This is a genomic window from Pseudomonas sp. GL-RE-29 (assembly GCF_019947275.1).
Classification (GTDB): Bacteria; Pseudomonadota; Gammaproteobacteria; order Pseudomonadales; family Pseudomonadaceae; genus Aquipseudomonas; species Aquipseudomonas fluorescens_A.
In genome coordinates, this window is the sequence record NZ_JAGYGD010000010.1 from 1 (window position 1) to 115,343 (window position 115,343).

Annotated in this window: 104 protein-coding genes (1 of these 104 running past the window's edge); 35 read left to right on the forward strand and 69 right to left on the reverse strand. The window is 59.1% G+C overall.

Annotated features, from left to right (window positions below; translation table 11 throughout):
• Positions 1–168 precede the first annotated feature (168 nt).
• Positions 169–939, forward strand: coding sequence for an SDR family oxidoreductase (locus tag KGB21_RS10530; protein ID WP_034149861.1), 771 nt, complete (start codon positions 169–171; stop codon positions 937–939).
• 190 nt (positions 940–1,129) lie between these two features.
• Positions 1,130–1,828, forward strand: coding sequence for a tRNA (N6-threonylcarbamoyladenosine(37)-N6)-methyltransferase TrmO (gene tsaA, locus KGB21_RS10535; protein WP_223505151.1), 699 nt, complete (start codon positions 1,130–1,132; stop codon positions 1,826–1,828).
• Positions 1,829–1,990: 162 nt separating this feature from the next.
• Here the strand turns inward: tsaA and fpr are convergent, their stop codons facing one another.
• Positions 1,991–2,770 carry a ferredoxin-NADP reductase gene (fpr, locus tag KGB21_RS10540; protein WP_008054100.1) on the reverse strand — a complete coding sequence of 260 codons (780 nt, stop codon included), beginning with the start codon at positions 2,768–2,770 and terminating at the stop codon, positions 1,991–1,993.
• A gap of 139 nt (positions 2,771–2,909) precedes the next feature.
• Between fpr and KGB21_RS10545 the strand changes: the two genes are divergently transcribed.
• Positions 2,910–3,836, forward strand: coding sequence for a LysR family transcriptional regulator (locus tag KGB21_RS10545; RefSeq protein ID WP_034149862.1), 927 nt, complete (start codon positions 2,910–2,912; stop codon positions 3,834–3,836).
• On the opposite strand, the gene KGB21_RS10550 is transcribed toward KGB21_RS10545, so the two are convergent.
• From KGB21_RS10550 to KGB21_RS10560, 3 genes are all read right to left on the reverse strand, one after another.
• The gene (locus KGB21_RS10550; protein ID WP_034149863.1) at positions 3,833–4,195 is read right to left on the reverse strand and encodes a diacylglycerol kinase; all 363 of its coding nucleotides are present in this window, start codon (positions 4,193–4,195) and stop codon (positions 3,833–3,835) included. The genes KGB21_RS10545 and KGB21_RS10550 overlap by 4 nt on opposite strands.
• Before the next feature lie 75 nt (positions 4,196–4,270).
• Positions 4,271–4,921 carry a response regulator transcription factor ErdR gene (gene erdR, locus KGB21_RS10555; RefSeq protein WP_034149864.1) on the reverse strand — a complete coding sequence of 217 codons (651 nt, stop codon included), beginning with the start codon at positions 4,919–4,921 and terminating at the stop codon, positions 4,271–4,273.
• 205 nt (positions 4,922–5,126) lie between these two features.
• Positions 5,127–5,870: a tRNA-uridine aminocarboxypropyltransferase gene (locus tag KGB21_RS10560; protein ID WP_034149865.1), complete on the reverse strand. Its 744-nt coding sequence runs from the start codon at positions 5,868–5,870 to the stop codon at positions 5,127–5,129.
• A gap of 189 nt (positions 5,871–6,059) precedes the next feature.
• Here KGB21_RS10560 and KGB21_RS10565 point away from each other — a divergent pair, with 189 nt between their 5' ends.
• Entirely contained in the window at positions 6,060–6,482 is a 423-nt protein-coding gene (locus KGB21_RS10565; RefSeq protein WP_034149866.1) for a PA3611 family quorum-sensing-regulated virulence factor, read from the forward strand.
• Here KGB21_RS10565 and KGB21_RS10570 read toward each other — a convergent pair whose 3' ends face one another.
• Positions 6,483–6,683, reverse strand: coding sequence for a hypothetical protein (locus KGB21_RS10570; RefSeq protein WP_034149867.1), 201 nt, complete (start codon positions 6,681–6,683; stop codon positions 6,483–6,485).
• A gap of 482 nt (positions 6,684–7,165) precedes the next feature.
• On the opposite strand from KGB21_RS10570, the gene KGB21_RS10575 reads away from it, so the two are divergent.
• The gene (locus tag KGB21_RS10575) at positions 7,166–8,284 is read left to right on the forward strand and encodes a TIGR00730 family Rossman fold protein (RefSeq protein ID WP_223505086.1); all 1,119 of its coding nucleotides are present in this window, start codon (positions 7,166–7,168) and stop codon (positions 8,282–8,284) included.
• A gap of 44 nt (positions 8,285–8,328) precedes the next feature.
• On the opposite strand, the gene recX is transcribed toward KGB21_RS10575, so the two are convergent.
• From recX to KGB21_RS10590, 3 genes are all read right to left on the reverse strand, one after another.
• A complete protein-coding gene (gene recX, locus KGB21_RS10580; RefSeq protein ID WP_034149869.1) occupies positions 8,329–8,796 on the reverse strand; it encodes a recombination regulator RecX in 468 nt (155 codons plus the stop codon).
• A gap of 8 nt (positions 8,797–8,804) precedes the next feature.
• Entirely contained in the window at positions 8,805–9,857 is a 1,053-nt protein-coding gene (gene recA, locus KGB21_RS10585) for a recombinase RecA (protein ID WP_034149870.1), read from the reverse strand.
• Between the two features lie 83 nt (positions 9,858–9,940).
• Positions 9,941–10,441: a CinA family protein gene (locus tag KGB21_RS10590; protein WP_034149909.1), complete on the reverse strand. Its 501-nt coding sequence runs from the start codon at positions 10,439–10,441 to the stop codon at positions 9,941–9,943.
• A gap of 352 nt (positions 10,442–10,793) precedes the next feature.
• Between KGB21_RS10590 and mutS the strand changes: the two genes are divergently transcribed.
• Entirely contained in the window at positions 10,794–13,373 is a 2,580-nt protein-coding gene (gene mutS / locus KGB21_RS10595) for a DNA mismatch repair protein MutS (RefSeq protein ID WP_223505087.1), read from the forward strand.
• Between the two features lie 142 nt (positions 13,374–13,515).
• Positions 13,516–13,839, forward strand: a complete 324-nt coding sequence (gene fdxA / locus KGB21_RS10600) for a ferredoxin FdxA (RefSeq protein ID WP_034149872.1) — start codon at positions 13,516–13,518, stop codon at positions 13,837–13,839.
• 263 nt (positions 13,840–14,102) lie between these two features.
• Here the strand turns inward: fdxA and KGB21_RS10605 are convergent, their stop codons facing one another.
• The 9 genes from KGB21_RS10605 to KGB21_RS10645 all read right to left on the reverse strand — a co-directional run bounded on the left by KGB21_RS10605 (position 14,103) and on the right by KGB21_RS10645 (position 22,969).
• A complete protein-coding gene (locus KGB21_RS10605) occupies positions 14,103–15,308 on the reverse strand; it encodes an ISL3 family transposase (protein WP_223505088.1) in 1,206 nt (401 codons plus the stop codon).
• A 527-nt stretch (positions 15,309–15,835) separates the two neighbouring features.
• On the reverse strand, positions 15,836–16,843 hold the full coding sequence (rpoS, locus tag KGB21_RS10610) for an RNA polymerase sigma factor RpoS (RefSeq protein WP_034149873.1): 1,008 nt from the start codon (positions 16,841–16,843) through the stop codon (positions 15,836–15,838).
• A 103-nt stretch (positions 16,844–16,946) separates the two neighbouring features.
• Positions 16,947–17,804, reverse strand: a complete 858-nt coding sequence (locus KGB21_RS10615) for a peptidoglycan DD-metalloendopeptidase family protein (RefSeq protein WP_034149874.1) — start codon at positions 17,802–17,804, stop codon at positions 16,947–16,949.
• 212 nt (positions 17,805–18,016) lie between these two features.
• Positions 18,017–18,652 (reverse strand): protein-L-isoaspartate(D-aspartate) O-methyltransferase, encoded by a 636-nt coding sequence (locus KGB21_RS10620; RefSeq protein ID WP_172668694.1) that lies wholly within the window; start codon positions 18,650–18,652, stop codon positions 18,017–18,019.
• A 41-nt stretch (positions 18,653–18,693) separates the two neighbouring features.
• Positions 18,694–19,443: a 5'/3'-nucleotidase SurE gene (surE, locus tag KGB21_RS10625; protein WP_034149876.1), complete on the reverse strand. Its 750-nt coding sequence runs from the start codon at positions 19,441–19,443 to the stop codon at positions 18,694–18,696.
• Positions 19,431–20,489, reverse strand: coding sequence for a tRNA pseudouridine(13) synthase TruD (gene truD, locus KGB21_RS10630; RefSeq protein ID WP_223505089.1), 1,059 nt, complete (start codon positions 20,487–20,489; stop codon positions 19,431–19,433). The genes surE and truD overlap by 13 nt, the downstream gene beginning before the upstream one ends.
• A complete protein-coding gene (gene ispF / locus KGB21_RS10635) occupies positions 20,486–20,959 on the reverse strand; it encodes a 2-C-methyl-D-erythritol 2,4-cyclodiphosphate synthase (RefSeq protein WP_034149878.1) in 474 nt (157 codons plus the stop codon). Before ispF ends, truD begins: the two co-directional genes overlap by 4 nt.
• 43 nt (positions 20,960–21,002) lie before the next feature.
• Entirely contained in the window at positions 21,003–21,848 is an 846-nt protein-coding gene (gene fghA / locus KGB21_RS10640) for an S-formylglutathione hydrolase (protein WP_223505090.1), read from the reverse strand.
• Between the two features lie 8 nt (positions 21,849–21,856).
• Positions 21,857–22,969 carry an S-(hydroxymethyl)glutathione dehydrogenase/class III alcohol dehydrogenase gene (locus KGB21_RS10645; RefSeq protein WP_077044312.1) on the reverse strand — a complete coding sequence of 371 codons (1,113 nt, stop codon included), beginning with the start codon at positions 22,967–22,969 and terminating at the stop codon, positions 21,857–21,859.
• A gap of 107 nt (positions 22,970–23,076) precedes the next feature.
• Between KGB21_RS10645 and KGB21_RS10650 the strand changes: the two genes are divergently transcribed.
• Positions 23,077–23,973 carry a LysR substrate-binding domain-containing protein gene (locus tag KGB21_RS10650; protein WP_223505091.1) on the forward strand — a complete coding sequence of 299 codons (897 nt, stop codon included), beginning with the start codon at positions 23,077–23,079 and terminating at the stop codon, positions 23,971–23,973.
• Positions 23,974–24,051: 78 nt separating this feature from the next.
• On the opposite strand, the gene ispD is transcribed toward KGB21_RS10650, so the two are convergent.
• The 23 genes from ispD to rpsB form a co-directional block, all read right to left on the reverse strand.
• Positions 24,052–24,759 carry a 2-C-methyl-D-erythritol 4-phosphate cytidylyltransferase gene (ispD, locus tag KGB21_RS10655; RefSeq protein ID WP_034149882.1) on the reverse strand — a complete coding sequence of 236 codons (708 nt, stop codon included), beginning with the start codon at positions 24,757–24,759 and terminating at the stop codon, positions 24,052–24,054.
• Complete coding sequence (ftsB, locus tag KGB21_RS10660) at positions 24,756–25,034, reverse strand: cell division protein FtsB (protein WP_008057335.1); 279 nt, start codon at positions 25,032–25,034, stop codon at positions 24,756–24,758. The genes ispD and ftsB overlap by 4 nt, the downstream gene beginning before the upstream one ends.
• A gap of 170 nt (positions 25,035–25,204) precedes the next feature.
• Positions 25,205–26,494, reverse strand: coding sequence for a phosphopyruvate hydratase (gene eno / locus KGB21_RS10665; protein ID WP_053159569.1), 1,290 nt, complete (start codon positions 26,492–26,494; stop codon positions 25,205–25,207).
• 145 nt (positions 26,495–26,639) lie between these two features.
• Positions 26,640–27,485 carry a 3-deoxy-8-phosphooctulonate synthase gene (kdsA, locus tag KGB21_RS10670; RefSeq protein ID WP_008057333.1) on the reverse strand — a complete coding sequence of 282 codons (846 nt, stop codon included), beginning with the start codon at positions 27,483–27,485 and terminating at the stop codon, positions 26,640–26,642.
• Positions 27,486–27,490: 5 nt separating this feature from the next.
• Positions 27,491–29,122, reverse strand: a complete 1,632-nt coding sequence (locus KGB21_RS10675) for a CTP synthase (protein ID WP_034149884.1) — start codon at positions 29,120–29,122, stop codon at positions 27,491–27,493.
• 274 nt (positions 29,123–29,396) lie between these two features.
• The gene (gene tilS, locus KGB21_RS10680; protein ID WP_223505092.1) at positions 29,397–30,725 is read right to left on the reverse strand and encodes a tRNA lysidine(34) synthetase TilS; all 1,329 of its coding nucleotides are present in this window, start codon (positions 30,723–30,725) and stop codon (positions 29,397–29,399) included.
• 132 nt (positions 30,726–30,857) lie between these two features.
• Complete coding sequence (locus KGB21_RS10685; protein WP_034149886.1) at positions 30,858–31,805, reverse strand: acetyl-CoA carboxylase carboxyltransferase subunit alpha; 948 nt, start codon at positions 31,803–31,805, stop codon at positions 30,858–30,860.
• A gap of 139 nt (positions 31,806–31,944) precedes the next feature.
• On the reverse strand, positions 31,945–35,466 hold the full coding sequence (gene dnaE, locus KGB21_RS10690) for a DNA polymerase III subunit alpha (protein WP_223505093.1): 3,522 nt from the start codon (positions 35,464–35,466) through the stop codon (positions 31,945–31,947).
• A 76-nt stretch (positions 35,467–35,542) separates the two neighbouring features.
• Positions 35,543–36,169, reverse strand: coding sequence for a ribonuclease HII (gene rnhB / locus KGB21_RS10695; protein ID WP_034149888.1), 627 nt, complete (start codon positions 36,167–36,169; stop codon positions 35,543–35,545).
• Positions 36,170–36,180: 11 nt separating this feature from the next.
• Positions 36,181–37,311, reverse strand: a complete 1,131-nt coding sequence (gene lpxB, locus KGB21_RS10700; RefSeq protein WP_034149889.1) for a lipid-A-disaccharide synthase — start codon at positions 37,309–37,311, stop codon at positions 36,181–36,183.
• A 2-nt stretch (positions 37,312–37,313) separates the two neighbouring features.
• Complete coding sequence (gene lpxA / locus KGB21_RS10705) at positions 37,314–38,090, reverse strand: acyl-ACP--UDP-N-acetylglucosamine O-acyltransferase (RefSeq protein WP_223505094.1); 777 nt, start codon at positions 38,088–38,090, stop codon at positions 37,314–37,316.
• The gene (gene fabZ / locus KGB21_RS10710) at positions 38,087–38,527 is read right to left on the reverse strand and encodes a 3-hydroxyacyl-ACP dehydratase FabZ (RefSeq protein WP_007907157.1); all 441 of its coding nucleotides are present in this window, start codon (positions 38,525–38,527) and stop codon (positions 38,087–38,089) included. The genes lpxA and fabZ overlap by 4 nt, the downstream gene beginning before the upstream one ends.
• Before the next feature lie 108 nt (positions 38,528–38,635).
• Positions 38,636–39,691, reverse strand: a complete 1,056-nt coding sequence (lpxD, locus tag KGB21_RS10715; RefSeq protein ID WP_034149891.1) for a UDP-3-O-(3-hydroxymyristoyl)glucosamine N-acyltransferase — start codon at positions 39,689–39,691, stop codon at positions 38,636–38,638.
• Between the two features lie 3 nt (positions 39,692–39,694).
• Positions 39,695–40,198 carry an OmpH family outer membrane protein gene (locus KGB21_RS10720; RefSeq protein ID WP_034149892.1) on the reverse strand — a complete coding sequence of 168 codons (504 nt, stop codon included), beginning with the start codon at positions 40,196–40,198 and terminating at the stop codon, positions 39,695–39,697.
• A gap of 45 nt (positions 40,199–40,243) precedes the next feature.
• Positions 40,244–42,631 carry an outer membrane protein assembly factor BamA gene (gene bamA / locus KGB21_RS10725; protein WP_034149893.1) on the reverse strand — a complete coding sequence of 796 codons (2,388 nt, stop codon included), beginning with the start codon at positions 42,629–42,631 and terminating at the stop codon, positions 40,244–40,246.
• A 74-nt stretch (positions 42,632–42,705) separates the two neighbouring features.
• Entirely contained in the window at positions 42,706–44,058 is a 1,353-nt protein-coding gene (rseP, locus tag KGB21_RS10730; protein ID WP_034149894.1) for a sigma E protease regulator RseP, read from the reverse strand.
• A gap of 53 nt (positions 44,059–44,111) precedes the next feature.
• Positions 44,112–45,302 (reverse strand): 1-deoxy-D-xylulose-5-phosphate reductoisomerase, encoded by a 1,191-nt coding sequence (gene ispC, locus KGB21_RS10735; RefSeq protein WP_034149895.1) that lies wholly within the window; start codon positions 45,300–45,302, stop codon positions 44,112–44,114.
• Positions 45,299–46,105, reverse strand: a complete 807-nt coding sequence (locus KGB21_RS10740; RefSeq protein ID WP_034149896.1) for a phosphatidate cytidylyltransferase — start codon at positions 46,103–46,105, stop codon at positions 45,299–45,301. Before KGB21_RS10740 ends, ispC begins: the two co-directional genes overlap by 4 nt.
• Positions 46,105–46,860: a polyprenyl diphosphate synthase gene (gene uppS / locus KGB21_RS10745; protein ID WP_034149897.1), complete on the reverse strand. Its 756-nt coding sequence runs from the start codon at positions 46,858–46,860 to the stop codon at positions 46,105–46,107. Before uppS ends, KGB21_RS10740 begins: the two co-directional genes overlap by 1 nt.
• Positions 46,861–46,873: 13 nt before the next feature.
• Positions 46,874–47,431, reverse strand: coding sequence for a ribosome recycling factor (frr, locus tag KGB21_RS10750; protein WP_034149898.1), 558 nt, complete (start codon positions 47,429–47,431; stop codon positions 46,874–46,876).
• Positions 47,428–48,171 (reverse strand): UMP kinase, encoded by a 744-nt coding sequence (pyrH, locus tag KGB21_RS10755; protein ID WP_003222124.1) that lies wholly within the window; start codon positions 48,169–48,171, stop codon positions 47,428–47,430. Before pyrH ends, frr begins: the two co-directional genes overlap by 4 nt.
• Positions 48,172–48,382: 211 nt before the next feature.
• Complete coding sequence (gene tsf / locus KGB21_RS10760) at positions 48,383–49,246, reverse strand: translation elongation factor Ts (RefSeq protein ID WP_034149899.1); 864 nt, start codon at positions 49,244–49,246, stop codon at positions 48,383–48,385.
• A 190-nt stretch (positions 49,247–49,436) separates the two neighbouring features.
• Positions 49,437–50,174, reverse strand: coding sequence for a 30S ribosomal protein S2 (gene rpsB, locus KGB21_RS10765; RefSeq protein ID WP_003222119.1), 738 nt, complete (start codon positions 50,172–50,174; stop codon positions 49,437–49,439).
• Positions 50,175–50,546: 372 nt separating this feature from the next.
• On the opposite strand from rpsB, the gene map reads away from it, so the two are divergent.
• From map to KGB21_RS10785, 4 genes are all read left to right on the forward strand, one after another.
• Positions 50,547–51,329, forward strand: coding sequence for a type I methionyl aminopeptidase (map, locus tag KGB21_RS10770; RefSeq protein WP_034149900.1), 783 nt, complete (start codon positions 50,547–50,549; stop codon positions 51,327–51,329).
• A gap of 45 nt (positions 51,330–51,374) precedes the next feature.
• A complete protein-coding gene (locus KGB21_RS10775) occupies positions 51,375–54,077 on the forward strand; it encodes a [protein-PII] uridylyltransferase (RefSeq protein WP_034149901.1) in 2,703 nt (900 codons plus the stop codon).
• Between the two features lie 136 nt (positions 54,078–54,213).
• Positions 54,214–55,413 (forward strand): succinyldiaminopimelate transaminase, encoded by a 1,200-nt coding sequence (dapC, locus tag KGB21_RS10780; RefSeq protein WP_223505095.1) that lies wholly within the window; start codon positions 54,214–54,216, stop codon positions 55,411–55,413.
• A 210-nt stretch (positions 55,414–55,623) separates the two neighbouring features.
• Positions 55,624–56,361: a M12 family metallopeptidase gene (locus KGB21_RS10785; RefSeq protein WP_223505096.1), complete on the forward strand. Its 738-nt coding sequence runs from the start codon at positions 55,624–55,626 to the stop codon at positions 56,359–56,361.
• A 24-nt stretch (positions 56,362–56,385) separates the two neighbouring features.
• On the opposite strand, the gene KGB21_RS10790 is transcribed toward KGB21_RS10785, so the two are convergent.
• Positions 56,386–58,017 carry a Na+/H+ antiporter gene (locus KGB21_RS10790; protein WP_034149904.1) on the reverse strand — a complete coding sequence of 544 codons (1,632 nt, stop codon included), beginning with the start codon at positions 58,015–58,017 and terminating at the stop codon, positions 56,386–56,388.
• Positions 58,018–58,279: 262 nt separating this feature from the next.
• On the opposite strand from KGB21_RS10790, the gene KGB21_RS10795 reads away from it, so the two are divergent.
• The 4 genes from KGB21_RS10795 (at position 58,280) to KGB21_RS10810 (ending at position 61,472) form a co-directional block, all read left to right on the forward strand.
• Positions 58,280–58,642, forward strand: coding sequence for an ArsC family reductase (locus tag KGB21_RS10795; protein WP_008057297.1), 363 nt, complete (start codon positions 58,280–58,282; stop codon positions 58,640–58,642).
• Between the two features lie 32 nt (positions 58,643–58,674).
• Positions 58,675–59,709, forward strand: a complete 1,035-nt coding sequence (dapD, locus tag KGB21_RS10800; protein WP_034149905.1) for a 2,3,4,5-tetrahydropyridine-2,6-dicarboxylate N-succinyltransferase — start codon at positions 58,675–58,677, stop codon at positions 59,707–59,709.
• Positions 59,710–59,856: 147 nt separating this feature from the next.
• Entirely contained in the window at positions 59,857–61,062 is a 1,206-nt protein-coding gene (locus tag KGB21_RS10805) for an aminotransferase class V-fold PLP-dependent enzyme (RefSeq protein ID WP_223505097.1), read from the forward strand.
• Positions 61,059–61,472, forward strand: a complete 414-nt coding sequence (locus KGB21_RS10810; RefSeq protein ID WP_223505098.1) for a SufE family protein — start codon at positions 61,059–61,061, stop codon at positions 61,470–61,472. Before KGB21_RS10805 ends, KGB21_RS10810 begins: the two co-directional genes overlap by 4 nt.
• A gap of 122 nt (positions 61,473–61,594) precedes the next feature.
• Here KGB21_RS10810 and tcdA read toward each other — a convergent pair whose 3' ends face one another.
• The gene (gene tcdA / locus KGB21_RS10815; RefSeq protein WP_223505099.1) at positions 61,595–62,413 is read right to left on the reverse strand and encodes a tRNA cyclic N6-threonylcarbamoyladenosine(37) synthase TcdA; all 819 of its coding nucleotides are present in this window, start codon (positions 62,411–62,413) and stop codon (positions 61,595–61,597) included.
• Between the two features lie 212 nt (positions 62,414–62,625).
• On the opposite strand from tcdA, the gene KGB21_RS10820 reads away from it, so the two are divergent.
• From KGB21_RS10820 to KGB21_RS10835, 4 genes are all read left to right on the forward strand, one after another.
• Positions 62,626–65,214, forward strand: a complete 2,589-nt coding sequence (locus tag KGB21_RS10820; protein ID WP_034150714.1) for a glycosyltransferase — start codon at positions 62,626–62,628, stop codon at positions 65,212–65,214.
• 188 nt (positions 65,215–65,402) lie between these two features.
• Positions 65,403–66,554, forward strand: a complete 1,152-nt coding sequence (dapE, locus tag KGB21_RS10825) for a succinyl-diaminopimelate desuccinylase (RefSeq protein WP_223505100.1) — start codon at positions 65,403–65,405, stop codon at positions 66,552–66,554.
• Positions 66,554–67,363 carry a putative RNA methyltransferase gene (locus tag KGB21_RS10830; RefSeq protein WP_034150716.1) on the forward strand — a complete coding sequence of 270 codons (810 nt, stop codon included), beginning with the start codon at positions 66,554–66,556 and terminating at the stop codon, positions 67,361–67,363. Before dapE ends, KGB21_RS10830 begins: the two co-directional genes overlap by 1 nt.
• An 81-nt stretch (positions 67,364–67,444) precedes the next feature.
• Complete coding sequence (locus KGB21_RS10835) at positions 67,445–67,822, forward strand: hypothetical protein (protein ID WP_034150717.1); 378 nt, start codon at positions 67,445–67,447, stop codon at positions 67,820–67,822.
• Between the two features lie 106 nt (positions 67,823–67,928).
• On the opposite strand, the gene KGB21_RS10840 is transcribed toward KGB21_RS10835, so the two are convergent.
• A complete protein-coding gene (locus tag KGB21_RS10840; RefSeq protein ID WP_017336686.1) occupies positions 67,929–68,138 on the reverse strand; it encodes a cold-shock protein in 210 nt (69 codons plus the stop codon).
• A 234-nt stretch (positions 68,139–68,372) separates the two neighbouring features.
• Between KGB21_RS10840 and plsB the strand changes: the two genes are divergently transcribed.
• The 3 genes from plsB to KGB21_RS10855 all read left to right on the forward strand — a co-directional run bounded on the left by plsB (position 68,373) and on the right by KGB21_RS10855 (position 72,392).
• A complete protein-coding gene (gene plsB / locus KGB21_RS10845) occupies positions 68,373–70,880 on the forward strand; it encodes a glycerol-3-phosphate 1-O-acyltransferase PlsB (RefSeq protein ID WP_223505101.1) in 2,508 nt (835 codons plus the stop codon).
• A 91-nt stretch (positions 70,881–70,971) separates the two neighbouring features.
• On the forward strand, positions 70,972–71,565 hold the full coding sequence (locus tag KGB21_RS10850) for a hypothetical protein (protein ID WP_223505102.1): 594 nt from the start codon (positions 70,972–70,974) through the stop codon (positions 71,563–71,565).
• Positions 71,566–71,702: 137 nt separating this feature from the next.
• Entirely contained in the window at positions 71,703–72,392 is a 690-nt protein-coding gene (locus KGB21_RS10855) for a DUF4197 domain-containing protein (protein ID WP_223505103.1), read from the forward strand.
• Between the two features lie 113 nt (positions 72,393–72,505).
• Here the strand turns inward: KGB21_RS10855 and KGB21_RS10860 are convergent, their stop codons facing one another.
• The gene (locus KGB21_RS10860) at positions 72,506–75,571 is read right to left on the reverse strand and encodes an efflux RND transporter permease subunit (RefSeq protein ID WP_223505104.1); all 3,066 of its coding nucleotides are present in this window, start codon (positions 75,569–75,571) and stop codon (positions 72,506–72,508) included.
• A 6-nt stretch (positions 75,572–75,577) separates the two neighbouring features.
• On the reverse strand, positions 75,578–76,678 hold the full coding sequence (locus KGB21_RS10865) for an efflux RND transporter periplasmic adaptor subunit (protein WP_223505105.1): 1,101 nt from the start codon (positions 76,676–76,678) through the stop codon (positions 75,578–75,580).
• 93 nt (positions 76,679–76,771) lie between these two features.
• Here KGB21_RS10865 and KGB21_RS10870 point away from each other — a divergent pair, with 93 nt between their 5' ends.
• The gene (locus KGB21_RS10870; RefSeq protein WP_034150723.1) at positions 76,772–77,410 is read left to right on the forward strand and encodes a TetR/AcrR family transcriptional regulator; all 639 of its coding nucleotides are present in this window, start codon (positions 76,772–76,774) and stop codon (positions 77,408–77,410) included.
• A 135-nt stretch (positions 77,411–77,545) separates the two neighbouring features.
• Here KGB21_RS10870 and KGB21_RS10875 read toward each other — a convergent pair whose 3' ends face one another.
• Positions 77,546–78,328, reverse strand: a complete 783-nt coding sequence (locus KGB21_RS10875; RefSeq protein WP_263386184.1) for a class I SAM-dependent methyltransferase — start codon at positions 78,326–78,328, stop codon at positions 77,546–77,548.
• A gap of 93 nt (positions 78,329–78,421) precedes the next feature.
• On the opposite strand from KGB21_RS10875, the gene KGB21_RS10880 reads away from it, so the two are divergent.
• The gene (locus KGB21_RS10880) at positions 78,422–79,042 is read left to right on the forward strand and encodes a hypothetical protein (protein WP_034150725.1); all 621 of its coding nucleotides are present in this window, start codon (positions 78,422–78,424) and stop codon (positions 79,040–79,042) included.
• Between the two features lie 3 nt (positions 79,043–79,045).
• Here KGB21_RS10880 and KGB21_RS10885 read toward each other — a convergent pair whose 3' ends face one another.
• From KGB21_RS10885 to ppc, 7 genes are all read right to left on the reverse strand, one after another.
• Positions 79,046–79,741 (reverse strand): extensin family protein, encoded by a 696-nt coding sequence (locus tag KGB21_RS10885; RefSeq protein ID WP_223505106.1) that lies wholly within the window; start codon positions 79,739–79,741, stop codon positions 79,046–79,048.
• Between the two features lie 2 nt (positions 79,742–79,743).
• Positions 79,744–80,565, reverse strand: coding sequence for an oxaloacetate decarboxylase (locus KGB21_RS10890; protein ID WP_223505107.1), 822 nt, complete (start codon positions 80,563–80,565; stop codon positions 79,744–79,746).
• Between the two features lie 34 nt (positions 80,566–80,599).
• The gene (locus KGB21_RS10895; protein WP_034150728.1) at positions 80,600–81,460 is read right to left on the reverse strand and encodes a DUF72 domain-containing protein; all 861 of its coding nucleotides are present in this window, start codon (positions 81,458–81,460) and stop codon (positions 80,600–80,602) included.
• Complete coding sequence (locus KGB21_RS10900; protein WP_034150729.1) at positions 81,460–81,765, reverse strand: hypothetical protein; 306 nt, start codon at positions 81,763–81,765, stop codon at positions 81,460–81,462. The genes KGB21_RS10895 and KGB21_RS10900 overlap by 1 nt, the downstream gene beginning before the upstream one ends.
• 276 nt (positions 81,766–82,041) lie before the next feature.
• Positions 82,042–82,716: a tRNA (adenosine(37)-N6)-threonylcarbamoyltransferase complex dimerization subunit type 1 TsaB gene (gene tsaB / locus KGB21_RS10905; RefSeq protein WP_223505108.1), complete on the reverse strand. Its 675-nt coding sequence runs from the start codon at positions 82,714–82,716 to the stop codon at positions 82,042–82,044.
• Positions 82,717–82,811: 95 nt separating this feature from the next.
• Complete coding sequence (gene adk / locus KGB21_RS10910) at positions 82,812–83,459, reverse strand: adenylate kinase (RefSeq protein WP_034150731.1); 648 nt, start codon at positions 83,457–83,459, stop codon at positions 82,812–82,814.
• Between the two features lie 287 nt (positions 83,460–83,746).
• Positions 83,747–86,377, reverse strand: a complete 2,631-nt coding sequence (ppc, locus tag KGB21_RS10915) for a phosphoenolpyruvate carboxylase (RefSeq protein WP_223505109.1) — start codon at positions 86,375–86,377, stop codon at positions 83,747–83,749.
• Between the two features lie 203 nt (positions 86,378–86,580).
• On the opposite strand from ppc, the gene KGB21_RS10920 reads away from it, so the two are divergent.
• From KGB21_RS10920 to KGB21_RS10930, 3 genes are all read left to right on the forward strand, one after another.
• The gene (locus KGB21_RS10920; RefSeq protein ID WP_034150733.1) at positions 86,581–86,925 is read left to right on the forward strand and encodes a hypothetical protein; all 345 of its coding nucleotides are present in this window, start codon (positions 86,581–86,583) and stop codon (positions 86,923–86,925) included.
• A gap of 374 nt (positions 86,926–87,299) precedes the next feature.
• The gene (locus tag KGB21_RS10925) at positions 87,300–87,713 is read left to right on the forward strand and encodes a DUF4398 domain-containing protein (protein WP_034150734.1); all 414 of its coding nucleotides are present in this window, start codon (positions 87,300–87,302) and stop codon (positions 87,711–87,713) included.
• A gap of 47 nt (positions 87,714–87,760) precedes the next feature.
• Positions 87,761–88,558: an OmpA family protein gene (locus tag KGB21_RS10930; protein ID WP_223505110.1), complete on the forward strand. Its 798-nt coding sequence runs from the start codon at positions 87,761–87,763 to the stop codon at positions 88,556–88,558.
• 144 nt (positions 88,559–88,702) lie between these two features.
• Here KGB21_RS10930 and KGB21_RS10935 read toward each other — a convergent pair whose 3' ends face one another.
• The 16 genes from KGB21_RS10935 to KGB21_RS11010 form a co-directional block, all read right to left on the reverse strand.
• Positions 88,703–89,032 carry a hypothetical protein gene (locus KGB21_RS10935; protein WP_034150736.1) on the reverse strand — a complete coding sequence of 110 codons (330 nt, stop codon included), beginning with the start codon at positions 89,030–89,032 and terminating at the stop codon, positions 88,703–88,705.
• Positions 89,029–89,943 carry an alpha/beta hydrolase gene (locus KGB21_RS10940; protein WP_223505111.1) on the reverse strand — a complete coding sequence of 305 codons (915 nt, stop codon included), beginning with the start codon at positions 89,941–89,943 and terminating at the stop codon, positions 89,029–89,031. The genes KGB21_RS10935 and KGB21_RS10940 overlap by 4 nt, the downstream gene beginning before the upstream one ends.
• A 195-nt stretch (positions 89,944–90,138) precedes the next feature.
• Complete coding sequence (locus tag KGB21_RS10945; protein WP_034150738.1) at positions 90,139–91,416, reverse strand: flavohemoglobin expression-modulating QEGLA motif protein; 1,278 nt, start codon at positions 91,414–91,416, stop codon at positions 90,139–90,141.
• A 34-nt stretch (positions 91,417–91,450) separates the two neighbouring features.
• Positions 91,451–92,005 (reverse strand): hypothetical protein, encoded by a 555-nt coding sequence (locus tag KGB21_RS10950; RefSeq protein WP_223505112.1) that lies wholly within the window; start codon positions 92,003–92,005, stop codon positions 91,451–91,453.
• A 127-nt stretch (positions 92,006–92,132) separates the two neighbouring features.
• Positions 92,133–92,849: a TetR/AcrR family transcriptional regulator gene (locus KGB21_RS10955; protein WP_223505113.1), complete on the reverse strand. Its 717-nt coding sequence runs from the start codon at positions 92,847–92,849 to the stop codon at positions 92,133–92,135.
• 102 nt (positions 92,850–92,951) lie between these two features.
• A complete protein-coding gene (gene lysS / locus KGB21_RS10960; protein ID WP_034150741.1) occupies positions 92,952–94,454 on the reverse strand; it encodes a lysine--tRNA ligase in 1,503 nt (500 codons plus the stop codon).
• Between the two features lie 108 nt (positions 94,455–94,562).
• Positions 94,563–95,658 (reverse strand): peptide chain release factor 2 gene (prfB, locus tag KGB21_RS10965; RefSeq protein ID WP_223505114.1). Its coding sequence is split into 2 segments (ribosomal slippage): positions 94,563–95,585 and positions 95,587–95,658, totalling 1,095 coding nucleotides; the frame shifts between segments, so codons are not numbered across the junction.
• A gap of 216 nt (positions 95,659–95,874) precedes the next feature.
• Positions 95,875–96,876 (reverse strand): PleD family two-component system response regulator, encoded by a 1,002-nt coding sequence (locus KGB21_RS10970; RefSeq protein WP_034150743.1) that lies wholly within the window; start codon positions 96,874–96,876, stop codon positions 95,875–95,877.
• Between the two features lie 45 nt (positions 96,877–96,921).
• Entirely contained in the window at positions 96,922–97,932 is a 1,011-nt protein-coding gene (locus tag KGB21_RS10975) for a chemotaxis response regulator protein-glutamate methylesterase (RefSeq protein WP_223505115.1), read from the reverse strand.
• Entirely contained in the window at positions 97,929–100,217 is a 2,289-nt protein-coding gene (locus tag KGB21_RS10980; protein WP_223505116.1) for a hybrid sensor histidine kinase/response regulator, read from the reverse strand. Before KGB21_RS10980 ends, KGB21_RS10975 begins: the two co-directional genes overlap by 4 nt.
• Entirely contained in the window at positions 100,214–100,897 is a 684-nt protein-coding gene (locus KGB21_RS10985; RefSeq protein ID WP_223505117.1) for a chemotaxis protein CheW, read from the reverse strand. The genes KGB21_RS10980 and KGB21_RS10985 overlap by 4 nt, the downstream gene beginning before the upstream one ends.
• Entirely contained in the window at positions 100,894–102,165 is a 1,272-nt protein-coding gene (locus tag KGB21_RS10990) for a CheR family methyltransferase (protein WP_223505118.1), read from the reverse strand. The genes KGB21_RS10985 and KGB21_RS10990 overlap by 4 nt, the downstream gene beginning before the upstream one ends.
• Complete coding sequence (locus KGB21_RS10995; RefSeq protein ID WP_223505119.1) at positions 102,162–102,698, reverse strand: chemotaxis protein CheW; 537 nt, start codon at positions 102,696–102,698, stop codon at positions 102,162–102,164. Before KGB21_RS10995 ends, KGB21_RS10990 begins: the two co-directional genes overlap by 4 nt.
• Positions 102,698–104,260, reverse strand: coding sequence for a methyl-accepting chemotaxis protein (locus KGB21_RS11000; RefSeq protein ID WP_411741360.1), 1,563 nt, complete (start codon positions 104,258–104,260; stop codon positions 102,698–102,700). Before KGB21_RS11000 ends, KGB21_RS10995 begins: the two co-directional genes overlap by 1 nt.
• A gap of 362 nt (positions 104,261–104,622) precedes the next feature.
• Positions 104,623–105,588 (reverse strand): acyltransferase family protein, encoded by a 966-nt coding sequence (locus tag KGB21_RS11005; RefSeq protein ID WP_223505120.1) that lies wholly within the window; start codon positions 105,586–105,588, stop codon positions 104,623–104,625.
• A gap of 433 nt (positions 105,589–106,021) precedes the next feature.
• Positions 106,022–106,744 carry a tellurite resistance TerB family protein gene (locus tag KGB21_RS11010; protein ID WP_034150750.1) on the reverse strand — a complete coding sequence of 241 codons (723 nt, stop codon included), beginning with the start codon at positions 106,742–106,744 and terminating at the stop codon, positions 106,022–106,024.
• Between the two features lie 197 nt (positions 106,745–106,941).
• Here KGB21_RS11010 and KGB21_RS11015 point away from each other — a divergent pair, with 197 nt between their 5' ends.
• From KGB21_RS11015 to KGB21_RS11045, 7 genes are all read left to right on the forward strand, one after another.
• Complete coding sequence (locus tag KGB21_RS11015; RefSeq protein WP_223505121.1) at positions 106,942–107,856, forward strand: LysR family transcriptional regulator; 915 nt, start codon at positions 106,942–106,944, stop codon at positions 107,854–107,856.
• A gap of 145 nt (positions 107,857–108,001) precedes the next feature.
• Complete coding sequence (locus KGB21_RS11020) at positions 108,002–109,459, forward strand: gamma-aminobutyraldehyde dehydrogenase (RefSeq protein ID WP_223505122.1); 1,458 nt, start codon at positions 108,002–108,004, stop codon at positions 109,457–109,459.
• Between the two features lie 223 nt (positions 109,460–109,682).
• Complete coding sequence (ydcS, locus tag KGB21_RS11025; RefSeq protein ID WP_034150753.1) at positions 109,683–110,834, forward strand: putative ABC transporter substrate-binding protein YdcS; 1,152 nt, start codon at positions 109,683–109,685, stop codon at positions 110,832–110,834.
• A gap of 224 nt (positions 110,835–111,058) precedes the next feature.
• The gene (locus KGB21_RS11030) at positions 111,059–112,096 is read left to right on the forward strand and encodes an ABC transporter ATP-binding protein (protein ID WP_223505123.1); all 1,038 of its coding nucleotides are present in this window, start codon (positions 111,059–111,061) and stop codon (positions 112,094–112,096) included.
• 1 nt (position 112,097) lies between these two features.
• On the forward strand, positions 112,098–113,045 hold the full coding sequence (locus tag KGB21_RS11035; protein WP_034150755.1) for an ABC transporter permease: 948 nt from the start codon (positions 112,098–112,100) through the stop codon (positions 113,043–113,045).
• Positions 113,035–113,844 (forward strand): ABC transporter permease, encoded by an 810-nt coding sequence (locus tag KGB21_RS11040; protein ID WP_034150756.1) that lies wholly within the window; start codon positions 113,035–113,037, stop codon positions 113,842–113,844. Before KGB21_RS11035 ends, KGB21_RS11040 begins: the two co-directional genes overlap by 11 nt.
• 168 nt (positions 113,845–114,012) lie before the next feature.
• Positions 114,013–115,343, forward strand: the 5' portion of a protein-coding gene (locus KGB21_RS11045; RefSeq protein WP_223505124.1) for a gamma-aminobutyraldehyde dehydrogenase. Its footprint extends 94 nt past the window's final position; 1,331 of the gene's 1,425 nt are visible here — the first part of the coding sequence; it begins with the start codon at positions 114,013–114,015; its stop codon lies beyond the right edge, outside the window.

A 115,343-nucleotide genomic window follows, 5' to 3' on the forward strand; every position in this document is an offset into this window, starting at 1 on the left:
TTGCTGGCGATGGCGATTTCAAAGACGCCATCGCCAGCAAGCCGGCTCCTACAAGGGGGAGCGGTCGCAAGCCTGGCTGTATGAATCCCCATTCCGCGCAAAAATAGTGGCTCCGCTTCCCGCGGCTGACGACTAGGGTGTAATGACCCTCAGTTTTCAGGACTCGCCATGCATCCCTACTTTTCCCTGCAAGGCCGCACCGCTCTGGTGACCGGCGGCACCCGTGGTATCGGCAAAATGATCGCCAAGGCCTATGTCGAGGCCGGCGCCACCGTGTACGTCTGCGCCCGCGATGCCGAGGCCTGCCAGCAAACGGCTGATGAACTCGGGGCCTTCGGCCGATGCGTTGGATTGGCTGCAAATCTGGCCACCGAAGAAGGCGTGCAGCAGTTGGCCACGCGACTGGGCGAGCAGATCAGCCACCTCGATATTTTGGTCAACAATGCCGGCACCACGTGGGGCGCGCCGCTGGAAAGCTACCCGATCAAGGGCTGGGAAAAGGTCATGCAGCTCAATGTGACCTCGGTGTTCAACTGCATCCAGCAGTTCTTGCCGCTGCTGCGCAAGGCCGGTTCCGAAGCCAACCCTGCCCGGATCATCAACATCGGTTCGGTAGCCGGGATTTCCTCCTTCGGCGAACAGGCCTACGCCTACGGACCGAGCAAGGCTGCGCTGCACCAATTGTCACGGATTTTGGCGCGGGAACTGGTGAGCCAGCACATCAACGTCAATGTGATCGCGCCGGGGCGCTTTCCGAGCAAGATGACCCAGCACATTGGCAACGATGAGCAGGCGTTGGCCGAAGATACCGCGTTGATTCCGATGAAACGCTGGGGCCGCGAGGAAGAAATGGCGGCGCTGGCGATCAGTCTGGCGAGTACGGCTGGGGCCTATATGACCGGGAATATCATTCCGCTGGATGGTGGATTCAGCCTCTGACACCCGTTTTTGTGGCGAGGGAGCTTGCTCCCCCTCGGTTGCGAAGCAACCGCCTACACCACCGAGTTTCCCCCGGAGAAACTCGGTGAAGGTATTTGGGGGCGCTTCGCACCCAGCGGGAGCAAGCTCCCTCGCCACAGAATGCGCATGGGCTATCATGTCCGCCCTCATTCCCACTTCGACCCAAACCATGACCTACAGCGTTTCCCCCATCGGCTTCGTGCGCTCCTGCTTCAAGGAGAAGTTCGCCATCCCGCGCCAGCCACAGTTGGCCCCGGCCGCGCGTGGCATCCTGGAATTGGTGGCGCCATTCGATCAAGGCGATGCGGTGCAGGGTCTGGAGCAGGTCAGCCATGTCTGGTTGCTGTTCCTGTTCCATCAGGCCCTGGAAGAAAAACCACGACTGAAAGTCCGCCCTCCTCGCCTGGGCGGCAACAAATCCATGGGCGTGTTCGCCACCCGCGCGACACATCGCCCCAATGGCATTGGTCAGTCAGTGGTCAAACTGGACAGGGTTGAAGCCGACCGCCTGTGGATATCCGGCATCGACCTGTTGGACGGCACGCCGATTCTCGACATCAAGCCCTACGTGCCTTACGCGGACATCGTCAACACAGCCTCCAACAGCATCGCCAGCGCCGCGCCGCAACTGACTGCCGTAGAGTGGACGGAGGCCGCACTGCAACAGGCGCACGGGCATGCTCAGCGCCTTGCAGAGCCTTTGGTCGAGCTGATCGAGCAATGCCTGGCGCAAGATCCGCGCCCGGCGTATCAAACGCCTGCACCCGAACGGGAATACGGCGCGCAGTTTTGGGATGTGGATGTGCGCTGGCATTACCCGACGCCGGAGCAAATCTGCGTCCTCGAAGTCATCCCCGCAAGCGAGTAGACGCCGGAACAAAAAAGCCCGCGCTACCTTTTCAGGTAACGCGGGCTTTTTGTAGGAGCTGGCTTGCCAGCGATGGTCGTTAACGAAAACGCGTGTACACCGGTCAAACGCGGTGAATTGAAGTCCATCGCCGGCAAGCCAGCTCCTACAGGTGACCGGTGGTCACTTCTCTACGAACGCACGCTCGATCAGGTAATCACCCGGCTCGCGCATCCGCGGCGAGACTTTCAGGCCGAAACTGTTCAACACTTCGCTGGTCTCGTCGAGCATGCTCGGGCTGCCGCACAGCATGGCGCGGTCATCCTGCGGGTTGATCGGCGGCAGGCCGATGTCGCTGAACAGCTTGCCGCTGCGCATCAAATCGGTCAGGCGGCCTTCGTTTTCGAATGGCTCGCGGGTCACGGTCGGGTAGTAGATCAACTTGTCACGCAGCGCGTCGCCGAAGAACTCGTTCTGCGGCAAATGCTCGGTGATGAACTCGCGATAAGCGACTTCGTTGACGTAACGCACGCCGTGGCACAGGATCACTTTTTCGAAACGCTCGTAGGTTTCCGGGTCCTGGATGACGCTCATGAACGGCGCCAGACCGGTACCGGTGCTGAGCAGGTACAAATGTTTGCCAGGCTTCAAGTCATCCAGCACCAGCGTGCCGGTAGGCTTCTTGCTGATGATGATCTCGTCGCCTTCCTTCAGATGCTGCAACTGGGAAGTCAGCGGACCATCAGGCACCTTGATGCTGAAGAACTCGAGATGCTCTTCCCAGTTCGGGCTGGCAATCGAGTAAGCGCGCATAAGCGGGCGGCCGTTGGGTTGTTGCAGGCCGATCATCACGAACTGACCGTTCTCGAAGCGCAGGCCCGGATCACGGGTGCACTTGAAGCTGAACAGAGTGTCGTTCCAGTGATGAACACTGAGGACACGCTCGTGGTTCATGTTGCTCATGTACGGGGACTCCTGGAGATTGGGTCTGCGCTTGCTCTGCTATAAGAGCGTTGGCGGTGCGCAATTGCATCGCATTCTAATAGCGACGACAATATCTGTTAACTGGATTATTAAGATAAGGGTTATCGGTTATATCGATATGCGATTTACTCTCCGTCAACTTCAAGTATTCGTCGCCGTCGCCCAGCAGGAGAGCGTTTCCCGTGCTGCGGGATTGCTCAATCTGTCGCAATCGGCGGCGAGCACCTCGATCACCGAGCTGGAACGTCAGTCGAGCTGCCAGTTGTTCGACCGCGCCGGCAAACGCCTGAGCCTCAACGCCCTCGGCAAACAGCTGCTGCCGCAAGCGGTGGCGATGCTTGATCAGGCCAAGGAGATCGAAGACCTGCTCAACGGCAAGTCCGGTTTCGGCTCCTTGGCGGTGGGCGCAACGCTGACCATCGGCAACTACCTGGCGACCCTGCTGATTGGTGGTTTCATGCAACGCCACCCGGAAAGCCAAGTGAAGCTGCACGTGCAGAACACTGCCAATATCGTGCAACAAGTGGCCCACTATGAAATTGATCTGGGTCTAATCGAAGGTGATTGCAGCCATCCGGACATCGAAGTGCAGAGTTGGGTCGAGGATGAGCTGGTGGTGTTTTGCGCACCGCAGCATCCGCTGGCCAAGCGCGGTACTGCGAGCATGGAAGAGCTGAGCCACGAAGCGTGGATTCTGCGTGAACAAGGCTCGGGCACGCGCCTGACGTTCGATCAGGCCATGCGTCATCACCGCAGCTCGCTGAATATCCGCCTCGAGTTGGAGCACACCGAAGCAATCAAACGTGCGGTGGAATCCGGTCTGGGGATTGGCTGTATCTCGCGACTGGCCCTGCGGGACGCGTTCCGTCGTGGCAGCCTGGTGCCTGTGGAGACACCGGATCTGGATCTGGCGCGACAGTTCTATTTCATCTGGCACAAACAGAAGTACCAGACCTCGGCCATGCGCGAGTTTCTCGACCTGTGCCGCGCCTTCACCGCCGGGGTTCAGCGCAGCGACGAGATCGTTCTGCCAGCGATTGCTTAAAGCAGAATCACTGCCCACACCAGCGCGATCATGGTCAGTGCCACGAATTGCGCGGCGCTGCCCATGTCCTTGGCGTTTTTCGACAACGGGTGCAGTTCCAGTGAAATTCGGTCGATGGCCGCTTCCACTGCCGAGTTAAGCAACTCGACGATCAGCGCCAACAGGCACACCGCGATCAACAACGCCTGCTCGACCCGGCTGACGTTCAGGAAGAACGACAGCGGAATGAGGATCACGTTGAGCAAGACCAGCTGCCGGAAAGCCGCTTCACCGGTGAAGGCTGCGCGCAGGCCGTCCAGGGAATAACCGGAGGCGTTGAGGATGCGTTTCAGGCCGGTCTGGCCTTTGAAAGGAGACATAGAGTGAGCAACTGACCGAAAAAGAGTGGGAAAGCTAGATTAACCAAAGTCAAAAAAGCGTGAAGATGCCAAAAGTCAGTGGCTCGAAATTGACTCAAGTTGTTGCAGGAGCAAAGCCGCCTGCGTCCGAGTGCGCACGTTCAGCTTACGGAAAATCGCAGTCACGTGGGCCTTGATGGTCGCTTCAGATACGCTCAATTCGTAAGCAATCTGCTTGTTCAGCAATCCTTCGCAAACCATGGTCAGGACGCGAAACTGCTGCGGAGTCAGGCTCGCAAGTCCTTCGCTGGCAGCCTTGGCCTCATCGGAAACGCTGACCGCTTCGAACGCTTGCGGTGGCCAGAACACATCACCGTCGAGCACCGCGCGCACCGCTTTCTGGATCACGCTCAGGTCACTGGACTTGGGAATGAAGCCACTGGCGCCGAACTCGCGGGACTTGACCATGATCGTCGCTTCTTCCTGAGCCGAGACCATGACCACCGGAATCTGCGGGTACTGGCCGCGCAACAGCACCAGCCCGGAAAAACCATACGCCCCCGGCATGTTCAGATCCAGCAGTACCAGGTCCCAGTCGGCTTTTTCAGTCAGGCGGGTTTCCAGCTCGGCAATGCTCGCCACTTCCACCAGGCGGACATCCGGGCCAAGGCCCAGGGTCAACGCTTGGTGCAGGGCTGAACGAAAAAGCGGGTGATCATCGGCAATCAGGATTTCGTATGTGGCCATTTTTCAAATGATCCTGTTCTTCAAACAACTCAGTACAGCCACGGAGCTGCACCAACGGGGCACGTTCAACGCCAATCACGTGGTTCTCACGAAGAACACGGCGTATCAAACTTCGGCCGCGCCCCAATCGGCGCCAAGCATGCCCAGCGAAACCGGGGTGGTCAAGGTGCATGGCCAGCACAGTTCTTTGCAGAATCGGAGACAATCAGCCCACATCAGCCACGGCGTTCGGCACGAAAGGCATCAACTCGGCATGTGCGGGGGTTTCAACGTTCATTTCCAACTGATGTTTTGCATCCAGGTAATGTTGGCTGAACACGTCGAAATACGCGTCCAGTGCCGATGCGGCCTGAATATCACCCGCCAGATCGAGGCACAGCGCCGCCACTTCGGCCGTACACAAATGCTCACTGCGGGTAGACCGGCGCAGTCGATAGCGTGACAGCTTCTCGGGCAGCAGGCTCAGGATCGGGAGCCCGTCGAAATATGGACTTTTACGGAAAATCTTCCGCGCTTCAGTCCAGGTCGCGTCGAGCAGGATGAACAGCGGTCGCTTGGTGCTATCGATGTCCACAGTATTAGTCACGCGCTCCGGCTCGACGTACTCGCCTGGAAACACCAGATACGGTTGCCATTGCGGGTCGGCGAGCAACGCCAGTAACTGCGGATCCGGTTCGGTACGTGACCAGATGAACGCATGGTTATCGCGCACCACGTCAGCAATCAGCCAACCCGTATTGCTCGGCTTGAACACTTCCTTGTTGGTCATGATCAGGCACACCCCGGAGCGGGTCTCGACTCGCGGACGCCAGGCGCACAGACAGTGGCTCTCGATGACGCGGCAAGCACGGCAGCGGGTGGCGCGCCAGCCACGGGCCTGAATCGGCTTGATACCTTCCTCTTCGCGTTGATCGCGCAGGCGGGCTACGGCGTTGGGGGCGTGGTTCATCGCAGGCAACGCCGACAAAACAGGGAAATTGACACGAACAACACTCGGCAGGGCAATAAAGGTCGACAGTTTACCAGAGCGGCGGGCGCAAACCTGTACCGTCCGGGCCGCCTCCCCTATAATTCGCCGCCACTGAACGCACAGTCACGTGACGGGTCGAACCACCAGTCACTGAACCAGGAGAGTTTCATGCTGCGCCTTATCGTTCCCACCGCTGCCATTCTGCTGGCGTCGTCCTTCAACGCTCAGGCTGCGTCCTTGAGTGAGCAGAATCTGAACAAAGAGCTGCGAAACGTCGCCGCACAAAGCAGTGTTGGCACGCCTCGGGCGATCAACGAAGACATTCTTGATCAAGGCTATACCGTCGAAGGAACGACGTTGATCAACCATTTGAGCGTGCAAAGCAGCCACGCCAACAAGATGCGCGCTGATCCGAAAGCCGTGTACTTCCAGCTTGGCGCCTCGGTATGCAACAACCCGTCGTTCCGCAAGCTGATGGCCAAGGGCGCGACCATGCGTTACGACTTCACCGAAGTGAAGACCAACCGCTCGGTCGGCTCCGCCAGCTACCAGGAATCGGATTGCCCAAAAGCGACCACGAAGAAGAAATAATCAAAGAGGCTTGGCGCGCCGCTGTTCATCCTCGGCGCGCAGTTCTGCCAGTAATGCCTGCAAGTAACGAGAGTGCGGCTCTGCCCCCTCCAGTCGTCGGCAACACTCCTCTTCGAGACTCAGGTGATGGGTCTCGGCCGATGACTTCAATAATCGATACAGTTGCGTATCGATCTCTATCTCCAGAATGACTCTGGCCATGGCTCCCGCCTCCTTGCACCTCACTCTCGTCGAGCGATAAATCCTTTAACCGCTAGTACCGTGCGCCCTGCCGTTGACGCAAAGTTGTCGTGTGACGCCTGTAACTTAGTAAATCAGAGTGGCGGACACTCGGCGCGCGTTCGGACGGGCGGTGAAAGCACTTTGCAAATCGTCAATAAGCGGTTGCCAGGAAAGAGTTTGCGGCGCAATGATCAAGGCAGCGTAAATCACTGCGAGGGTCTAGATTTCAGGTATCCGCGTTCAAATTTTCAAGGTCGGAAAGGGGCCGCCCATTACGCTTTGTGTTGTGAGAACGTTTCTTTCATCCAAGGGAAAAACAGAACCTGTTTGGATGACCCGATGACTATTCGGGTCAAGTGGATCGCCCAGGCATGGGCCTGGGCAGACAGCGATACAGGATGTGTCGTGGCATCGACGACTGCGTATTGATGCCGAGGGTTCTGTGCAGAAGGAGAAGTTGAATGCCTTACCAACCGAATGACCTCCTGAGCCGTCATTTCGAAGAAAGCGGCCACGACCTCATCAGCAAGGTCGAAGAGCAACTCAGCCTTGTTTCACCCAACAGCCCGAACATCCCGATCTACCGCGATATGATCCTGACCGTGCTGCGCATGGCCCAGGAAGACCACAACCGCTGGAATGCCAAGATCACCCTGCAAGCCCTGCGCGAACTGGAGCATGCCTTCCGTGTGCTGGAGCAGTTCCGGGGACGACGCAAAGTCACCGTCTTCGGCTCGGCCCGCACACCGATAGAACATCCCCTGTACGGACTGGCCCGAGAACTGGGCGCCGCGCTGGCACGCTCGGACCTGATGGTCATCACCGGCGCCGGTGGCGGCATCATGGCTGCGGCGCATGAAGGCGCCGGCCTGACACATAGCCTGGGGTTCAACATCACCCTGCCCTTCGAGCAACATGCCAACCCCACCGTCAACGGCACCACCAATCTGCTGCCCTTCCACTTCTTCTTTACCCGCAAGCTGTTCTTCGTCAAGGAAGCCGATGCGCTGGTGCTGTGCCCGGGCGGTTTCGGCACACTGGATGAAGCGCTGGAGGTGCTGACGTTGATCCAGACCGGTAAAAGTCCGCTGGTGCCGGTGGTGTTACTGGACGCACCAGGCGGCAAGTTCTGGCAAGGCGCGCTGGACTTCATCCACCACCAACTCGAGGAAAACCGCTACATCCTGCCCACCGACATGAAGTTGGTGAAGTTGGTTTACAGTGCCGAGGAGGCGGTGGAACAGATCAACCAGTTCTACAGCAATTACCACTCCAGCCGCTGGCTCAAGCATCAGTTCGTGATTCGTATGAACCACTCGCTCAGTGACCGGGCACTCGAACACATGCAGGAAAAATTCGCCGACCTGTGCCTGAGCGATCATTTCCATCAACATGCTTACAACGGCGAGGAGCACGACGAAGCGCAGTTCAGCCATCTGGCGCGATTGGCGTTCACCTTCAATGCCCGCGATCATGGGCGTTTGCGCGAGTTGGTGGATTACATCAACCTGTCGGAAAACTGGGCGCAAGCCCAACCTCCAGCACAACAGCGCACGCGGGAGTCCTCAAAGGTTACGTGAGGCATAAAAAAACGGCCCGCTATCGAAATAGCGAGCCGTTTCAGTCAATCGTCCATCCCTCGACCGCTGAACAAGCGGTTGATCATTTCCATGGAATATCCCCGATACGCCAGGAACCTGCCTTGCTTGGCACGTTCCCGGGCGTCGATTGGTAAATGCCCGGAAAACTTGCGTCGCCAAGTGTCTTCCAGTTGTTCCGACCAACTGATACCGCTCTCGCGCAAGGCGAGTTCGATGTCGCTGCGTTGCAGGCCGCGCTGGCTCAACTCTTCGCGAATACGCAAAGGGCCGTAACCGGAACGAGCACGGTAGGCGACGAAACTTTCGAGGTAACGGGATTCGGACAACAGCCCCTCTTCTGTCAAGCGGTCCAGGGCGGTTTCGATCATTTCAGGGAGAGCGCCGCGCTGACGCAACTTTCGCGTCAGCTCGACCCGACCGTGCTCGCGTCGTGCGAGCAGGTCCATTGCGGTTCGCCGCACCGCGACGAGTGTATCGAGTACGGCGGTCATCGGATTGATCAGATATCAGCGTCAGCCAGGTCGTCTTGAGTCTCTTTGACTGGGGAAGCCTTGACGTCCGGCGCCGGGGTCAGCAGTTTGTCGCGCAGTTGTTTCTCAAGGGTCGCGGCGATTTCCGGGTTATCCGCCAGGAACTTGGCCGAGTTGGCTTTACCCTGACCGATCTTGGTGCCGTTGTACGCATACCAGGCACCGGACTTCTCAACAAAACCGTGCAACACACCCAGGTCGATCATCTCGCCATTGAGGTAGATGCCCTTGCCGTAAAGAATCTGGAACTCGGCCTGACGGAACGGCGAAGCCACCTTGTTCTTCACAACCTTGACGCGGGTTTCGCTACCGACAACCTCGTCACCTTCCTTCACCGCGCCAGTACGACGGATATCCAGGCGAACCGAAGCGTAGAACTTCAGCGCGTTACCACCGGTGGTGGTTTCCGGGCTGCCGAACATCACGCCAATTTTCATACGGATCTGGTTGATGAAGATCACCAGGCAGTTGGCGTTCTTGATGTTACCGGTGATTTTACGCAGCGCCTGGGACATCAGACGGGCTTGCAGGCCCACGTGCATGTCGCCCATTTCGCCTTCGATTTCAGCCTTTGGCACCAGCGCCGCCACGGAGTCGACGATGATCACGTCAACCGCGTTGGAACGCACCAGCATGTCGGTGATTTCCAGGGCTTGCTCACCGGTGTCCGGCTGGGAAACCAACAGGTCATCGACGTTGACGCCCAGTTTGCCGGCGTACTCAGGATCGAGGGCGTGTTCGGCGTCGACGAATGCGCAGGTCGCGCCGGCTTTTTGAGCCTGGGCGATCACGGACAAGGTCAGCGTGGTTTTACCGGAAGATTCAGGACCGTAGATTTCAACAATACGGCCTTTAGGCAGACCGCCAATGCCCAGTGCAATGTCCAGACCCAGAGAGCCAGTAGAGATGGATGGGATCGCCTGACGGTCCTGATCGCCCATACGCATTACGGCACCTTTGCCGAATTGACGTTCGATCTGACCCAGGGCCGCAGCCAAGGCTTTCTTCTTGTTGTCGTCCATTAAAGTCCTCACGTAATCAATAAGGCCTGACGGCCAACACCTGTATAAGTAGCCAGTATTATTCCACAGCGTTTGAGGATCGCCTACCCCTGATTTGAGATTTCTCCCGCGGCATGCCGCAGCAGCCCCTCTAGCGCGGCCTTCACCGTTTGTCGGCGGACCTCGTCGCGGTTGCCGGGGAAGTGCTGCACTTCGCTGAACACCTGCTCACCGACGCCCCAGGCCAGCCAAACCGTGCCTACGGGCTTGCTCGGCGAACCGCCATCCGGCCCGGCCACGCCACTGACTGCCACGGCAAAACGCGCGTGGCTTTTTTCCTGCGCGCCACGAACCATGGCCTCGACCACCTCGCGACTGACCGCCCCCACCGTTGAAAACAACTCGGCCGGGACATTCAACTGCTGGGTTTTCTGTCGGTTGGAATAGGTGACATAACCGGCCTCGAACCACGCCGAACTGCCCGGAATCCGGGTGATCGCTTCACTGATTCCGCCACCGGTACAGGACTCGGCGGCAGTGACGTGGGCATTGAGAACCTGCAAGCGTCTGCCAAGTTCAGCAGCCAGTTGGGTGATTTCTTTCACGGTCATCTCCTGATCGACGGAATGGGACTAACGTACACGAGCAGATTGAGCTTGCAAGACTTGGAGACGATCAAAATGTGTATGCCTGGTCTTCCATTGAATGCGGCAAAACCATGACTCAAGGCTGATCGTCTGGAGCATAGGACGGCCGTTTAGTTACGCCGACGCGCCGGGCGATCCAGCGCTCATATAACCCGATGATCACTTCGTATCTGCCATTGTCGAAACACACCGCATGGCGTTCGCGCCTGCGTCCGACAGACCGCCCATGTTAATCTTGCGCCCATTGCGGAAAAGCCGGGCGATTGCCCCACTTTTGCCCCACACCTTTCAACGAGTTTTCCGATTCCCAATGAATAAAGCCCTTTCCGACCTGTCCTCCCACACGCCGATGATGCAGCAGTACTGGCGCCTGAAAAACCAGCACCCGGACCAGTTGATGTTCTACCGCATGGGTGACTTCTACGAGATCTTCTATGAAGACGCGAAGAAGGCCGCCAAGTTGCTGGACATCACCCTGACCGCCCGTGGGCAGTCGGCAGGCCAGGCGATTCCGATGTGTGGGATTCCTTACCATGCCGCCGAAGGTTACCTGGCGAAACTGGTGAAGCTCGGCGAGTCGGTGGTGATTTGTGAGCAGGTCGGCGACCCGGCCACCAGCAAAGGTCCCGTGGATCGTCAGGTGGTGCGGATCATCACGCCGGGGACGGTGAGTGACGAGGCGCTGCTGGATGAACGTCGGGACAACCTGATCGCTGCGGTATTGGGCGATGAGCGCCTGTTCGGTCTGGCGGTTCTGGACATCACCAGCGGCAACTTCAGCGTGCTGGAAATCAAGGGCTGGGAAAACCTGCTGGCGGAACTGGAACGGGTCAACCCGGTGGAGTTGTTGATCCCGGATGACTGGCCGAAAGATCTGCCGGCGGAAAAGCGTCGTGGGGTTCGTCGCCGCGCGCCGTGGGATTTCGAGCGCGACTCGGCGCTGAAAAGTCTTTGCCAGCAATTCTCCACCCAGGACCTGAAAGGGTTCGGCTGCGAAAACCTGACCCTGGCCATCGGGGCTGCCGGTTGCCTGCTCGCCTACGCGAAGGAAACCCAACGCACCGCCCTGCCCCACTTGCGCAGTCTGCGCCATGAGCGCCTGGACGATACCGTGGTGCTGGACGGCGCGAGCCGTCGCAACCTGGAGCTGGACACCAACCTGGCGGGGGGGCGCGACAACACGTTGCAATCGGTAGTCGACCGTTGCCAGACCGCCATGGGCAGCCGACTGCTGACCCGCTGGCTGAACCGGCCATTGCGCGACCTGACCGTCCTGCTGGCGCGCCAGACCTCGATCACCTGCCTGCTCGACCGTTACCGCTTCGAGAAACTGCAACCGCAGCTCAAGGAAATCGGCGACATCGAACGGATTCTCGCGCGGATCGGCCTGCGTAACGCACGGCCCCGTGACTTGGCCCGCCTGCGTGACGCCCTTGGCGCACTGCCGGAGTTGCAAGTGGCGATGACCGAGCTGGAAGCGCCGCACCTCAATCAACTGGCTACGACGACCAGCACCTATCCGGAACTGGCGGCGTTGCTGGAAAAAGCCATTATCGATAACCCGCCCGCGGTGATCCGCGACGGCGGCGTGTTGAAGACCGGCTACGACAGTGAACTCGACGAACTGCAATCGCTCAGCGAAAACGCCGGGCAATTCCTGATCGACCTCGAAGCGCGCGAAAAGGCCCGCACCGGCTTGTCGCATCTGAAGGTCGGCTACAACCGCATTCACGGTTACTTCATCGAGCTGCCTAGCAAACAAGCCGAATCGGCACCGGCAGACTACATTCGTCGCCAGACGCTTAAAGGTGCCGAGCGCTTTATCACGCCGGAACTCAAGGCCTTCGAAGACAAGGCACTGTCGGCCAAGAGCCGCGCACTGGCCCGGGAGAAAGTGCTCTACGAGGCACTGCTCGAAGACCTGATCGCACAATTGCCACCATTGCAGGACACCGCCGCGGCGTTGGCAGAACTGGACGTACTCAGCAACCTGGCCGAGCGCGCATTGAACCTCGACCTGAATTGCCCGCGTTTCGTCAGCGAGCCATGCATGCGCATCAGCCAGGGTCGTCACCCGGTAGTCGAACAAGTGCTGACCACGCCGTTCGTCGCCAACGACCTGAGTCTCGACGACAACACTCGCATGCTGGTGATCACCGGTCCGAACATGGGCGGTAAATCCACCTACATGCGGCAAACTGCTTTGATCGTGCTGTTGGCGCACATTGGCAGCTTCGTTCCTGCGGCCAGCTGCGAATTGTCGCTGGTTGACCGGATCTTCACCCGGATTGGCTCCAGCGATGACTTGGCCGGCGGGCGTTCGACCTTCATGGTCGAAATGAGCGAAACCGCGAACATCCTGCACAACGCCACCGAGCGCAGTTTGGTGTTGATGGATGAAGTCGGTCGCGGCACTAGCACCTTCGATGGCTTGTCGCTGGCCTGGGCGGCAGCAGAAAGACTCGCACAGTTGCGGGCTTATACGCTGTTCGCCACCCACTACTTTGAGTTGACGGTCCTGCCAGAAGCCCAGCCGCTGGTAGCCAACGTGCACCTCAATGCCACCGAGCACAACGAACGCATCGTGTTCCTGCACCACGTATTGCCGGGGCCTGCCAGTCAAAGCTACGGCTTGGCCGTGGCGCAGCTGGCCGGGGTGCCCACCGAAGTGATCGTGCGCGCCCGGGAGCATTTGAGCCGACTGGAAGACACCGCCCTGCCCCATGAAGCGCCCAAGCCCGTCAAGGGCAAACCGGCCGCGCCGCAACAGAGCGATATGTTCGCCAGCCTGCCGCATCCGGTACTGGATGAGCTGGCCAAACTCGATCTGGACGACATGACACCACGTCGCGCACTCGAAATGCTCTATACACTAAAGACACGGATCTAACGCATACGCTTGCAAGCTGTTAGAATCTCGCGCGGTTTGGGATGCTGCAGGCTTTTAGCCTGGTCTGCAGACTATCGCTCCCAAACCTTGCGACCCCCACGTGAAGGGGCGCAGCAAGCCGCGCCTGAGGAGAAAACTAGAAATGACCTTCGTCGTCACCGACAACTGCATCAAGTGCAAGTACACCGACTGCGTAGAAGTGTGTCCGGTGGACTGCTTTTACGAAGGCCCGAACTTCCTGGTGATTCACCCGGATGAGTGCATCGACTGCGCACTGTGCGAACCTGAATGCCCTGCTGTGGCCATCTTCTCGGAAGATGAAGTTCCAGCTGGAATGGAAAACTTTATCCAGCTGAACGTTGAACTGGCTGAAATCTGGCCGAACATCACTGAACGTAAAGATCCATTGCCAGACTCCGCTGAATGGGATGGCAAGAAAGGCAAGATCGAACATCTCGAACGCTGATTACCCCCGCGTTCCCAAAAAAGGCCCCACAAGGGCCTTTTTTTTCGGTTTCAAAAATCATCAGGAACACAGTCAACGCGATACCCGTAGGAGCCGGCTTGCTGGCGATGGGTTCGCCGCGCTCAACCAGACCGTACGCGTTATCGTTAACGACCATCGCCTGGCAAGCCGCCTCCTACAGGGGGAACGCGTACACCAGAAGGTGCCGCATGATCGAATTGGCGAGTGCGTAATCGGCGTTTAGCGGGCAAAAAAAAGGTTCTTCACGGATTACCGGGAAAGACGCTCTTGATCTTCATGAAAAAGAACTCGCTATCCCGGTAACCGTACGCCATCCGTTTAATGACTTTTATTCGATTGTTTATTCCTTCCAACTGACCGGTGTGCATCGGCCAGCGCACTCGGCTCACGATGCCCCGCCAGTAGCCCTTTAGCCGTTTGGCAAACTGGATCAGAGCTGGTATTTCGCTTTCATGAGCATGGCGCAGCCATTGCTTCCAGGCCGATCTCCAGGCCCAGGCAGCACTCGGCGTCCAGAGCGTTTTGAGCTCAGCTTTCATCAAATAAACCGTCATCAGCGATTGGTTGGCCGCCAACAAATCCTGCAAGTGAACCTGTTGTTCAGGCCTTTTCAGGTTCTGCGGATTGCGCAGCAACAGCCACCGCGCTTGCTTGATGACCTTGCGAGCCGGCTTGTCGTGGCGCAGTCGGTTAGCCTCGTCGACGCGGACCCGATCAATCACCTCTCGGCCATATTTGGCCACCACATGAAAGAGGTCGTAGACCACTCGCGCTTTCGGGCAGTGCTGACGAACCTCCAGGTCAAAAGCGGTGTTCATGTCCATCGCCACCGCTTCGATTCGAGCACACCCCTCTGGCCCCAGCTCCTCGAAAAAGGGCCGAACCGCCGCCCGGCTGCGGCCTTCACCGATCCATAGCACTCGTCGCGTATCGGCATCCAACACCACGCTGGCGTAGCGATGCCCTTTGAACAGCGCGAATTCATCCATCACCAGGCGTCGTGGTTGCGCCTTTGGCAGCGTGCTCAACGCCGCCTGCAAGGCTCGACGCTCCAGCAACCGAACGGTGTCCCAATGCAGCCCAAACATCTGGGCCACGTGCAGGGTGGGAAGGCGCTCGCAGGTCTGAATGACCGCATCGGCTAAGCGGCGCGTCATGCGGGCATAGCGATCCAGCCAACTGACGGCCTCCATGCGCTTGCCACAGTCGCGGCAGCCAACCCGCCTGAGCAAAACGCTGAGGCGTACCGCGCGACCGAGAATTGGAAGATCACGAACAGTTCGCTCGCAATACTCATGAGTGGTTGAACACGGTTTTTGGCAGCCGCCGCAGGAAGGGAATCGGGTGGCATGGGGAATCGGATCGATCTGTAGGGCGTCACCATCGGGCTTGATGGTGACGACAGAAAAGCCCTCCCAAAAAGGAAGGAAAGTATTAATATCACGCATAAGAACGCCGGTTTTTTAGATGTGTTTGCTCGCACGAACATCATCAATCAAATCGGCGTTCTTGTTTCTGTCTTTCCCGGGATTCCGTGAAGAACCAAAAAAAAGGGGCGGTTTGACCCGCCCACATTTTTTCCATATTCCCTGTATTCCTTTTCATCGTCCTGATGAATCGCGTCCTGCGATGTCCATTCCCCTCATCCTTGAAGGGCGTGTCGGTCCGTTGACACAACCCGGATACTAGAGAGTTCTCCAGCAAGAGCAATCGGTCCTCTGCGCCTGAAAACCTTGTCACACGCTGTTAATATTGAAAAATAACTATATTTTTCAGATAGATAGAATTTCACGCTGATAACCATGGCCGACTGCCAAGGTGTAAAAATAACGAACACTTACGAAAGAGTAAGCCAAGGCTTACATCGCAAGACTACAAACCTGTGGGCGCACCGAAGTCATGTAAATCCCTCGTCTCCAGATAACAAAAAGCCCCGAACCAGTCGGGGCTTTTTGTTGATCAGCAAGCGTATCGTTTATTGAAACAGCGACTCACTCGACAGGCCATTTTTCTCCAGGATTTCCCGGAGACGCTTCAGACCTTCAACCTGAATCTGTCTGACCCGCTCGCGGGTCAGGCCAATTTCCAGGCCTACGTCTTCAAGGGTGCTGCTCTCGTGGCCGCGCAGGCCGAAGCGGCGAACGACCACCTCGCGTTGCTTGTCGGTCAGTTCCGAGAGCCATTGATCGATGCTCTGGGACAGGTCGTCATCCTGTAGCAGTTCGCATGGATCGGTTGGGCGATCGTCGGTGAGGGTGTCCAGCAGGGTTTTATCCGAATCCGGACCCAGCGAGACGTCGACCGAAGAAACCCGCTCGTTCAAGCCCAGCATGCGCTTGACCTCTCCCACTGGTTTTTCCAGCAGGTTGGCGATTTCTTCGGGTGAGGGTTCATGGTCGAGTTTTTGCGTCAGTTCCCGTGCGGCCCGAAGGTACACGTTGAGCTCTTTGACCACATGAATCGGCAACCGGATGGTCCGGGTCTGGTTCATGATCGCGCGTTCGATGGTCTGACGAATCCACCAGGTCGCGTAAGTCGAAAAGCGGAAGCCGCGCTCGGGGTCGAACTTCTCCACCGCCCGGATCAAGCCGAGGTTGCCCTCTTCGATCAGGTCGAGCAGCGACAAGCCACGATTGACATAGCGTCGGGCGATTTTCACCACCAGTCGCAAGTTGCTTTCAATCATGCGTTTGCGCCCAGCCGGATCACCACTTTGCGACAGGCGCGCAAAATGTACTTCTTCTTCGGGGGACAACAGAGGGGAAAAGCCGATTTCATTGAGATACAGCTGCGTGGCATCGAGCGCCCGCGTGTAGTCAATGTACTTGTGTTGCTTTAACGAAGCGGAGTGTTTGGATTTGGCACGAACGGAAGGTGGAGCCGCCCCTTCTTCATTCGACATCGAATCCGTACCGATGCCGGTCTCCATCAGGAGAACCTCATCGTCGATGTCAAACTCCGGCACTTCTTTACTGAGAGCCATTGTTATAGTCCTTTGGTGAGTTCGACCTCAAGCTCAAGCGGCGCCTTTATCCTTGGCAACGCTGGAGCCTGTCCCCTCTACGACGGAACAGGCTGGTAAGCAATCAACGACGCGGCAGGAATTGCAGCGGATCTACAGGTTTACCTTGTCGGCGAATCTCAAAATGCAGTTTCACCCGGTCTGTACCCGTTGACCCCATTTCGGCAATTGTCTGTCCGACCTTGACCTGCTGCCCCTCCCGAACCAACAACCTGCGGTTATGACCGTAGGCACTAACGTAGGTTTCGCTGTGCTTGATGATGACCAATTCGCCGTAGCCCCTTAAGCCACTCCCGGCGTATACCACCGTCCCATCAGACGCAGCTAAAACAGGCTGTCCCAAATCTCCGGCGATATCAATTCCTTTATTCAAACTCCCGTTTGAAGAGAATTTTCCAATCAGAATGCCATTAGAAGGCCATCCCCAGCCGGTCGGGGCTGGGCCGGGAGGAGGCAGTGGAGCAGGTGCCGGCTTGTTGGCGACGGACGGTACAACCACCGGTGTGGTGGTGGTCGCACCGTTTACCGGACGACGGAATACCGTGGTTTTACTCGACGAGGAAGGCGTTGAATTCGACGAACTGACCACGGCTGTCGACGTTGAACCGGTACGCCCGTCAAAGCGAATCGTCTGACCCGGGTGGATCGTGTAAGGCTCGGGAATGTTGTTGCGGGCCGCAAGCGCCTTGTAGTCCCAGCCGTAACGAAAGGCGATGGAAAACAAGGTGTCTTTCGGGCGGACGACGTACTGGCCGGTCGTCACTGCCGGACGCTGGGCCGCAGCTTTGTTGCGGTCGACAACCCGAACATCACTGGATTTGTTGCTGGAGCATCCGACCAGCAAGGTGCTCAAGACAAGGCCAGTCACCAGGCGCTGAAAGCTCGTTGTACCCATACGCTGCGCAATGACTGTGAGACTCACCCGCCGCTCCCTTTGTGGTGGCTGAAAATGTAGTTTTGCCGTGCTCCGGCGTGAAGTGTCGCAAGTATAACGGGCCGTGCGAGCTTTACCTTTAATGAAGCGAAATGGCTTGGCGCACACGTTTGCTGACTGACAAAAGCCCCCGTTTAACCAATCGACGCCGCTGTAAGACAAAGGCAATCGAAGAGAATTCAGCGTGCCGAAACAAATGCTCAGGCCAGTGGCCCGTTGAGCAACGGAACGAAGCGCACCGCCCCCAGAACGCGCCTGGAAAAGCCCTGTTCTTCCCGAACGATGAGCATCAATTGTTGAACCTCGCCAGCTCCTACCGGTATGACCAGACGCCCCCCGGGCGCCAGTTGATCGAGCAATGCCTGAGGCACATCCGTCGCCACCGCGGTGACGATGATGCCGTTATAGGGCGCCAGCGCCGGCCAGCCCTCCCAGCCATCGCCCCATCGAAACACCACGTTTCGCAGGTTCAACTCGACCAGGCGTTCTTTGGCCCGGTCCTGCAGCACCTTGATGCGCTCCACGGAAAACACCCGCTCCACCAGTTGCGACAACACCGCAGTCTGGTAGCCCGAACCGGTGCCAATTTCCAGCACCTTGTCCAGCGGACCGGCCTCCAGCAGCAGCTCGCTCATGCGAGCGACCATATAAGGCTGGGAGATGGTCTGGTTATGCCCGATCGGTAGCGCGGTGTCTTCGTAGGCCCGGTGTGCCAGCGCTTCGTCGACGAACAGGTGACGCGGCGTACGGCGAATGACTTCCAGCACCTTGGCGTTGGACAGTCCCTCTTCGTACAGACGTTGAATCAAGCGTTCGCGGGTCCGTTGCGACGTCATGCCGATGCCGCGACGCAGCATATCGTCTTGCTCACGAGACATTAGCGCAGCCCCTCCAGCCAGCCATCGAGACTTCTGAAGGCATCATTGAAGGTGCGATCCAGTTGCAACGGGGTGATGGAAACATAGCCCTGCATCACTGCGTGGAAATCGGTACCCGGGCCGCCGTCTTCGGCGTCCCCCGCAGCGGCGATCCAGTAGCCGGCCTTGCCCCGCGGATCGACCACTTTCATCGGTGCCGCTGCGCGTGCGCGATGGCCGAGGCGGGTCAACTGGATACCGCGAATGTGATCCAGCGGCAGATTGGGGATATTCACGTTCAGTACCGTGCGCGGTGGCAGGTCGAGGTCAGCATGAGCTTCGACCAGTTTGCGCGCAAAGTAAGCCGCTGTGGGAAGGTTCTCGACTTGTCGTGAGACCAGCGAAAAAGCAAACGAAGGACGCGAGAGAAAACGCCCCTCGAGCGCCGCCGCCACCGTGCCGGAATACAGCACATCGTCCCCCAGGTTAGCGCCCAGGTTGATCCCGGAAACCACCATGTCCGCTTCACGCTCCAGCAAGCCGTTGAGGCCCAGGTGCACGCAGTCGGTCGGGGTGCCATTAATGCTGATAAAACCGTTGGCCAGCGTCTGCGGGTGCAACGGACGGTCGAGCGTCAGCGAGCTGCTCGCGCCGCTTTTGTCCTGGTCCGGGGCGATAACCACGCATTCGGTGTAATCCGCCAGCGCAGCATAAAGCGCGGCGAGACCGGGTGCGGTTACCCCATCGTCGTTAGAAATCAGAATACGCATGGGCTGTCCGTCTGCCCCACCGGCACCAGATCAACAAGCTCGCGCACCAATACAGTGGCGAAGCATCCGGCCGGCAGGACGAATTCCAGTTGCAGAATGTCAGGCTCGGGATAATGCCACGTCAACCCGGCAATGGGCAGTCGCAGGATGCGACGTTCGTGGCTCATTCCGGCGTTGATCAACCAATCGCGAAGGTCCGTTTCACGCGCGGCGATCGCCTGCTCCAGTTCATGGACAGCACCCGAGGCCGGCGAGTCACCTTCACCCCACTGCGGCCCGGTCGGGTGCAGATCGAGTATCGTCAGTCGTGGGTCGCTGCACTCGGCCTCACCGGCCGGAAAGAAGCTGCGGCTATCAGTGAAAGCGAGCAGGTCACCGATCTGCGCATGCTGCCAGGTGCCATCCGCTACGCGCGCAGCCAAAACCTGGTTGAACAGAAAACTGCGTGCAGTCGACAGCAGGCGTGAACGTACGTTGCGCTGCTCCGGCAAAGCCTTGCGCGCAGCCCACGCACGGGCATCGACCACGTTACCGCCGTCATGGCCGAAGCGCTGGGAACCGAAATAGTTGGGGATACCTTGTTTGGCAATCAGCTGCAGGCGCTCTTCGATGGCAGCTTTGTCGCCGGCGAATTGCGTCAGGCGCAAGGTGAACCCATTCGCCGAGTGAGCGCCGCGTTGCAGCTTGCGTTTGTGGCGGCTGGTCTTAAGGATTTTCAGCGTGTCGTTTTCTGCCGCCGACAGGTCCGGATCGGCCTTGCCCGGCAATTGCACACTGAACCACTGACGCGTCAACGCCTGGCGATCCTTGAGTCCGGCATAGCTGACAGTACGCAATGGCACGCCGGCAGCCTTGGCAATTCGCCGTGCGGCTTCTTCGGTATTCAGACCACGTTTTTCCACCCAGATCCACAGGTGCTCGCCGTCGCCACTCAAGGGAATATCCAGGACTTCGTCGACCTGGAAATCTTCCGCGGTGGCTTTCAGCACGGCAGTGCCGAGGGCTTCACCATAGGCCCGCGGGCCGAGCAATTGCAGTTCGTTCATGCGCGCAGCAACAAGGCAACGGAATGCACAGCGATGCCTTCTTCGCGACCGACAAAGCCGAGCTTTTCGGTGGTGGTAGCTTTTACGTTCACTTGATCCAACTCGACTTGAAGATCCGCGGCAATCAGCGCGCGCATGGATTCGATATGCGGGGCCATTTTCGGCGCCTGGGCGACGATGGTGTTATCCACGTTGCCGACCTTCCAGCCCTTGGCGTGGATCAGTGCGACGACATGACGCAACAAAGCACGGCTGTCGGCGCCCTTGAATTGCGGGTCGGTGTCCGGGAAATGTTTGCCGATGTCACCCAGCGCAGCAGCGCCGAGCAAGGCATCGCTCAAGGCGTGCAGCAGGACGTCACCGTCGGAGTGAGCGAGCAGCCCGAAACTGTGTGCAATGCGCACGCCGCCGAGAGTAATGAAATCGCCTTCAGCGAAACGGTGCACATCATAGCCGTGGCCAATACGCATAAAAAAACGCCCCGATTTTTGTCAGGGCGTGATTCTACCTGCATTAGGCACCTAGAGCATGCGCGTGATGCCGCAAGTGATCCTCGATGAAACTGGCGATGAAGAAATAGCTGTGGTCGTAGCCGGGTTGCAGGCGCAACGTCAGCGGATGACCGGCCAGTTTGGTCACCTGTTGCAAGGTTTCCGGCTTGAGCTGGGAGGCTAGAAAATCATCGCGATCACCCTGATCGACCAGCAATGGCAGCTTCTCGTCAGCCTCGGCAATCAACGCACAGGCATCCCACTCGCGCCATTTCGAACGGTCTTCGCCCAGATAACGGGAAAAGGCCTTTTGACCCCAGGGACAGTCCATCGGATTGTTGATCGGCGAGAACGCCGACACCGACAGATACCGTCCCGGATTGCGCAAGGCACAGACCAGCGCACCGTGACCACCCATTGAGTGACCGCTGATGCCACGCTTGTCCGACGCCGGGAAATGGGCCTCAACCAATGCCGGCAATTCCTGCACGACATAGTCATGCATCCGATAGTGCCGCGACCAAGGTTCCTGCGTGGCATTCAGATAAAACCCGGCGCCAAGGCCAAAGTCCCACGCACCATCCGGATCACCCGGCACATCGGCACCACGGGGGCTGGTGTCCGGTGCCACGATGATCAGCCCCAGCTCAGCGGCCATGCGCGTGGCGCCGGCCTTCTGCATGAAGTTTTCGTCAGTGCAGGTCAGGCCCGACAGCCAGTAAAGCACCGGCAGCTTGCCGCCCTGCTCCGCTTGCGGCGGCAGGTAGACAGCGAACACCATGTCGCAGCCCAGTACTTCCGAGCGATGGCGATAGCGCTTGTGCCAGCCACCAAAACTTTTCTGGCAGGAGATATTTTCCAGGCTCATGGCAGACCTCAGAAATGGATAACGGTGCGGATGCTTTTTCCTTCATGCATCAGGTCAAAAGCCTTATTGATATCTTCCAGGCCCATGGTGTGGGTGATGAAGGTATCCAGCGGGATCTCGCCGGTTTCCGCCATTTCCACGTAGCTTGGCAACTCGGTACGGCCACGCACGCCGCCGAACGCCGAACCGCGCCAGACGCGACCGGTGACCAGCTGGAACGGACGTGTGGCGATTTCCTGACCGGCACCGGCGACGCCGATGATTACCGACTCACCCCAACCCTTGTGGCAGCACTCCAGTGCAGCGCGCATCAATTGGACGTTGCCGATGCATTCGAAGGAAAAGTCGACGCCGCCATCGGTCATGTCGACGATGACTTCCTGGATCGGACGGTCGAAATCTTTCGGGTTTACACAATCGGTTGCACCCAGCTGCTTGGCGATCTCGAATTTGGCCGGGTTGATGTCGATGGCGATGATGCGCGCAGCTTTGGCTTTGACCGCGCCGATGACCGCCGACAGACCGATGCCGCCGAGGCCGAAAATGGCCACGGTATCACCAGGTTTCACCTTGGCGGTATTGAGGACCGCGCCGATGCCGGTGGTGACACCGCAACCCAGCAGGCAGACTTTTTCCAGCGGCGCTTCTTTAGCAATCTTGGCCACGGAGATTTCTGGCAGCACGGTGTATTCGGAGAAGGTCGAAGTACCCATGTAGTGGAAAATCGTTTCGCCCTTGTAGGAAAAACGCGAAGTGCCATCCGGCATCAGGCCTTTGCCCTGGGTCGCGCGAATCGCCTGACAGAGGTTGGTTTTGCCGGACAGGCAGAATTTGCACTGACGGCATTCCGGGGTGTACAGCGGGATCACGTGATCGCCGACTGCAACGGAAGTCACGCCCTCGCCGATTGCTTCGACAATTGCACCGCCTTCGTGACCGAGGATCGACGGGAAGATGCCTTCCGGATCGGCACCAGACAAAGTGTAGGCATCGGTATGGCAAACACCGGAGGCCACCACGCGCAACAACACTTCACCCGCCTTGGGCATGGCGACATCGACTTCAACGATCTCCAGAGGTTTCTTGGCCTCGAAGGCAACGGCGGCGCGCGACTTGATCATGGTAGTTCTCCAGTGAATAAAAACGAGACAGGGAGTGTAATACAGCGCCGCACGATGAATAATCGAGGCAAATGCAAAATATTATTGCTGTACAGGGATAATTATTGATGTCCGATAACCGCTGGGAAGGCATCGACGAGTTCGTCGCTGTGGCCGAGTGCAGTCAGTTCACCGCTGCCGCAGAACGTTTGGGGGTTTCTTCCTCCCATATCAGTCGACAAATCGTACGCCTGGAAGAGCGTTTGCAAACCCGTTTGCTCTACCGCAGTACGCGGCGGGTGACGCTGACTGAAGCCGGACAGACTTTTCTACAGCATTGCCAGCGTCTGCAGGATGGACGCGAAGAGGCGTTGCGTGCGGTCGGCGACCTGACCAGCGAACCCAAGGGCATGTTGCGCATGACCTGCGCCGTGGCCTACGGTGAACGCTTCATCGTGCCCTTGGTTACTCACTTCATGGGGCTTTATCCGCAACTGCGGATCGACATCGAGTTAAGCAATCGCCAACTGGATCTGGTGCATGAAGGTCTGGACCTGGCGATCCGACTCGGTCGCCTGCAAGACTCGCGACTGGTCGCCACCCGCCTCGCACCACGGCGCATGTATCTATGCGCATCGCCTTCCTACCTGGAACGGTATGGTCGCCCACATAGCTTGTCGGAATTGAACCGGCATAACTGCCTCATTGGTAGTTCGGATCTGTGGCAATTGGAGCAGAACGGGAGGGAATTTTCCCAACGCGTCCAGGGAAACTGGCGCTGCAACAGTGGGCAAGCGGTGTTGGACGCGGCGCTTCAAGGCGTGGGGTTGTGTCAGCTGCCGGACTATTACGTACTGGAGCATTTGAAAAACGGCGCGCTGATTTCGCTGTTGGAGGCGCATCAACCGCCGAATACTGCCGTTTGGGCGTTGTATCCGCAGCAGCGGCATTTATCGCCGAAGGTGCGCAAGTTGGTGGATTATTTGAAGGAAGGGTTGGCGGAGCGGCCGGAGTATCGGGTTTGAGATCAAAAGATCGCAGCCTTCGGCAGCTCCTACTTTGAAACGCGGTCTCCTGTAAGAGCTGCCGAAGGCTGCGATCTTTTAGCGGCGGTTAGCCCAACGCTGACGAAGCCACTCGAGATCTTCGGGGCGCGTGACCTTGATGTTATCGGACCGTCCTTCGATCAGGCGCGGAGCCATGCCAGACCACTCCATCGCCGACGCTTCGTCAGTGATCACTGCATCAGCTACCAAACTGTCCGCCAATGCCCGATGCAACGCACCGAGGCGAAACATCTGCGGCGTGTACGCTTGCCAGATCACGCTGCGGTCCACGGTTTCAACGACACGCCCGCGTTTATCGACCCGTTTGAGCGTGTCCCGCGCCGGAACTGCGAGCAGCCCACCCACCGGATCATCCGCCAGTTCAGCCAGCAACTTGTCGAGATCGTCACGACTGAGATTCGGCCGTGCGGCATCGTGTACCAACACCCAATCCTCATCATCGGCGCCTTGCGCATGCAAATGCAGCAACGCATTGAGCACCGAGCCGGAACGCTCGGAACCGCCCTCGACCCGCGCAATTCGCGCATCGCCGGCACACGCCAGGTTCGGCCAATAGGGATCATCAACAGCAAGACTGACCACCAGACTTTTCAGGCCAGGATGATCAAGGAAACAGCCGAGGCTGTGTTCGAGAATAGTGCGCCCGCCCAGTTGCAAGTATTGCTTGGGACGGTCCGCAGCCATACGGGCACCGACGCCCGCGGCAGGAATCACGGCCCAGAAGGCCGGTAACGTCTGGTTCATTGTGCCAACTGGTAAAGGGTTTCACCGTCCTTGACCATGCCCAACTCGTGGCGAGCCCGCTCTTCAACGGTCTCCATGCCTTTTTTCAACTCGCTGACTTCCGCGTCCATCACCCGATTGCGCTCCAGCAACGTCTGGTTCTCAGCTTGCTGATCGGCAATCTGCTGAGTCAGCTCAGCCACTTGCGCCAGACTGCCATTACCCACCCACAGGCGGTATTGCAGGCCAGCCAGCAACAGGAGCAAGACGAGAAACAACCAATTGGGACTGCGCATCGAATATCAGGTATCCAGTGAAAAAAGACAGCCATACCAAAACATGAAGCTACTGATAGCACGAAGCCTGGATGAACCAGGCTTGTGCTGATAAGGCATCAGATTAGTGGCAAAACCGTCGCCGTAGCGATTTTTCCGACACAATCCGGTGTCTTTTTACCATGTACTGATTAACCGCGGAATTCGCTGCGGCCGTTGTACTTGGCTTTGCCATTCAACTGCTCTTCGATACGCAGCAGTTGGTTGTACTTGGAAACGCGATCGGAACGGCACAGGGAACCGGTCTTGATCTGGCCAGCCGAAGTACCAACAGCCAGGTCGGCAATGGTCGAATCTTCAGTTTCGCCGGAGCGGTGCGAGATCACGGCGGTGTAACCGGCAGCCTTGGCCATCTGGATGGCTTCCAGGGTTTCGGTCAGGGTGCCGATCTGGTTGAACTTGATCAGGATCGAGTTGGCGATCTTTTTGTCGATGCCTTCTTTCAGGATCTTGGTGTTGGTCACGAACAGGTCGTCGCCTACCAGCTGAGTCTTCTCGCCGATCTTGTCGGTGAGGATTTTCCAGCCAGCCCAGTCGGACTCGTCCAGGCCATCTTCGATGGAGATGATCGGGTAACGCTCGGTCAGGCCTTTCAGGTAATCAGCGAAACCTTCAGCGGTGAACACCTGGCCTTCGCCGGACAGGTTGTACTTGCCGTCTTCGTAGAATTCGCTGGCCGCGCAGTCCAGAGCCAGGGTCACGTCAGTGCCCAGCTTGTAGCCAGCGTTGGCTACGGCTTCGGAGATCACTTTCAAAGCGTCTTCGTTGGAAGCCAGGTTTGGTGCGAAACCACCTTCGTCACCGACGGCAGTGCTCAGGCCACGGGCCTTCAGCACGGCTTTGAGGTGGTGGAAAATCTCGGTGCCCATGCGCAGACCTTCCGAGAAAGACTTGGCGCCAACCGGCTGAACCATGAATTCCTGGATGTCGACGTTGTTATCGGCGTGCTCGCCACCGTTGATGATGTTCATCATCGGAACCGGCATCGAGTAAACACCCGGGGTGCCGTTCAGGTTGGCGATGTGAGCGTACAGCGGCAGGTCCTGGTCCTGAGCTGCTGCCTTGGCCGCGGCCAGGGAAACGGCGAGGATGGCGTTGGCGCCCAGGGAGCCTTTGTTTTCAGTACCGTCGAGCTTGATCATCGCCAGATCCAGCGCTTTCTGGTCGCTTGGGTCTGTACCTTTCAACAGGTCGCGGATCGGACCGTTGATGTTGGCTACGGCTTTGAGTACGCCCTTGCCCAGGTAACGGCTCTTGTCGCCATCACGCAGCTCGAGCGCTTCACGCGAGCCAGTGGAAGCACCGGACGGCGCGCAGGCACTGCCGATGATGCCGTTGTCGAGAAGCACGTCCGCTTCCACGGTGGGATTGCCACGGGAGTCGAGAACTTCACGACCTTTGATGTCGACGATTTTAGCCATTGTTGTAAACACTCCAAAGTTGACGAAAACGCTTACTGCTCGATTTATAACTTGTAGGTCACATCCGTAGGAGCCGGCTTGCTGGCGATGGGGCCCGAAAGGACGCTATCGCCAGCAAGCCGGCTCCTACGACCGGATTCCGATGTTACGCGGTTTCTACCGTCGGAAAACTCTTCACCAGTTCGTCCAGAGCTTTGAGCTGGGCCAGGAATGGCTCCAGTTTGTCCAGACGCAAGGCGCAAGGGCCATCGCATTTGGCGTTGTCCGGATCCGGGTGGGCTTCCAGGAACAGGCCGGCCAGGGACTGGCTCATGCCGGCTTTTGCCAGGTCGAGGACCTGAGCGCGGCGACCACCGGCGGAATCGGCACGACCACCCGGCATTTGCAGCGCGTGGGTCACGTCGAAGAACACCGGGTATTCGAACTGCTTCATGATGCCGAAGCCGAGCATGTCGACGACCAGGTTGTTGTAGCCGAAGCTCGAACCGCGCTCGCAGAGGATCAACTGATCGTTACCCGCTTCAACGCACTTGTTCAGGATGTGTTTCATTTCCTGAGGTGCGAGGAACTGGGCTTTCTTGATGTTGATCACCGCGCCGGTCTTGGCCATCGCGACCACGAGGTCGGTCTGGCGCGACAGGAAGGCCGGCAACTGGATGATGTCGCAGACTTCAGCGACGACCGCGGCCTGCTCAGGCTCGTGGACGTCGGTGATGATCGGCACGCCGAAGGCTTGCTTGATGTCCTGGAAAATCCGCATGCCCTCTTCCAGGCCAGGGCCACGGTAAGAGGTCACGGAGGAACGGTTGGCCTTGTCGAAGCTGGCCTTGAACACGTAAGGGATACCCAGTTTCTGGGTAACCTTGACGTATTCTTCGCAGACCTGCATCGCCATGTCGCGGCTTTCCAGCACGTTCATGCCGCCGAACAGCACCATTGGCTTGTCGTTGGCAATCTCGATATCGCCTACGCGGATGATCTTCTGCGCCATAAGGTTCAAGCCTTCTTCTGGTGTTGAGCCAAAGCTGCTTTGACGAAACCGCTGAACAACGGGTGACCGTCGCGAGGTGTCGAAGTGAACTCAGGGTGGAACTGGCAAGCGACGAACCAAGGATGATCCGGTGCTTCAACCACTTCAACCAGCGCGCCGTCACCGGAACGACCGGAGATTTTCAGGCCGGCTTCGATGATTTGCGGCAGCAGGTTGTTGTTCACTTCGTAGCGATGACGGTGACGCTCGACGATCACGTCCTTGCCGTAGCAGCCGTGAACCAGGGAACCCGGCTCCAGCAGGCAGTCCTGCGCACCAAGGCGCATGGTGCCGCCCAGATCGGACGCTTCGGTACGGGTTTCGACGGCGCCGGTGGCATCTTCCCACTCGGTGATCAGGCCCACGACCGGGTGACCGCTTGCACGATCGAACTCGGTGGAGTTGGCGTCTTTCCAGCCCAGCACGTTACGAGCGAACTCGATCACGGCCACTTGCATGCCCAGGCAGATGCCCAGGTATGGAACCTTGTTTTCGCGAGCGTATTGAACGGCGGTGATCTTGCCTTCCACGCCACGCAGACCGAAACCGCCAGGAACGAGGATCGCGTCGACGCCTTCGAGCAACGCAGTACCCTGGTTTTCGATGTCTTCGGAATCGATGTAGCGCAGGTTGACCTTGGTGCGGTTGCTGATGCCGGCGTGACTCATCGCTTCGATCAGCGACTTGTAGGCGTCCAGCAGCTCCATGTACTTGCCGACCATGGCGATGGTGACTTCGTGCTCAGGATTGAGCTTGGCGTCGACCACGGCTTCCCATTCGGACAAATCGGCACCGCCACATTGCAGGCCAAAACGCTCGACGACGAAATCGTCCAGACCCTGGGAGTGCAGAATGCCCGGGATCTTGTAGATGGTGTCGGCGTCTTCCAGCGCGATTACCGCACGTTCTTCAACGTTGGTGAACTGCGCAATCTTGCGACGGGAAGAAATATCGATCGGGTGATCGGAGCGGCAGACCAGCACGTCTGGTTGCAGGCCGATGGAACGCAGTTCCTTGACCGAGTGCTGGGTTGGCTTGGTTTTGGTTTCGCCGGCAGTGGCGATGTACGGCACCAGTGTCAGGTGCATCAGCATCGCGCGCTTGGCGCCGACTTCGAAACGCAGCTGGCGGATGGCTTCGAGGAACGGTTGGGATTCGATGTCACCCACGGTGCCACCGATCTCGACCATTGCCACGTCGGCATCGCCTGCACCCTTGATGATGCGGCGCTTGATTTCGTCGGTGATGTGCGGAATCACCTGGATGGTTGCGCCCAGGTAATCACCACGGCGCTCTTTGCGCAGCACGTGTTCGTAGACACGGCCGGTGGTGAAGTTGTTGTTCTGGGTCATCGTCGTGCGGATGAACCGCTCGTAGTGGCCCAGGTCCAGGTCGGTCTCGGCGCCGTCGTGGGTGACGAACACTTCACCGTGCTGGAACGGGCTCATGGTGCCCGGGTCGACGTTGATGTACGGGTCCAGCTTCAGCATGGTGACCTTAAGTCCCCGCGCCTCCAGGATGGCCGCCAATGATGCCGATGCAATGCCTTTCCCCAATGAAGAAACAACACCGCCCGTGACGAATATGTAGCGCGTCATGAAAAACCCTAGAAGTCTGCGTTAAAGCGGTCCGAGCCGCCGGGGAAAGCGAAGGAAGGCCGAAGCCCCCGATCACCTGCATTAATCACAGTGCACCTTTCAAAAAAACCGCCGCGTTGGGACAGACCGGGAGATGAAACACCGGTACGTTGCTCGCTACACATTTTTTGGAATCGCCCAGCAAAGACTGCTTGGTAATCGGCAACTCCTGCAATTCAGGCGAATCCACAGAAGTTGTATCAAGAAGGGAGCGTAGTCTACCGGAAAGCCCCTTTCAGCTCAAACCTTGATCTTCGCCCGGCGGCTGCCAATGCAAATTCCAGCCACCCATCGGACCACCATCCAGCCCCGGCAGGTTCGCCACCGCCAGCAATTGCTCGCCCTTGTACAGCAGCGGCAATCTGCCGCGCATGAACTGCGGCACTCCGCGCTCGTTCAGCAAACGCTTCAGGTCGCGATGACCACGGCCGGGTAACTCCATCACTTCTCCCCCTTCACGATAGCGGATCTGTAACGGGCCATCGGGGATTTGCCCCTTCAGCGTGAGCACGCCGTTACCGGGCAACACCAGCGGCTGCGCGGGGTCAGGCCACTCTCCAACCGAAATCGCTATACGCAACCAGGTGCCGGACAGCCACCAGATACGATCGCCCGCCCGATGCATTTCCCCATCGGCTAACCGCCAAATGGGTCGCGCATCGCCGGTGGCATCGCGTAAATCCTCCCAACCCGACCAATGGTCGCTATCAGGCAGTCGTGTCAGCGGTTCGAGCCAATGGCTGATCGCGTTGCGCTGACGGGCGGCCGAGAGTTTTTCCAGCGATGCCAGCTCCAGAGAAGGCAGACCCAGCCAATCGAAATCACTGAGGCTGGTCGCTTGTCTCAAATCGATTTGTGCCAACTCATCAAGCAACCCCTGCGCTTCGCTCAGATGCGCAGCGCTACGGGCCATGATTGTGATCGCTTGTGGCCAACGTGCGGTCAATACCGGAAAAATCTGGTGGCGCAGATAGTTTCGCGAGAATTGACGATCCTGATTGGAAGGGTCTTCGATCCAGTTCAACTGATGCCCCGCCGCATAGGCCTCAAGCTCAGCGCGGCTGGCATCAAGCAAAGGGCGCAGCAGATGCCCCTTCCCCAACCGGCGTTGTCGGGGCATCCCTGACAAACCTCTAACACCAGCCCCACGTAGCAGGCGGAACAACAAGGTTTCTGCCTGATCGTCGCGGTGCTGGGCAGTCAGCAACACTTCATTGATTTGAGTGACCTCGGTGAAGGCGCTGTAACGCGCGTCCCGGGCAGCACGCTCAACACTGGCGCCGGGTTGAACCTGCACGCGAATGACCTGTAATGGCACTCCCAGCGATTCGCACACCAACCGACAATGTTCCGGCCACGCATCGGCCACAGTCTGAAGGCCGTGATGGACATGGATGGCGTTTAGCGCAGGCAGGGATTCGGTTTTAGCGAGAGTGGCGAGAAGGTGCAGGAGGACAGTGGAATCAAGGCCACCGGAGAATGCGATATGCCAGGTATTGGCATTGCGCCAGGATTTCAGGTTCAGCAGGATCCTGACAGACAGATCGATATTGGAAGGATTCATAGAGATCGATCACTTCACATAAATCCCCTGTAGGAGCTGCCGCAGGCTGCGATCTTTTGACTTTGATTTTTATAAAACAAGATCAAAAGATCGCAGCCTTCGGCAGCTCCTACAGGGGTACCGCGAGGTCAGTTAGAGACCGTAGCTCATCAGACGATCGTAACGGCGCTTGAGCAGCGCGTCGTTATCGAACTTCTTCAGCATCGCCAGTTGCGAACTCAGCTCGGCACGGATCGAAGCGGCCGCAGCTGCCGGATCACGGTGAGCGCCGCCCAGAGGCTCGCCGATCACTTTGTCGACGATGCCCAGGCCTTTGAGACGCTCGGCAGTAATGCCCATGGCTTCAGCGGCATCCGGTGCTTTCTCGGCGGTTTTCCACAGGATCGAAGCACAACCTTCCGGCGAGATCACCGCGTAGGTCGAATACTGCAGCATGTTCAGCTGATCGCAGACGCCGATGGCCAGTGCACCACCGGAACCACCCTCACCGATAACGGTGGCGATGATTGGGGTTTTCAGGCGAGCCATCACGCGCAGGTTCCAGGCAATCGCTTCGCTCTGGTTGCGCTCTTCAGCGTCGATGCCTGGGTAAGCACCCGGGGTGTCGATGAAGGTCAGGATCGGCATTTTGAAACGTTCGGCCATTTCCATCAGACGGCAGGCCTTGCGGTAGCCTTCCGGACGCGGCATACCGAAGTTGCGGCGAACCTTTTCACGAACTTCGCGACCTTTCTGGTGACCGATCACCATCACTGGCTGATCGTCCAGACGGGCAATACCGCCGACGATGGCGGCATCGTCGGAGAAGTGACGGTCACCATGCAGCTCATCGAACTCGGTGAAGATGTGTTCGATGTAGTCCAGGGTATAGGGACGTTTCGGGTGACGCGCCAGACGCGCGATCTGCCAGCTGGTCAGCTTGCCGAAGATGTCTTCGGTCAGCGTGCTGCTTTTGTCCTGCAGGCGGGAGATCTCATCGCCGATATTCAGCGAATTGTCATTACCGACCAAGCGCAACTCTTCGATCTTGGCTTGCAGGTCGGCGATCGGCTGTTCGAAATCTAGAAAATTCGGGTTCATAGGCGTCCGTCTTGGGTCGACATCCAAAAGAGCTTGGGCCGGCCGGTTGTCTATTCGCGCCCTACCTTAAGGGACAGGCGCGTTCAGGTCGAGATTAAAAATTCAGGTCAAGGTCAGGGCAAACCAATAGCACTGACCGTCAACGGTATTGGAGGAAGACGTTGTCTCGCCCGAACTGGTCACGCAGGGCTTGAATCAACGCATCCGCCGGGTCGATTCGCCAGCCTTCGCCGAACTGCAACAAGGCCTTCGCATCGGGACTGGTGTAGTCCATGGTGATCGGGCACGCACCGCGGTGACGCTTCAACAACTCACCCAGCCAGCGTAGCTGATCGCCCTTGAGATCCTTGGCATGCAGCTTCAAGCGCAGGCTTTCGGCCAGGTTGGTGCGCGCGTCTTCCATGCTCATCACCCGCTTGACCCGCAGCCGCAGGCCGCCGGAGAAGTCGTCGTTGCTGACTTCACCTTCGACCACCACCATCGCATCGGTCTGCAACAGCGATTGCGCGGAATGGAACGCATCGGCGAACAGCGACGCTTCGATTCGCCCCGAACGGTCGTCGAGGGTGATGAAGCCCATCTTGTCGCCCTTTTTGTTCTTCATGACGCGCAGGGCGATGATCATACCGGCGACGGTCTGGGTATCGCGCGCCGGCTTCAGGTCGATGATGCGCTGACGGGCGAAACGGCGGATTTCACCTTCGTATTCGTCGATCGGGTGACCGGTCAGGTACAGGCCCAAGGTGTCTTTCTCGCCTTTCAGGCGTTCCTTGAGCGTCAGTTCCTTGGCCTTGCGATGGTTGGCGTAAACGTCGGCGTCTTCTTCTACGAACAGGCCGCCAAACAAGTCGGCATGGCCGCTGTCGTGGGTTCGGGCGGTTTGTTCGGCAGCCTTGATTGCCTCTTCCATCGCGGTCAGCAACACCGCGCGATTGCGGTCGATGTTGGCCTGATAGGCTTTCGGCTCGTCATGGAAATACGGACCGAGACGATCCAGCGCTCCGCTGCGGATCAAGCCGTCGAGAGTCCGCTTGTTGATGCGCTTGAGGTCAACCCGGGCGCAGAAGTCGAAGAGGTCCTTGAACGGGCCTTTCTGACGCGCCTCGGTGATCGCCTCGACCGGGCCTTCGCCCACACCCTTGATCGCGCCCAGACCGTAAATAATCCGGCCTTCGTCGTTTACCGTGAACTTGAATTCGGAAGTGTTCACGTCCGGCGCGTCGAGACGCAGCTTCATCGTGCGCACTTCTTCGATCAAGGTCACGACCTTGTCGGTGTTGTGCATATCCGCCGACAGTACCGCGGCCATGAACGGCGCCGGGTAGTGCGCTTTCAGCCACGCGGTCTGGTACGACACCAGGCCGTAAGCGGCGGAGTGGGATTTGTTGAAGCCGTAACCGGCGAACTTTTCTACGAGGTCGAAAATGTTACCGGCCAGGTCGGCGTCGATATTGTTGGTGGCGCAACCTTCAATGAAACCGCCGCGCTGCTTGGCCATTTCCTCGGGTTTTTTCTTACCCATGGCCCGACGGAGCATGTCCGCGCCGCCGAGGGTGTAGCCGGCCATGACCTGGGCAATCTGCATCACCTGTTCTTGATACAGGATGATGCCGTAGGTCGGGGCCAATACTGGCTTCAGGCCTTCGTACTGGTAGTCCGAGTGCGGGTACGCCAGTTCGGCGCGACCGTGCTTACGGTTGATGAAGTCGTCCACCATGCCCGATTGCAGCGGGCCCGGACGGAACAGTGCCACCAGTGCGATCAAGTCTTCCAGGCAGTCGGGCTTGAGCTTTTTGATCAGCTCTTTCATGCCGCGGGACTCGAGCTGGAACACGGCCGTGGTTTCGGCTTTTTGCAGCAGTGAATAGGTCGGTTTGTCGTCCAACGGGATGAACGCGATGTCCAGCGGCGGCTCGTTGACCTTGGCGCGGTCGCGGTTGATGGTTTTCAGCGCCCAGTCGATGATCGTCAGGGTCCGCAGGCCGAGGAAGTCGAACTTCACCAGACCAGCCGCTTCAACGTCGTCCTTGTCGAACTGGGTTACCAGGCCATCGCCCGCTTCGTCACAATAGATCGGCGAAAAGTCGGTCAGCTTGGTCGGCGCAATAACCACACCACCGGCGTGCTTGCCGACGTTACGCACAACGCCTTCAAGCTTGCGGGCCATCTCCCAGATTTCCGCGGCTTCTTCATCGACCTTGATGAAGTCGCGCAGAATTTCTTCCTGCTCGTAAGCCTTTTCCAGGGTCATGCCGACTTCGAACGGGATCATCTTCGACAGACGATCCGCCAGGCCATAGGACTTGCCCTGCACCCGCGCCACATCTCGCACCACCGCTTTCGCGGCCATGGAACCGAAGGTGATGATCTGGCTCACAGCGTTGCGGCCGTACTTCTCGGCCACGTAGTCGATTACCCGGTCACGACCGTCCATACAGAAGTCGACGTCGAAGTCGGGCATGGAGACCCGTTCCGGGTTAAGGAAACGTTCGAACAGCAGGTCATATTCCAGCGGATCGAGGTCGGTGATCTTCTGAACATAGGCCACCAGCGACCCGGCACCCGACCCCCGGCCTGGACCGACCGGCACGCCGTTGTTCTTGGCCCATTGGATAAAGTCCATCACGATCAGGAAGTAACCGGGGAAGCCCATCTGGATAATGATATCCAGCTCGAAATTCAGCCGATCGACATAGACCTGGCGCTTGGCTTCGTAGTCTTCGGTGGTGTCCTTGGGCAGCAGAACGCTAAGCCGCTCCTCCAGACCGTCGAACGACACCTTGCGGAAGTATTCGTCGATGGTCATGCCATCGGGAATCGGGAAGTTGGGCAGGAAGTGCGTGCCCAGTTTTACTTCAATGTTGCAGCGCTTGGCGATCTCGACGGTGTTTTCCAGCGCTTCGGGAATGTCGCTGAACAGCTCGGCCATTTCCTCGGCACTTTTGAGGTATTGCTGATCGCTGTAGTTTTTCGAGCGCCGCGGATCGTCGAGGGCGCGGCCCTCACCGATGCAAACGCGGGTTTCGTGAGCGGCGAAGTCTTCCTGCTTGATGAAGCGCACATCGTTGGTCGCGACCAGCGGCGCGCCGATCTTCTCGGCCAAAGCCACGGCGCCATGCAGTTGCTCTTCATCGTTGGGGCGGTTGGTGCGCTGGATCTCCAAATAGAAACGGTCCGGAAACACGTCCATCCATTCGCGGGCCAGGGTTTCCGCTTCCGCCGGGTTGCCGCTGAGCATGGCCTGGCCGATTTCGCCCTCTTTCGCTGCCGACAGCATGATCAAGCCTGCGTTGGCTTCAGCGACCCATTCGCGCTCAATGATGATCGCGCCATTGCGCTGGCCATCGATGAAGCCGCGGGAAATCAGCTCGGTGAGGTTGCGATAGCCTTCGGCATTCATCACCAGCAGGCTGATCCGGCTCAGGGGGTTATCCGGATCCTTGTTCGACAGCCACAGGTCGGCGCCGCAGATCGGCTTGATCCCTGCACCCATGGCGTTTTTATAGAATTTGACCAGGGAACACATGTTGTTCTGGTCGGTGACCGCAACGGCAGGCATGTTCATGCCGACCAGGGTCTTGACCAGCGGTTTGATCCGCACCAGACCGTCGACCAGGGAGTATTCAGTGTGCAGGCGTAGATGAACGAATGAAGCCGGCATAGTGATCCTGCGTTAAGTCATGAAAACAACAAGGCCCGGATTGTACCGGGCCTTGGTAGAAAAAATCAGCCTGCGATTAACTCTCGACCAGACTCTCGCGAGCTTCGTAAGCAAGGCGTACCGGGGCAAACGAACGCCGGTGAATCGGGGTCGGGCCCAGGCGTGCCAGTGCTTCCAGATGAACGGGCGTCGGGTAGCCTTTGTGGCCGCCGATGCCGTAGCCTGGATAGATCAATTCGAAAGCAGACATTTCACGATCACGGCTGACCTTCGCGAGAATCGACGCTGCTGCAATGGCAGGGACCTTGCTGTCGCCTTTAACCACGGCTTCCGCGCGCATTGGCAGTTTCGGGCAGCGGTTGCCGTCGATCATCGCCAGTTTCGGCTGGATGTGCAGCCCGGCAATGGCGCGCTGCATGGCCAGCATGGTCGCGTGGAGGATGTTCAGCTCGTCGATCTCTTCGACTTCCGCCCGTGCAATGCACCAACTCAGCGCTTTTTCGCAGATCTCGTCGTAGAGCTTTTCGCGACGGGCTTCGGTGAGTTTCTTCGAGTCGTTCAAACCGAGAATCGGACGGTTCGGGTCAAGGATCACAGCCGCCGTCACCACAGCTCCACAGAGCGGGCCGCGACCGACTTCATCGACACCGGCAACCAATTCTTCGACTTCAGCGACCAAGGTGAAATCCAGCCCCATCTGCATGCTTGTCTTACTCATTTTACTTGGCCGATCAGGTTCAGCACTGCATCCGCAGCCTGGTTGGAGGCATCCAGACGAAGGGTCCGGTGAATTTCATCAAAACCGCGGGTTTGCTCTTCACCGCCCTCAATCAGCGGTGACAGGGTTTGCGCCAGCGCTTCGACCGTCGCCTCGTCCTGCAGCAACTCGGGCACCAACAGGCGCTGGGCCAGCAGGTTCGGCAAGGAAACGTAGGGGCTTTTCACCATGCGCTTGAGAATCCAGAACGTCAGCGGCGCAAGGCGATAGGCAACGACCATCGGCCGTTTGTACAGCAAGGCTTCAAGGGTTGCGGTTCCAGAAGCAATCAACACGGCGTCGCAGGCAGCCAGCGCCAGGTGCGACTTGCCATCGAGCAGGGTCAGCGGCAGATCGCGACCAGCGAGCAACTCTTCGAGCTGCGCACGACGCTGCGGATTGGCGCAAGGCACGATAAAACGCACACCCGGACGCAGTGCCCGCAGGCGTTGCGCCGTATCGAGAAATAACGCACCGAGACGACCCACTTCGCCGCCACGACTGCCGGGCATCAGCGCAACCAACGGCCCATCAGGCAATCCCAGTTCAGCCCGCGCAGCAGCGCGGTCAGCTTCGAGCGGAATGGCATCGGCCAGGGTGTGCCCGACAAACCGCACCGGTACGCCTTTCTCTTCGTAGAATTTCGCTTCGAAGGGGAACAGCGTAAGCATCAAGTCGCAACCTTCGCGAATCTTCAACACCCGCTTCTGCCGCCAGGCCCAGACCGACGGACTGACGTAATGCACGGTCTTGATCCCGGCCTGACGCAGCTTGAGTTCGATATTGAGGTTGAAGTCCGGGGCATCGATGCCGATGAACACGTCCGGCTTCGCAGCGATCAGGTCCGCGACCAGTTTCTTGCGCCGTGCCAGCAACTCGCGCAACCGGCCAAGTACTTCCACCAGGCCCATGACCGACAGGCGCTCCATGGGAAAATACGAAGTCAGGCCTTCAGCCTGCATCAATGGACCACCGACACCGATGAACTCGACTGCCGAGTGCTGAGCCTTGAGTGCACGCATCAGCCCCGCGCCCAGAATGTCGCCGGAAGCCTCACCCGCCACCAGCGCAATACGCAGATTGGCCATGATTAGCGGGTGATGCCGCGGGTCGATGACTGGATGGAGTCGCGGAACACTGCAACTTCCGGGAACTGGATCGACGGTTCGGCCAGTTCGGCGAGTGCCTGCTCAACGGTCAGACCCTGGCGGTAAACCACCTTGTAGGCGCGACGCAGAGCGTGGATCGCATCTTCGCTGAAACCGCGACGGCGCATGCCTTCGAAGTTCATGCTGCGAGCTTCGGCCGGGTTGCCGAACACCGTGACGTACGCTGGTACGTCCTTGCCAATGGCTGTGCCCATGCCGGAAAAGCTGTGGGCGCCGATATGGCAATACTGGTGGACCAGGGTAAAGCCGGACAGGATCGCCCAGTCTTCAACGTGCACGTGGCCAGCCAAAGCGGTGTTATTGACCAGAATGCAATGGTTGCCGATAACGCTGTCGTGGCCAATGTGGGCATAGGCCATGATCAGGTTGTGATCGCCCAGGGTGGTTTCCGAACGATCCTGAATGGTCCCACGGTGAATCGTCACGCCTTCGCGAATGACGTTGTGGTCACCAATCACCAGGCGCGTTTCTTCTCCTTTGTATTTCAGATCTGGCGTGTCCTCACCTACCGAGGAGAACTGGTAGATGCGGTTGTTCTTACCGATCCGGGTCGGGCCCTTTAGGATCACGTGTGGCCCGATCACTGTTCCCTCGCCGATTTCCACACCTGCGCCGATGATCGACCACGGGCCGACCTCGACACCGTCGGCCAGGACGGCCGTCGGATCGATGATTGCGCGAGGGTCAATCAAACTCATAGTTTGCGTTCCGCACAGATGATTTCAGCGGAGCAGACTGGTTTGCCGTCGACCGAAGCCTGGCATTCGAACTTCCAGATCTGACGCTTGCAGCTCAGGAACTTCGCTTCAAGGATCAACTGATCGCCCGGCAACACCGGCTGGCGGAAGCGCAGCTTGTCGGAGCCGACAAAGTAGTAAAGGGTGCCGTCGGCCGGTTTCACGTCGAGCATTTTGAAACCAAGGATCCCGGCAGCCTGAGCCATCGCTTCGATGATCAGCACGCCCGGCATGATTGGATGCGCAGGGAAGTGACCATTGAAGAACGGTTCGTTGATGCTGACATTCTTGTAGGCGCGAATGCGCTTGCCTTCCACATCCAGATCCACGACCCGGTCCACCAGCAGGAACGGGTAACGGTGAGGCAGGTATTCGCGAATCTCGTTGATGTCCATCATTTCGGGGGGAAGCCTATGTAAAGATTGGGAGCGCGCGACTGACGCGCACTCCTCTAGCAAATCAAGGACGCAGTCTAGCGGCTGTGCACACTTGATATGGAAATGGTATCAGCCATCTGATGAAGCATTACCGTCAGGGGTCACTTCCCCTACTTGCTTTTCCAGCTGTCGCAAACGCCGCGCGATGTCATCGAGCTGACGGATACGTGCCGCGCTTTTGCGCCACTCGGCTGCCGGTTGCATCGCCGTACCGGAAGAATAGGCGCCCGGCTCGGTAATCGAGTGGGTCACCATGGTCATCCCGGTGATGAAAACGTTGTCGCAAATATCGATATGCCCCACCAGCCCTACGCCACCGGCGAGCATGCAATGCTTGCCGATTTTGGTGCTGCCGGATATTCCCACGCACGCGGCCATGGCGGTGTGATCACCGACCTGGACGTTATGGGCGATCTGAATCTGGTTGTCGAGCTTCACGCCGTTGCCAATGATGGTATCGGCCAATGCGCCACGGTCGATGGCGGTATTCACGCCAATCTCCACGTCGTCGCCAACCAGCACGCCACCGATCTGGGCAATTTTCTGCCAGATGCCCTTCTCGTTGGCAAAGCCGAAACCTTCGCCACCGAGCACGGCCCCGGACTGGATCACCACCCGCTTGCCGACGCGTACGTCGTGATACAGCGTGACACGTGGTGCGAGCCAGCCACCTTCGCCGATGACGCTACGGGCGCCGATGAAACAATGCGCGCCCACGGTCGTACCAGCAGCCACATGCGCCCCGCTTTCGATGACCACGAAGGCACCGATACTCGCCGCAGGATCAATGACTGCGTCTGGCGCAATGACCGCCGACGGATGAATACCCGGGGCTGCCTTTGGCTTGGGATCGAACAGGTGAGAAATACGAGCGTAGGCGGCGTAAGGATCAGGCACCACCAGCGCGTCCCCGGCAAACCCCTCGGCGTCAGCGGCTTTCAGCAACAGAGCTGCAGCCTGACAACCTGGCAGGTATTTACGGTATTGGGGATTTGCCAGAAAGCTCAACTGAGCTGGGCCAGCCTCCTGCAAGGTGGCTAGCCCAGTAATTGCTTTTTCCGGGTCGCCACGCAGTGTGGCGCCGAGGAACTCGGCCAACTGGCCGAGCTTGATAGTCGCGGTCATGGATTACTTCAGCTGATTCATGCGCTCGATAACCTGGCGCGTGATGTCGTACTGAGGCTTGACATCAATCACTGCGCCACGCTCGAAGACCAGGTCAAAAGCACCTTTCTTGATGACTTCTTCCACAGCGCTGTCCAGTTTCGGCTTGAGCTGCTTCAGCATTTCACGGTCAGCAACGGCTTTGGCTTCGTTCAGTTCCTTGGACTGGAACTGGAAGTCACGGGCCTTTTGCTTGAATTCAAGTTCCAGACGCTCACGCTCGCCTTGCTGCATTTTGTCGCCACCGGCCATCAGACGGTCCTGAATGCCCTTGGCGCTGCTTTCCAGCGTCTTGAGCTTGGACAGTTGAGGACCGAATTTTTTCTCGGCATCCACGGCGTACTTCTTGGCCGCATCGGATTCCAGCAGCGCCATCTGATAGTTCAGCACGGCAATTTTCATGTCGGCAAATGCCGGGCCCGCTACCAGTAGGGAAGCCAGGAGAACCAATTGAGTCAACTTACGCACGATGCACTCCTACAAAATTCATTGTCGTTATCTTGGGTCAGACGCTTAGAACGTCTGGCCGAGGGAGAATTGGAACACTTGAGTTTCAGCGTCATCCGGTTTCTTGACTGGCATGGCCAACGCAAAACTCAGAGGACCCAGTGCGGTGACCCAGGTCACACCCACACCGACGGAACTGGCCATGTTGCTCAGACTGATGTCGTTGCACTTGGTGTTGGACTTCGTGCCATCGGCGTTAACTGTATCCGAGCACGAGGAGTCGAATACGTTACCCACATCCCAGAATACCGAAGTGCGCAGGGATCGTTGATCCTTGATGAACGGCAGCGGGAACAGCACTTCAACACCACCCTGGATCAGGACGTTACCACCGAATGGCAGAGGATCCTGGTCCGGGTCAAATTGAGTACCCGCATTGCCCGTAACAAGTTGACCACGGCTCGGGGTACTGCGTGGACCCAGCGTGCTGTCCTTGAAGCCACGAACCGAGTTGAAACCACCAGCATAGTAGTTTTCATAGAATGGCAAGCCATCGGTCGAACCGTAGCCATCGCCATAACCCAATTCGGTATGCAGGCGCATGGTGTAGTTTTCGCTCAAAGGCTGGAACAACTGGCCACGGTAATCGAGCTTGAAGAACGACAGGTCGCTGCCCGGCGTAGTGGTTTCCAGCACCAGGCTTTGGGAATGACCACGGGTCGCGAGTACGCCTTTGTTCAGGGTCGATTCGGACCAGCCGGCCGAAGCCTTGAAGTTCAGGTACTTGTCGCCTTCCTTGTCAACGAAGTCGAAGATTTCATCAACGGTGTACACACCCGTCTTGATCTCGTCCTGCTGGGCAGTCAGACCGAAGGTCAGGCGCGAAGTCTCGCTGATCGGGTAACCGACGCTCACGCCCGCACCCAGGCTGTCTACGGCATAGCTGGCTACGTCGACATCAAGATCGTCATAGTCGGTGGTGCGGTAGAAGGCGTTGTAACCGAGGCTCACACCATCAGCAGTCCAGTAGGGGTCGACATAACCGAAGTTATAACGGCTCTGGTATTCGCTACGGGTCAGGCCGATGCTGACCTTGTTACCGGTACCGAGGAAGTTGTTCTGGGTGATCGAACCACCAAGGATCAGACCCGCGCTCTGGGCGAAACCGACGCTGGCGGTAATCGAACCGGAGGCTTGCTCTTCAACGCTGTAGTTGACATCAACCTGGTCATCAACGCCCGGTACTGCCGGGGTTTCAACGTTGACTTCCTTGAAGAAGCCCAAACGCTCCAGACGAGTCTTGGATTGGTCGATCAGGTAAGTTGAAGCCCAACCACCTTCCATCTGACGCATTTCACGACGCAGCACTTCGTCTTCCGACTTGGTGTTGCCACGGAAATTGATGCGGTTCACGTAGGCACGCTTGCCGGGATCGACAGCGAACATGATGTCCACGGTGTGATCTTCATCATGAGGCTGTGGCACACCGTTGACGTTGGCGAAGGTGTAACCCTCGTTACCCAGACGACGGGTGATCAATTCGGAGGTGGTGGTCATCAGCTTGCGCGAGAACACCTGGCCTTTCTGGACCAGCAGCAGGGACTTGACCTGGTCTTCAGGGACTTTCAGGTCGCCGCTCAACTTCACGTCACGAACGGTGTACTTGTCACCTTCGTTGATGTTGACGGTGATATAGACGTGCTTCTTGTCCGGGGTGATGGACACCTGGGTAGAGGCGATATCCATGTTGATATAGCCGCGATCCAGATAATAGGAACGCAGACGCTCCAGGTCGCCGGAGAGTTTTTCACGGGCGTACTTGTCGTCGTTCTTGAAGAACGACAGCCAGTTGGTGGTCTTGAGTTCGAACAGGTCGATCAGGTCTTCATCAGGGAAGACCGTGTTGCCCACCACGTTGATGTGCTGGATAGCCGCAACGGTGCCTTCGTTGATGTTGACCTTCAAACCTACGCGGTTACGCGGCTGTGGCACCACTTCGGTGTCCACAGTGGCCGAGTAGCGACCCTGAGCGACGTACTGGCGTTGCAGCTCGTTACGTACACCTTCGAGGGTGGCGCGCTGGAAGATCTCGCCTTCGGCCAGACCGGACTGCTTCAGGCCCTTCATCAGGTCTTCAGTAGAGATCGCCTTGTTACCTTCGATCTCGATACTGGCGACCGACGGACGCTCGACTACAGTGATTACCAGGACGTTGCCATCACGGCCCAGCTGGATATCTTGAAAGAAACCGGTTTTGAACAACGCACGAGTGGATTCCACCAGGCGACGATCATCCGCCTGTTCACCGACGTTCAACGGCAAAGCACCAAAGACGCTACCCGCGGAGACCCGCTGGAGGCCATTGACGCGAATATCAGAGATAGTGAAGGACTCGGCGTGAACTTCGGCGATCATCAATACGGTGAGAACCGCAGTTAGCAGCAGACGTTTCATGAAGTCCTTTCTTATTCCAACTGGCAATAAACAAACTGCCGCAAAATGCGGCAGATTCGCAATTCAGCGAAGTGTTACAGACGACCCAGATCATTGACCAAAGCGAGCAACATCACTCCGACCACCAAACTGATACCGATCTGTATCCCCCAACCCTGCACCCGATCCGACAAGGGACGACCACGCGCCCACTCGATCAGATAAAACAACAAATGCCCCCCATCCAGCACAGGAATGGGCAGCAAATTCAGAACGCCCAAGCTAATACTCAGATAAGCAAGGAAATTCAGGAAATCAGCAACACCCGACTGGGCCGAAGCGCCCGCCACTTTAGCAATGGTTATCGGTCCACTCAAGTTTTTTACCGAGAGCTCGCCGAACAACATTTTCTTCAGCGAATCGAGGGTCAGAACGCTCATGGTCCAAGTGCGTCGAGCCCCCTCCCCAATCGCGGCCATAGGACCGTAGCTGACCTCGCGAATCATCTCCGGTGGCCAATCGACAGCTTTTACCCCCGCGCCCAAATAACCACTCGGCGTCTTCTTGTCGCCACGTGCAGCCAGCGTGACAGGGACGTCGATTTGAGCACCATCACGCTCCACCCGCAGCATGATTTTGGTATCAGGATGCATACGGACGGTATCGACCACCTGCTGCCAGTCATCCAGCGACTTGCCATCAAGCGCCAGCAAGCGATCACCGGTTTTCAGGCCGGCAGCCTGGGCTGGGCCTTTCGAATCAAGCTCAGCCAGGACCGGCGGCAATGCCGGACGCCATGGACGGATACCCAGCGAGCGAATCGGATCCGGCTCATCAGCCCCCTTGAGCCATTTATCCAGCGCGAGCTCACGGGGTGAATCAACCGTGGAACCCTGATCACGTACCAACACCTGCAGGGAACCACTTTCCCCAAGTCGACGGACCAATTGCAAATTTACCGCAGCCCAGCCGGAAGTCGGCTCGCCGTCGATTGAAATAATTTCCTGACCGGCGTTCAAACCGGCCTTGGCGGCGATACTGCCGGACTCTACAGCACCAATGACAGGACGCACCTGCTCGGTGCCGAGCATGGCCAACACCCAGAAAAACGCCATTGCCAGCAGAAAGTTGGCGACCGGCCCTGCCGCCACGATGGCAATACGCTGGCGTACCGATTTGCGATTGAAGGATTGATCGAGCTGATCGGCCGGCACTTCGCCTTCACGCTCGTCGAGCATCTTTACGTAGCCACCCAACGGAATGGCAGCCACCACGAATTCGGTGCCTTTCTTGTCGTGCCAACGCAGCAACGGCATCCCGAAGCCTACGGAAAAGCGCAGCACTTTGACCCCACAGCGACGCGCGACCCAGAAATGGCCGAACTCGTGGAAGGTAACCAGCACACCCAGAGCCACCAGGGTGCCGACAATCATATAGAGCGCGCTCATTTACTTTCTCCGCATTCCTATCTGGTGCTGCACGGGCCAACACACTACAGCAGTTATCGCCCGTGACGACTCAACCATTGTTCGGCCAGCACACGCGCCTTCGCATCTGCCGTGAACACTGCCTCGAGATCTTCCACCGCAACTACAGGCTCGAGATTCAACACTTCCTCGATGATACTCGCGATTTCCGGGTAACGGACCCGTCCGTCGAGAAAGGCCGCAACAGCCACCTCATTCGCGGCATTCAGCATCGCCGGGGCACTGTTACCGGCTTCGGCCGCCAAACGGGCCAGACGCAAGCAAGGGAATCGCTCTTCATCGGGTGCTTGGAAGTCCAGACGCGCAATGGCAAACAAGTCCAGCGGCGCTACACCCGAATCGATTCGCTCTGGCCAGGCCAGCGCGTTGGCGATTGGCGTGCGCATGTCCGGATTACCCAGCTGGGCCAGCACCGAACCATCGATGTAGTCCACCAGGGAGTGAATCACGCTCTGTGGGTGAATCACTACTTCGACCTGGGATGGCTTGGCATCGAAAAGCCAGCAGGCTTCGATCAGCTCAAGGCCTTTGTTCATCATGCTGGCCGAATCGACCGAAATCTTGCGCCCCATGGACCAGTTCGGATGCGCGCACGCCTGCTCAGGTGAAACATGTGCCAACTCAGCCATAGGCGTCTGTCGGAACGGCCCACCAGAGGCTGTCAGCAAAATCCGACGCACCCCGACCTTGCCGAGACCACGGGCAAAATCCTGTGGCATGCACTGGAAAATGGCGTTGTGCTCACTGTCGATCGGCAACAACACCGAACCACTTTTGCGCACCGCTTGCATGAACAGTGCACCGGACATTACCAGTGCTTCTTTGTTGGCCAACAGGATCTTCTTACCGGCCTCGACGGCCGCCAGGGTCGGACGCAAACCCGCCGCGCCGACGATGGCCGCCATGACCGCGTCGACTTCCGGATCGGCAGCGATCTGGCACAGACCTTCTTCCCCGACCAAAACACGGGTCGAAAGACCGGCTGCACGCAAATCATCCTGAAGGGTTCGGGCGGCACTGGCTTCAGGCACCACGGCGAAACGCGGAACGTGGCGTACACACAACGCGAGCAATTCACTCAAACGAGTGAAACCACTCAAGGCGAAGACTTGATAACGCTCGGGATGGCGCGCGATGACATCAAGCGTGCTCAGGCCGATCGAGCCGGTTGCCCCCAGAACTGTAATCTGCTGCGGGCGGCTCACGGTGCAGCCATCCACAACAGCACGGCAAACACGGGAATCGCTGCGGTCAGGCTGTCGATCCGGTCGAGGACGCCACCGTGACCTGGAAGCAAATTGCTGCTGTCCTTGATCCCGGACTGACGCTTGAACATGCTTTCGGTGAGATCACCCACGACCGAGATAAACACGATCACGGCGGCGCCGAACAGACCTTTGAACAACTCAGCAACCGTCCAGTCGCGGAAAAACCCGACAGCTACAGTGATGACCAGACTCAGGGCCAAACCACCGTAAACGCCTTCCCAGCTTTTCCCAGGACTGACCTGCGGCGCGAGCTTGCGCTTGCCGAAAGCCCGGCCCGAGAAGTAGGCGCCGATATCGGCACCCCAGACCAACACCATCACTGCCATGATCAGCCAGTTACCCAACGGGTACTGCTTGATCTGAACCAGGCCCTGCCAGGCCGGCAGCAGAATCAACAATCCAATCACCAGCTTGCAGGCCGCACTGGCCCAATGCACGCTGGAGCGCGGATACGTCAGCACCAGATAAGTCGCAATCCCCCACCAGATCACTGACGCACCCAGGACCCAAGGCGCAAGCCCGGGAAGGAGGTGCATGACAAACAACATCAACGCGACGATAGCGGCGAAAGCAACGCGCATCGGCTGGGCGGTAAAGCCTGCCAGGCGCGCCCACTCCCAGGCACCGAGGGTCACGACCAGCCCGATGAACAAGGCGAACGCCGACCCCTCGAGCAGGAAGAAACCGCACAAGGCAATCGGCAGCAGGATCAGCGCGGTGATGATTCGTTGTTTAAGCATTAAACCCGGGCTCCAGCCTCGACCTGCTCGCTCGTTTTACCGAAGCGGCGCTGGCGAGATGCGAAATCGGCCAGCGCGTTACGCATGGCGTCGTGTTTGAAGTCCGGCCAGAACAGGTCGGAGAAATACAACTCGGCGTACGCCAGCTGCCACAGCAGGAAGTTACTGATGCGATGCTCGCCACCGGTACGGATGCACAAGTCCGGCAACGGCAGATCGCCGGTGGCCAGACAGGTTTGCAGCAGTTCCGGGGTGATGTCTTCCGGACGCAGGTGCCCAGCCTGAACTTCCCGCGCCAGGCGTTGCGCGGCTTGCGCGATATCCCACTGACCACCGTAGTTGGCAGCGATTTGCAGGACGAAACGATTGGCGCCGGCTGTCATTGACTCAGCCTCGCGCATCGCCGCTTGAAGCTCCGGATGAAAACGCGAACGGTCGCCAATGATGCGCAAACTGATGTTGTTTTCATTGAGGCGCTTGGCCTCGCGACGCAAGGCCTTGAAGAAAAGGTCCATCAAGGCACTGACTTCGTCGGCCGGGCGCTGCCAGTTCTCACTGGAAAAAGCGAACAGGGTCAATACTTCGACCCCGGCTTCAGCACACACCTCGATGACTGCACGAACCGCGTCTACACCCGCTTTATGCCCGGCGACACCCGGCATAAAGCGTTTTTTCGCCCAGCGATTATTACCGTCCATGATAATCGCGACATGGCGCGGCACCGCGGACGGTGCAGCCTGCTTGGTCTTTTCCATGAAATCGCGACCCTTATACGGCCATCAGGTCTTTTTCTTTTTGCGCCAGGTTCGCGTCGATTTGAGCCACGTACTTCTTGGTCAGATCATCGATTTCGCTGGTTGCGCGACGCTCTTCGTCTTCGCTGATTTCCTTTTCCTTGACCAGGTCCTTCAGCGAGCTGTTGGCATCACGACGGATGTTGCGCACGGCCACACGGGCATCTTCAGCGACATCACGAGCCTGCTTGGTGAAGCCCTTGCGGGTCTCTTCAGTCAGGGCAGGCATGGAGATCAGCAGCAACTCACCGAGGTTAGTCGGATTGAGGTTCAGACCAGCACTACCAATGGCTTTGTCGACAGCACCGAGCATGTTGCGCTCAAAGGCAACGACTTGCAGGGTACGGGCATCTTTAACGGTGATGTTCGCCACTTGCTTGATCGGCGTGTCGGAGCCGTAGTACGGAACCATCACACCTTCGAGAATGCTCGGGTGCGCCTGGCCGGTACGAATACGGCCGAAGTTGTGCGCCAGCGATTCCACGGATTTCTGCATACGCTCTTGAGCGTCTTTCTTGATTTCGTTGATCATTGTTGGCCTTCCTCGATCAGGGTCCCTTCAGCGCCGCCATGTACGATATTCAGCAGGGCGCCGGGCTTGTTCATGTTAAATACGCGCAGCGGCATCTTGTGGTCGCGGCACAGGCAAATGGCCGTCAGATCCATCACGCCCAGCTTGCGATCCAGTACTTCATCGTAAGTCAGATGATCGAACTTCTCGGCATGCGGGTCTTTGAATGGGTCAGCGGTGTAGACGCCATCGACCTTGGTCGCCTTGAGCACGACATCGGCATCGATTTCGATTGCACGCAGGCAGGCTGCCGAATCCGTAGTGAAGAACGGATTACCGGTACCGGCCGCGAAAATCACCACATCCTTGGAGTTCAGATGGCGCATGGCCTTGCGGCGATCGTAGTGATCGGTCACGCCGACCATGGAAATGGCCGACATCACGATGGCCGAGATATTCGCACGTTCCAGCGCATCGCGCATGGCCAGGGCGTTCATCACAGTGGCCAGCATGCCCATGTGGTCGCCCGTAACCCGATCCATGCCGGCCTTGCTCAGCGCTTCGCCGCGGAACAGGTTACCGCCGCCGATCACCAGACCGACCTGAACACCGATGCCAACCAGTTGGCCGACTTCCAGCGCCATGCGATCCAGAACTTTCGGATCGATCCCGAACTCTTCCGAGCCCATCAGGGCCTCGCCGCTAAGCTTGAGTAGAATGCGTTTATAGCGAGCCTGATAACCACTGCCCTGCTGAGCCATTGCGAATCTCTCCTGCGGCGTATTTTAAAAATTCTTTGCGAGCTGTTTTCAGCTGGCGTTCACTCTAGCTTGGCGCTGCTTCAGCGCCATCGGAACATGGCTTTGTAAGCCAGTTCCAAACGGAAACCAATTAAAAATTGGTTCCCCATCTGAAAAGAGGCTGCGCGCGTGAGCGGGCAGCCTCTTCAGGGCGACAGTTTAAAAAACTGTCTTATTGCTTGGCGGCAGCCAGCTGTGCAGCAACTTCTTCAGCGAAGTTGTCTACTGGCTTCTCGATGCCTTCGCCGACTTTGAAGTAGGTGAAGGAAACGATTTCAGCGCCGGCTTTCTTGGCCAGAGCACCAACGGTGACTTCTGGATTCATAACGAAAGCTTGTTCTACCAGGCTGGCTTCAGCCAGGAACTTGGTGATACGGCCAGCAATCATCTTCTCGACGATTTCAGCAGGCTTGCCTTTCATCTTGTCTTCGTTCAAGGACAGGAAAACGCCCTTTTCACGCTCGATGGCTTCTGGCGAAACCTGCGATGGCAGCAGGAACTCAGGGTTGCTTGCCGCCACGTGCATGGCGATCTCTTTGGCCAGCTGAACATCGCCGCCCTTGAGAACAACAGCAACACCGATCTTGTTACCGTGCAGGTAGGTGCCGACAACGTCACCCTCTACGCGAACCAGACGACGGATGTTGACGTTTTCGCCAACTTTGGCCACCAGGGCTTCACGAGCCAATTCCTGAGCGGCGATCAGCGGAGCTGCGTCGGTCAGTTTTTCAGCGAAGGCTTTTTCTACGCTGGCAGCAACGAAGTTTTTGAAGTCGTCTTGCAGGGCCAGGAAGTCGGTCTGCGAGTTCACTTCCAGCAGTACGGCGGACTTGTCGTCAGCCTTGATGGCGATAGCGCCTTCAGCGGCAACGTTGCCCGCTTTCTTGGCAGCCTTGATGGCGCCCGAAGCACGCATGTCATCAATGGCTTTTTCGATGTCGCCGCCAGCCTTGGTCAAGGCCTTTTTGCAGTCCATCATGCCTTCGCCAGTACGCTCGCGCAGTTCTTTGACCAACGCTGCAGTAATCTCTGCCATTTCAAAATTCCTCTTGGATAGGTTATCAACCATTCCACCCGATCGAACGGGCGTTCAATTCTTCCCGAACCACCCTTGTTAGCTGCCGCACGTTACAGATAGAGCAGTGGGCGCCGACAAATGGTTTTCGAGGTGGCAAAAAGGGGGCCAAGCCCCCTTTTTGCTTACTGAGTCAACGCCAGGGCGTCAATTACTCAGCTGCAGCCTGAGTTTCTTCAGCTGCGAACTCTACGGTGCCGCCGGCAACGTTGTTGCGACCACGGATTACAGCGTCAGCCATCGAACCCATGTACAGCTGGATAGCGCGGATTGCGTCATCGTTGCCTGGGATGATGTAGTCAACGCCTTCCGGGCTGCTGTTGGTATCGACTACGCCGATAACCGGGATGCCCAGCTTGTTGGCTTCGGTGATCGCGATGCGCTCGTGATCAACGTCGATAACGAACAGAGCGTCTGGCAGACCGCCCATGTCCTTGATACCACCCAAGGAACGATCCAGCTTTTCCAGGTCACGGGAGCGCATCAGCGCTTCTTTCTTGGTCAGCTTGGCGAAAGTACCGTCTTCGGCTTGTACTTCAAGGTCACGCAGACGCTTGATGGAAGCACGGATGGTTTTGAAGTTGGTCAGCATGCCGCCCAACCAGCGGTGATCGACGTACGGCGAACCGCAACGTGCTGCTTCTTCAGCAACGATCTTGCCAGCGGAACGCTTGGTGCCGACGAACAGAATCTTGTTTTTGCCCTGGGCCAGGCGCTCTACGAAAGTCAGAGCTTCGTTGAACATTGGCAGGGTTTTTTCAAGGTTGATGATGTGGATCTTGTTACGCGCGCCGAAAATGTATTTACCCATTTTCGGGTTCCAGTAACGGGTCTGGTGACCGAAGTGCACACCGGCCTTCAGCATATCGCGCATGTTGACTTGGGACATGATAGTTCCTTAATAAGTCGGGTTTGGCCTCCACGTATCCCAATGACCAACCAGCAGCATTCAGCTGTAGGCACCCAGGTCATCGTGTCGACACGTGTGTGGATTTAGGCTTTTCGGGGCATCCCCGGAAAGCGGCGCATTTTATATCACAAGGGAGAAAAAAACGGAACCCGGATTCTGAAATCCTGGTGACCACACCCCTCCATCCCTTGGAATCCGCCCAGAATGCACCATTCTATAGAGAGAAGCGATGCACAGAGGCGCAGATTTGCGCTGATCGTCTGATAGAATCGCGTTTTTCAGGGCTGCGCCGACCGTTCGCGCACCGCCCTTTTCGTCAAGAAAGCGCCATCGAGCGCAGAGAGAGCCTGTATGACCGTCACCCTCAAAACCCCCGAGGACATCGCCAAAATGCGCGTTGCCGGCAAACTGGCCGCCGATGTGCTGGAAATGATTGCCGAACATGTCAAGCCGGGCGTCACCACCGATCAACTGAACCAGATCTGCCACGACTATATCGTCAACGAACAGCAAGCCATCCCTGCCCCGCTGAATTACAAGGGCTACCCGAAATCGATTTGCACGTCGATCAACCACGTGGTCTGCCACGGCATCCCGAACGACAAGCCGCTGAAGGATGGCGATACGCTGAACATCGACGTCACCGTCATCAAGGACGGTTACCACGGCGACACCAGCCGCATGTTCCACGTCGGCACCGTGCCGGTCTGGGCCGAGCGCCTGTCGCAAGTGACGCAGGAATGCATGTACAAGGCGATCGAGATCGTCAAACCCGGTTGCCGCCTCGGCGACATCGGCGAAATTATCCAGAAGCACGCGGAAAAGAACGGTTTCTCGGTAGTCCGCGAGTTCTGCGGCCACGGCATCGGCAAGGTCTTCCACGAAGAACCACAGATCCTGCACTACGGCCGCGCGGGCACCGGCATGGAACTGAAAGCCGGCATGACCTTCACCATCGAACCGATGATCAACCAGGGCAAAGCCGACACCAAGGTACTGGGCGATGGCTGGACCGCGATCACCAAGGATCGCAAGTTATCGGCCCAGTGGGAGCACACCCTGCTGGTCACCGAAACCGGTTACGAGATCTTCACCCTGCGCAGCGATGACACCATCCCGCGCATGTCGGCCTGATCAACCACGAACAGCTCCCAGCCTTATAGAAAGGAAAGCCAATCGATGCCGCAGGTGGATCCCGAACTCTTCGACCGCGGCCAGTTCCAGGCTGAACTGGCCCTGAAGGCAAGCCCGATTGCGGCCTTCAAGAAGGCGATTCGCCAGGCCCGCGAGGTGCTCGACGGGCGCTTTCGCAGCGGCCGGGACATTCGCCGGCTGATCGAGGATCGCGCCTGGTTCGTCGACAACATCCTGCAAAAGGCCTGGGAGCAGTTCAATTGGAGTGAAGACGCCGACATCGCGCTGGTCGCGGTCGGCGGCTACGGTCGTGGCGAGTTGCACCCGTATTCCGATATCGATTTGCTGATCCTGCTGGACAGCGCCGATCACGAAGTTTTCCGCGATTCCATCGAGCGTTTTCTGACGCTGCTGTGGGACATCGGCCTGGAAGTCGGTCAGAGCGTTCGCTCGGTCGACGAGTGCGCCGTCGAGGCTCGCGCTGACCTGACGGTTGTTACCAACCTGATGGAAAGCCGCACCATCTGCGGGCCTGAGCGCTTGCGCCAACGCATGCTGGATGTCACCAGCACCGCGCACATGTGGCCGAGCAAGGACTTCTTCCTGGCCAAACGCGCCGAACAGAAGGCTCGTCACCACAAGTACAACGACACCGAATACAACCTGGAACCCAACGTCAAAGGTTCGCCCGGCGGACTACGGGATATTCAGACGATTCTGTGGGTAGCGCGCCGCGAATACGGCACCCTGAACCTGCGGGCACTGGCTGGCGAAGGCTTCCTGGTGGAGAGCGAAAACGCCCTGCTGGCTTCGTCCCAGGAGTTCCTGTGGAAAGTGCGTTACGCGTTGCACATGCTCGCCGGTCGCTCCGAAGACCGTCTGTTGTTCGACCACCAGCGCACCATCGCCAAGCTGCTGGGTTTCGAAGGCGACGACGCCAAGCAGGCGATCGAAAACTTCATGCAGCAGTATTACCGGGTGGTCATGAGCATTGCCCAGCTCAGCGACCTGATCATCCAGCACTTCGAGGAAGTCATCCTCGCCCCGGAAGACGAAGCGCCGCCGCAACCCATCAACTCGCGATTCCAGCTGCACGACGGTTACATCGAGGCGCGCAACGACAACGTGTTCCGCCGCACGCCGTTCGCCATGCTGGAAATCTTCGTGCTGATGGCCCAGCAGCCGGAAATCAAGGGGGTGCGCGCCGACACCATTCGTCTGCTGCGCGAGAATCGTCACCTGATCGACGATGATTTCCGCAACGACATCCGCAACACCAGCCTGTTTATCGAGCTGTTCAAGTGCAAGATCGGCATCCACCGCAACCTGCGGCGGATGAACCGTTACGGCATCCTCGGGCGTTACTTGCCGGAGTTCGGTTTCATCGTCGGACAGATGCAGCATGACCTGTTTCACATCTATACGGTCGACGCCCACACCCTGAACCTGATCAAGCACCTGCGTAAGTTGCAATACACCCAAGTGTCGGAAAAATTCCCGCTGGCCAGCAAGCTCATGGGCAAGCTGCCCAAACCGGAGCTGATCTACCTGGCCGGGCTGTACCACGACATCGGCAAGGGCCGGCATGGCGACCACTCGGAAATCGGCGCGGTGGATGCCGAAGCCTTCTGCCAGCGCCACCAGTTGCCAGTCTGGGACAGTCGCCTGATCGTCTGGCTGGTGCAGAACCATCTGATGATGTCGACCACCGCCCAGCGTAAGGATTTGTCAGATCCGCAAGTGATTCACGATTTCGCCCAGACTGTCGGCGATGAAACCCGTCTCGACTACCTGTACGTGCTGACCGTCGCCGACATCAACGCCACCAACCCGACCCTGTGGAATTCCTGGCGCGCCAGCCTGTTGCGCCAGCTCTACACCGAAACCAAGCGGGCACTGCGCCGCGGCCTGGAAAACCCGGTGGATCGCGAAGAGCAGATCCGCCAGACCCAGAGCGCGGCCCTGGACATCCTGGTGCGCGGCGGTACCGATCCGGACGACGTCGAACAGTTGTGGGCGCAATTGGGTGATGACTATTTCCTGCGTCACACCGCCGGTGATGTCGCCTGGCACAGCGATGCGATCCTCCAGCAGCCAGCCGACGGCGGGCCGCTGGTTCTGATCAAGGAAACCACCCAACGCGAATTCGAGGGCGGCACGCAGATCTTCATTTATGCGCCGGACCAGCACGATTTCTTCGCCGTGACCGTAGCCGCGATGGACCAGCTCAACCTGAACATTCACGACGCCCGGGTTATCACCTCCAGCAGCCAGTTCACCCTCGACACCTACATCGTGCTCGACACCGACGGCGACTCGATCGGCGACAACCCGGCACGGGTCAAGCAGATCCGCGACGGCCTGACCGAAGCCCTGCGAAACCCGGACGACTACCCGACCATCATCCAGCGTCGGGTGCCACGGCAGCTCAAGCATTTCGCCTTCGCTCCGCAGGTAACAATTCACAACGACGCGCAGCGCCCGGTGACCGTGCTCGAACTGACCGCTCCCGACCGCCCAGGTCTTTTGGCACGGATCGGCACGATCTTCCTGGAGTTCGACTTGTCGCTGCAGAACGCCAAGATCGCGACCTTGGGCGAACGCGTGGAAGACGTGTTCTTCATCACCGACGCCAACAACCAACCGTTGTCCGACCCGCTGCTGTGCAGCCGGTTACAAGATGCAATCGTCGAACAGTTGAGCGTTAACCAGGAACCGGATATCAAACTGTCGCGCATCAGTATCTGAATTAAATACCCCCTGTGTAGGAGCCGGCTTGCTGGCGATGGCATCACCTCGGTGTGTCAGGTGTGTCGCAGCGATGCAATCGCCAGCAAGCCGGCTCCTACGGAGTGGTGGTTTTCACATTGAACGAGATCGACCGATGAACAACGCTCTGACCCAGCTCCAGCCCTACCCGTTCGAAAAGCTCCGCGCCCTGCTCGGCAGTGTCACGCCCAACCCGGACAAGCGCCCTATCGCGCTGTCGATCGGCGAGCCGAAGCACCGTTCGCCAAGCTTCGTCGCCGAAGCCTTGGCCAGCAATCTGGAAAAAATGGCCGTCTACCCGACCACCCTCGGGATCCCGGAGCTGCGGGAAGCCATCGCCGCCTGGTGCGAGCGTCGCTTCAGCGTCCCGAACGGCTGGCTCGACCCGGCGCGCAACGTACTGCCAGTCAACGGCACCCGCGAAGCGCTGTTCGCCTTCACCCAGACCGTGGTCAACCGTGGCGATGACGCGCTGGTGGTCAGCCCGAACCCGTTCTATCAGATTTACGAAGGTGCGGCGTTCCTCGCCGGGGCCAAGCCGCATTACCTGCCATGCCTGGACGAAAACGGCTTCAATCCGGATTTCGACGCGGTCTCGCCAGACATCTGGAAACGCTGCCAGATCCTGTTCCTGTGCTCGCCAGGCAACCCGACCGGCGCGCTGATCCCGGTCGATACCCTGAAAAAGCTGATCGCCCTGGCCGATGAATACGACTTCGTAATCGCCGCAGACGAGTGCTACAGCGAACTCTACTTTGATGAACAAACCCCGCCACCTGGTCTGCTAAGCGCTTGCGTGGAACTGGGTCGCAAGGACTTCAAGCGTTGCGTGGTGTTCCACAGTTTGTCCAAGCGTTCCAACTTGCCGGGCCTGCGTTCTGGCTTCGTTGCGGGTGACGCGGACATTCTCAAAGGTTTCCTGCTCTATCGCACCTACCACGGCTGCGCGATGCCGGTTCAGACGCAACTGGCCAGCGTTGCCGCGTGGAACGACGAGGTGCACGTTCGCGCCAACCGTGCTTTGTACCGTGAGAAGTATGACGCGGTGCTGGAGATCCTCAGCCCGGTAATGGATGTGCAACGTCCGGACGGTGGTTTTTACTTGTGGCCAAATGTGGCCGGTGAAGATGCAGCCTTCTGCCGCGATCTGTTCGAGCAGGAGCATGTGACCGTGGTGCCGGGTTCCTACCTGTCGCGGGACGTCGATGGCGTCAATCCGGGCGCGGGCCGAGTGCGCATGGCACTTGTGGCGCCATTGGCGGAGTGCGTCGAAGCGGCTGAACGCATTCGTGATTTCATAAACCGCCGCAAGTAACATTAACTAAGCCTGTACTGTGCAATGCAGTACAGGCCTTCAAAGAAACATAGCGCATTAATCGCAACTACATCCCCTACAGCTTTTTAGTTAACCTCGCACCCCTAACATTGAAACACCTAAACTAACTCAACAATCTACATCAATAAAGTTCACACTCTTAAGACACCAACTATAAAATTCTAAACAAGCAAAAACACGGAAGTTACTATGCAAACCATTAAACCTTGCCACATCCAATCGCCACCCAGCATTCAAGCCTCTTATGAAGCAGCCATTACCGAAAATCCGGAAAATGCGTCTAGTACATCATCGGGCCGCGGCAAAAGGGCCGTGGGCGAACACAATAAATACTGGCTATCTGGACGGACGTTAAAAATCGCGATAACCGATTACGAGGATGGTGGATTTGAAATAGTCAAAAATGCCATTAGCCAATGGCAACCTTACGTTAACTTAAAGTTTGAGTTTACTAAACTCACTGACGAACGTTACGAAGGAGACATTCGGATTGACCTGGCTCCGCAATATGACACGGTCGCAAGTTCTGCAATAGGGACTGACGCTTTGACAGTTCTCGCTCATCTTCCGACGATGGGTCTGGGCGTGGAATATACATCCACCTCATACGAAGGCACTGTCATCCACGAGTTCGGACACGCTTTGGGCTTTGCCCATGAGCATCAACATCCCGATGCAGACATTCCGTGGCATAAAGAGAATACCTACCAGTTCTATCAACAAAATTATGGCTCGTCTAAAGCAGCCGTTGACAACCATGTATTCCCGCTTCCTCGCCGAACCGACCGAACCTATACACCCTATGACCGGCATTCGGTCATGCACTACCCAATCATCAATACGTGCACTGTTGGCGACTGGGAACAAGCGGACAACCTCCAAATCAGTGCTGGCGACAAAGCGCTCGCGCGCGCAGCTTATCCCTGATCAAGAAAGACTAACGGGGCATACTTACTTGACCTGCCCGAGCTTGGCCTCACTCAAATCCAGTTCCCCCAACACCTCACGCAACACGTCGTCACCAATCTGGTGCTGACGACTGAGGCTATACAACTCCAGGCGCTGCGCCCGCAGCGCCTTCAAGCGCAATCGCCGCTCCAGCAAGTCCATCTGAAACGCCAGTGCCTGGGCTTCCGCCGAATCGTTGAACACCTCAAGTTGATGTCGATACTCGGACATGATCCGCGCCTTGAGTTCTGCCGCCAGCGCTGACTGTGCGGCATCCTGAGGGCTGACCTCTTCTGTTTCGAGCGCATGAATGGCCGCTTCAGCGGTCTTGCGCCACGCATCGCGCACTTCATTGCGGCGCTTGTCGTCGGGGCTCTTGTCGATGCCGCGCAGCAGCAAGGGCAAGGCAATGCACGCGGCAATCAGTGACAGCAGAATGACCCCGGCGGCGATAAAAATAAGCAGGTCACGCTCGGGAAATGCGTCGGCGCCCATGAGCATCGGCACCGACATCACACCCGCCAGCGTCACAGCACCGCGCACCCCGCCGACCGTCAACAACCAGCAGGAGCGCGCGCTCGGCACCCGGGTTATCTCATCCTTGCCACGCCAGCGCCGCAGCAGAATGGACAGGCGCCAGATGCTCTGCACCCAGACAAACCGTAACACCAGCAACACCAGGAAAATCGCCACCACGTCGAGGCAGCGATAGAACAACGTCGGCCACAACGACGTTTCGTGACTGGCCACGGCTTTGATGATGTCAGGCAATTGCAGGCCCAGCAGCAGGAAGATCAAGCCGTTGAAGGCGAATTCCAGCAATGCCCAGACACTGCGGTTGAGCAACCGGGTGTTGGTCTGGCGCGGCAGCAGATCGAGCCAGCTCTGCATCATCCCCGCCGCTACTGCCGACAGAATGCCGGACGCGCCCACGCGCTCGGCCAACACGTAGGCAGCGAACGGCAGTAACAACATGAAGACCACGTGGGTCGCCGGGTCATCCCAACCGCGGGCGATCATCCACGAGCGCATACGTCCGACCAGCCAGCTCAACGCCACGCCAATGGCCAGGCCTCCGATTGCCACCAACAGGAAAGTGACACTGGCATTGGCCAGCGAGAACACGCCGGTCACCGCCGCAGCCAAGGCAAACTTGAACGTCACCAGGCCCGAAGCATCGTTCATCAACGCCTCGCCCTGGAGCATGTGCATCAGCGGTGTCGGCAAGCGATTCTGGGAGATCGCCGACACCGCCACGGCGTCCGTGGGCGACAGCACCGCTGCCAAGGCAAAAGCCACGGGCAGCGGAATACTCGGCAGCAACCAGTGGATGAAATACCCGGCGCCGACCACGGTAAACAAAACCAAACCCACCGCCAGCGTCAAGATCGGCCCGCGCAGTTGCCAGAACTCACGTTTTGGCATGCGCCAGCCGTCGGAAAACAACAGCGGTGGCAAGAATAGAAACAGAAACAACTCGGGATCGAGAGCCACGTGCAGCCCAAGCGTCGGCCAGGCGAGCAAGGCACCCGCAGCAATTTGTACCAACGGTAACGGTAGCGGAATCACCCGTCCGATCAGGCGTGAAACGCCGACCAGCATCAACAGGATCAGGACGGTATAAGCGGTTTGCATAAAGCGTGGTTCCCGGGCAATCGACAGCATAGAAGTGCCATATTAGCCGCTTAGACTGCTCGCTGGCCTTTGCACCAATGTCGCACCCGCAATCACTGCAATCCTTGTGGGAGCCGAGCTTACTCGCGATGGCGGCGTATCAGTCGACATGGATGTTGAATTTAATGCCGTTATCGCGAGCAAGCTCGCTCCCACAGGATTTGCGCTTCCATGGCATAATCCGACACCTTTTATTTCCGGCACCTGTAATGGGGGCGATTCCTTGACTGTTTCAAGTAAAACGTTGCACCTTTTCGGCATCAAAGCCTGCGACACCATGAAAAAGGCGCGCACCTGGCTCGATGAACACGCTGTCAGCTATGACTTCCATGATTACAAAGCGGTCGGTATCGACCGTGAACACTTGACCCAATGGTGCAACGAGCACGGCTGGGAAGTGGTGTTGAACCGTGCAGGCACGACCTTTCGCAAGCTCGACGACGAACGCAAAGCCGATCTCGACCAGTCGAAAGCCATCGAACTGATGCTCGCACAACCTTCGATGATCAAGCGCCCGGTGCTCGATCTCGGTGACCGAACCCTGATTGGCTTCAAGCCAGATATCTACGCGGCCGCGCTCAAGTAAGCAGCCCGTTTCAATTTGTTAGAGGTATCAACATGTCCACTACCCCGTTCAGCCTGGCCTTTGGTGTCGGCACTCAAAACCGTCAAGGCGCATGGCTGGAAGTGTTTTACGCGCAGCCACTGCTCAACCCTTCCGTTGAGCTGATCGCCGCTGTTGCGCCGATCCTGGGTTACACCGACGGCAACCAGGCCATCACCTTCACCACCGCTCAGGCTTCGCAACTGGCCGAAGCCGTAAAAGGCGTCGACGCTGCCCAGGCAGCTTTGCTGACCCGCCTGGCCGAGAGCCACAAGCCGCTGGTCGCCACGATCCTGGCCGAAGACGCTCAACTGACTTCCACGCCTGAGGCTTACCTCAAGCTGCACCTGCTGTCCCATCGCCTGGTCAAGCCGCATGGCCTGAACCTGGCGGGCGTGTTCCCGCTCCTGCCAAACGTAGCCTGGACCAGCCAGGGCGCAATCGACCTGGCTGAACTGGCCGAGCATCAACTGGAAGCGCGCCTGCGCGGCGAGCTGCTGGAAGTGTTCTCGGTGGACAAGTTCCCGAAAATGACCGACTACGTGGTTCCGGCCGGCGTGCGTATCGCTGACGCGGCGCGTCTGCGCCTGGGCGCCTACGTTGGGGAAGGCACCACCGTGATGCACGAAGGTTTCGTCAACTTCAACGCCGGCACCGAAGGCCCGGGCATGATCGAAGGCCGCGTCTCCGCTGGCGTGTTCGTCGGCAAGGGTTCGGACCTGGGCGGCGGTTGCTCGACCATGGGCACCCTGTCGGGCGGCGGCAACATCGTGATCAAGGTTGGCGAAGGCTGCCTGATCGGCGCCAACGCCGGTATCGGCATCCCGTTGGGCGACCGCAACACCGTTGAGTCGGGCCTGTACGTCACTGCCGGCACCAAAGTGGCCCTGCTGGACGAGAAAAATCAGCTGGTCAAAGTCGTGAAGGCCCGTGAACTGGCCGGTCAGCCGGACTTGTTGTTCCGTCGCAATTCGGAAACCGGTGCCGTGGAGTGCAAAACCCACAAATCGGCGATCGAACTGAACGAAGCGCTGCACGCTCACAACTAAGCCACACGATCCCCTGCACCTTTGTAGGAGCGAGCCTGCTCGCGATGGACGTCAACGATAACGCGGGGCATCAGACAGCCCGTGTCGTCCATGCGATCATCGCGAGCAGGCTCGCTCCTACAGGGGCCAGGCGTACAGGCGAATAGCATGATGATTCCCTCTCCCTGGCGCGCCGATTTTCCGGCCATCGCCGCCCTGCAACGGCAAGACCAGACCTATCTGGACAACGCCGCCACCACGCAAAAACCTCAAGCCTTGCTGGATGCCCTGGCGCATTACTACGCCAGTGGCGCGGCCAACGTGCATCGGGCGCAACACTTGCCCGGCGCCCATGCCACCCAGGCGTTCGAGGACAGCCGCCGCAAAGCCGTGCAATGGCTCAACGCCGGTGATTGCGGGCAGATCATCTTTACCCACGGCGCGACTTCCGCGCTGAACCTCCTGGCCTATGGCCTGGAACACTCATTCAATCCGGGCGATGAAATTGTCATCAGCGCCCTGGAGCACCACGCCAACCTGCTGCCATGGCAGCAACTGGCCCATCGTCGCGAACTGAACCTGGTGATCCTGCCGCTGGATACCGACGGTGTGATCGACCTTGACGCTGCCGCGCAACTGATCGGCCCACGCACGCGCCTGCTGGCGGTCAGTCAGCTATCCAACGTGATCGGCGCCTGGCAACCACTGCCGGCGCTGTTGGCGCTGGCCAAGGCACAAGGCGCGCTGACCGTCATCGATGGCGCTCAAGGCGTGGTCCATGGCCGGCATGACGTGCAGGCGCTGGGTTGCGACTTCTATGTGTTTTCCAGCCACAAGCTCTACGGGCCTGATGGCCTCGGCGTGTTGTTCGGGCGCAATGAAGCGCTGCAACAACTGCGCCCTTGGCAATTCGGCGGCGAGATGGTGCTGGACGCCAACTATCACGACGCACGCTTTCGCCCCGCGCCGCTGGGTTTTGAAGCGGGGACGCCGCCGATCTCCAGTGTGATTGGATTGGGCGCGACACTGGATTATCTCGCCGGACTCGATCAAGACGCCGTGTCCGCCCATGAAGCGGCGTTGCATGACTATTTGCTCAAGGGCCTTGAGTCGCGCAACGGCATCCGCCTGCTGGGCAAACCACAAGTGGCATTGGCCAGTTTTACCGTCGAGGGTGTGCATAACTCGGACCTGGCGCATTTGCTGACCGAGCAGGGGATCGCCGTTCGCGCCGGTCACCACTGCGCCATGCCGTTGCTCAAAAGCTTCGAACTGGCCGGAGCGATCCGGGTTTCGTTGGCGCTTTACAATGACTCCGAAGATCTGGAACGGTTCTTTGAGGCGCTGGATCAGGCGCTGGAGTTACTGCGATGAACTTGCCCGCCGATGCCGTTAGTGCACTCGAAACCTTTCAGGCTGCCGCTGGCTGGGAACAGCGGGCGCGACTGCTGATGCAATGGGGCGAGCGCCTGCCCGCGCTGAGCGATGAACAGATGTGCGACGCCAACCGGGTGCACGGTTGTGAAAGCCAGGTGTGGCTGACAGGCGAATTGCGCGACGACCATTGGCAGTTCAGCGCCAACAGCGATGCGCGATTGATTCGCGGGTTGGTGGCGTTGTTGCTGGCGCGGGTCAATGGCTTGTCCGCTGCCGAGTTGCAACAGGTGGACTTGCCGGAGTGGTTCAACCAGTTGGGGCTGGGGCGGCAGTTGTCGCAGTCGCGCAGTAATGGCCTGAATGCGGTGCTTCAACGGATGCGCGAATTGGCCTTCGCGGGTGCATGATGATTGTTCGGCGCTACACCACTCTGTAGGAGCCGGCTTGCTGGCGATCCAGGCGACACGGCAGGTCTGATTCACCGCAGCGCTTGGATCGCCAGCAAGCCGGCTCCTACAAAGATTGTGTTTCAAGCGTTGGGTTTGATGCGCTCCGCCGGCCGGCGCACACCCGCCACAATCTTGTCCACAGCCTTGGTCGCCGCGACCATACCGAAGGTCGCCGTCACCATCATCACCGCGCCAAACCCGCCGGCGCAGTCGAGTTTCACGCCATCCCCGACAAAACTCTTCTGCAAGCAAATGCTGCCATCCGGTTTCGGGTAGCGCAGTTGCTCGGTGGAGAACACGCACGGCACGCTGTAGTGACGGGTCACGGTGCGGGAGAAGCCGTAGTCGCGACGCAGGGTCGAGCGCACTTTCGAGGCCAGCGGGTCATTGAAGGTGCGGTTGAGGTCGCAGACCTGAATCAGTGTCGGGTCGATCTGCCCGCCCGCGCCGCCGGTGGTGATGATCTGGATCTTGCGGCGTTTGCACCAGGCGATCAGCGCCGCTTTTGCGTTGACGCTGTCGATGCAGTCGATCACGCAGTCGATGTTCGGCGTGATGTATTCGGCCATGGTGTCGCGGGTGACGAAATCAGGCACCGCGTGCACCGTGCAGTCCGGGTTGATCCCGCGCAGGCGCTCGGCCATCACTTCGACCTTGGGTTTGCCGACGGTGCTGTCCAGCGCGTGCAGCTGGCGGTTGGCGTTGCTGACGCAGACGTCGTCGAGGTCGAACAGCGAAATCTCACCCACGCCGCAACGGGCCATGGCTTCCGCCGCCCAGGAACCGACGCCACCGACGCCAACGATCGCCACATGGGCTGCGCGAAGGCGCTCAAGGCCTTCGATGCCATACAAACGGGCGATACCAGCAAACCGTGGATCTTCTGCACTCATGACCATCACCTCAAAAACCGGCGCGCATTATAGGGCTTCGCAGCGGCAAGTTTTAAGTTTCAAGCTACAAGTGTAAGAACTTATGTGAAAGCACATTGCCCAATGTCCGGTATTTCCCTGTCCGGTGTACGTTCAGTGAACTGCCAGTGTAGGATGCGCGCCCTTCTGCGGCCGCCGACCGTTCATTTGTTCCACAGTCTTTGGAACCCGAAATAGCTATGTCATCGCGTAAATTTGGACTCAACCTGGTGGTGGTGCTCGCCATCGCTGCCTTGTTTACCGGCTTCTGGGCGCTGATCAATCGCCCGGTCACCGCTCCCAACTGGCCTGAACAAATCTCCGGCTTCTCGTATTCGCCGTTCCAGCAAGGCCAATTCCCACAGAAAGAACAGTATCCAACCGACGATCAAATGCGGCGCGACCTGGAGATCATGAGCAAGCTGACGGACAACATCCGTACTTACTCGGTCGACGGCACGCTGGAAAACATCCCGAAACTGGCGGAAGAGTTCGGCCTGCGGGTGACGCTGGGGATCTGGATCAGCCCGGACCAGGAACGCAACGAACGGGAAATCACCCGCGCCATCGAAATCGCCAACTCCTCGCGAAGCGTGGTTCGCGTGGTGGTCGGTAACGAGGCAATCTTTCGCAAGGAAATTACCGCTGCAGATCTAAGCGTGATCCTCGATCGTGTCCGCGCCGCCGTGAAGGTGCCGGTCACCACATCCGAGCAGTGGCACGTCTGGGAAGAACACCCGGAACTGGCCAAACACGTTGACTTGATCGCCGCGCACGTCCTGCCGTACTGGGAATTCGTCCCAATGGACAAGGCCGGCCAGTTCGTCCTCGACCGTGCCCGCGACCTGAAAAAAATGTTCCCGAAAAAACCGCTGCTGCTGTCCGAAGTGGGCTGGCCGAGCAACGGCCGCATGCGCGGTGGCGCCGATGCTTCACCGGCAGACCAGGCGATTTACCTGCGGACCCTGGTCAACAAGCTCAACCGCCAGGGCTTCAATTACTTCGTGATCGAAGCGTTTGACCAACCCTGGAAAGCCAGCGACGAAGGTTCGGTGGGCGCGTATTGGGGCGTGTTCAACGCCGCGCGCCAGCAGAAATTCAACTTTGAAGGCCCGGTGGTAGCGATTCCGCAATGGCGCGTGCTGGCCATCGGTTCGGTGGTACTGGCGCTGCTGTCGCTGACCTTGCTGATGATCGACGGCTCGGCCTTGCGCCAGCGCGGTCGCACCTTCCTGACCTTTATCGCGTTCCTTTGCGGTTCGGTGCTGGTGTGGATCGGTTATGACTACAGCCAGCAATACAGCACCTGGTTCAGCTTGACGGTGGGCTTCTTGCTTGCCCTCGGGGCACTCGGGGTGTTTATCGTGTTGTTGACCGAAGCCCATGAGCTGGCCGAGGCCGTGTGGATTCACAAGCGGCGCCGGGAATTCCTGCCGGTGGTCGGCGATTCGAGCTATCGCCCGAAAGTGTCGATCCACGTGCCGTGCTACAACGAGCCGCCGGAGATGGTCAAACAGACCCTCAATGCACTGGCCAACCTCGACTATCCGGACTTCGAAGTCCTGATCATCGACAACAACACCAAGGACCCGGCCGTTTGGGAACCGGTTCGCGATTATTGCGAAACCCTCGGCCCGCGCTTCAAGTTCTTCCACGTCGCGCCGCTGGCCGGCTTCAAGGGCGGCGCGCTGAATTACCTGATTCCACACACCGCCAAGGATGCCGAAGTGATCGCGGTGATCGACTCCGATTACTGTGTGCACCCGAACTGGCTCAAGCACATGGTGCCGCACTTCGCCGATCCGAAAATCGCCGTGGTGCAGTCGCCCCAGGACTATCGCGACCAGAACGAAAGCACCTTCAAGAAGCTCTGCTACGCGGAATACAAAGGCTTCTTCCACATCGGCATGGTGACTCGCAACGACCGTGACGCGATCATCCAGCACGGCACCATGACCATGACCCGCCGCTCGGTGCTCGAAGAACTGGGCTGGGCCGACTGGTGCATCTGTGAAGACGCCGAGCTGGGTCTGCGGGTATTCGAAAAAGGCTTGTCGGCGGCGTATTACCACGACAGCTACGGCAAGGGCCTGATGCCCGATACCTTTATCGACTTCAAGAAACAGCGCTTCCGCTGGGCCTACGGTGCGATTCAGATCATCAAGCGTCACACCCGCAGCCTGCTGCGCGGCAAGGACACCGAACTGACTCGCGGCCAGCGCTACCACTTCCTCGCGGGCTGGTTGCCGTGGGTGGCCGACGGCATGAACATCTTCTTCACCGTCGGCGCGTTGTTGTGGTCGGCGGCGATGATCATCGTGCCGCAGCGGGTCGATCCGCCGCTGCTGATTTTCGCGATCCCGCCGTTGGCGCTGTTCGTGTTCAAGGTCGGCAAGATCATCTTCCTCTACCGTCGTGCGGTGGGTGTGAACCTGAAAGACGCGTTCTGCGCGGCGCTGGCCGGGCTGGCGCTGTCGCACACCATCGCCAAAGCGGTGCTGTACGGTTTCTTCACCAGCAGCATTCCGTTTTTCCGCACACCGAAGAACGCCGATAACCACGGCTTCTGGGTGGCAATTTCGGAGGCTCGCGAAGAAGTGTTCATCATGTTGCTGCTGTGGAGCGCGGCGCTGGGGATCTTCCTGGTGAACGGCTTGCCGAGCAACGACATGCGCTTCTGGGTGACCATGTTGCTGGTGCAGTCGCTGCCGTACCTGGCGGCGCTGATCATGGCGTTCCTGTCGTCGCTGCCGAAACCGTCGGTGGAAGCGGAACCGGCAACGGCATAATCCGTTACTGGTTAACGTCAAACGGCGGCCTTCGGGCCGCCGTTTTGCTTTAGAATGATCGCCCTTTTGCACTGTAGGAGCTGCAGAAGGCTGCGATCTTTTGATCTTTGCTGTTCAAAATCAAGATCAAAAGATCGCAGCCTTCGGCAGCTCCTGCAGGTTTATCGTGCGCACCTCGGAGCTTTTACATGACGGCCCACGCCGACCTTTCGCCGACCCTTCAACTCGCCATCGACCTGATCCGCCGTCCGTCCGTAACGCCGGTCGACGCCGATTGCCAGAAGCAGATGATGCAGCGCCTGGGCGATGCCGGTTTTGCGCTTGAGCCAATGCGCATCGAAGATGTGGATAACTTCTGGGCCACCCACGGTAAACACGACAGCCCGGTGCTTTGCTTCGCCGGTCACACCGACGTGGTGCCGACCGGCCCGGTCACCGCCTGGCAGATCGACCCGTTCAACGCAGTAATCGATGAACACGGCATGCTCTGCGGCCGCGGCGCGGCGGACATGAAAGGCAGCCTGGCGTCGATGACCGTGGCCGCCGAACGTTTTGTCGCCGACTACCCGGACCACAAGGGCAAGGTCGCCTTCCTGATCACCAGCGACGAAGAAGGCCCGGCACACCACGGCACCAAGGCTGTGGTTGAACGTCTGGCGGCGCGCAAGGAGCGTCTGGACTGGTGCATCGTCGGCGAACCATCGAGCACCACGCTGGTCGGCGACGTGGTCAAGAACGGCCGTCGCGGTTCTCTCGGCGCCAAACTGACCGTCCGCGGCGTGCAGGGCCACGTGGCCTATCCGCACCTGGCGAAAAACCCGATCCACCTCGCCGCCCCGGCGCTGGCCGAACTGGCCGCCGAGCATTGGGACCACGGCAACGATTTCTTCCCGCCGACCAGTTTCCAGATCTCCAACGTCAACTCCGGCACCGGTGCGACCAACGTGATTCCCGGTGATCTGGTGGCGGTATTCAACTTCCGTTTCTCCACCGAGTCCACGGTCGAAGGCCTGCAAAAACGCGTGGCCGACATCCTCGACAAGCATGGCCTGGACTGGCACATCGACTGGGCCTTGTCCGGTCTGCCTTTCCTCACCGAGCCGGGCGCGCTGCTCGATGCGGTGTCGTCGAGCATCAAGGACATCACCGGTCGCGAAACCAAGGCGTCCACCAGCGGTGGCACCTCCGACGGTCGTTTCATTGCGACCATGGGTACGCAAGTGGTTGAGCTGGGGCCGGTCAACGCGACCATCCACCAGGTCAACGAGCGCGTGCTGGCCGCGGACCTCGACGTGCTGACCGAGATCTACTACCAGACCATGATCAAGTTGCTCGCCTGATGCTGGCTTGTCCGATCTGCAGCGAACCGCTGAACGCGGTGGACAACGGCGTGGTGTGCCCCGCAGGGCATCGTTTCGACCGTGCGCGCCAGGGTTACCTGAACCTGTTGCCGGTGCAGCACAAGAACAGCCGAGACCCTGGGGACAACCAGGCGATGGTCGAAGCCCGTCGCGACTTCTTGAACGCCGGCCATTACGCGCCGGTGGCCAAGCGCCTGGCGGAACTCGCCGCTGGTTATGCGCCGCAACGCTGGCTCGACATCGGTTGTGGCGAGGGTTACTACACCGCGCAAATCGCCGATGCTTTACCGGATGCGGACGGCTATGCCCTGGACATTTCCCGGGAAGCGGTCAAACGCGCCTGCAAACGCAACCCTCGGTTGACCTGGTTGATCGCCAGCATGGCCCGTGTGCCATTGGCCCCGGGCAGTTGCCAGTTTCTGGCCAGCGTCTTCAGCCCACTGGATTGGGAAGAAGCCAAACGCCTGCTCAGCCCCGGCGGCGGCCTGATGAAAGTAGGACCGACCAGCGGCCACCTGATGGAATTGCGCGAGCGGTTGTACGACGAAGTCCGCGAGTACATTGACGACAAGCATCTGGACCTGGTGCCTGACGGTATGGCGCTGCAACACAGCGAGACCCTGACATTCAAACTGGTATTGGAAAGTGGTCAGGACCGCGCCAACCTGTTGGCCATGACGCCCCACGGCTGGCGCGCCAGCGCTGAACGTCGGGCAGCCGTCATCGAACAGGCAGAGCCGTTCGAGGTCACCGTCTCGATGCGCTACGATTATTTCGTTCTTCAATAATGTTCAATTTTGGTCTTGGGCAATGACCCAAGGCCGGCTAAATCCGCGAATGGATTTTTCAGACCCGCAGTGAGGACATCCATGCGCCAACCCGATATCGAGATTTACCTGAAAGACGCCGACGTCGACCACAAAGCCATTTCCGCCTGGCTTGGCTCGGCATTGGGCCCGTGCACCGACTGGGTCCAGAAAGGCCAGACCTACAAGTGCAAGGCCGGCAACGTGCCGGTGACCTGGCTGCCGAAAGCCGTAGGAAAGTGGAACAGCTTGTACCTGGAAAGTGACCAGACGCCGTGGGAAGACGACATCGCCTGCGCCCGCGCTGCGTTTGCCGCGCTTAACGTGGAAGTACGTTGCGCGCCGGGCACCTGGGTCGAGGAAGAAGGCGAAGAGACGGCTGATCGCTGGATTCGTATCAGTGCCGATGGTGAAGAAGAGATCACCTGGAAAACCGCGTAATCCGAGAGCAATCTGAACCTGTAGGAGCCGGCTTGCTGGCGATCATGCCGACGCGGTCTGCCTGACACTCCGCCATCGCTGGCAAGTCAGCTCCTACAAGGTCTTCTTACAAGCCGACGACGTCTTCGGCCTGCAAACCCTTCTCTCCCGTCACCACAGCATATTCAACCTGCTGGCCTTCAGTCAGCGAGCGATGCCCCTCGCCGCGAATCGCGCGGTAGTGCACGAACACATCCACCCCGTCCGCGCGCTGGATAAAACCGTAGCCCTTGGCGTCGTTGAACCACTTCACGTTGCCGGTTTCACGTGTTGCCATCTGTTCATACTCCTTTTTTATTATTGATCGGGCTTTTCGCAGGAAAGCCTCGGGAACGTTGCTTGCACTGATCGGTGCCACTGTCTGGCCAGTGCGGGCTCGCCGAGTATATGCCAGGCGTTAAAACTCTCAAACGGAGTTTACTTAAGTGCTTTTTTGCCGATTTTCGATGAATCCGGCACACTGTCAGCCCCCCGAGCAAACGCTCGGTTTACTCACTCACGCAGAAGCCGTATGACCCGTTCCCCGTTCCGCCGTCTTGTGTTTGGCACCCTGCGCCGACTGTTGTACCTCTGGGTTCGCTCGGAGACGATCAACCAGTCGTCGTTCACCCTCAACCTCGACCGCAGTCGTCCGGTGTTCTATGTCCTGCAAAACCCTTCGCTGACCGACCTCGCCGTGGTCGACACCGAGTGCCGCAAGGCTGGTTTGCCACGCCCGGTGCTGCCGGTCTCGGTCGGCAACCTGCTGGAACCGGCGGCGTTCTTCTACCTGACGCCAGACCCCGACTGGCTCGGTCGCCAGGACAAGCGCGGTGCGCCGCCGACCCTGACCCGCCTGGTCAGCGCCCTGAGCCAGAACGCCGCCGAAGATGCGCAGATCATTCCGGTCAGCGTGTTCTGGGGCCAGTCGCCGGACAGCGAAAACAGCCCCTGGAAACTGCTGTTCGCCGACAGCTGGGCCGTCACCGGGCGCCTGCGCCGATTGCTCAGCATCATCGTGCTGGGACGCAAGACCCGTGTGCAATTCTCCGCGCCGATCCACCTGCGCGAGCTGATCGACCACAACAAGGGCCACGAACGCACCGTGCGCATGGCCCAGCGCATCCTGCGGGTGCACTTCCGCAACCTGAAAGCCGCCGTCATCGGCCCGGACATTTCCCACCGTCGCAATCTGGTCAAGGGCCTGATCAACCAGCCTCTGGTCAAGCAAGCAATCCTCGACGAAGCCGAGCGCGAGAACATCTCGCCGGAAAAAGCCAAGGCCCAGGCTCTGCGCTACGGCAACGAGATCGCCTCGGACTACACCTACACCGCCATCCGCTTCCTCGAAGTGGTCTTGAGCTGGTTCTGGAACAAGATTTACGACGGCATCAAGGTCAACCACATCGAAGGCGTGCAGAAGGTCGCCCAGGGTCACGAAGTGATCTACGTGCCGTGCCATCGCAGCCACATCGACTACCTGTTGCTTTCGTACCTGCTGTTCCGCAACGGCCTGACCCCGCCGCACATTGCCGCCGGGATCAACCTGAACATGCCCGTAATCGGCAGCCTGCTGCGGCGTGGCGGCGCGTTTTTCATGCGCCGCACGTTCAAAGGCAACCCGCTCTACACCTCGGTGTTCAACGAATACCTGCATACCCTGTTCACCAAGGGTTTCCCGGTGGAGTACTTCGTCGAGGGCGGCCGTTCGCGCACCGGACGCATGCTGCAACCAAAAACCGGGATGCTGGCGATCACAATGCGCAGCTTCCTGCGCTCCTCGCGCATGCCGATCGTGTTCGTGCCGGTGTACATCGGTTATGAGCGCGTGCTGGAAGGCCGCACTTACCTAGGCGAACTGCGTGGCGCCACCAAGAAGAAAGAATCGATCTTCGACATTTTCAAAGTCATCGGCGCGCTCAAGCAGCGCTTCGGTCAGGTGGCGGTGAACTTCGGCGAGCCGATCAAACTGGCGGAATTCCTCGACAGCGAACAGCCCGACTGGCGCAAGCAGGAACTCGGTCCGCAGTTCAAGCCGGCCTGGCTCAACGAAACCACCAACCGCCTCGGCGAAAAAGTCGCGCAGCACTTGAACGAAGCAGCGGCGATCAACCCGGTGAATCTGGTGGCGCTGGCGCTGCTGTCCACCAGCCGTTTGGCCCTTGACGATCGTGCAATGGCGCGGGTGCTCGACCTGTATCTGGCGCTGTTGCGCAAAGTGCCGTACTCGCCGCACACCACGCTGCCGGAGGGTGATGGCCGGGCGCTGATCGAGCATGTGAAGGACATGGACCTGCTTTCCGAGCAGAGCGATGCCCTGGGCAAGATTCTCTATCTGGATGAGCAGAACGCCGTCCTGATGACCTACTACCGCAATAATGTGCTGCACATCTTCGCGCTGCCGTCACTGTTGGCGAGCTTCTTCCAGAGCGCCTCGCGCATGAGCCGCGAACAGATCCTGCGCTACACCCGCGCGCTGTATCCGTACCTGCAAGCTGAGCTGTTCATTCGCTGGTCGCTGGACGAACTGGATGCGGTGATCGATCAATGGCTCGAAGCGTTCGTCGAGCAAGGTCTGCTGCGCTTCGAGAACGACGTCTACCTGCGTCCGGCGCCGAGTTCGCGGCACTTTGTGCTGCTGACGCTGCTGTCGAAAAGCATTGCCCAGACCCTGCAGCGTTTCTACATGACCGTCTCGCTGTTGCTCAACAGCGGCCAGAACAGCATCAGCGCCGAAGAGCTGGAGGACTTGTGCACGGTCATGGCCCAGCGCCTGTCGATCCTGCACGGCCTGAACGCCCCGGAATTCTTCGACAAGAGCCTGTTCCGCCACTTCATCCAGACCATGCTCGACCTCGACGTGCTCAAGCGCGATGAAGCCGGCAAGCTGAGCTATCACGAACTGCTCGGCGAACTGGCCGAAGGCGCGGCGAAACGGGTATTGCCGGCGGATATTCGTTTGTCGATTCGCCAAGTGGCTCTGCATCGCAGTGAAGATGCGGCGGATCAGGCTCAATCGAAGCCGACTGTTACTTCCTGATAACGACTATAAGAACAAGGATGTTCTTATATCTATTGAGTTATGAATTAATAGACCACTCCATATAAATGGTCCAGATACGGATATCGCCATGAACTTTTCAGATCAATACATTACCCTTACTCTTAGTTTGCCAGACGACTTTCTCCCTCCCAGCGACGGCGAAGGTGAAACGTATATAAGCATTCAAACTGCAAACTCCTCAAACCCTGTCAATGTCGCACAATACAAAGAGCCGGTACTGCGCAGCGGACGCTGGAATTATTATTTTGCACACACCTATTCAGATGTCAGCGTCAAATACCGCGTGAACGTCAGCATGTCCCACAACGGCTCCCCACTGCTGATTGACCTGGACTACTTCGTAATCGCCCACCGTGCACCCCACCGCCAAACCCTGCACTTAAGTCCTATTGGTCGCCTCTACGTTCAGGCTCAAGAACCTGAAGCGGTCGAACCTGAACATGCAGTTACTATCGTCGCCCATGAGCACGACAATGCGCAGATGCAACTTACTCAAATACATATCAGTAAAAAAATGGCAGAGGCGTTCTATCTGGAATACGATCCAGATACTGTTGTACCGGGTAAACGCTATACCCTGGCGGCCACTGAAAATGAATATCGCAATGCCATAGAGGTCTACCCCGGCACCGTTGTATTGAAACCCTTTAGCAGATCCTGAAAAGATCTTTTCATATTAAGCGGGGCGAAATTGCTGAAAAAAACCGCTAGATTGTCGCCGCTGGCCGCGACCCGCAGCCACTGAAAATCCGCATCGACGCGTTTCGCTAAATTCGCCTTTCGACCAAGGAAGCCTCCATGTTTCGCCCTACCCTCCGTTTCGCCGGCCTGTGCGCAGGTTTGATGATCTCCGCCAGCGCCCTGGCGCTGTCCCTCAGCGACCTGTCGCAAAAAGACGCCACCGGCGGACTCAAGGACGCGCTGACCCAAGGTGCGCAACTGGCTGTTAAACAACTCGGCGCACCGGGCGGCTTCAGCAACAACCCAGACGTGAAGATCGAACTGCCGGGTAAACTGGGCAAGGTCGCCAGCAAAATGAAACAGTTCGGCATGGGGGATCAGGTCGATCAACTGGAAACCAGCATGAACAAAGCGGCGGAAACCGCCGTGACCCAGGCCCAGCCGATCCTCGTGGACGCGGTGAAGAAAATGACGGTGGAAGATGCCAAGGGCATTCTCAGCGGCGGCAACGATTCGGCTACGCAGTACCTGAACAAAACCAGCCGCGAACAGATCCGCGCCAAGTTCCTGCCAATCGTCAAGCAAGCCACCGACCAGGTCGGCCTGGCCAAGCAATACAACTCGTTCGCCGGCCAAGCCGCCACTCTGGGCGTGGTCGACGCGAAGAATGCCAATGTCGAAAACTACGTCACCGAGCAGGCGCTGAACGGCCTGTTCGAGATGATCGGCAAACAGGAAGAAACCATCCGCAAGAACCCGGCGGCTGCGGCGACCAGTCTCGCGAAAAAAGTGTTTGGCACGCTCTAACCAAAACCGCAAAAACCTGTAGGAGCTGCCGAAGGCTGCGATCTTTTGATCTTAAAAAATCAAGATCAAAAGATCGCAGCCTGCGGCAGCTCCTACAAGAGATCGCTTACGGCTCAGGCCGGCTCTTTCTTGACCCGGAACCAGGCCGCATACAACGCCGGCAAGAACAGCAACGTCAACGCCGTCGCCACGATCAACCCGCCCATGATCGCCACCGCCATCGGCCCGAAAAACACACTGCGCGACAGCGGAATCATCGCCAGAACAGCGGCCAGCGCGGTCAACACGATCGGCCGGAACCGCCGCACCGTGGCCTCGATAATTGCCTGCCAAGGCTTCAACCCGGCCGCAATGTCCTGCTCGATCTGATCCACCAGAATCACCGAGTTGCGCATGATCATCCCCGACAACGCGATGGTCCCGAGCATGGCGACAAAACCAAACGGCTGACGGAACACCATCAGGAACAACGTCACCCCGATCAACCCCAACGGCGCCGTCAGAAACACCATCGCCGTGCGTGAGAAACTGCGCAGTTGCAGCATCAGCAATGTCAGCACCACGACGATAAAAAGCGGCACGCCAGCCTTCACCGAGTTCTGCCCGCGTGCCGAGTCTTCCACGGTGCCACCGACATCCAGCAAGTACCCGTCCGGCAGCTCGGCGCGGATTGGATCAAGGGTCGGCATGATCTGCTGCACCAGGGTCGCCGGTTGTTCCTTGCCGTAAATGTCCGCACGCACCGTCACGTTGGGCAGGCGATTACGATGCCAGATCACGCCTTCTTCAAAGCCGTATTCCAGCGTCGCGATCTGCGACAGGGCCACGCTGCGCCCGTTGTCGGTCGGCACTGCCAGGCTTGGCAGCAACGACAGTTCGGTACGCTCATGCAAGGTGCCGCGCAGGAGGATCTCGATCAACTCGTTGTCTTCGCGGTACTGGCTGACGCTGGAACCCGTGAGTGAGCTCTGCAAGAACTTCGACAGGTTCGACGTGCTGACGCCCAGTGCCCGCGCGCGGTCCTGATCGACGTTCAGATACACGACTTTGCTCGGTTCTTCCCAGTCCAGGTGAACGTTGACCACATGCGGGTTCTCGCGAACCTTGGCCGCGACTTTACGCGCCAGCGCCCGGACTTCCTCGATGTGTTCACCCGTTACCCGGAACTGCACCGGATAGCCAACCGGCGGACCGTTTTCCAGACGCGTGACCCGCGAGCGCAGGGCCGGGAATTGCTCGTTGAGCGTTGCGATCAGCCAGGTGCGCAGGGATTCGCGCTCCTCGATGGTTTTCGCCAGGACGACAAACTGGGCGAAGCTCGCCGCAGGCAATTGCTGATCCAGAGGTAGGTAAAAACGCGGCGAACCGGTTCCGACGTAGGCCACGTAATTGTCTATTCCGGCTTTGTCCTTGAGCAATGCTTCGAGGCGTTTGACCTCTTCGGCGGTGTTGCTCAGCGACGCGCCTTCGGCCAGTTTCAAATCGACCATCAACTCCAGTCGGCCCGATGCCGGGAAAAACTGCTGTGGCACAAAACGGAACAGCACGATGGACGCAATGAACAGCACCACCGTCGCCGTGATCACGGTTTTACGCCAGCGCACACACCACTCCACCAGGCGCCGGACGCGCTGATAGAACGGCGTGCCGTAAGGATCGGGTTGGCCTGTGCCGTGTTTCGCTGCGTGAATTTTCGCCAGGTCCGGAAGGAGTTTTTCCCCGAGATAAGGTACGAAAAGTACGGCAGCCACCCAGGACGCCAGCAGCGCGATGGTGACAACTTCAAAGATCGAACGGGTGTATTCGCCCGTGCCCGATTGTGCGGTGGCAATCGGCAGGAAACCGGCGGCGGTGATCAGCGTACCGGTGAGCATCGGGAACGCGGTGCTGGTCCAGGCATAGCTCGCGGCCTTGATCCGGTCGAAGCCCTGCTCCATTTTGATCGCCATCATTTCCACGGCGATGATCGCGTCGTCCACCAGCAAACCCAGCGCCAGCACCAGCGCGCCGAGGGAAATCTTGTGCAGGCCGATGCCGAGGTAATACATGCAGGCAAACGTCATGGCCAGCACCAGCGGAATCGCCAGTGCGACCACCATCCCAGTGCGCATGCCGAGGGAGAAGAAGCTCACCAGCAGCACAATCGCCAGCGCTTCCACCAGCACCTGCACGAACTCGCCGACGCCGGTTTTCACCGCCGCTGGTTGATCGGAAACCTTGCGCAGTTGCATGCCGGCCGGGAGGTTTTTCTGGATGCGATCGAACTCGACTTCCAACGCCTTGCCCAGCACCAGAATGTCGCCACCGTCCTTCATGGCGACGGCCAGCCCGATGGCGTTTTCGGCCATGAAGCGCATGCGCGGTGCGGGAGGATCGTTGAAACCACGGCGCACATCCGCCACATCGGAGATACGGAACGTGCGATCACCGACCCGTATCGGAAAGTTTTTTATCTCATCGACTGTCTGAAAATTCCCCGAAACCCGTAGCTGCAAACGCTCGCTGCTGGTTTCAAAGAAGCCGGCGGTGGACACCGCGTTCTGCTCTTCCAACGCCTGTTGCACCGCCGCCAACGGCAAGCCCAGGGTGGCGAGTTTGACGTTGGAGAGCTCAATCCAGATCTTTTCGTCCTGCAACCCGAGCAACTCGACCTTGCCCACATCCTTGACCCGTTGCAGCTGGATCTGGATGCGGTCGGCGTAATCCTTGAGCACGGCGTAGTCGAAACCGTCGCCGGTCAGGGCGTAGATATTGCCGAACGTGGTGCCGAATTCATCGTTGAAGAACGGCCCCTGAATACCCGGCGGCAAGGTGTGGCGGATGTCGCTGACCTTCTTGCGCACCTGATACCAGAGTTCCGGGATTTCCACCGAGTGCATGGAATCGCGGGCGATGAACGTCACCTGGGATTCACCCGGACGGGAGAACGACACGATGCGTTCGTACTCGCCGGTTTCCATCAGCTTCTTTTCAATGCGTTCGGTGACCTGGCGCGAGACTTCCTGCGCCGTCGCCCCCGGCCAGTTGGTGCGGACCACCATGGCTTTGAAGGTGAAAGGCGGGTCTTCACTTTGGCCGAGTTTGGTGTAGGAAACTGCGCCAACGATGGCCAGCAACAGCATCAGGAACAGTACGATCTGACGATTACGCAGCGCCCATTCGGAAAGATTGAAGCCCATCGGGGATTACTCCTTGTCCGCCAGATTGACCACGCGGTTGGAGCGATCCACCGGGCGCACGGATTGCCCGTCGAGAAGTACATGGACGCCGGCAGCCACTACCCAGTCGCTGGCATTCAAGCCTTCGAGCACCGGCACGGTTTTCTCACCGAAAGCGCCGACCCGCACCGGGGTTTTCTTCAAGGTGTTGTTGGCGCTGACGACCCAGACGTAGGTCACGCCGTTTTCCGCCGTCAGCGCAGAGAGCGGCACCGACAACGGCACTGCCTCGGCCGTCTGCACGAACACCCGGGCGCTCTGGCCGAGCTCGGCCGGAACCTTGCCACCGGTGAATGCGATGCGGGCGGCGAAGGTGCGGGACTTCGGATCGGCCGCAGGCGACAGTTCACGGATGCGCCCGGCGAAGCGCTGATCCGGTTGCGTCCACAGTTCCACCGACACCGGCTGACCCACCTTGAAACGGCCGAAGCTCTGTTCCGGCAAGCTGATCAACACTTCGCGCTCGCCATCGGTGGCCAGGGTAAACACCGTCTGCCCGGCCGCGACCACTTGCCCGACTTCCACCGAGCGCTTGGCGACCACGCCATCCTGTGGCGCACGCAATACCGCGTAACTGGCCTGATTGGTCGAAACGTTGAATTCGGCTTTGATTTGTTTGAGACGCGCTTCACCGGAACGGTAAAGGTTTTCGTGATTGTCGTACTGCGAGCGGCTGACCAGTTGACGTTCCATCAGCGTTTTATAGCGATCCCGCTCGGCCCGCACCATGCTCAGATTCGCCTCAGCGGCCGCGACCTGGGCGCGGGTGGCCTCCAGTTGCAGGCGCACGTCTTGCGGATCGAGCTCGGCCAACGGTTGATCGGCCTTGACCCGCTGCCCCTCGTCGACCAGTCGTCGGCTGACTTTGCCGCCGATGCGAAACGCCAGGTCCGGCTCGTAGCGGGCGCGGACTTCACCGGGATAGCTTTCGGTCGCCTGCGCCGAAGGCTCTGGCTGAACCACCATGGCCGGTCGAATGCTGACTTGAGGAGCCTCTTCGTGACCACACGCCGTCAATAAAAACGCCAGGCTGACTGGCAACGCGAGGGGCAAGGCATAGCGGAACATGGTGAACGACCTTTCGCTAATGGTGCTTGGAATAATTATACTGACCGGTATGGTATTAATAGCAAACTCACCAGTCCAGTAATAAAAGCGCATATGCCGAACAATCTTTCAGCACCTAACGGCCCCGGCCGTCCCAAGGATCTGGCCAAGCGCCAGGCGATCCTCGACGCGGCGAAAACGCTGTTTCTGACCAAGGGTTACGCCAACACCAGCATGGACGCCGTGGCGGCCGAGGCCGGTGTGTCGAAGCTGACCGTCTACAGCCATTTCAACGACAAGGAAACGCTGTTCTCCGCCGCCGTGATGGCCAAGTGCGAGGAGCAACTGCCGCCACTGTTCTTTGAATTGCCGGAAGGCGTTGCAGTGGAAGCGGTGCTATTGAACATCGCGCGCGGGTTTCATCAGCTGATCAACAGCGATGAATCGGTGAACCTGCACCGCTTGATGATGACCCTCGGCAGCCAGGACCCGAAACTTTCGCAGATCTTCTTCGAGGCCGGCCCACAACGGATGCTGCATGGCATGGAGCGCTTGTTGAGCAAGATCGATCAGAGCGGCGCGTTGAGCATCGACAAACCGCACAATGCGGCTGAGCATTTCTTCTGCCTGCTCAAGGGCGCGGGGAATTTTCGCTTGCTGTATGGCTGCGGAGATCCGCTGACCGGGGATGCGGCCGAGAGCCATGTGCAGGAAGTGGTGGGGTTGTTTATGCGGGCTTTTCGGCCTGAGTGAGTCATAGGCTCAGAGTATCTGGCCTGACGCCATCGCGGGCAAGCCCGCTCCCACAGGGTCCGGAGTGTTCTCAAATATTGTGTTCGACACAAATACTGTGGGAGCGGGCTTGCCCGCGATGGCGGCGACTAGATCTTACGGCTTAAGCGCTTTTTTTGGATAAATGTCATACCGGCTCGACTTGCCATCCAGCGCATGACTCGGCTTCGGCCCTTCGATACAAGGCGCCTTGCGCGGGCGCTTGACCACCACTCGGTGCGTCGCCAAAGCCAACGCCGCTTCGAGCAATGCCGGCGCATCCTGGTCATCGCCCACCAGCGGCCGGAACAGGCGCATTTCCTTCTTCACCAACGCGGTTTTCTCACGGTGCGGGAACATCGGGTCGAGGTAGATCACCTGCGGCGGCTCGCCCTCCCAGTTACGCATCACCTCGATTGAATTGCCCTTGAGCAACCGCATGCGGGCCACAATCGGCGCTACGTCGAAATCTTCCGCGCCACGGGCCAGGCCATCTTCCAGCAAGGCACCGATCAGCGGCTGACGCTCGATCAGGCTCATCTCGCAACCGAGGCTGGCCAACACGAACGCGTCCTTGCCCAACCCGGCCGTGGCATCCAGCACCCGCGGACGCACGCCTTGGGCAATGCCGACAGCCTTGGCGATCATCTGCCCGCTGCCACCACCGTACAATCGACGATGCGCCGCGCCGCCCTCGACGAAGTCCACCCGCACCGGCCCCGGTGCGTCCGGCCCCAGCTGTTGCAACTGCAACCCCTCCTCGCCCACCTGCAACGCAAACTCACCGTCATCCACCTGCAACGGCAAGCCCAAGCGCTCGGCCCATTGCTCGGCCTGTGGCTGAAAGGTCGCGCCCAAGGCCTCGACATGGATGCGGCACGCCGCCGGTTGCTCAATCATCGGAAAAGACACTCAAAAAATTAATGATCGGCAAAAACGGCCGATAACAAAACTATCGAGCATTTTGCCAGAGCTGAGCGTCGACCGAGAGAAATGTCAGACATTCAACCCACAATCACAGGTTTTATCTCGCCTTACGGCAATTACAACCTGCGAAACACCCAGGCACTGAGCGGCGTCAGTCACATCTGGCAGGATTTCTTTGCCCGTGCGCTGGCCGATCAATCGGGTGAAGTGCTGCCTGAATCTCTCAACTTTCCACCCGTCGACCTCGACAGCCCGGTCGAACCTACCGTCGGCAGCGACCTGCTGGCGCACATCGTTTCCCAGCGCGAATGCGATGTGACGGAGACTCCGGTCCGCCCGCCAGAACCGCTGTTCCTGCCGATTGCCGAGTTCGAAATGGACCTGGCCGACAAGCCATTCCCACCGTTCCCGCCTGAAGAAATCGTCGCTCAGCAGAAACAGCAAGACTTCGAAAGCGGCTGGGTACGTCCAATCGTGTTGACCGCAAGTCAGCCACTGCCAGAAGCCGGACCTGCCCCGCAACCGCGTCCACTGCATTTGCCGATCGCCGAGTTCGAACTCGACCTGCTGGACAAGCCGTTCCCTCCGTTCTCGCCTGAAGAGCTGATCGAGCAACAGAAACAACTCGACTTCGATAATGGCTGGGCACGCCCGATCATCCTGCAGAACCTGCGCCTCGCCGCCTGATTATCAGCGACAAAGCCACCACGGCCCGACATCGACATGAAAGTGATTGCGATGAGCGGCGTTGTAATCCGGGCTCAAGACCACGCTGAACAGTCCACAGGCGCCATCGCGGACCTGCCTTAAAAACTGTGCGTCCTGGTTATCCTTCGGCCAATCCTTGAGCACGCTGATGGTCCGGCCGTCAGCCAGGCGAAAACCGGCAATATCCAGCGCATTCGCCGACGCATGCTGACTGCGCCGACCATTCTCGCGACCGTAGACATTGCGACAGGCAAAGCTGCCGAGGTGATCGACCCGCGCGACCGCTTGCCCGTACACCGCCTGGGCGGCGGGTTGCAGGGCGTGGTGCTCGAACAGGGCAAAGGACACGGCCAACCGGCAACTGGCGAGGAAGCTGCTGCTCAGCGCCACGTCGCCGCCCTGCACACGCAAGGCGTCGGTCAGCGGGCATTTCGCGTCCGGGCTGTCGGCCTGACGGGCCACGCGCAATCCGGAGCTGCTCAACGCCTGGTCGCACAACAGCGGATCATCGCGCAGACGCATCAGTTTGTAGCGGGTCAGCAGGTTCGGCGCAGCCTTCACGTCCAGCGGCGCCCAGGGATTCCACTGCGGCGGCAGTGAGATCCAGCCGCGCCAGATGCCCGCTCCTGTCGCAGCGATGATCAACAGCACCAGCAACAGCCACCCGCGAAACCGCATCGTCAGCCTTTGAACAATTGATTGGCCTGCGCGTAAGGCATGGAGCGCGAGGTGAAGCCGAACGTGCCGGATTTCTGGATTTCTTCAGCGGCGCGGAAAAATTCGCCATAGGCCGCCAATGCCAGCGCCGAGCCGACACTGATGCGCTTGACGCCCATTTCGCTGAGCTGGTCGACCGTCAGCTTCAAGCCGCCGGACATCAACACATTGACCGGTTTCGGCGCCACGGCGCGCACGACCGCCAGCACGTCTTCAGCGCTGCGCAAACCCGGCGCGTACAGCACGTCGGCGCCTGCTTCAGCGAACGCCTGCAAGCGGCGAATGGTATCGGCCAGGTCCGGATTGCCATGCAGGAAATTCTCGGCCCTGGCCGTCAGCGTGAAAGGGAATGGCAAGCTGCGCGCGGCGGCGACGGCGGCCTCGATGCGCGCTACGGCATGGTCGAAGCAATAGATCGGACTCTCTTCGCGGCCCGTGGCGTCCTCGATCGAACCGCCAACAGCGCCGACTTCCGCCGCGCGCAAAATACTCTTCGCGCAATCGGCCGGGTTGTCGGCAAAACCGTTTTCCAGATCCACCGCCACCGGCAAATCGCTGGCGGCGACAATCGCCTGAACGTTCATCAGGGTATCGTCCAGGCTCAGCCCGCCATCGGGACGCGCCTTGGAAAAAGCGTACCCGGCACTGGTGGTCGCCAGCGCCTCGAAGCCCAGGCTGGCGAGCATTTTTGCCGAACCGGCATCCCACGGGTTGGGAATGACAAAAGCCCCCTCGCGTTCGTGCAGGGCTTTGAAGGCTTGGGCTCGAAGGGTTTGCGCATCCATTTGGCAGGCTCCTGAAAAGGCGAACGAATCCGCTTCAGAGCAGGCCAAGTTGCTCGGCGGCGGGCTCTCTGTATAGCTCAGGCAGCGGCGGCAAGCCAGGTAAACGCAGCATCAATCGGGCGTGAAAACGCTGCGCCAGTTTCGCCGCCAGCACGTTGTCGGCGGTGTGCAGGAAGATGTACGGCGTGCGTCCCTCTTCAATCCACAGGGCGATTTTCTCTACCCACGGCAGCAGAAACGGGTCGTTGGCTTCGAGTTGCGGATGGCCGATGAAGCGCACCTGCGGGAACTGGGTGAACGCTGCCGGACGCGTGGGGACTCTGGGCTTTTTCGATTGCGCGTGAAGCACGGAGGGATCGGTCGAGGTGCAGCTGAACAGGGCGCGCGGATCGAGGCAAATACGCTCCACCCCGCGATCCAGCAACAACCGATTGAGCATCCGCTCGCTGTCACCCTTGGCGAAAAAATCGCCGTGCCGCACTTCCACCGCCAACGGCCGGTCGAGGGCATCGATGAAACCGGCCAGTTCGGGCAATCGTTGTGGCGTGAAGCTTTTCGACAGCTGAAGCCACAATGGCGACACCCGTCCACCGAGGGGACCGAGCAATTGGGTGAAGGTTTCGGCGGCGGTCAATTGTTCCCGCAGGTCACCGCTGTGGCTGATGTCGCCGGGGAATTTGGCGGTGAAGCGAAAATGCTCAGGCATGCTTTCGGCCCAACGCTGCACGGTGCTGGCAGCCGGGCTCGCGTAGAAGGTCGTATTGCCTTCCACGGCGTTGAAAACTTGAGAATAAAGATTAAGAAATTCGGCGGGCTTGGCGTCTGGCGGATAGAGATATTCGCGCCAGGCGCTTTCGCTCCATGACGGGCAGCCGAGGTAGTACGGCAGCAGCATCAGATGTACAGGTCGAGACCCAGCACTTGCGCATCCAGATCGACAAAACCGGCGGTGCTCAGGTAGCTGGCCAGGGCCATCGCCACGCTTTTGCTCATGGCGCGGTGATAAAGCATGTCTTGTTGGCGGGCGGGTAGATTACTCAGTTTTTGCGCAGAGGCTCTGGCGGCTTGAGCTGCCAGTTGCTCTTCGGACGGAAATTCCAGCTCGCCTTCGATATCGACGGATTCGTCTTGCGCCACACGGCCTTTGCGAGGCTTGCGCTTGATGGGGTAGGACTGAGAGGAAATGCCGTCTATACGCATAAATGCATGCTCGGTATCAGTGATGGCAGTCTAGTGGCACATAACCCACTTCGCAAACCGCCGAGTGATAACTAGAACACATAAAGAGCAAAAGGTTTAAAAGCTGAGGTTAGAAAACGACGATTGGCTCGAGGTGGTACGCATTGTGGCGAGGGAGCTTGCTCCCGCTGGGCTGCGAAGCGGCCCCAACGATCGTCAGTTACACCCTACAGCCTGATCTTTGCGACTGCTGCGCAGCCGAGCGGGAGCAAGCTCCCTCGACACAGGGGACCGCGTTTAACGTGCCTTGGGGGTGGCAACCTTGTCCCGCAGATAAACCGGCTGCGCCTCATCGGCCACAATCGCTTCGCCACGCGCCCAGGCAAACCGCGCCAGCGTCAGCAAGTCTTCAGCATGAGGCAACATGCCGGCGTCCTGACCGATCAGGTTGACGCCGATGCGCTCGGCATAACCCCAACCGGTGCCCGCGCCGAACCAATCGCCGCTGGCGTCCGCCGGCAGTGCCGCGACTTCCGGTGGCAAAACGGCTTCAGCGCCGACCAGCCGCATCTCCCCCGCCGTTTCGCGGTAGCAGCCCCAGTACACCTCGTCCATGCGTGCGTCGATGGCGGCTGCAACTTGATTGGCGCCGTGCTCACGAAAGGCGCGTTGCGCCAATACGGCCAGGTTCGACACCGGCAACACCGGGCGATCCAACGCAAAGGCCAAGCCTTGCACCACACCGATGGCAATCCGCACACCGGTAAACGCACCCGGCCCACGTCCGAAGGCGATGGCATCAATCGCTTGCAGCGTGGTGCCGGCGTCGGCCAGCAATTGCTGGATCATCGGCAACAGCTTCTGCGCATGCAGGCGCGGGATCACCTCGTAATGGCTCGTGACTTTGCCGTCATGCAGCAAGGCAACGGAGCAAGCTTCAGTCGCGGTGTCCAGGGCCAGCAAGGTGCTCATCGATGTTTCCGTAACAAGAGGTCAGAAAAAAGTGCGTCAGTATAAACAACTACGGCCCGCAAGCGGGCCGTGGATGATGCAGCGGATCAGACTTTTCAGCTCAGCGCTGCAAGTACCTTGGCGGTAATCGCTTCTACCGAACCGACGCCTTCGATATGGCTGTACTTCGGCTTGCCATTGGCAGCCGACAGATTCTGGTAGAAAGCCACCAGCGGTTTGGTCTGCGAATGGTAGACCGACAGGCGATGACGCACGGTTTCTTCAGTGTCGTCCTTGCGCTGTACCAGCTCTTCACCGGTGATGTCGTCTTTGCCGGCGGTTTTCGGCGGGTTGTAGACGATGTGGTACACGCGGCCGCTGGCCTCGTGAACACGGCGACCGGCGATACGCTGCACGATCTCTTCGTCTTCAACGGCGATTTCAACCACTGCGTCCAGCTCGACGCCGGCAGTCACCAGCGCTTCAGCCTGAGGAATGGTGCGCGGGAAACCGTCGAACAGGAAACCGTTGGCGCAGTCGGACTGGGCGATGCGGTCCTTGACCAGTGCGATGATCAGGTCATCGGAGACCAGGCCGCCGGCATCCATGATGCTCTTGGCTTTGATGCCCAGCTCGGTGCCGGCCTTGACCGCAGCACGCAGCATGTCGCCGGTGGAGATTTGCGGAATGCCGAATTTTTCAGTGATGAACTTTGCCTGAGTACCTTTACCGGCCCCGGGAGCTCCCAGCAGAATGACGCGCATCGATGTGCTCCTCAATTTTTTATATAGATAACGTCAGATTCGCCTCGTGGGGCCAATCTCAAAAAAGGGTCGTGACCGCCCAAACGGCCAAAGGCTGATCAAGATACACAGCAGGCTGCGCCCACACAAGCCGCCAAAAGTCGGAGAAACCGCCGCCTCTTGTGTGCATTCAGCGCGGTTCCCCTAGTCGCAACCCCATCATTAACTGTCGCCTGGCCGCACTTTTGGATGCGCCATTCATCGGCCTTCGGCGCTTGCGTCGAAGGCCTGACCCCACGGCGAAAACCTTAGCCGGTATTTCGCAAACCGGCGGCAATCCCCGCCACAGACACCAGCAGCGCCTGTTCTACCGGGCTACCTTGCGCCACATCCTGTTGCCGGGAACGGGCGAGCAACTCTGCTTGTAATAGATGCAGCGGATCGAGGTAGGTGTTGCGCAAACGAATGAATTCCAGGGTGGCTGGGCTATGTGCCAGTAGCTGCGACTGACCGGTCAGCCCGAGGACGATGGTGCACGCCTGCGACAATAGGTCGCGTAAGTGCGCGCCCAATGGCAGCAGATCCGGCTCGACCAGACGCTCATCATAAGAGCGGGCAATATCCGCGTCAGCCTTGGCCAATACCATTTCCAGCATGTCGATGCGGGTACGGAAGAATGGCCACTGTTCGCGCATTTGCCCCAGCAGTTCGCCTTCGCCGCGCTCCAACGCCTTGCTCAGCGCCGCTTCCCAGCCGAGCCAGGCCGGCAACATCAGCCGCGTCTGGGTCCAGCCGAAGATCCACGGAATCGCCCGAAGGCTTTCGATTCCGCCGGCGCGGCGCTTGGCAGGACGGCTGCCCAACGGCAAACGGCCAAGCTCCTGTTCCGGTGTGGACTGGCGGAAGTACTCGACGAACTGCGGATTTTCCCGCACCACGGCGCGGTAAGCGCTGACACCGTCTGCTGCCAATTCGTCCATCAAGTGGCGCCACTCAGGCGTCGGGGGTGGCGGTGGCAGCAAAGTCGCTTCGAGCACGGCAGCCAGATACAGATTGAGGTTTTGCTCGGCGATGTCCGGCAGGCCGAATTTGAAACGAATCATTTCCCCCTGTTCGGTGGTACGGAAACGTCCCGCCACCGAACCCGGTGGCTGCGACAGGATCGCCGCGTGGGCCGGGCCGCCGCCACGACCCACGGTGCCGCCGCGACCGTGGAACAACAGCAGTTCCACTTGTTGCTCGCGGCAGATATCCACCAAGCGCTCCTGCGCCCGATACTGCGCCCAGGCCGCCGCCGTGGTGCCGGCGTCCTTGGCCGAGTCGGAGTAGCCGATCATCACTTCCTGCGGGCCTTGCAGGCGCGAGCGATAGCCCGGCAGCAGCAACAGTTTCTCGATCACCGGCCCGGCGTTGTCGAGGTCGGCGAGCGTTTCAAACAACGGCACCACGCGCATCGGCCGCACTACGCCAGACTCTTTGAGCAGCAGTTGCACGGCCAGCACATCGGATGCGGCACCAGCCATGGAAATCACGTACGAGCCGAGGGATGCTCCCGGCGCAGCAGCGATTTCGCGGCACGTTGCCAAGACTTCGGCAGTGTCAGCGGAAGGTTTGTAGTGAGCCGGGAGCAATGGTCGACGATTGTTCAGTTCGCGGGTCAGGAAGGTGATGCGCTCTTCTTCGCTCCAGTCTTCATAGCGCCCGAGGCCTAGGTAATCGGTGATTTCGGTCATGGCCGCGCTGTGCCGCGACGAGTCCTGTCGCACATCCAGACGCACCAGGAACAGGCCGAAAGTTACCGCCCGGCGCAGACAATCGAGCAACGGACCGTCAGCGATCACGCCCATGCCGCATTCGTGCAGCGAGTGGTAGCACAGCTCCAGCGGATCGAGCAGCTCGCGGTTGTTTTGCAGCACCTCGGCGGTTGCCGGGGTCGGCGTCGTCAACGCGGTGTGCGCCCAGTTGCGCGTCGCGCGCAAGCGTTCACGCAGTTGCTTGAGCACGGCGCGATAGGGTTCTGCGCTGTCGCCAGCCTTGGCCTTGAGTTCGTCACTGGCTTGCTGCATCGACAAATCGGCGGCGAGTTGATCGACGTCGCGCAGGTACAGATCGGCCGCCATCCAGCGCGCCAACAACAGCACTTCACGGGTGACCGCGGCCGTCACGTTCGGGTTGCCGTCGCGATCTCCGCCCATCCACGAGGCAAAGCGAATCGGCGCCGCTTCCAGTGGCAAATGCAGGCCGGTAGCAGCGTGCAGCGCCTGATCGGCCTTGCGCAGGTAATTGGGAATGGCTTGCCACAGCGAGTGTTCGATCACCGCGAAACCCCATTTGGCTTCGTCGACCGGCGTCGGGCGCGTGCGGCGGATTTCTTCGGTGTGCCAGGCTTCGGCGATCAAACGCTGCAAGGTCGATTGGATCTGCTCGCGCTCGGCGCTGGTCAGGTCACGGTGGTCCTGGGCCGCCAGTTGCGCGGCGATGGCGTCGTATTTCTGGATCAGCGTACGGCGCGCGACTTCGGTCGGGTGCGCGGTCAGCACCAGTTCGATTTCCAGTCGACCCAATTGCCGGGCCAGAGATTCGGCACCGTGACCTTCGGCGCGCAGGCGTGCGAGCAATTCCGGCAGCACCCGCGCTTCAAACGGCGCAGCCTGGGATTCTTCACGACGGTGAATCAACTGGTATTGCTCGGCGATATTGGCCAGGTTGAGGAACTGGTTGAACGCCCGCGCCACCGGCAGTAACTCGTCTTCGGTCAGCTGATTGAGGCTCGCGCTCAGTTCGGCGTCCATGGAACCGCGACGATCAGCCTTGGCGCCTTTGCGGATCTGCTCGATCTTGTCGAGGAAGCCGTCCCCGTACTGTTCACGAATGGTGTTGCCCAATAGCTCACCCAATAGGTGAACGTCCTCGCGCAAGCGTGCATCAATATCGGTCATCAGCAGTTCTCCAGCAAAAAATCCGGGCGGCCAAGAACTTCAAGAGTGCCGCTCCAGACCGCTTCTTACAAGCAAGACGACGAAGGGACTTTAAACCTTGTGCGTTGAAGCTAGTCTGAACAGTAAGCCGTACAACGGCTTTCGCCGGGCAACTGCCGGCCATTTATCCCGCCTGCCACGAGCAGGAGCGCAATGAGGTCATTATGAAAATCCGTGAACTTGCCCAGCATTGGGAAGAAAACGCCAAGGGTCGCCTGACCGAGACTGGCTACACGATTCATCTGGACGTGGAAGCCGCCGCACGCCTGGCGGCCATCACCGAAATGTACCCAAAGCGGCAACCTGAAGAACTGCTCGGCGAACTGATCGGCGCCGCCCTGGAAGAACTCGAAAAGAGCTTCCCCTACGTGAAGGGCTCGACCGTGGTCGCCACCGACGAAGAAGGCGATCCACTGTACGAAGACGTCGGTCCGACCCCGCGTTTTCTCGCGTTGTCGCGACGCCATCTGCACGATTTGTCGGCGGGTAACGACAAGCAGAAGCACTGAGTATTCGCAAAACCTGTGGGAGCGGGCTTGCCCGCGAAGGCGGTTTGCCATTCAACATAAGTATTGGCAGGTACGACGCTTTCGCGGGCAAGCCCGCTCCCACAGTGGCCTGTATTCCACTTCAAAAAGTTCGTTTTTCCGGGCTTGTCATGGTCGGAAATACCGCTACGCATCGCCAAAGTTCCCGACATAGAGCCCTGTCTACTCCGTCACAGTTTTTTTCGATAGCACGCTAATTTCTCTGAACTTTCAAAAAACGCCTCGGGTCAACCCAGTAACCACGCCTGGGACGGCCGTATCAAAACGCCCCCCGAAACGGTAGCTCTCGGCTCCTTGCCCAGGATGGATATTCACGTTGTTCAGGAGTTAGCCCCATGGAGTTGAACACTATGAAAACCCGAACTGGCAAATCTTCGTCTACCCCGTTGCACGGCCTGAAAGTGGCAGCGCTCGCCATCGGCGCGAGCCTCGTGTTGGCCGGTTGCGCCGGCAATCCACCCACCGAGCAGTTCGCTGTCTCCGAATCGGCCGTCAAAGACGCGGTCAGCGCGGGCGGCACCGAATTCGCCGCAGTGGAAATGAAGGCGGCGCAGGACAAGCTCAAACAAGCCGAAATTGCCATGCACGACAAGAAGTATGACCAGGCCAAAACCCTGGCCGAGCAAGCCGAATGGGACGCCCGCGTAGCCGAGCGCAAAGCCCAGGCGATGAAAGCCGAACAGACCGTCAAGGACTCTCAGAAGGGGGTTCAGGAACTGCGTCAGGAAAGCCAGCGTACCGTTCAGTAAACGGACGCGGCACGACGTATTTCTTACTCGACTAAAAGGACGAAACCATGAATTCCAAACATTTGATGATCCCTGCCCTGCTCGCCGCAAGTGTGGCCCTGGCTGCCTGCTCCACGCCGCCCAACGCCAACCTTGAACAGGCGCGCACCAACTATTCCGGTCTGCAAGCCAACCCGCAAGCGAGCAAGGTTGCGGCTCTGGAAACCAAGGAAGCGAGCGATTACCTCGACAAGGCCGACAAAGCCTACCTGGACAAGGAAGACCCGGCCAAAGTCGATCAGTTGGCTTACCTGACCAATCAGCGTGTCGAAGTGGCGAAACAGACCATCGCCCTGCGCACCGCTGAAGCCAATTTGAAAAACGCTTCCGCGCAACGCGCCCAGGCTCGCCTGGATGCCCGTGACCAGCAGATCAAACAGCTGCAAGACAGCCTCAACGCCAAGCAAACCGATCGCGGCACGCTGGTGACTTTCGGTGACGTGCTGTTCGCTACCGACAAGGCCGAACTGAAATCCAACGGGTTGATGAACATCAACAAACTGGCACAGTACCTCCAGGAAAACCCGGACCGCAAAGTAATCGTCGAGGGCTACACCGACAGCACCGGTACGGCGTCGCACAACCAGTCGCTGTCGGAACGTCGCGCGAACTCCGTGCGCACCGCGCTGGTGAAAATGGGTGTCGATCCGGCGCGCATCGTTGCTCAGGGTTATGGCAAGGAATACCCGGTGGCGGATAACACCAGCACCTCGGGCCGGGCGCAAAACCGTCGGGTGGAGGTGACGATTTCCAACGATAACCAACCGGTGATTCCGCGTTCGGCGGTGAGTGCCAACACGCAATAACGCTTCGCGGTGACAAATAAAAAGCCCCACCTGGTTTGATCAGGTGGGGCTTTGTTTTTTCAAGATCAAAAGATCGCAGCCTTCGGCAGCTCTTACATTGATCCCCTGTAGGAGCTGCAGCAGGCTGCGATCTTTTCGGACGCGCTACGGCTCCAGTTTCTGCGGCGTTTCCTGTCCCATGCAACGCACGGCTTTTTTGCGGTCGTTGATCAGCACTCCGGTCAGGCCTTTCTGTTCGGTGTCGAACAGCACCAGCACGCCATCGATGCACTGGGCCACTTGGGCCGCCGGTTCCAGGGAGACTTTGTAGTCTTCGCCCGGCACGGTCTTGAGCATGGTGAATTCGTTGAGCAGCAACGCATCCTCGGGCTTGGCGAAGTGCAGGTAGCCGTACCACCACAGGGCAGCGACAGTGCCGAGGATGCTGCAGATACCGGTGATGATCAGCGGGATGGCGTTACGTTCTTCACTCATTGCGGGCTCTCTGGTGGTTCATCTTCAGAATTCGGCGGCGTCGGGTAATTGGGGATTTCGCCCAAGCGGCGCAGACCGTTGAAATGCTGCGGGTCTTCAAGAAAGCGCAGCATGACTTTGCGCCAGACCGGGTCGGCGAACGTCTGCACGTGACCGCCACGGGTCAGTTGCAGCACTCGCGGCGGCGGCGCAGCTTGATACAGAAGGATGCCGTTGGAAAGAGGCACGATCGGATCGTCGATGCTGTGGTAGATCAGTTTCGGCACGCCATTGAGCTGCGCCATGGAGTTGATCGCGCTGTCGCCGTCCGGCACCAGCCACGACAGCGGCACCTGGAACGTCCAGAACACCCATGAATTGCTCAGCGCATAGCGACCGACGCTGCGATAGCTGGCGGGCACGCCGTCCATCACAAATGCCTTGAGCTGTTTCTGTCGCTCGGGGTGTTGCACCAGGTAATGAACCGCCATTGAACCGCCAAGGCTTTGCCCCAGCAGGATCAGCGGTTTGCCCTTGACCTCGGGCGCCTGGTCGAGCCATTTGAACGCAGCGTCGATGTCCTGATAGATCGCCGGCAAACTCGGCTCGCCTTCGGACAAGCCGTAACCGCGATAGTCTACCAGCAACACTTGATAGCCCTGTTCCGGCAACCAATAGCTGCCACCCAAGTGCATCGGCAGATTGCCACCGTTGCCGTGCAGGTGCAGCACCGTGCCTTTGACTTCGACACCCTTTTTCGCCGGCAGCCACCAGGCGTGCAGCTTGAGGCCGTCGGCGGTGATCAGCGTGACGTCGCGGTATTCGAGCTTGGCTTTTTCCGGGGTGAACAACTGGCCGGGTTCGGGGTAGAACAGCAGCGAGCTGCAACCATTCAGGGCCAGGATTAGGCAGAAGATGCCGAGGATTCTCATCCGTTGAAACCTCGCGGTGATATTAGAAATTCGTGAACCGAGCAAATCGTTGTGGCGAGGGAGCTTGCTCCCGCTGGGCTGCGGAGCAGCCCCAAACCTGCAACCGCGTTCGACCTGACATACCGCGTTTACCGGTTTTACGACTGCTTCGCAGCCGAGCGGGAGCAAGCTCCCTCGCCACAGGGTCCGTGATACTCACAGAATGTTTGAGTAATCCGCCTCGATCCGGTCCAGGCTCAGGTGATTCAGGAAGTTGGAGAAGCACATCCACGCCGACAACGCGTTCATGTCGCGGAATTGCTCTGGCAGGTACTTCGGTGGCACCACCAATCCTTCGTCGACCAACTGGCGCAAGGTGCGCATGTCTTCCAGTGTGGTTTTGCCGCAAAACAGCAGCGGAATCTGCTCCAGTTTGCCTTTACGCACCGCCAACTGAATGTAGTTGTAAATCATGATGAAGCCCTTGAGGTAGGACAAGTCTTTGGTAAAAGGCAGACCTGTCGGCACCGAGCCGCGGAAAACGCGACTGGTGTTGCTATAACTCTCGGCCATCTCGAAGCCTTGTTCGCGGAAGAACTCAAACACCTGCAAAAAGTCGGCGCCCTCCTCCACCATGTGAATGGCGCGGGTGCGGTTGGTCAGTTTGCGCAGGCGACTCGGGTAGGACGCGAAGGTGATGATTTCCATCAAGATCGCCAGGCCTTCCTGGGTCACCGTCGATGAGGGCGGGCCCTTGGACAGGAAGGTGCAGATCGGCTGGTTCAGACCGTTGAGCGTGGTGCCGACGTGCACCAGCCCTTCGTGGACTTCCAGGGCACGTACGTCGCGCTCGTTGAACATCGCGTCGGTGCGGATCTTGATGTAGTCGGCGCCGGCCGCCGCATCGGCAACGATCCCGTCGGACTCGAACACGCGAATGGTTTCCTCGGCCTCGCCAAACACTTTGCTCAGACGATGCTGCAACATGCTGACGGCGTCTTTGGCGGTGAGGGTTTTCGGTTCGTCCTTCAGGTCACCACGGCCATCGATGTTGTTCAGGTAATCGGACAGCATCAGGCCCAGGTCGGACAGGGTCGGATCGCCAGCGTGGAAGGCATCCGACGCGGCGCCATACAACTCTTGGGAAATCAGTCCGAAATCCTCGGTGCCGCGCGCTTCGAGCATGCGCACCACCATCCGGTATTCCTTGCACATGCGGCGCATGATCTGCCCGACCGGATTGAACTGACCGAGCTGGCGGGTGATGTCGCGTTCGATGTTCTGGAACTCCAGCTTCACTTTGCTGGAGTCGAACGACAGCGGCCGATTGAGGTAATAGTCGCGGTCGACCGCCGGCATTTCCTTGCCCTTGGCCTTGAGGAAACCCTTGCGAATATTGTCGTCCCATTTGACTGCATCGAGGACGCGGATCGGCGTCTGCGCCAGCACAATGCGATCAGACAAAATGCGTATCGACTGCTGGTAATCGTCCACCCGAAACTCCTGTAGAAAGCGTTATGTGCTGGGTTTATTTGGCCTTGGGCTGGCGCTGGTATCGCACCACTTCGACGAACACATCGGTATTGGCCGGGTCGTCGAGGTAGGCGGACACCTGTTCCATGTGGCTGTTGATCAACACGCCATCACCGTCGTCAGTCTGAAAGCTGTCGCCACTGAGGGCTTTTTGCCCGAGGGCCTGTTTGATTTGTTCGAGGTCGAGGTTGTACACCACCAGTTCATGCTTATCGGTGAGTTCGAATCCGGCAATGGTGAAGTGCCCGCCGAACTGCGCCGGGACTTTCGCCGACAAGTACCAGCGACTGCCGTGGCGTGACACCGTGAACGGGTAGGCTTCGCGCTCTTTGGGCTTGGCCCTGAAGTAGCTGACCGCCTGATAGCGATTGTCGCCCAGGCGCGTCAGTTCCAGGCTCAGCGGTTCACCCCAGGCATTGGTGCTGGTCCATTTGCCAAGCAACCCTTTGGGCGCGGGGTCGCTTTCGGGCAGCGGCTCCTTGAAGGTCACCAGGCAGCCACTGAGCAGCAGGAACGACAAGGCGATCACCACGACACGCCAGGCTTTCATTCAACACTCCCTTGAAGATCGCACCGCCTTTGTAGGAGCTGCCGAAGGCTGCGATCTTTTGATCCTGATCTTTCCAAAAACAAGATCAAAAGATCGCAGCCTGCGGCAGCTCCTACAGAGAATCGGATTAAACCGAAGCCAGCACCAAATGCATATAACGCGTGAGTATGCCGAGCATTTCCTCTTCGGCGTCAGGTTCGGCGTCGTTGAGCAGGCCCTGATATTCCATCCGTCCGATTATCGCCGTCAACACTTTGGCATCCTGATGCGGCTCGCGGGAACCCAACACCTGGAAAAGCTGACAGGAACCCTGCAGCAGAATCTGCTGATGCGAGCGCACCAACCCGGCGAGGCGCGGGTTCAACAGCGCCTCCTGACGGAACGCTTGCTCGGCCATCAAGTGTTCACGTCGGGTCACCAGTTGCCGGTGAACATAGTCGGTCATCAGCCGGGCAATTTCGTCCGCCAGCCGCGAGCGAGCCGCCGGACTGCCGTCGCCACGGTCGATCATTTCCCGCAGCAAGCCTTCGTTGTTCACCCACAACTTGGCCATGTAGGCCGCGCTGCGTTCCACGTATTGGGCGAAGGTATCGGTGAGCAGGTCATCGATGTCCTTGAAGTAGTAGGTCGTGGCCGACAGCGGCACACCGGCCTCGGCGGCGACAGCGCGGTGGCGCACGGCGCGCACGCCATCGCGCACGACAATGCGCATCGCTGCGTCGAGAATCTCCTGACGACGCTGCTCGCTGCCCTGTCGGCTGGCCTTGCGGCCTTGGTACTGAACGCTTTCAGCGACCGCAGTGGCGATGCCCGCTGCACCTTCTTGAGCAATTGCAGAGTTCACGACCGGTATTCCTCTCATACTTCAAAGTAACCATTTGATACGTTTGTACCAGACAGGCAATAAAAAGCCGCCCATTTCAGGCGGCTTTTTTATTTAAAACACTTACGCTTGCGGCCGCATGTGCGGGAACAGGATCACGTCGCGGATCGACGGTGAGTTGGTCAGCAACATCACCAGACGGTCGATGCCGATACCTTCACCCGCCGTTGGCGGCATGCCGTACTCCAACGCGCGCACGAAGTCGGCGTCGTAGTGCATGGCTTCGTCGTCGCCAGCGTCCTTGTCGGCCACCTGCGCCATAAAGCGCTCGGCCTGGTCTTCCGCGTCGTTCAACTCGGAGTAGGCGTTGGCGATTTCACGACCACCGATGAACAGCTCGAAACGGTCGGTGACGTTCGGGTTGTCGTCGTTACGACGGGCCAGCGGCGACACTTCGAACGGGTACTGGGTAATGAAGTGCGGTTGTTCCAGCTTGTGCTCGACCAGCTCTTCGAAAATCATCACTTGCAGCTTGCCCAGGCCTTCGAAGCCCAGCACCTTGGCGCCGGCTTTCTTGGCGATGGCACGAGCCTTGTCGATGTCGTTCAGGTCATCGGCAGTCAACTCAGGGTTGTACTTGAGGATCGAGTCGAACACCGACAGACGCACAAACGGCTCGCCGAAGTGGAACACCTTGTCGCCGTACGGCACGTCGGTGCTGCCCAGAACCAGCTGCGCCAGTTCGCGGAACAGTTCTTCGGTCAGGTCCATGTTGTCTTCGTAGTCGGCGTAGGCCTGGTAGAACTCCAGCATGGTGAATTCAGGGTTGTGACGAGTCGAAACGCCTTCGTTACGGAAGTTGCGGTTGATCTCGAACACTTTCTCGAAGCCGCCGACAACAAGGCGCTTGAGGTACAGCTCAGGCGCGATACGCAGGAACATTTCCATGTCCAGCGCGTTGTGGTGGGTTTCGAACGGCTTGGCTGCCGCGCCGCCCGGAATGGTTTGCAGCATCGGCGTTTCCACTTCCAGGAAGTCACGCTTCATCAGGAAGCTGCGGATGTGGGCGATGACTTGCGAACGCACGCGGAAGGTCTGGCGCACGTCTTCGTTGACGATCAGGTCGACGTAGCGCTGGCGATAGCGCTGTTCGGTGTCAGTCAGGCCGTGGTGCTTGTCCGGCAGCGGGCGCAGGGATTTGGTCAGCAGGCGCACGTTGGTCATTTCAACGTACAGGTCGCCCTTGCCGGAACGGGCCAGGGTGCCTTCGGCGGCAATGATGTCGCCCATGTCCCAGGTTTTCACCGCGGCCAGGGTTTCTTCGGACAGGGTCTTGCGGTTGACGTAGACCTGGATGCGACCGGTCATGTCCTGGATCACCATGAACGAGCCACGGTTGAGCATGATGCGACCGGCAACCTTGACCGGGATTGCAGCCTCTGCCAGCTCTTCCTTGGTCTTGTCCGCGTACTGTTTCTGCAGTTGATCGCAGTAGTTTTCGCGGCGGAAGTCGTTCGGGAAGGCATTGCCCTTGGCGCGCTCGGCAGCAAGCTTTTCCTTGCGCAGGGCGATCAGGGAGTTTTCTTCCTGTTGCAGGGCTTGCGGGTCGAGTTCTAGGTCGCTCATGTCTTTAAATATTCCATCACAGGTTCGTTGCCCCCGGGCCTGCGGCCTGGGGATCGCCAGCAAGCCGGCTCCTACAACGGGATCGTGGGCGATCCCGTATTGCGTTGCTTACAGCCCGGATTTCAGGCTGGCTTCCAGGTATTCGTCGATGTCGCCATCGAGCACCTTGTCGCAGTCGCTGCGTTCGATGTTAGTGCGCAGATCCTTGATTCGCGAGGCATCCAGCACATATGAACGAATCTGGTGACCCCAGCCGATATCGGACTTGGTGTCCTCCAGGGCCTGGGAGGCCGCGTTGCGCTTCTGCATTTCCTGCTCGTACAACCTGGCCCGCAGCATTTTCATGGCGGTGTCCTTGTTGGCGTGCTGGGAACGTTCGTTCTGGCAGCTGACCACGGTGTTGGTCGGTACGTGGGTGATACGTACGGCCGAGTCGGTGGTGTTTACGTGCTGACCACCGGCACCGGAGGAACGATAGGTGTCGATCCGCAGGTCTGCCGGGTTGATTTCGATTTCCACCTTGTCATCGATCTCTGGCGAGACGAACACCGCGGAGAACGAGGTGTGGCGACGGTTGCCGGAGTCGAACGGGCTCTTGCGCACCAGACGGTGCACGCCGATCTCGGTCCGCAGCCAGCCAAAGGCGTATTCGCCCTTGATGTGCACGGTGGCGCCCTTGATCCCGGCGACTTCACCGGCGGACAGCTCCATGATGGTCGCGTCGAAACCGCGTTTGTCAGCCCAACGCAGGTACATGCGCAACAGGATGTTGGCCCAGTCCTGGGCTTCGGTGCCGCCGGAACCGGCCTGGATGTCCAGGTACGCGTTGTTCGGGTCCATTTCGTGGCTGAACATGCGACGGAATTCAAGCTTGGCGAGGTTTTCCTCGAGACGGGCCAGTTCGGCGACGACATCGTCGACTGCGCCTTCGTCGTTTTCTTCGACGGCCATGTCCAGCAGGTCGCGGCAATCGGCCAGACCGGTGGTCAGTTCGTCCAGGGTTTCGACGATCTGCGCCAGCGCAGAGCGCTCGCGGCCCAGCTCCTGGGCGTACTCAGGTTTGTTCCAGACACTCGGATCTTCAAGCTCGCGATTGACCTCGGTCAGACGCTCATGCTTTTGATCGTAGTCAAAGATACCCCCGAATGGTTTCGGAGCGCTCGGACAGGTCCTTGATGGTGTTAAGGATCGGGTTGATTTCCATGGTGGGCAGCACTCGTTGGCGAACTTTTGAAAGCCGGCGAGTATAACGTAATCAGACTGTCACGGCAGCCCGCCTGGCGGCTTTAGCGGCGAATGGTTTGGGGGATCGAGGCAACCATTTGTAGGAGCTGCCGAAGGCTGCGATCTTTTGATGTTGTTTTTCAAGATCAAAAGATCGCAGCCTGCGGCAGCTCCTACAGGGGGGGTGTTCGCCAAATCAGGCGATGCCCACCTGATTACGCCCATTGTGCTTCGCCAGGTACAGCCCTTTGTCCGCCGCCGAGATCAATTCGCGGCAGTTGCTGCCGGGTGTCGGGGTGATGGTCGACAGGCCGATGCTGATGGTGAGGCTTGACCCTTCGGTCGGGGAAATGTGGGGGATCTTCAGCGCCGCCACGGTCATGCGCAGTTTTTCCGCCACCAGCCGCGCACCACCTAGTGAAGTATTAGGCAATACCAGGGCAAACTCTTCGCCGCCGTAACGGGCCGGGAGGTCCGACGGTCGGGCGCTGGCTTCGCGGATCGCCGCGGCGACCTGACGCAGGGCTTCGTCGCCCTCCAGGTGACCGAAGGTGTCGTTGTAGGTCTTGAAGTAATCGACGTCGATCATCAACAACGACAACTGGCTCTGCTCACGCAGCGAGCGGCGCCACTCAAGCTCCAGGTATTCATCAAAATGCCGGCGGTTCGACAGCCCGGTCAGGCCGTCGGAGTTCATCAGGCGTTGCAGCACCAGGTTGGTATCGAGCAATTGCTGCTGGCTGACGCGCAAGGCGCGGTACGCCGCGTCTCGTTGCAGCAAGGTCATGTAGGAGCGCGAGTGATAGCGAATGCGCGCCACCAGCTCGATGTTGTCCGGCAGTTTGACCAGATAATCGTTGGCCCCGGCCGCGAACGCCGCGCTTTTGATCAGCGGGTCTTCCTTGGTCGACAGGACGATGATCGGAATGTCTTTGGTCGCCGGATGATTGCGGTATTCGCGCACCAGGCTCAGGCCGTCAAGGCCGGGCATGACCAGATCCTGCAGGATCACCGTCGGCTTGATACGAACCGCCTGGGCTATGGCCTGATGCGGGTCGGCGCAGAAATGGAAGTCGATGTTTTCTTCGTTCGACAGCCCGCGTCGCACTGCCTCGCCGATCATTGCCTGATCGTCCACCAGCAACACCATGGCGGCGTTTTCGTCAGTCTTGAAGTCGTCGAGCTGTAAATCATTCATGTGCGATCACCTGATTACTACTTGAGCCAGGATTGCCAAGGGTGGTCATTTGGGAAAAATCTCCAGCAATCGTGACGCTATCTTTTCCAGCGGGCGTACTTCCACGGCGGCGTCGATGGCCGCAGCCGCCTTCGGCATGCCATACACCGCACTGCTTTGTTGGTCCTGCGCGATGGTCAGGTAACCCTGTTGGCGCATGAGTTTAAGCCCTTGCGCACCATCTCGCCCCATGCCCGTAAGCAAAACGCCTACCGCATCACCGTTCCAGTAATTGGCCACGCTCTCGAAAAACACATCGATCGAGGGCCGATAGATCTCGTTGACCGGTTCGGCGGTGTAGGCCAGCGTGCCGTTTTTCAACAAACGAATATGGTGGTTGGTGCCGGCCAGCAACACGGTTCCGCTTTGCGGCGTTTCGCCTTCCTGGGCCAGGCGCACATTGAGCCCGCTGGCGCTGCCGAGCCATTCGGCCATGCCGGCGGCGAACACTTGGTCAACGTGCTGCACCAGAACGATGGCCGGAGAAAAATCGCGCGGCAGCCCTTTAAGCAGGACTTCCAGCGCTGCCGGTCCGCCAGCGGATGAACCAATGGCGATCAGACCCTGACGCGAGCCCGAACTACGTGCCGGACCGGGGGCCGACCGCTCCCGATGACCTTTATCGCCAATCAACCAGCCGATATTCATGATCTTGCGCAGCAACGGCGCCGCCGCCTCCTGGGCGTTGCCGGCACCGAGGGTCGGGGTATCGACCACGTCCAGGGCGCCATGGCCCATGGCTTCGAACACCCGGTGCACGTTCTGTTGGCGATCCACGGTGACGATGACGATGGCGCAGGGCGTTTGCGCCATGATCCGCCGGGTGGCCTCCACGCCGTCCATCACCGGCATGATCAGATCCATCAGAATCAGGTCCGGCGTCTGTTCGGCGCACTTTTGCACCGCTTCCTCGCCATTGCTGGCAACCCAGACCACCTGATGCGCCGGCTCGAAAGCCAGCGCCCGGCGCAGAGCCTCCACCGCCATGGGCATGTCGTTGACGATTGCGATCTTCATGCCCGCGCTCCTCCTATGAGCTCAACCACTGCATCGAGCAGGGCATCATCATGAAAACTGGCCTTGGCTAGATAATAGTCGGCTCCGGCATCCAGTCCACGACGGCGATCCTCTTCACGATCCTTGTACGACACCACCATCACCGGCAGCGATTGCAGACGGCTATCCCGGCGCAACAACGACACCAGTTCGATGCCGTCCATGCGTGGCATGTCGATGTCGGTGATCAGCAGGTCGAAATCCTCAGAGCGCAGGGCATTCCAGCCATCCATGCCGTCGACCGCCACGGCCACGTCATAGCCGCGATTGAGCAACAACTTGCGTTGCAGTTCGCGCACGGTGAGGGAGTCATCGACCACCAGAACCCGCTTGCGCGCCGCTTCGACGGCCTGGTTACCGTGCCGGGCAATGCGCTCCAGACGCCCGGTATTGAGCAGTTTGTCCACCGAACGCAGCATGTCTTCGACGTCGACGATCAACACCACCGAACCGTCGTCGAGCAAGGCGCCGGCGGAAATGTCCTGGACCTTGCCCAGACGTTCATCCAGCGGTAACACCACCAGCGTCCGCTCACCGATAAAACGCTCCACCGCCACGCCGTAAACCGCATCGCGCTCGCGGATCACCACGACCTTCAGGGTTTGCTGGCTGCCCTGACTCGCCGGACGCTGCAACAACTGACTGGCCGCGACCAGCCCGACATGCCGGCCCTCGTGCCAGAAATGCTGGCGGCCCTCGACCTGAACGATGTCCGCCGGCTCCAGATCGCACATGCGCTCGATGTGGGCCAGCGGAAAGGCATAGGCTTCGTCGCCTACTTCCACCACCAGACTGCGCACCACCGACAGGGTCAGCGGCACTTCCAGATGGAAGCGACTGCCCTCGCCCGCCGTCTGCTCCAGCACCACTGCGCCACGTAACTGGCGGACCATGTGCTGCACCGCATCGAGGCCGACGCCACGACCGGAAACTTCAGTGACCGTGTCGCGCAAACTGAAACCGGGCAGGAACAGGAACGTCAACAGCTCCTCTTCACTCAATTGCGCAGCAGTTTCGGCCGGGGACAACTGGCGTTCGACGATGCTGCGGCGGACCTTTTCCAGATCGACGCCGCTGCCGTCATCGCTCAGTTGCAGCACCAGCAAACCGGCCTGATGGGAGGCGCGCAGGCGAATCAGGCCTTCCGCCGGTTTGCCGGCCAACAAGCGTTGTTCCGGAGTTTCGATGCCGTGATCGACGGCGTTGCGCAGCAGATGCGTCAGCGGCGCTTCGAGCTTTTCCAGCACGTCGCGATCGACCTGGGTCTTCTCACCCTCGATCTCCAGGCGCACTTGCTTGCCGAGACTGCGGCCAAGGTCGCGGACCATGCGCACCTGGCCCGTCAAGACATCGGCGAACGGCCGCATGCGGCAAGCCAGGGCGGTGTCGTACAACACCTGCGCGCGCTGACCGGCCTGCCAGGCGAATTCATCCAGTTCGGCGTTTTTTTCCACCAGCAATTGCTGGGATTCCGCCAGCAGACGACGCGCATCTTCTAGGGCTTCCTGGGCTTCGAGGCTCAGGGTGTGATCCTTGAGATGGACGTTGAGATTTTCCAGCGCGCGCAGGCTGTTGTTCTGGATGCGCTTGAGCCGTTGCATGGTCGCCAGGTGCGGTTTGAGCCGCAGGGTTTCCACCAGGGATTTGCTCGACAAATCGAGCAGGCTGTTCAGGCGCTCGGCGGTGACCCGCAATACACGCTCGCCATTTTCGGTGGTGCGCTTGGTCTGCTTCGGAGACGCCGATAGCGGTTCAGTGACAGGGGCTGGTTCTTCAATAACGGGCGCGGCTGGTGCTTCGAGTTGTAGCTCTGCCATCACCGGCGCGGCCGGTGTCATGTTGGGTATGGCAGCGGCCATCGGATCGAGCAAACGCCCCATCAATGTCACATAGGCTTCGATTTCCGCAGACCCCGGCGCGCTGTTCGGTGTGGCGATGCGCATCAGCAGATCGGTGCCTTGCAGCAGCGCATCGATGTGTTCCGGGCGCAGGTAAAGCCGCCCTTCCTGAGCGCTGACAAGGCAATCTTCCATGACATGGGCGACGCTGACACCGGCATCGACGCCAACGATTCGCGCCGCACCTTTGAGCGAATGCGCCGCGCGCATGCACGATTCAAGTTGATCGGCCTGGGTCGGATTACGTTCCAGCGCCAACAGACCGGCGCTCAGCACCTGGGTCTGAGCCTCGGCTTCCAGGCTGAACAGCTCCAGCAAAGAGGCGTCGCGCATCTGCTCGGGGGTCATGTGAGGCTCCGGGTCACGGCGGACAACAGCTGTTCTTCATCCAGCCAACGCAGGCTACGACCTTTGAATTGCAGCACGCCACGGGTGTATTTGGCATTGGCCTGCGGGCCGGAGCGAGACGCCGCTTCGAGGATGCGCTCGTCGATGGCGTGGATGCCGTCCACTTCATCCACCGGCACCACCACCGGCCCACCGTGGGCGGCGATGATCAGCATGCGCGGCATGACCCGCGCGCCCGAGGCCACGCTGCTGACGCCATCCAGTCCCAGCAATTCAACCAAAGACAGGCACGCGACCAGCGCTCCACGCACATTCGCCACACCGAGCAACGCCCGGGAACGTTGATGCGGCAATGAGTGAATGGCTTGCAACGGCGCCACTTCCACCAGACTGCGAGTGGCCAGACCCAGCCACTCTTCGCCGAGGCGAAACATCAGCAGCGAGCGGGTTTTAACCTCGACCTCGACCGCAGTGGAGACTTGCGCGCGATCCTCCTGCTGTAACGCGTAACGATCCAGCAGACGCGTGGCGGCCGCCGAGTACACCGCGCAATTGCGGCAATGAATGTGTTCGGTCAGCAGCGGGCAGGATTTGTCGCCGTGAATACCGATGCGGTTCCAGCAGTCGTCGATGGCCTGGGCATCTTCACGGGTGACGCTAAAGGTGTCGGAGGCGATCATCGTTTACGCTCACTGTCAGCGGCGCGCTCGCTGCGGGCGGCGCGGTCCTGCAATCGTCTGGCACCGACCGTGTCGCCCTGGGATTGCAGCAAGGCGGCCAGGTGCATCAACGCGTCGGAATGTTGCGGTTCGAGGTACAACGCCTTGCGATAAAACCCCTGGGCTTCGAGGAGGCTGCCGGCGACATCGCTGAGCAGTCCCAGCCAGTAAAACACCTGGGCGACCGGTTCGTGGTGGCGCAAATAGCTTTCGCAGGCGGCGCGGGCTTCGGCGCTTTTGCCCTCGTTGGCGAGCGCGGCGATGTTTGCCAGCAGCGCGGCGGCGTCGGATATGTTCGGTTTAGCCGAGTGCGATGTCTGCACAACGCTGGCGAACGGGCGCCGTTGAGTCGGTACTGGTGCGATCTTGCGCACGGGTTGTGGCGCTGGCAATGGTGTGGGAACGAATGCCGGCAGAGGTTCGGGCTCTGGCGCGCTTTGGCGACTGAAGGCAAAGGATTGCGCGATGCCAATCGAGCGCATGCCCAAACGCCCCAGCAAACTGCCCTCGGCCGGACCGATAAACAACACGCCATCGACATGGGTCAGGCGCTTGAGCACCTCGAACACCTGTTTTTGCGTCGGCAGGTCGAAATAAATCAGCAGGTTGCGGCAGAACACGAAGTCATAGGCGGGCTCGTTGGCCAGCAATGTCGGATCGAGCAGGTTACCGACCTGCAGGCGCACTTGCTCCTGGACCCGGCCGCTGAGTCGATAAGCCTCATGTTCGGCGATGAAATGCCGGTCACGAAAGCTCAGGTCCTGGCCGCGAAAGGAGTTCTTGCCGTACAACGCACGGCGGGCCTTTTCCACTGACAGCGGGCTGACGTCCATGCCTTCGACCTTGAACTGATGTGGCTTGAACCCGGCATCCAGCAGCGCCATGGCAATCGAGTACGGCTCTTCACCGGTGGAACACGGCAAACTGAGGATTCGCAGGGCGCGCATATTGTTGATGTCGGCCAGGCGTTTACTCGCCAGCTTTGCCAAGGTGACGAAGGATTCCGGGTAACGGAAAAACCAGGTTTCCGGGACGATCACCGCTTCGATCAGCGCTTGTTGCTCGTCGCTGGAACCCTGCAAGGTGCGCCAGTATTCGTCGGCCGTCTGCGCATTCGACGCGGCACTGCGCTGGCGCACCGCCCGCTCGATGATCGCCGGGCCTACCGAGGTCACGTCGAGGCCGATGCGCTCCTTGAGAAAATCGAAAAACCGCTGATCGCTGTTCATCGCTGCTCCTCAAGCAATGCCAGGTCCAGCGGCGGAGTTGGAAACAACAGTGCGCGAACTCGCTCATCCAGCAGATCGGCGACCCGCACCCATTGCAGCAAGCCCTGGGCATCTTCACGAACAGGCCCGAGGTATGGCGCCTGACGATTGTCCAAGCCATAGGGCTTAAAATCCATCGGATTGCAGCGCAAGGTGTCGGTGGCCTGCTCCAGAATCAACCCGAGCAATTTCACGTCTGCGCTTTCCTCCGCACGGTAATGGACGAGTACCAACCGAGTGCTGGTACGCGCTTGCGCAGGCGTACCAAAGGTCAACGCGCACAGGTCGATCACTGGCACCACCGCACCGCGATAGGCGAAAACCCCGGCGACCCAATCGGGCGCGTGGGGAATCGGCTTCAGGGGCACACGCGGCAGCACTTCCGCGACTTCGATGGCCTGCAAGGCATAACGCTCGCTGCCGATGCGGAACACCAGAAACAACGCGTGCAACGCCTGCTTCACCGCAGTGCGTTTGGCCGTGAGTTCGCTCATCAGACTTTGAATCGCGAAACGCCACTGCGCAGCCCGACGGCCACCTGGCTTAGCTCGTCGATGGCGAAACTGGCCTGGCGCAGGGATTCCACGGTCTGGCTGCTGGCATCGCCCAATTGCACCAGCGCGTGGTTGATCTGTTCGGCGCCGGTGGCCTGGGCCTGCATGCCTTCATTGACCATCAATACCCGCGGCGCCAGCGCCTGAACCTGATGGATGATTTGCGACAACTGCTCGCCGACCTGCTGCACTTCGGACATGCCGCGGCGCACTTCTTCGGAAAACTTGTCCATGCCCATCACACCGGCAGACACCGCCGACTGAATCTCGCGCACCATCTGCTCGATGTCGTAGGTGGCGACGGCAGTCTGGTCCGCCAGGCGTCGTACTTCGGTGGCGACCACGGCAAAACCGCGACCGTATTCCCCGGCCTTCTCGGCTTCAATCGCGGCATTGAGAGACAGCAGGTTGGTCTGGTCGGCGACTTTGACGATGGTCACCACCACCTGATTGATGTTGCCAGCCTTCTCGTTGAGGATCGCCAGTTTGGCATTGACCAGATCGGCCGCGCCCATCACCGAATGCATGGTTTCTTCCATGCGCGCCAGGCCCTGCTGACCAGAACCGGCAGCCACCGAGGCCTGATCGGCAGCCGTAGAGACTTCGGTCATGGTGCGCACCAGGTCACGGGATGTTGCGGCGATTTCTCGGGACGTCGCGCCGATTTCCGTAGTGGTGGCGGCGGTTTCGGTGGCGGTGGCTTGCTGTTGCTTAGAGGTCGCGGCGATCTCGGTGACCGATGTGGTGACCTGCACCGAGGAGCGCTGGGCTTGAGACACCAAGGATGTCAGCTCAGCCATCATGTCGTTGAAGCCGGTTTCCACGGCGCCGAACTCGTCCTTGCGTTCCAGGTTCAGGCGACGGCTGAGGTCGCCTGTACGCATGACTTCGAGGATGTGCACGATGCGATTCATCGGCGCCATGATCGCGCGCATCAGCAGCAGGCCGCAGAGGCCGGCGGCGAGTACGGCAAATATCAGGGAAATGCCCATGATGACTTTGGCGGTGACGACGGCGTCATCGATGGCGGCTACTGCCGCGTCGGCCACTGATTTGTTGTGAACCAGGATGTCGTTGATCTTCTTGCGGCCTTCGGTCCAGGTCGGCGTCAGTTGTTCGTTGAACATCTTGATCGCTTCGACTTCCTGGTTGCGTTTATGCAAGTCGATAACTGTCGCCAGAATCCGGTCGTATTCTTTGTGGATTTCGTCGAAGGCTGAGTATTCGACCTTATCCTCGTCCGTCGTGATGGTCTCGCGGTAATGACCGATCTGCTCTTGCAGGCGAGCGGCATAGGCCTTGAAGTTGTTCTCGTCCTCGGCGCTGAAACCCTGCCCTTCTTTCAGGCCGAGCATTTCCTGGATTCGTAGATAGCTGTCGGACCACGCGCCGCGAATCATCGAGCTGTAATAAACGCCTGGGAGCGCGTCGTCGCGCATGCTGGCTTCGCTGGTTTCGATCTTCAACAGCCGGGAATACGAGACGACCACCATCAACAGCATGATGGCGATGATTACCGCAAAGCTCGCCAAAATGCGTTGGCGCAACGTCCAGTTCTTCACAGTCAATCCTCGGGCTTGTTTCGAAATGCGGGGAGTATAGCCGAGGGCGGTGTTTCATTTATAAGACACAGAGCACTACTTTTCCTTTGCGCAAAAAAAACCCAGACCCCGCTGTGGCACCGTGTTTTTGCCCAATGGATCAAAGTCGCTTGTGAAGCTGCGGCAGCCGTCCTCCATCAGAAACGGAGGCCTCCGCGTCGGCGGGCTCTTGTCTCAGTTCCAACTCATTCTCGAAACCGGCCTGAAGTCGTAGATTGAGTCTCCGCCCAAGACTTACACAGGGTTTCTCTATCAATGAATAACTAATACTCGATAGCGTAAGCGTCGCCAGGATGTAAATCAAAAAAAACGCCAACGTTAAACTCTGCACTCAAGTCCACCCAATGCGCAGCCCATTCCAGAAAGAAGGGATGTATCAAATAAGTCGAGTAACTAATAGCACCCAAATAGCTCAGAATTTTTATTGATAGTCGAAAGTACAGTGTCATAACAACACCAAACATCATGCCTATCGCATAGCTAACAAAATAGGCATAAGGATTCTCGTTGTACCCGTAATTATTACTGTAAGAGAGCAAACAGATAAGCGGCAGAAAAACAACGAACAACGCCATCCAAATATAAATATACCGACGAACTTCTTTGCTCGCATATCCCAAACTGGCCTCTCGCCAGAAACTGCCGAAAAACATGATTGACATACACAACGGCACTGCCACGGGGATTTTTTTTGCCAAATAATATCTTGCCACTGAAAATATTAAGGCTAAAACCAGCAACCCGACAGCTGCTTTAAACCGCACAGAAGCTCGACTGAGCAAACCAAAACCAAAAAGCCCCGAGCACAAAATGTAAAAGAACATCTCTATAATCAGGGTCCAATAGACCCCAAACAAATCCGGAGCTCTGAATACCGCCTGAAACATCGTTAGATTAGCAGCGAGCACTTTAAGCGATACACCCGTCGATAAAAACCAATACGAACTTATAACCGCCAATGCAATAGAAAACCAGTAGGCCGGATACAGCCTGAAAAATCGAGAGATTGCAAAAGCGGCTAGTGCATGTTTTCCCTCTTTCAGGCTATACGGTATTACCATCCCGCTTAGCAAAAAGAACAACACAACACCTATTTGCCCAAGGTTCACGAAGGTAAAGAAAACATTATCCTTGAGTGGCGTTCTTTCGATGAAGTGTGCCAAAACGACCATCATCGCTGCGATGCCTCTCAGGACATCCAGATGCGCCAGCCGGCCTTGTGAAGTCATGCGGCAAGTCCTGAGTAGATACATGCGAAGGGTAACGTTTTCAATGGGCTCAAGCCCCAATGATCATCGACGATGACCGGGCTCCGCTGTTTCTCTATCAGGAAACAACCCATCGTTGAGAGGACGAGCGTAGTACTAATCGGACTGCCTGCAAGTTTTCTCTCCAATGGATAATTACTCCGCGAACTGAGTTGGCAAATTTTATTATTCTGATGAACCCAAAAAATCGCAGAAAGTTTACCTGAGGATTTATCCCTCGGTCTCAGGTTTCTAGGACGTAGCGCGAGACACCAGTCGCTGACCGGCTCGCAATGAATATCAGGCCCCGAACCGGGCACGACTACTCAGGGATGCAAACCCTGAGTAGCCAACGAGCATCACACTCGCGAAGGTCAATGACTTGTCGCCATTGACACCGTGATGATATGAAAAATTACAGGAAAGTTTGTCGCACCTGCTTCTCCAACTCTGCCTTCAGCCCCGGCTCAAGTTTGAGCTGCCGCGCCAGTTCATCAAGGTAGGACTTCTCCATAAAGCTCTCCTCGTCCACCAGCATCACACTGGCGATGTACATCTCCGCAGCCATTTCCGGCGTGGTGGCAGCACGGGCGACGTCGCTTGGGTCCAGCGGTTTGTTGAGTTCGGCATGCAGCCAGTGTTGCAACTCCTGATCATTGTCGAGCTTGGTGAACTCACCTTCGATCAGCTCGCGTTCGCGTTCGTCTATATGACCATCAGCCTTGGCCGCAGCCACCAACGCCTTGAGAATCGCCTGGCTGTGTTGCTCGACTTGCGCCGCAGGCAAGCGATCGAGGGTTTGCGGCTCAGTCCTCGGCGCCGTGCCCTGCTGGGCTTGCCAATTGCCGTAGGCCTTGTAGGCCAGCACACCCAACGCGGCGAGGCCGCCATAGACCGCGACTTTGCCGCCGACCGAGCGCGCCTTCTTGCTGCCCAGCAACAGGCCCATGGCACCGGCCGCCAATGCACCGCCGCTCGCGCCAGAGAGCAAACCGCCAAGGCCTCCCGAGCCACCGCTACCGCCGAGCAATCCGCCCAATCCTGCGCCGGAGGATTTGTTCTGCGACCCGCCCGCCTTGTTCTGCAACATGTCCTGGCCAGACTTGAGTAGCTGATCGAGCAATCCACGGGTGTTCATTTTCCGCCTCCACAAAAAGGGTTCAATCGGACCATAAGGCCTCCAGCCTAGATCGAAAGTGCCCAAGGCCTGCCGACGAGAGTGCTTCCAGATGTTGCTCCTGCTTTTACTTAAAGCTTGAAGCTCACAGCCTCCTTCTAAAATTCCGATATACACTCGAACCAATCGATAAAAACCGCCCACCGGATACGCTTCCCATGATGACCTTGCGTCAGATCCGTCATTTCATCGCCGTGGCCGAGACCGGCTCAATCTCCGCCGCCGCACAAACCGCTTTCATTTCCCAATCCACTCTGACATTGGCGATCCAGCAGCTTGAAGAGGAAATCGGTGTCAGCCTGTTCAGCCGCCATGCCAAGGGCATGACCCTGACCCATCAGGGCCATCAATTTTTGCGCCAGGCTCACCTGATCCTGGCCACCGTGGACAATGCCAAACGCAGCCTGCAACAGAGCACCGATCAGGTCGCCGGGCAGTTGATTATCGGGGTGACCAGCCTGGTAGCCGGTTACTACCTGGCGGATTTGCTCACACGTTTCCAGCGCGCCTACCCCAACGTCGAAATCCGCGTGATGGAGGATGAGCGCCCGTACATCGAGCATCTACTGGTCAGTGGCGAAATCGATGTCGGTGTGCTGATCCTCTCCAACCTCGAAGACCGTCACGCCTTGCAGACCGAAGTGCTGACCCACTCGCCCCACCGGCTGTGGCTTCCGGCGCAACATCCGTTGCTGGAACACGACAGCATCAACCTCGCCGACGTAGCCCGCGAGCCGCTGATTCAACTAAACGTCGATGAAATGGATCGCAATGCCCAGCGCCTGTGGACCGGCGCGGGTTTGCAACCGCGCATTACCTTGCGCACCGCCTCGACCGAAGCCGTGCGAAGCCTGGTGGCCGCCGGACTGGGCGTGTCGATCCAACCGGATATGACCTATCGCCCATGGTCACTGGAGGGCGACATCATCGAAGCCCGACCGATTGCCGACTTGAGCCAGACCCTCGACGTCGGCCTGGCATGGCGCCGTGGCACCGCGCGGCCGGCGCTGGTGGATCCGTTTTTGACCGTTGCCCGGGAACAACCCCATGGCGGGCGCAAGCCATCTATTTAATCGAACGCCACCTTCAGTATTTAGAATTTGTCGACCTCGGGTCCGCGCACTAGTCTTGTTGCATCTATATAAGACGCGGGCCCCAGTCACAGGGAGTGCCGCTATGTCGTTACAAGACGCCACACAAAAAAAGAGAATCCGAAAAATGGCTGGCGCGCAGACCCCGTTGTTCACCGCGTTGTTGATCGATGGAGAATTGGTCGCCGGTCAGGGTTTTGTCGAACCGATCCTCAACCCGGCTACGGGCGAAATCCTGACGCAGATCGCCGAAGCCAGCACCGAGCAAGTCGAAGCCGCCATCCTTGCCGCCCACCGCGCCTTCGCCGGTTGGTCACGGACCACGCCACAGCAACGCTCGAACCTGCTGCTGGACATCGCCAACGCCATCGAAAAAAACGCCGATCATCTCGCCCGCCTCGAAGCACTCAACTGCGGCAAGCCGTTGCACCTGGCCCGCCAGGACGATTTGACCGCCACCGTTGACGTGTTCCGCTTCTTCGCTGGCGCCGTGCGCTGCCAGACCGGCCAGCTCAGCGGCGAATACCTGCCGGGCTACACCAGCATGGTCCGCCGCGACCCGATTGGCGTGGTGGCATCGATTGCGCCGTGGAACTACCCGATCATGATGGCCGCGTGGAAAATCGCCCCGGCCCTGGCTGCTGGCAACACCCTGGTATTCAAGCCTTCCGAGCACACACCGTTGTCGATTCTGGCCCTCGCGCCAGCGCTCGCCGAAATCCTGCCACGTGGCGTGATCAACATCATCTGTGGTGGCGGTGAAGGCGTCGGCAGTCATCTGGTCAGCCACCCAAAAGTGCGGATGGTGTCGTTGACCGGCGATATCGTCACCGGGCAGAAAATCCTCCAGGCCGCCGCGAAAACCCTCAAGCGCACTCACCTCGAACTCGGCGGCAAGGCCCCGGTGATCGTGTGCAACGACGCGGACATTCAAGCGGTGGTCGAAGGCGTGCGCACCTACGGCTATTACAACGCCGGCCAGGATTGCACCGCCGCGTGCCGGGTTTATGCACAAGCCGGGATTCACGATCGTCTGGTGGCCGAACTCGGCGCGGCGGTCAGCAGTTTGCGTTTCGCTGGCAAGCGCGATGCGGACAACGAAATCGGGCCACTGATCAGCACCCGCCAACGCGACCGCGTGGCCAGTTTTGTCGAGCGCGCCCTCGGCCAGCCGCACATCGAACGAGTGACCGGCGCAGCGGTGCATTCCGGTGCCGGTTTCTATTACCAGCCGACCCTGCTGGCCGGTTGCAAACAGAACGATGAAATCGTCCAGCGCGAAGTGTTCGGGCCGGTCGTCACCGTGACCCGTTTCAATGAACTCGAACAAGCGGTGGACTGGGCCAACGATTCGGAATACGGCCTGGCGTCTTCGGTGTGGACTCAAAATCTCGACAAGGCGATGCAGGTCGCCGCGCGGTTGCAGTACGGCTGCACCTGGATCAACAGCCATTTCATGCTGGTCAGCGAAATGCCCCACGGCGGCCTCAAGCGTTCGGGCTATGGCAAGGACCTGTCCAGCGATTCGCTTCAGGATTACAGCGTGGTGCGGCACATCATGGCGCGCCACGGACAGCATTTATAAAAGAGCACTACGCTAACAATTAGCCGTAAAGGCATTGAAGTTGAAACGTTAGAACACCGCGCCCCTTGTAGGCGCTGGCTTGCCGGCGAAGACGTCAGCAATGACAACGCAAGGCTTGAAGGCCTCTTCGCCAGCAAGCCGGTTCCTACAGGATCGTGCTTGCAACGTTGAAACCCACGTTCAAAAACTGCCCCGACCATAATTTAAAAAAGAGGGAAATCCCATGTTCGTGCACAAGACCGCACTGCTCAGTGCAATCACCACCGCGCTGCTGGCCAGTGCCAGTGTCCAGGCCGCCGAGCCGCTGAAAGCTGTCGGGGCGGGCGAAGGCCAATTGGATATCGTGGCGTGGCCTGGCTACATCGAACGTGGCGAGAGCGACAAGGCCTACGACTGGGTCACCGGTTTCGAGAAGGAAACCGGCTGCAAGGTCAACGTAAAAACCGCCGCGACATCCGATGAGATGGTCAGCCTGATGGCCAAGGGTGGTTACGATCTGGTGACCGCATCCGGCGACGCCTCCCTGCGCTTGATCGTCGGCAAGCGTGTGCAGCCGATCAACACCGCGTTGATCCCGAACTGGAAGAACCTCGACCCACGCCTCAACGATGCGCCGTGGTACGTGGTCAACAAACAAACCTACGGCACCCCGTACCAGTGGGGGCCGAACGTGCTGATGTACAACACCAACGTGTTCAAGACTGCACCCGACAGTTGGGGCGTGTTGTTCAATGCGCAAAACCTCCCGGACGGCAAGCCGAACAAGGGGCGTGTGCAGGCCTACGACGGCCCGATCTACATCGCCGACGCGGCGCTATACCTCAAGTCCGCCAAGCCGGAACTGGGCATCCAGAACCCCTACGAATTGACCGAAGCGCAATACAAGGCCGTGCTCGATCTGTTGCGCGCCCAGCAGCCGTTGATCCACCGCTACTGGCACGACACCACTGTGCAAATGAGTGACTTCAAGAACGAAGGCGTGGTCGCGTCCGGGGCCTGGCCGTATCAGGTCAACGGTCTGGTCAACGAGAAACAGCCGATCGCTTCGACCATCCCGAAAGAAGGTGCCACCGGTTGGGCCGACACCACCATGCTGCACGCCGAAGCCAAGCACCCGAACTGCGCCTACAAGTGGATGGATTGGTCGCTGCAACCGAAAGTCCAGGGTGACGTGGCGGCATGGTTTGGCTCGCTGCCAGCCGTACCGGCCGCCTGCACCGGCAGCGAATTGCTGGGCGCCGAAGGCTGCAAGACCAATGGTTTCGACCAGTTCGACAAGATCGCCTTCTGGAAAACCCCGCAGGCTGAAGGCGGCAAGTTCGTGCCGTACAGCCGCTGGACCCAGGATTACATCGCGATCATGGGCGGCAGGTAACACACCGCTCACCTGTGGCGAGGGAGCTTGCTCCCGCTGGGTGGCGAAGCCACCCCAAAACCAGTCAATGCGGTCTGTCAGGTAAACCGCATCAACCCTTTTTGGGAGAGCTTCGCTCTCCAGCGGGAGCAAGCTCCCTCGCCACAACAGCATTTCGTTTCAGATTTTTCAGAAGTCCAGGCAGGGCCGCTGCGACGGCCCTCGCCTTTTGGGAGCACCGCACCATGACGCTTGCAGTCCAGTTCACCAACGTTTCCCGTCTTTTCGGCGAAGTGAAAGCCGTAGACCGGGTTTCCATCGACATCCAGGACGGCGAGTTTTTCTCCATGCTGGGGCCTTCCGGCTCGGGCAAAACCACTTGTCTGCGCCTGATCGCCGGTTTCGAACAACCGAGCGCGGGCTCGATCCGTATTCATGGCGAAGAGGCCGCCGGGCTGCCGCCCTATCAGCGTGACGTGAACACCGTGTTCCAGGATTACGCGCTGTTCCCGCACATGAACGTTCGTGACAACGTCGCCTATGGTTTGAAAGTCAAAGGCGTCGGCAAAGCCGAACGCCACAAACGCGCCGAAGAAGCCCTCGACATGGTCGCTCTCGGCGGCTACGGCGAGCGCAAACCGGTGCAGCTCTCCGGTGGTCAGCGTCAGCGTGTGGCCCTGGCTCGCGCACTGGTTAATCGCCCGCGTGTGTTGCTGCTCGACGAACCACTCGGCGCGCTGGACCTGAAGTTGCGCGAACAAATGCAAAGCGAGCTGAAGAAACTGCAACGCCAACTCGGCATCACCTTCATTTTTGTCACCCACGACCAGACCGAAGCGCTGTCGATGTCCGACCGCGTGGCGGTGTTCAACAAGGGCCGCATCGAACAGGTCGACACCCCGCGCAATCTGTACATGAAACCGGCGACCACATTCGTCGCGGAATTCGTTGGCACTTCCAACGTGATTCGCGGTGATCTGGCGAAGCAGTTGAGCGGTAATCCACAACCGTTTTCGATCCGTCCGGAACACGTGCGTTTCGGCGAAGGCCCGCTGGCTGCACACGAGATCGAAGTCAGCGGTTTGCTGCATGACATCCAGTACCAGGGCAGTGCCACGCGCTATGAACTGAAACTGGAAAACGGCCAGACCTTGAACATCAGCCAGGCCAACAACCAGTGGATCGACAGCAGCGCGCAACATCAGACCGGGCAACGCCTCAGCGCACGCTGGGCACGCGAAGCGATGATCCCGTTGCACGACACCATCGTCGGTGGGGTGTGACATGACCAGCGTGGCTATCCCTCACACCCCGGCCAACGGCTCGCCGTTGCGCAGGTTTTCCAACCTGTTGTATCGCCGGCCTAACCTGTATCTGTCGATGCTCTTGGTGCCGCCGCTGCTGTGGTTCGGCGCAATCTATCTGGGTTCGCTGCTGACCTTGTTGTGGCAAGGTTTTTACACGTTCGATGACTTCACCATGGCGGTCACGCCGGACCTGACCCTGGCGAATTTTGCCGCGCTGTTCCAGCCGTCGAACTTCGACATCATCCTGCGCACCCTGAGCATGGCCATCGTCGTGTCGATCGCCAGCGCCATCGTCGCGTTCCCGATTGCCTACTACATGGCGCGCTACACCACCGGCAAGACCAAGGCGTTTTTCTACATCGCGGTGATGATGCCGATGTGGGCCAGCTACATCGTCAAGGCCTACGCCTGGACGTTGCTGCTGGCCAAGGGCGGCGTGGCGCAGTGGTTCGTGCAGCATCTGGGGCTGGAGCCAGTATTGCAGTTAGTGCTGGGCATTCCGGGCGTTGGCGGCAGCACCTTGTCGACCTCGCACCTGGGACGCTTCATGGTGTTCGTCTACATCTGGCTGCCGTTCATGATCCTGCCGATCCAGGCTTCGCTGGAACGCTTGCCGCCATCGCTGCTGCAAGCCTCTGCCGACCTCGGTGCCAAGCCGCGCCAGACGTTCATGCAAGTGATTCTGCCGCTGTCGATTCCGGGGATTGCCGCCGGCTCGATCTTTACATTTTCACTGACGCTGGGCGACTTCATCGTGCCGCAACTGGTGGGCCCGCCGGGCTACTTCGTTGGCAGCATGGTGTATGCCCAACAAGGTGCGATCGGCAACATGCCGATGGCGGCCGCGTTCACGCTGGTGCCGATTGTGTTGATCGCCATTTACCTGTCCATCGTCAAACGTCTGGGGGCCTTCGATGCACTCTGAGAAAGCCTCTTTTGGCCTGAAAATCGCAGCCTGGGGCGGGTTGGTGTTCCTGCACTTCCCGATCCTGATCATCTTCCTGTACGCCTTCAACACCGAAGACGCAGCGTTCAGCTTTCCGCCCAAGGGCTTCACCCTGAAATGGATCGGCGTGGCGTTCTCGCGGCCGGACGTGCTGGAAGCGATCAAACTGTCGTTGCAGATCGCCTCGATTGCCACCCTGATTGCCATGGTCCTCGGCACGCTGGCGTCGGCGGCGTTGTACCGCCGGGATTTCTTCGGCAAGCAAGGCATCTCACTGATGCTGATCCTGCCGATTGCCCTGCCGGGGATCATCACCGGGATCGCTTTGCTGGCGACCTTCAAGACGCTGGGGATCGAACCGGGGATGTTCACCATCATCGTCGGCCACGCAACCTTCTGCGTGGTGATCGTCTACAACAACGTCATCGCCCGGTTGCGCCGCACCTCGCACAGTTTGATCGAGGCCTCGATGGACCTCGGCGCCGACGGTTGGCAGACCTTCCGCTACATCATCCTGCCCAACCTCGGCTCGGCGCTGCTGGCCGGCGGCATGTTGGCGTTCGCACTGTCGTTCGACGAAATCATTGTCACCACCTTCACCGCCGGCCATGAACGCACCCTGCCGCTGTGGCTGCTCAACCAGCTCAGCCGCCCACGGGATGTGCCGGTGACCAACGTCGTCGCGATGCTGGTGATGATCGTGACCATGCTGCCGATCCTTGGCGCTTATTACCTGACGCGGGGCGGTGAGAGCGTGGCGGGGAGTGGCGGGAAATAACCAAATATCCACTGAAGAAACCGAACCTGTAGGAGCCGGCTTGCTGGCGATGCGGGTTCACATTCAACGATCAGGTTGACTGACCCATCGCAATCGCCAGCAATCCGGCTCCTACAGATGATCGGTTTCTACAGATAAAAATAAACAGCTTCGAAGAGGACACATGCCATGCAAACCCAACTCTTGATCAACGGCCAACTGCAGAACGGTGAAGGCCCCGCCCAACCGGTGTTCAACCCGGCGCTGGGCCGTGTGCTGGTGGAAATCAACGAAGCCAGCGAAGCCCAGGTCGATGCCGCCGTGCGCGCCGCCGATGCCGCGTTCGACGGCTGGTCGCAGACTCCGCCGAAAGAACGTTCGCTGCTGCTGCTCAAATTCGCCGACGCCATCGAAGCCCACGGTGAAGAGCTGGCCAAACTGGAATCGGACAACTGCGGCAAACCCTACAGCGCCGCGCTGAACGACGAGATCCCGGCGATTGCCGACGTGTTCCGTTTCTTCGCCGGCGCCAGCCGCTGCATGAGCGGCTCGGCCGGTGGCGAGTACCTGCCCGGCCATACCTCGATGATCCGCCGCGACCCAGTGGGCGTGATCGCCTCCATTGCGCCGTGGAACTACCCGCTGATGATGGTCGCCTGGAAAATCGCCCCGGCGCTCGCCGCTGGTAATACCGTGGTGCTCAAGCCGTCGGAACAAACACCGCTGACCGCCCTGCGCCTGGCGCAATTGGCGTCGGAGATTTTCCCGGCCGGCGTGCTCAATCTGGTGTTCGGCCGTGGCCCTACGGTCGGCAGCCCATTGGTCACGCACCCGAAAGTACGCATGGTGTCGCTGACCGGCTCGATCGCCACCGGTTCGAACATCATTTCCAGCACCGCCGACACCGTCAAACGCATGCACATGGAACTGGGCGGCAAGGCCCCGGTGATCATCTTCGACGATGCCGACATTGACGCCGCCGTCGAAGGCATCCGTACCTTCGGCTTCTACAACGCCGGCCAGGACTGCACCGCCGCCTGCCGCATCTACGCGCAGGAAGGCATCTACGACAAATTCGTGGAGAAGCTCGGCGCGGCGGTCAGCAGCATCAAGTACGGCTTGCAGGATGATCCGGCGACTGAGCTCGGCCCGCTGATCACCGCACAACACCGCGACCGCGTGGCCGGGTTCGTCGAGCGTGCCGTGGCGCAGTCGCACATCCGTTTGATCACCGGCGGTAAAGCGGTGGACGGCGACGGCTTCTTCTTCGAACCGACCGTGTTGGCCGATGCGCAGCAAGACGACGAAATCGTCCGTCGCGAAGTGTTCGGCCCGGTGGTGTCAGTGACCAAATTCACTGATGAAGCGCAGGTGCTGAGCTGGGCCAACGATTCGGACTACGGCCTGGCGTCATCGGTGTGGACTGCCGACGTGGGCCGCGCCCATCGCCTGTCCGCGCGGTTGCAGTACGGCTGCACCTGGGTGAATACGCACTTCATGCTTGTCAGCGAAATGCCTCA

Excerpts from the sequence above, each read along its gene's own strand:
- KGB21_RS10925 (WP_034150734.1), top strand. The coding sequence starts at position 87,300 with ATGGAGTTGAACACTATGAAAACCCGAACTGGCAAATCTTCGTCTACC.
- KGB21_RS11005 (WP_223505120.1), bottom strand. The coding sequence starts at position 105,588 with ATGACTTCACAAGGCCGGCTGGCGCATCTGGATGTCCTGAGAGGCATC.
- KGB21_RS10545 (WP_034149862.1), top strand. The coding sequence starts at position 2,910 with ATGCGATTTACTCTCCGTCAACTTCAAGTATTCGTCGCCGTCGCCCAG.
- KGB21_RS10995 (WP_223505119.1), bottom strand. The coding sequence starts at position 102,698 with ATGAGCGAACTCACGGCCAAACGCACTGCGGTGAAGCAGGCGTTGCAC.
- KGB21_RS10935 (WP_034150736.1), bottom strand. The coding sequence starts at position 89,032 with ATGAGTGAAGAACGTAACGCCATCCCGCTGATCATCACCGGTATCTGC.
- KGB21_RS10650 (WP_223505091.1), top strand. The coding sequence starts at position 23,077 with ATGTCCGATAACCGCTGGGAAGGCATCGACGAGTTCGTCGCTGTGGCC.
- tsaB (WP_223505108.1), bottom strand. The coding sequence starts at position 82,716 with ATGAGCACCTTGCTGGCCCTGGACACCGCGACTGAAGCTTGCTCCGTT.
- KGB21_RS10605 (WP_223505088.1), bottom strand. The coding sequence starts at position 15,308 with ATGCGTGATATTAATACTTTCCTTCCTTTTTGGGAGGGCTTTTCTGTC.
- KGB21_RS10870 (WP_034150723.1), top strand. The coding sequence starts at position 76,772 with ATGCCGAACAATCTTTCAGCACCTAACGGCCCCGGCCGTCCCAAGGAT.
- KGB21_RS10740 (WP_034149896.1), bottom strand. The coding sequence starts at position 46,105 with ATGCTTAAACAACGAATCATCACCGCGCTGATCCTGCTGCCGATTGCC.
- pyrH (WP_003222124.1), bottom strand. The coding sequence starts at position 48,171 with ATGGCTCAGCAGGGCAGTGGTTATCAGGCTCGCTATAAACGCATTCTA.
- truD (WP_223505089.1), bottom strand. The coding sequence starts at position 20,489 with ATGAACGAACTGCAATTGCTCGGCCCGCGGGCCTATGGTGAAGCCCTC.
- ftsB (WP_008057335.1), bottom strand. The coding sequence starts at position 25,034 with ATGCGCAGTCCCAATTGGTTGTTTCTCGTCTTGCTCCTGTTGCTGGCT.
- KGB21_RS10675 (WP_034149884.1), bottom strand. The coding sequence starts at position 29,122 with ATGACGCGCTACATATTCGTCACGGGCGGTGTTGTTTCTTCATTGGGG.
- KGB21_RS10530 (WP_034149861.1), top strand. The coding sequence starts at position 169 with ATGCATCCCTACTTTTCCCTGCAAGGCCGCACCGCTCTGGTGACCGGC.
- KGB21_RS10835 (WP_034150717.1), top strand. The coding sequence starts at position 67,445 with ATGCGCCAACCCGATATCGAGATTTACCTGAAAGACGCCGACGTCGAC.
- lysS (WP_034150741.1), bottom strand. The coding sequence starts at position 94,454 with ATGAGCGACCTAGAACTCGACCCGCAAGCCCTGCAACAGGAAGAAAAC.
- fdxA (WP_034149872.1), top strand. The coding sequence starts at position 13,516 with ATGACCTTCGTCGTCACCGACAACTGCATCAAGTGCAAGTACACCGAC.
- recX (WP_034149869.1), bottom strand. The coding sequence starts at position 8,796 with ATGACCGCCGTACTCGATACACTCGTCGCGGTGCGGCGAACCGCAATG.
- fabZ (WP_007907157.1), bottom strand. The coding sequence starts at position 38,527 with ATGATGGACATCAACGAGATTCGCGAATACCTGCCTCACCGTTACCCG.
- KGB21_RS10645 (WP_077044312.1), bottom strand. The coding sequence starts at position 22,969 with ATGATCAAGTCGCGCGCCGCCGTTGCCTTCGAGGCCAAGAAACCTCTG.
- KGB21_RS10620 (WP_172668694.1), bottom strand. The coding sequence starts at position 18,652 with ATGACGTCGCAACGGACCCGCGAACGCTTGATTCAACGTCTGTACGAA.
- rpsB (WP_003222119.1), bottom strand. The coding sequence starts at position 50,174 with ATGTCCCAAGTCAACATGCGCGATATGCTGAAGGCCGGTGTGCACTTC.
- rpoS (WP_034149873.1), bottom strand. The coding sequence starts at position 16,843 with ATGGCTCTCAGTAAAGAAGTGCCGGAGTTTGACATCGACGATGAGGTT.
- rnhB (WP_034149888.1), bottom strand. The coding sequence starts at position 36,169 with ATGCAGATGGGGCTGGATTTCACCTTGGTCGCTGAAGTCGAAGAATTG.
- plsB (WP_223505101.1), top strand. The coding sequence starts at position 68,373 with ATGACCCGTTCCCCGTTCCGCCGTCTTGTGTTTGGCACCCTGCGCCGA.
- KGB21_RS10775 (WP_034149901.1), top strand. The coding sequence starts at position 51,375 with ATGCCGCAGGTGGATCCCGAACTCTTCGACCGCGGCCAGTTCCAGGCT.
- recA (WP_034149870.1), bottom strand. The coding sequence starts at position 9,857 with ATGGACGACAACAAGAAGAAAGCCTTGGCTGCGGCCCTGGGTCAGATC.
- ispD (WP_034149882.1), bottom strand. The coding sequence starts at position 24,759 with ATGAACCAGACGTTACCGGCCTTCTGGGCCGTGATTCCTGCCGCGGGC.
- KGB21_RS10900 (WP_034150729.1), bottom strand. The coding sequence starts at position 81,765 with ATGCGTATAGACGGCATTTCCTCTCAGTCCTACCCCATCAAGCGCAAG.
- kdsA (WP_008057333.1), bottom strand. The coding sequence starts at position 27,485 with ATGGCGCAGAAGATCATCCGCGTAGGCGATATCGAGATTGCCAACGAC.
- KGB21_RS10930 (WP_223505110.1), top strand. The coding sequence starts at position 87,761 with ATGAATTCCAAACATTTGATGATCCCTGCCCTGCTCGCCGCAAGTGTG.
- KGB21_RS10920 (WP_034150733.1), top strand. The coding sequence starts at position 86,581 with ATGAAAATCCGTGAACTTGCCCAGCATTGGGAAGAAAACGCCAAGGGT.
- KGB21_RS10820 (WP_034150714.1), top strand. The coding sequence starts at position 62,626 with ATGTCATCGCGTAAATTTGGACTCAACCTGGTGGTGGTGCTCGCCATC.
- tilS (WP_223505092.1), bottom strand. The coding sequence starts at position 30,725 with ATGAATCCTTCCAATATCGATCTGTCTGTCAGGATCCTGCTGAACCTG.
- lpxB (WP_034149889.1), bottom strand. The coding sequence starts at position 37,311 with ATGGCCAATCTGCGTATTGCGCTGGTGGCGGGTGAGGCTTCCGGCGAC.
- KGB21_RS10790 (WP_034149904.1), bottom strand. The coding sequence starts at position 58,017 with ATGCAAACCGCTTATACCGTCCTGATCCTGTTGATGCTGGTCGGCGTT.
- fghA (WP_223505090.1), bottom strand. The coding sequence starts at position 21,848 with ATGAGCCTGGAAAATATCTCCTGCCAGAAAAGTTTTGGTGGCTGGCAC.
- KGB21_RS10895 (WP_034150728.1), bottom strand. The coding sequence starts at position 81,460 with ATGCTGCTGCCGTACTACCTCGGCTGCCCGTCATGGAGCGAAAGCGCC.
- KGB21_RS10880 (WP_034150725.1), top strand. The coding sequence starts at position 78,422 with ATGTCAGACATTCAACCCACAATCACAGGTTTTATCTCGCCTTACGGC.
- KGB21_RS11015 (WP_223505121.1), top strand. The coding sequence starts at position 106,942 with ATGATGACCTTGCGTCAGATCCGTCATTTCATCGCCGTGGCCGAGACC.
- KGB21_RS10565 (WP_034149866.1), top strand. The coding sequence starts at position 6,060 with ATGCTGCGCCTTATCGTTCCCACCGCTGCCATTCTGCTGGCGTCGTCC.
- tsf (WP_034149899.1), bottom strand. The coding sequence starts at position 49,246 with ATGGCAGAGATTACTGCAGCGTTGGTCAAAGAACTGCGCGAGCGTACT.
- ppc (WP_223505109.1), bottom strand. The coding sequence starts at position 86,377 with ATGACCGATATTGATGCACGCTTGCGCGAGGACGTTCACCTATTGGGT.
- lpxD (WP_034149891.1), bottom strand. The coding sequence starts at position 39,691 with ATGACCGCGACTATCAAGCTCGGCCAGTTGGCCGAGTTCCTCGGCGCC.
- frr (WP_034149898.1), bottom strand. The coding sequence starts at position 47,431 with ATGATCAACGAAATCAAGAAAGACGCTCAAGAGCGTATGCAGAAATCC.
- KGB21_RS10865 (WP_223505105.1), bottom strand. The coding sequence starts at position 76,678 with ATGTTCCGCTATGCCTTGCCCCTCGCGTTGCCAGTCAGCCTGGCGTTT.
- dapE (WP_223505100.1), top strand. The coding sequence starts at position 65,403 with ATGACGGCCCACGCCGACCTTTCGCCGACCCTTCAACTCGCCATCGAC.
- KGB21_RS10855 (WP_223505103.1), top strand. The coding sequence starts at position 71,703 with ATGTTTCGCCCTACCCTCCGTTTCGCCGGCCTGTGCGCAGGTTTGATG.
- KGB21_RS10550 (WP_034149863.1), bottom strand. The coding sequence starts at position 4,195 with ATGTCTCCTTTCAAAGGCCAGACCGGCCTGAAACGCATCCTCAACGCC.
- KGB21_RS10840 (WP_017336686.1), bottom strand. The coding sequence starts at position 68,138 with ATGGCAACACGTGAAACCGGCAACGTGAAGTGGTTCAACGACGCCAAG.
- ispF (WP_034149878.1), bottom strand. The coding sequence starts at position 20,959 with ATGCGTATTGGCCACGGCTATGATGTGCACCGTTTCGCTGAAGGCGAT.
- KGB21_RS11030 (WP_223505123.1), top strand. The coding sequence starts at position 111,059 with ATGACGCTTGCAGTCCAGTTCACCAACGTTTCCCGTCTTTTCGGCGAA.
- KGB21_RS11000 (WP_411741360.1), bottom strand. The coding sequence starts at position 104,260 with ATGCTGTTGATGGTGGTCGTCTCGTATTCCCGGCTGTTGAAGATCGAA.
- dnaE (WP_223505093.1), bottom strand. The coding sequence starts at position 35,466 with ATGCCGGCTTCATTCGTTCATCTACGCCTGCACACTGAATACTCCCTG.
- surE (WP_034149876.1), bottom strand. The coding sequence starts at position 19,443 with ATGCGTATTCTGATTTCTAACGACGATGGGGTAACCGCACCCGGTCTC.
- KGB21_RS10990 (WP_223505118.1), bottom strand. The coding sequence starts at position 102,165 with ATGAACAGCGATCAGCGGTTTTTCGATTTTCTCAAGGAGCGCATCGGC.
- KGB21_RS11040 (WP_034150756.1), top strand. The coding sequence starts at position 113,035 with ATGCACTCTGAGAAAGCCTCTTTTGGCCTGAAAATCGCAGCCTGGGGC.
- mutS (WP_223505087.1), top strand. The coding sequence starts at position 10,794 with ATGAATAAAGCCCTTTCCGACCTGTCCTCCCACACGCCGATGATGCAG.
- KGB21_RS10985 (WP_223505117.1), bottom strand. The coding sequence starts at position 100,897 with ATGATCGCCTCCGACACCTTTAGCGTCACCCGTGAAGATGCCCAGGCC.
- KGB21_RS10980 (WP_223505116.1), bottom strand. The coding sequence starts at position 100,217 with ATGACCCCCGAGCAGATGCGCGACGCCTCTTTGCTGGAGCTGTTCAGC.
- tsaA (WP_223505151.1), top strand. The coding sequence starts at position 1,130 with ATGACCTACAGCGTTTCCCCCATCGGCTTCGTGCGCTCCTGCTTCAAG.
- lpxA (WP_223505094.1), bottom strand. The coding sequence starts at position 38,090 with ATGAGTTTGATTGACCCTCGCGCAATCATCGATCCGACGGCCGTCCTG.
- KGB21_RS10805 (WP_223505097.1), top strand. The coding sequence starts at position 59,857 with ATGATGATTCCCTCTCCCTGGCGCGCCGATTTTCCGGCCATCGCCGCC.
- ydcS (WP_034150753.1), top strand. The coding sequence starts at position 109,683 with ATGTTCGTGCACAAGACCGCACTGCTCAGTGCAATCACCACCGCGCTG.
- rseP (WP_034149894.1), bottom strand. The coding sequence starts at position 44,058 with ATGAGCGCGCTCTATATGATTGTCGGCACCCTGGTGGCTCTGGGTGTG.
- dapD (WP_034149905.1), top strand. The coding sequence starts at position 58,675 with ATGTCCACTACCCCGTTCAGCCTGGCCTTTGGTGTCGGCACTCAAAAC.
- KGB21_RS11010 (WP_034150750.1), bottom strand. The coding sequence starts at position 106,744 with ATGAACACCCGTGGATTGCTCGATCAGCTACTCAAGTCTGGCCAGGAC.
- dapC (WP_223505095.1), top strand. The coding sequence starts at position 54,214 with ATGAACAACGCTCTGACCCAGCTCCAGCCCTACCCGTTCGAAAAGCTC.
- KGB21_RS10860 (WP_223505104.1), bottom strand. The coding sequence starts at position 75,571 with ATGGGCTTCAATCTTTCCGAATGGGCGCTGCGTAATCGTCAGATCGTA.
- KGB21_RS10560 (WP_034149865.1), bottom strand. The coding sequence starts at position 5,870 with ATGAACCACGCCCCCAACGCCGTAGCCCGCCTGCGCGATCAACGCGAA.
- map (WP_034149900.1), top strand. The coding sequence starts at position 50,547 with ATGACCGTCACCCTCAAAACCCCCGAGGACATCGCCAAAATGCGCGTT.
- fpr (WP_008054100.1), bottom strand. The coding sequence starts at position 2,770 with ATGAGCAACATGAACCACGAGCGTGTCCTCAGTGTTCATCACTGGAAC.
- KGB21_RS10975 (WP_223505115.1), bottom strand. The coding sequence starts at position 97,932 with ATGAAGATCGCAATCGTCAACGACATGCCCATGGCGGTGGAGGCTCTG.
- KGB21_RS10890 (WP_223505107.1), bottom strand. The coding sequence starts at position 80,565 with ATGGATGCGCAAACCCTTCGAGCCCAAGCCTTCAAAGCCCTGCACGAA.
- adk (WP_034150731.1), bottom strand. The coding sequence starts at position 83,459 with ATGCGCGTCATTCTGCTGGGAGCTCCCGGGGCCGGTAAAGGTACTCAG.
- KGB21_RS10950 (WP_223505112.1), bottom strand. The coding sequence starts at position 92,005 with ATGAAAGCCTGGCGTGTCGTGGTGATCGCCTTGTCGTTCCTGCTGCTC.
- uppS (WP_034149897.1), bottom strand. The coding sequence starts at position 46,860 with ATGGAAAAGACCAAGCAGGCTGCACCGTCCGCGGTGCCGCGCCATGTC.
- bamA (WP_034149893.1), bottom strand. The coding sequence starts at position 42,631 with ATGAAACGTCTGCTGCTAACTGCGGTTCTCACCGTATTGATGATCGCC.
- KGB21_RS10785 (WP_223505096.1), top strand. The coding sequence starts at position 55,624 with ATGCAAACCATTAAACCTTGCCACATCCAATCGCCACCCAGCATTCAA.
- KGB21_RS10830 (WP_034150716.1), top strand. The coding sequence starts at position 66,554 with ATGCTGGCTTGTCCGATCTGCAGCGAACCGCTGAACGCGGTGGACAAC.
- tcdA (WP_223505099.1), bottom strand. The coding sequence starts at position 62,413 with ATGGTCATGAGTGCAGAAGATCCACGGTTTGCTGGTATCGCCCGTTTG.
- KGB21_RS10575 (WP_223505086.1), top strand. The coding sequence starts at position 7,166 with ATGCCTTACCAACCGAATGACCTCCTGAGCCGTCATTTCGAAGAAAGC.
- KGB21_RS10970 (WP_034150743.1), bottom strand. The coding sequence starts at position 96,876 with ATGAATGATTTACAGCTCGACGACTTCAAGACTGACGAAAACGCCGCC.
- KGB21_RS10850 (WP_223505102.1), top strand. The coding sequence starts at position 70,972 with ATGAACTTTTCAGATCAATACATTACCCTTACTCTTAGTTTGCCAGAC.
- KGB21_RS10885 (WP_223505106.1), bottom strand. The coding sequence starts at position 79,741 with ATGCGGTTTCGCGGGTGGCTGTTGCTGGTGCTGTTGATCATCGCTGCG.
- KGB21_RS10875 (WP_263386184.1), bottom strand. The coding sequence starts at position 78,328 with ATGATTGAGCAACCGGCGGCGTGCCGCATCCATGTCGAGGCCTTGGGC.
- KGB21_RS11035 (WP_034150755.1), top strand. The coding sequence starts at position 112,098 with ATGACCAGCGTGGCTATCCCTCACACCCCGGCCAACGGCTCGCCGTTG.
- eno (WP_053159569.1), bottom strand. The coding sequence starts at position 26,494 with ATGGCTAAAATCGTCGACATCAAAGGTCGTGAAGTTCTCGACTCCCGT.
- KGB21_RS10570 (WP_034149867.1), bottom strand. The coding sequence starts at position 6,683 with ATGGCCAGAGTCATTCTGGAGATAGAGATCGATACGCAACTGTATCGA.
- KGB21_RS10810 (WP_223505098.1), top strand. The coding sequence starts at position 61,059 with ATGAACTTGCCCGCCGATGCCGTTAGTGCACTCGAAACCTTTCAGGCT.
- erdR (WP_034149864.1), bottom strand. The coding sequence starts at position 4,921 with ATGGCCACATACGAAATCCTGATTGCCGATGATCACCCGCTTTTTCGT.
- KGB21_RS10940 (WP_223505111.1), bottom strand. The coding sequence starts at position 89,943 with ATGAGAATCCTCGGCATCTTCTGCCTAATCCTGGCCCTGAATGGTTGC.
- KGB21_RS10685 (WP_034149886.1), bottom strand. The coding sequence starts at position 31,805 with ATGAACCCGAATTTTCTAGATTTCGAACAGCCGATCGCCGACCTGCAA.
- KGB21_RS11020 (WP_223505122.1), top strand. The coding sequence starts at position 108,002 with ATGGCTGGCGCGCAGACCCCGTTGTTCACCGCGTTGTTGATCGATGGA.